85 protein-coding genes, 1 tRNA gene, 2 other RNA genes and 1 pseudogene (1 of these 89 cut by a window edge) are annotated in these 93,718 nt (G+C 45.3%); 60 read left to right on the top strand and 29 right to left on the bottom strand.

Translation table 11 applies throughout. The features are described from left to right. Positions 1-1,253 precede the first annotated feature (1,253 nt). The 5 genes from ACN5NT_RS02940 to ACN5NT_RS02920 all read left to right on the top strand — a co-directional run bounded on the left by ACN5NT_RS02940 (position 1,254) and on the right by ACN5NT_RS02920 (position 6,615). The gene (locus ACN5NT_RS02940; RefSeq protein ID WP_419174446.1) at positions 1,254-1,475 is read left to right on the top strand and encodes a hypothetical protein; all 222 of its coding nucleotides are present in this window, start codon (positions 1,254-1,256) and stop codon (positions 1,473-1,475) included. 365 nt (positions 1,476-1,840) lie between these two features. Next, entirely contained in the window at positions 1,841-3,916 is a 2,076-nt protein-coding gene (locus tag ACN5NT_RS02935; RefSeq protein WP_419174445.1) for a ribonuclease H-like domain-containing protein, read from the top strand. Continuing rightward, positions 3,907-4,923, top strand: coding sequence for an adenylosuccinate synthetase (locus ACN5NT_RS02930; protein WP_419174444.1), 1,017 nt, complete (start codon positions 3,907-3,909; stop codon positions 4,921-4,923). Before ACN5NT_RS02935 ends, ACN5NT_RS02930 begins: the two co-directional genes overlap by 10 nt. Continuing rightward, entirely contained in the window at positions 4,923-6,059 is a 1,137-nt protein-coding gene (locus ACN5NT_RS02925; RefSeq protein ID WP_419174443.1) for a dCTP deaminase domain-containing protein, read from the top strand. The genes ACN5NT_RS02930 and ACN5NT_RS02925 overlap by 1 nt, the downstream gene beginning before the upstream one ends. Beyond that, positions 6,046-6,615, top strand: a complete 570-nt coding sequence (locus ACN5NT_RS02920; RefSeq protein WP_419174442.1) for a deoxynucleoside kinase — start codon at positions 6,046-6,048, stop codon at positions 6,613-6,615. Before ACN5NT_RS02925 ends, ACN5NT_RS02920 begins: the two co-directional genes overlap by 14 nt. Positions 6,616-6,729: 114 nt before the next feature. Here ACN5NT_RS02920 and ACN5NT_RS02915 read toward each other — a convergent pair whose 3' ends face one another. The 10 genes from ACN5NT_RS02915 to brxE all read right to left on the bottom strand — a co-directional run bounded on the left by ACN5NT_RS02915 (position 6,730) and on the right by brxE (position 28,742). Further along, positions 6,730-7,308: a TIGR00725 family protein gene (locus ACN5NT_RS02915; protein WP_419174441.1), complete on the bottom strand. Its 579-nt coding sequence runs from the start codon at positions 7,306-7,308 to the stop codon at positions 6,730-6,732. Continuing rightward, on the bottom strand, positions 7,301-12,445 hold the full coding sequence (locus ACN5NT_RS02910) for a glycosyltransferase (protein ID WP_419174440.1): 5,145 nt from the start codon (positions 12,443-12,445) through the stop codon (positions 7,301-7,303). Before ACN5NT_RS02910 ends, ACN5NT_RS02915 begins: the two co-directional genes overlap by 8 nt. 333 nt (positions 12,446-12,778) lie before the next feature. Beyond that, positions 12,779-14,890 (bottom strand): DEAD/DEAH box helicase, encoded by a 2,112-nt coding sequence (locus ACN5NT_RS02905; protein ID WP_419174439.1) that lies wholly within the window; start codon positions 14,888-14,890, stop codon positions 12,779-12,781. Further along, positions 14,890-16,218: a BREX system ATP-binding protein BrxD gene (brxD, locus tag ACN5NT_RS02900; RefSeq protein WP_419174438.1), complete on the bottom strand. Its 1,329-nt coding sequence runs from the start codon at positions 16,216-16,218 to the stop codon at positions 14,890-14,892. The genes ACN5NT_RS02905 and brxD overlap by 1 nt, the downstream gene beginning before the upstream one ends. A 10-nt stretch (positions 16,219-16,228) precedes the next feature. After that, the gene (gene pglZ, locus ACN5NT_RS02895; protein WP_419174437.1) at positions 16,229-19,120 is read right to left on the bottom strand and encodes a BREX-6 system phosphatase PglZ; all 2,892 of its coding nucleotides are present in this window, start codon (positions 19,118-19,120) and stop codon (positions 16,229-16,231) included. Beyond that, complete coding sequence (pglX, locus tag ACN5NT_RS02890; RefSeq protein ID WP_419174436.1) at positions 19,121-23,188, bottom strand: BREX-1 system adenine-specific DNA-methyltransferase PglX; 4,068 nt, start codon at positions 23,186-23,188, stop codon at positions 19,121-19,123. Beyond that, positions 23,185-26,796, bottom strand: a complete 3,612-nt coding sequence (gene brxC / locus ACN5NT_RS02885) for a BREX system P-loop protein BrxC (RefSeq protein ID WP_419174435.1) — start codon at positions 26,794-26,796, stop codon at positions 23,185-23,187. Before brxC ends, pglX begins: the two co-directional genes overlap by 4 nt. Before the next feature lie 11 nt (positions 26,797-26,807). Beyond that, positions 26,808-27,422, bottom strand: a complete 615-nt coding sequence (locus ACN5NT_RS02880) for a BREX protein BrxB domain-containing protein (RefSeq protein ID WP_419174434.1) — start codon at positions 27,420-27,422, stop codon at positions 26,808-26,810. Then, positions 27,422-28,189, bottom strand: coding sequence for a hypothetical protein (locus tag ACN5NT_RS02875; protein ID WP_419174433.1), 768 nt, complete (start codon positions 28,187-28,189; stop codon positions 27,422-27,424). The genes ACN5NT_RS02880 and ACN5NT_RS02875 overlap by 1 nt, the downstream gene beginning before the upstream one ends. Before the next feature lies 1 nt (position 28,190). Continuing rightward, positions 28,191-28,742, bottom strand: coding sequence for a BREX-6 system BrxE protein (gene brxE, locus ACN5NT_RS02870; protein ID WP_419174432.1), 552 nt, complete (start codon positions 28,740-28,742; stop codon positions 28,191-28,193). A 337-nt stretch (positions 28,743-29,079) separates the two neighbouring features. Here brxE and ACN5NT_RS02865 point away from each other — a divergent pair, with 337 nt between their 5' ends. The 4 genes from ACN5NT_RS02865 to ACN5NT_RS02850 are packed head-to-tail and all read left to right on the top strand — an operon-like array spanning position 29,080 to position 35,903. Next, positions 29,080-30,588 (top strand): hypothetical protein, encoded by a 1,509-nt coding sequence (locus ACN5NT_RS02865; RefSeq protein ID WP_419174431.1) that lies wholly within the window; start codon positions 29,080-29,082, stop codon positions 30,586-30,588. After that, the gene (locus ACN5NT_RS02860) at positions 30,579-31,238 is read left to right on the top strand and encodes a DUF2398 family protein (protein ID WP_419174430.1); all 660 of its coding nucleotides are present in this window, start codon (positions 30,579-30,581) and stop codon (positions 31,236-31,238) included. The genes ACN5NT_RS02865 and ACN5NT_RS02860 overlap by 10 nt, the downstream gene beginning before the upstream one ends. Beyond that, entirely contained in the window at positions 31,231-34,686 is a 3,456-nt protein-coding gene (locus ACN5NT_RS02855; RefSeq protein WP_419174429.1) for an ATP-binding protein, read from the top strand. Before ACN5NT_RS02860 ends, ACN5NT_RS02855 begins: the two co-directional genes overlap by 8 nt. Continuing rightward, positions 34,683-35,903, top strand: a complete 1,221-nt coding sequence (locus ACN5NT_RS02850) for a Wadjet anti-phage system protein JetD domain-containing protein (RefSeq protein WP_419174428.1) — start codon at positions 34,683-34,685, stop codon at positions 35,901-35,903. The genes ACN5NT_RS02855 and ACN5NT_RS02850 overlap by 4 nt, the downstream gene beginning before the upstream one ends. Before the next feature lie 197 nt (positions 35,904-36,100). Here the strand turns inward: ACN5NT_RS02850 and ACN5NT_RS02845 are convergent, their stop codons facing one another. From ACN5NT_RS02845 to ACN5NT_RS02825, 5 genes are all read right to left on the bottom strand, one after another. Further along, the gene (locus tag ACN5NT_RS02845) at positions 36,101-36,514 is read right to left on the bottom strand and encodes a helix-turn-helix domain-containing protein (protein ID WP_419174427.1); all 414 of its coding nucleotides are present in this window, start codon (positions 36,512-36,514) and stop codon (positions 36,101-36,103) included. Positions 36,515-36,931: 417 nt separating this feature from the next. Continuing rightward, positions 36,932-37,057, bottom strand: coding sequence for a hypothetical protein (locus tag ACN5NT_RS02840; protein WP_419174426.1), 126 nt, complete (start codon positions 37,055-37,057; stop codon positions 36,932-36,934). Then, positions 37,058-40,141, bottom strand: coding sequence for a DNA primase family protein (locus ACN5NT_RS02835; protein ID WP_419174425.1), 3,084 nt, complete (start codon positions 40,139-40,141; stop codon positions 37,058-37,060). After that, positions 40,141-40,368, bottom strand: coding sequence for an AlpA family phage regulatory protein (locus ACN5NT_RS02830; RefSeq protein WP_419174424.1), 228 nt, complete (start codon positions 40,366-40,368; stop codon positions 40,141-40,143). Before ACN5NT_RS02830 ends, ACN5NT_RS02835 begins: the two co-directional genes overlap by 1 nt. A gap of 179 nt (positions 40,369-40,547) precedes the next feature. Then, positions 40,548-41,255, bottom strand: coding sequence for a hypothetical protein (locus ACN5NT_RS02825; protein ID WP_419174423.1), 708 nt, complete (start codon positions 41,253-41,255; stop codon positions 40,548-40,550). 308 nt (positions 41,256-41,563) lie between these two features. Here ACN5NT_RS02825 and ACN5NT_RS02820 point away from each other — a divergent pair. From ACN5NT_RS02820 to ACN5NT_RS02810, 3 genes and pseudogenes are all read left to right on the top strand, one after another. Beyond that, positions 41,564-41,822, top strand: a pseudogene (locus tag ACN5NT_RS02820) (transposase); the annotation flags it as partial. Positions 41,823-41,886: 64 nt separating this feature from the next. Then, on the top strand, positions 41,887-42,153 hold the full coding sequence (locus tag ACN5NT_RS02815; protein WP_419174422.1) for a transposase: 267 nt from the start codon (positions 41,887-41,889) through the stop codon (positions 42,151-42,153). 14 nt (positions 42,154-42,167) lie between these two features. Continuing rightward, on the top strand, positions 42,168-42,887 hold the full coding sequence (locus ACN5NT_RS02810; protein ID WP_419174421.1) for an IS3 family transposase: 720 nt from the start codon (positions 42,168-42,170) through the stop codon (positions 42,885-42,887). Between the two features lie 301 nt (positions 42,888-43,188). Here ACN5NT_RS02810 and ACN5NT_RS02805 read toward each other — a convergent pair whose 3' ends face one another. From ACN5NT_RS02805 to ACN5NT_RS02785, 5 genes are all read right to left on the bottom strand, one after another. Then, positions 43,189-44,370 (bottom strand): tyrosine-type recombinase/integrase, encoded by a 1,182-nt coding sequence (locus ACN5NT_RS02805; protein WP_419174420.1) that lies wholly within the window; start codon positions 44,368-44,370, stop codon positions 43,189-43,191. 648 nt (positions 44,371-45,018) lie between these two features. Next, the gene (locus tag ACN5NT_RS02800) at positions 45,019-45,186 is read right to left on the bottom strand and encodes a hypothetical protein (RefSeq protein WP_419174419.1); all 168 of its coding nucleotides are present in this window, start codon (positions 45,184-45,186) and stop codon (positions 45,019-45,021) included. Positions 45,187-45,189: 3 nt separating this feature from the next. Beyond that, positions 45,190-45,441 (bottom strand): ogr/Delta-like zinc finger family protein, encoded by a 252-nt coding sequence (locus ACN5NT_RS02795; protein ID WP_419174418.1) that lies wholly within the window; start codon positions 45,439-45,441, stop codon positions 45,190-45,192. Between the two features lie 47 nt (positions 45,442-45,488). After that, positions 45,489-46,478 carry a phage portal protein gene (locus tag ACN5NT_RS02790; protein ID WP_419174417.1) on the bottom strand — a complete coding sequence of 330 codons (990 nt, stop codon included), beginning with the start codon at positions 46,476-46,478 and terminating at the stop codon, positions 45,489-45,491. Between the two features lie 11 nt (positions 46,479-46,489). Next, positions 46,490-48,217: a terminase large subunit domain-containing protein gene (locus ACN5NT_RS02785; protein ID WP_419174416.1), complete on the bottom strand. Its 1,728-nt coding sequence runs from the start codon at positions 48,215-48,217 to the stop codon at positions 46,490-46,492. Between the two features lie 192 nt (positions 48,218-48,409). On the opposite strand from ACN5NT_RS02785, the gene ACN5NT_RS02780 reads away from it, so the two are divergent. From ACN5NT_RS02780 to ACN5NT_RS02625, 32 genes are all read left to right on the top strand, one after another. Then, positions 48,410-49,246 (top strand): GPO family capsid scaffolding protein, encoded by an 837-nt coding sequence (locus ACN5NT_RS02780; RefSeq protein ID WP_419174415.1) that lies wholly within the window; start codon positions 48,410-48,412, stop codon positions 49,244-49,246. Positions 49,247-49,301: 55 nt separating this feature from the next. Beyond that, positions 49,302-50,327 (top strand): phage major capsid protein, P2 family, encoded by a 1,026-nt coding sequence (locus ACN5NT_RS02775; protein ID WP_419174414.1) that lies wholly within the window; start codon positions 49,302-49,304, stop codon positions 50,325-50,327. 91 nt (positions 50,328-50,418) lie between these two features. Beyond that, entirely contained in the window at positions 50,419-51,162 is a 744-nt protein-coding gene (gene gpM, locus ACN5NT_RS02770; protein WP_419174413.1) for a phage terminase small subunit, read from the top strand. A gap of 107 nt (positions 51,163-51,269) precedes the next feature. Beyond that, the gene (locus ACN5NT_RS02765) at positions 51,270-51,740 is read left to right on the top strand and encodes a head completion/stabilization protein (protein WP_419174412.1); all 471 of its coding nucleotides are present in this window, start codon (positions 51,270-51,272) and stop codon (positions 51,738-51,740) included. Further along, a complete protein-coding gene (locus ACN5NT_RS02760; RefSeq protein WP_419174411.1) occupies positions 51,740-52,189 on the top strand; it encodes a phage tail protein in 450 nt (149 codons plus the stop codon). The genes ACN5NT_RS02765 and ACN5NT_RS02760 overlap by 1 nt, the downstream gene beginning before the upstream one ends. Then, entirely contained in the window at positions 52,189-52,887 is a 699-nt protein-coding gene (locus ACN5NT_RS02755) for a hypothetical protein (protein ID WP_419174410.1), read from the top strand. Before ACN5NT_RS02760 ends, ACN5NT_RS02755 begins: the two co-directional genes overlap by 1 nt. Before the next feature lie 12 nt (positions 52,888-52,899). Continuing rightward, positions 52,900-54,006: a DUF2586 domain-containing protein gene (locus ACN5NT_RS02750; RefSeq protein WP_419174409.1), complete on the top strand. Its 1,107-nt coding sequence runs from the start codon at positions 52,900-52,902 to the stop codon at positions 54,004-54,006. A gap of 40 nt (positions 54,007-54,046) precedes the next feature. Further along, on the top strand, positions 54,047-54,496 hold the full coding sequence (locus ACN5NT_RS02745) for a phage protein (protein ID WP_419174408.1): 450 nt from the start codon (positions 54,047-54,049) through the stop codon (positions 54,494-54,496). Further along, positions 54,496-54,711, top strand: coding sequence for a TraR/DksA C4-type zinc finger protein (locus tag ACN5NT_RS02740; RefSeq protein ID WP_419174407.1), 216 nt, complete (start codon positions 54,496-54,498; stop codon positions 54,709-54,711). The genes ACN5NT_RS02745 and ACN5NT_RS02740 overlap by 1 nt, the downstream gene beginning before the upstream one ends. After that, positions 54,698-55,249: a glycosyl hydrolase 108 family protein gene (locus tag ACN5NT_RS02735; RefSeq protein ID WP_419174406.1), complete on the top strand. Its 552-nt coding sequence runs from the start codon at positions 54,698-54,700 to the stop codon at positions 55,247-55,249. The genes ACN5NT_RS02740 and ACN5NT_RS02735 overlap by 14 nt, the downstream gene beginning before the upstream one ends. After that, the gene (locus tag ACN5NT_RS02730) at positions 55,246-55,725 is read left to right on the top strand and encodes a 3TM-type holin (protein WP_419174405.1); all 480 of its coding nucleotides are present in this window, start codon (positions 55,246-55,248) and stop codon (positions 55,723-55,725) included. Before ACN5NT_RS02735 ends, ACN5NT_RS02730 begins: the two co-directional genes overlap by 4 nt. Positions 55,726-55,735: 10 nt before the next feature. Then, the gene (locus ACN5NT_RS02725; RefSeq protein WP_419174404.1) at positions 55,736-55,963 is read left to right on the top strand and encodes a hypothetical protein; all 228 of its coding nucleotides are present in this window, start codon (positions 55,736-55,738) and stop codon (positions 55,961-55,963) included. 19 nt (positions 55,964-55,982) lie between these two features. Beyond that, positions 55,983-56,243, top strand: coding sequence for a putative phage tail assembly chaperone (locus ACN5NT_RS02720; RefSeq protein WP_419174403.1), 261 nt, complete (start codon positions 55,983-55,985; stop codon positions 56,241-56,243). 5 nt (positions 56,244-56,248) lie between these two features. Next, positions 56,249-56,428, top strand: coding sequence for a DUF6890 family protein (locus tag ACN5NT_RS02715; protein ID WP_419174402.1), 180 nt, complete (start codon positions 56,249-56,251; stop codon positions 56,426-56,428). 7 nt (positions 56,429-56,435) lie between these two features. Continuing rightward, complete coding sequence (locus ACN5NT_RS02710) at positions 56,436-58,202, top strand: phage tail tape measure protein (protein WP_419174401.1); 1,767 nt, start codon at positions 56,436-56,438, stop codon at positions 58,200-58,202. A gap of 2 nt (positions 58,203-58,204) precedes the next feature. After that, positions 58,205-58,528 carry a DUF2590 family protein gene (locus tag ACN5NT_RS02705; protein WP_419174400.1) on the top strand — a complete coding sequence of 108 codons (324 nt, stop codon included), beginning with the start codon at positions 58,205-58,207 and terminating at the stop codon, positions 58,526-58,528. A 1-nt stretch (position 58,529) separates the two neighbouring features. After that, entirely contained in the window at positions 58,530-59,702 is a 1,173-nt protein-coding gene (locus ACN5NT_RS02700; RefSeq protein WP_419174399.1) for a baseplate J/gp47 family protein, read from the top strand. Next, positions 59,702-60,253, top strand: a complete 552-nt coding sequence (locus tag ACN5NT_RS02695; RefSeq protein WP_419174398.1) for a phage tail protein — start codon at positions 59,702-59,704, stop codon at positions 60,251-60,253. The genes ACN5NT_RS02700 and ACN5NT_RS02695 overlap by 1 nt, the downstream gene beginning before the upstream one ends. Then, positions 60,253-61,674: a phage tail protein gene (locus ACN5NT_RS02690; protein ID WP_419174397.1), complete on the top strand. Its 1,422-nt coding sequence runs from the start codon at positions 60,253-60,255 to the stop codon at positions 61,672-61,674. The genes ACN5NT_RS02695 and ACN5NT_RS02690 overlap by 1 nt, the downstream gene beginning before the upstream one ends. A gap of 9 nt (positions 61,675-61,683) precedes the next feature. Next, a complete protein-coding gene (locus ACN5NT_RS02685) occupies positions 61,684-62,145 on the top strand; it encodes a DUF4376 domain-containing protein (protein WP_419174396.1) in 462 nt (153 codons plus the stop codon). A gap of 59 nt (positions 62,146-62,204) precedes the next feature. Then, positions 62,205-62,609, top strand: a complete 405-nt coding sequence (locus ACN5NT_RS02680) for a hypothetical protein (protein ID WP_419174395.1) — start codon at positions 62,205-62,207, stop codon at positions 62,607-62,609. Positions 62,610-62,857: 248 nt separating this feature from the next. Further along, positions 62,858-63,388 (top strand): DUF1353 domain-containing protein, encoded by a 531-nt coding sequence (locus ACN5NT_RS02675; protein WP_419174394.1) that lies wholly within the window; start codon positions 62,858-62,860, stop codon positions 63,386-63,388. A 35-nt stretch (positions 63,389-63,423) separates the two neighbouring features. After that, the gene (locus ACN5NT_RS02670) at positions 63,424-64,125 is read left to right on the top strand and encodes a hypothetical protein (protein ID WP_419174393.1); all 702 of its coding nucleotides are present in this window, start codon (positions 63,424-63,426) and stop codon (positions 64,123-64,125) included. Then, positions 64,101-64,889 (top strand): hypothetical protein, encoded by a 789-nt coding sequence (locus ACN5NT_RS02665; RefSeq protein ID WP_419174392.1) that lies wholly within the window; start codon positions 64,101-64,103, stop codon positions 64,887-64,889. The genes ACN5NT_RS02670 and ACN5NT_RS02665 overlap by 25 nt, the downstream gene beginning before the upstream one ends. 338 nt (positions 64,890-65,227) lie before the next feature. Next, positions 65,228-66,034: a hypothetical protein gene (locus tag ACN5NT_RS02660; RefSeq protein ID WP_419174391.1), complete on the top strand. Its 807-nt coding sequence runs from the start codon at positions 65,228-65,230 to the stop codon at positions 66,032-66,034. Beyond that, on the top strand, positions 66,028-66,618 hold the full coding sequence (locus ACN5NT_RS02655; protein WP_419174390.1) for a hypothetical protein: 591 nt from the start codon (positions 66,028-66,030) through the stop codon (positions 66,616-66,618). The genes ACN5NT_RS02660 and ACN5NT_RS02655 overlap by 7 nt, the downstream gene beginning before the upstream one ends. A 110-nt stretch (positions 66,619-66,728) precedes the next feature. Next, positions 66,729-67,064: a helix-turn-helix domain-containing protein gene (locus tag ACN5NT_RS02650; protein WP_419174389.1), complete on the top strand. Its 336-nt coding sequence runs from the start codon at positions 66,729-66,731 to the stop codon at positions 67,062-67,064. Between the two features lie 303 nt (positions 67,065-67,367). Continuing rightward, positions 67,368-68,159 carry a hypothetical protein gene (locus tag ACN5NT_RS02645; RefSeq protein WP_419174388.1) on the top strand — a complete coding sequence of 264 codons (792 nt, stop codon included), beginning with the start codon at positions 67,368-67,370 and terminating at the stop codon, positions 68,157-68,159. Between the two features lie 94 nt (positions 68,160-68,253). Next, positions 68,254-68,910: a DUF6338 family protein gene (locus tag ACN5NT_RS02640; RefSeq protein WP_419174387.1), complete on the top strand. Its 657-nt coding sequence runs from the start codon at positions 68,254-68,256 to the stop codon at positions 68,908-68,910. Continuing rightward, positions 68,907-69,032 carry a hypothetical protein gene (locus ACN5NT_RS02635; protein ID WP_419174386.1) on the top strand — a complete coding sequence of 42 codons (126 nt, stop codon included), beginning with the start codon at positions 68,907-68,909 and terminating at the stop codon, positions 69,030-69,032. Before ACN5NT_RS02640 ends, ACN5NT_RS02635 begins: the two co-directional genes overlap by 4 nt. A 132-nt stretch (positions 69,033-69,164) precedes the next feature. After that, a complete protein-coding gene (locus ACN5NT_RS02630) occupies positions 69,165-69,806 on the top strand; it encodes a hypothetical protein (protein ID WP_419174385.1) in 642 nt (213 codons plus the stop codon). Positions 69,807-70,036: 230 nt separating this feature from the next. Then, on the top strand, positions 70,037-70,453 hold the full coding sequence (locus ACN5NT_RS02625) for a hypothetical protein (RefSeq protein WP_419174384.1): 417 nt from the start codon (positions 70,037-70,039) through the stop codon (positions 70,451-70,453). Between the two features lie 478 nt (positions 70,454-70,931). Here the strand turns inward: ACN5NT_RS02625 and ACN5NT_RS02620 are convergent, their stop codons facing one another. Then, positions 70,932-71,393, bottom strand: a complete 462-nt coding sequence (locus tag ACN5NT_RS02620) for a hypothetical protein (protein ID WP_419174383.1) — start codon at positions 71,391-71,393, stop codon at positions 70,932-70,934. 50 nt (positions 71,394-71,443) lie between these two features. After that, positions 71,444-71,857, bottom strand: a complete 414-nt coding sequence (locus ACN5NT_RS02615) for a hypothetical protein (RefSeq protein WP_419174382.1) — start codon at positions 71,855-71,857, stop codon at positions 71,444-71,446. Between the two features lie 76 nt (positions 71,858-71,933). Between ACN5NT_RS02615 and ACN5NT_RS02610 the strand changes: the two genes are divergently transcribed. From ACN5NT_RS02610 to ACN5NT_RS02575, 8 genes are all read left to right on the top strand, one after another. Further along, complete coding sequence (locus ACN5NT_RS02610) at positions 71,934-72,188, top strand: helix-turn-helix domain-containing protein (RefSeq protein WP_419174381.1); 255 nt, start codon at positions 71,934-71,936, stop codon at positions 72,186-72,188. 115 nt (positions 72,189-72,303) lie between these two features. Then, positions 72,304-72,780 carry a phage regulatory CII family protein gene (locus tag ACN5NT_RS02605; protein WP_419174380.1) on the top strand — a complete coding sequence of 159 codons (477 nt, stop codon included), beginning with the start codon at positions 72,304-72,306 and terminating at the stop codon, positions 72,778-72,780. Between the two features lie 34 nt (positions 72,781-72,814). Beyond that, positions 72,815-73,012 carry a hypothetical protein gene (locus ACN5NT_RS02600; RefSeq protein WP_419174379.1) on the top strand — a complete coding sequence of 66 codons (198 nt, stop codon included), beginning with the start codon at positions 72,815-72,817 and terminating at the stop codon, positions 73,010-73,012. Next, the gene (locus ACN5NT_RS02595; protein WP_419174378.1) at positions 72,999-75,629 is read left to right on the top strand and encodes a toprim domain-containing protein; all 2,631 of its coding nucleotides are present in this window, start codon (positions 72,999-73,001) and stop codon (positions 75,627-75,629) included. Before ACN5NT_RS02600 ends, ACN5NT_RS02595 begins: the two co-directional genes overlap by 14 nt. Further along, on the top strand, positions 75,626-75,931 hold the full coding sequence (locus ACN5NT_RS02590; RefSeq protein WP_419174377.1) for an ASCH domain-containing protein: 306 nt from the start codon (positions 75,626-75,628) through the stop codon (positions 75,929-75,931). The genes ACN5NT_RS02595 and ACN5NT_RS02590 overlap by 4 nt, the downstream gene beginning before the upstream one ends. Positions 75,932-75,962: 31 nt before the next feature. Next, positions 75,963-76,292, top strand: coding sequence for a DUF7673 family protein (locus ACN5NT_RS02585; protein WP_419174376.1), 330 nt, complete (start codon positions 75,963-75,965; stop codon positions 76,290-76,292). 45 nt (positions 76,293-76,337) lie between these two features. Further along, positions 76,338-76,628 (top strand): hypothetical protein, encoded by a 291-nt coding sequence (locus ACN5NT_RS02580; protein WP_419174375.1) that lies wholly within the window; start codon positions 76,338-76,340, stop codon positions 76,626-76,628. Between the two features lie 127 nt (positions 76,629-76,755). Next, positions 76,756-77,970, top strand: a complete 1,215-nt coding sequence (locus ACN5NT_RS02575; RefSeq protein ID WP_419174374.1) for a tyrosine-type recombinase/integrase — start codon at positions 76,756-76,758, stop codon at positions 77,968-77,970. A gap of 1 nt (position 77,971) precedes the next feature. Here ACN5NT_RS02575 and ACN5NT_RS02570 read toward each other — a convergent pair whose 3' ends face one another. From ACN5NT_RS02570 to ACN5NT_RS02545, 6 genes are all read right to left on the bottom strand, one after another. Continuing rightward, the gene (locus ACN5NT_RS02570; protein ID WP_419174373.1) at positions 77,972-78,235 is read right to left on the bottom strand and encodes a hypothetical protein; all 264 of its coding nucleotides are present in this window, start codon (positions 78,233-78,235) and stop codon (positions 77,972-77,974) included. 263 nt (positions 78,236-78,498) lie between these two features. Next, positions 78,499-78,866: a transfer-messenger RNA gene (ssrA, locus tag ACN5NT_RS02565) on the bottom strand. A gap of 7 nt (positions 78,867-78,873) precedes the next feature. Further along, the gene (gene smpB, locus ACN5NT_RS02560) at positions 78,874-79,338 is read right to left on the bottom strand and encodes an SsrA-binding protein SmpB (RefSeq protein WP_136799402.1); all 465 of its coding nucleotides are present in this window, start codon (positions 79,336-79,338) and stop codon (positions 78,874-78,876) included. A gap of 138 nt (positions 79,339-79,476) precedes the next feature. After that, positions 79,477-81,279, bottom strand: a complete 1,803-nt coding sequence (locus ACN5NT_RS02555; RefSeq protein WP_419174372.1) for a GspE/PulE family protein — start codon at positions 81,277-81,279, stop codon at positions 79,477-79,479. A gap of 523 nt (positions 81,280-81,802) precedes the next feature. Beyond that, complete coding sequence (locus ACN5NT_RS02550) at positions 81,803-82,648, bottom strand: deoxyribonuclease IV (protein ID WP_419174371.1); 846 nt, start codon at positions 82,646-82,648, stop codon at positions 81,803-81,805. Between the two features lie 155 nt (positions 82,649-82,803). After that, on the bottom strand, positions 82,804-84,597 hold the full coding sequence (locus ACN5NT_RS02545; protein WP_419174370.1) for a M48 family metalloprotease: 1,794 nt from the start codon (positions 84,595-84,597) through the stop codon (positions 82,804-82,806). Positions 84,598-84,908: 311 nt separating this feature from the next. On the opposite strand from ACN5NT_RS02545, the gene ACN5NT_RS02540 reads away from it, so the two are divergent. The 7 genes from ACN5NT_RS02540 (at position 84,909) to purF (ending at position 91,496) form a co-directional block, all read left to right on the top strand. Then, positions 84,909-84,985, top strand: a tRNA-Ile gene (locus tag ACN5NT_RS02540). 203 nt (positions 84,986-85,188) lie between these two features. Continuing rightward, positions 85,189-86,022, top strand: a complete 834-nt coding sequence (locus ACN5NT_RS02535) for a Nif3-like dinuclear metal center hexameric protein (RefSeq protein ID WP_136799406.1) — start codon at positions 85,189-85,191, stop codon at positions 86,020-86,022. Positions 86,023-86,042: 20 nt separating this feature from the next. Next, positions 86,043-86,762, top strand: a complete 720-nt coding sequence (locus ACN5NT_RS02530) for a zinc ribbon domain-containing protein (RefSeq protein WP_136799407.1) — start codon at positions 86,043-86,045, stop codon at positions 86,760-86,762. Positions 86,763-86,955: 193 nt separating this feature from the next. Then, positions 86,956-87,311: RNase P RNA component class A (gene rnpB, locus ACN5NT_RS02525), an RNA gene on the top strand. A gap of 77 nt (positions 87,312-87,388) precedes the next feature. Then, a complete protein-coding gene (gene ispD, locus ACN5NT_RS02520) occupies positions 87,389-88,597 on the top strand; it encodes a 2-C-methyl-D-erythritol 4-phosphate cytidylyltransferase (RefSeq protein WP_136799408.1) in 1,209 nt (402 codons plus the stop codon). 15 nt (positions 88,598-88,612) lie between these two features. Beyond that, entirely contained in the window at positions 88,613-89,761 is a 1,149-nt protein-coding gene (locus ACN5NT_RS02515; RefSeq protein ID WP_136799409.1) for a M20/M25/M40 family metallo-hydrolase, read from the top strand. A gap of 319 nt (positions 89,762-90,080) precedes the next feature. Continuing rightward, positions 90,081-91,496 (top strand): amidophosphoribosyltransferase, encoded by a 1,416-nt coding sequence (purF, locus tag ACN5NT_RS02510; protein ID WP_136799428.1) that lies wholly within the window; start codon positions 90,081-90,083, stop codon positions 91,494-91,496. A gap of 226 nt (positions 91,497-91,722) precedes the next feature. Here the strand turns inward: purF and ACN5NT_RS02505 are convergent, their stop codons facing one another. Continuing rightward, a complete protein-coding gene (locus ACN5NT_RS02505) occupies positions 91,723-92,619 on the bottom strand; it encodes a diguanylate cyclase (RefSeq protein ID WP_136799410.1) in 897 nt (298 codons plus the stop codon). A 217-nt stretch (positions 92,620-92,836) separates the two neighbouring features. Between ACN5NT_RS02505 and ACN5NT_RS02500 the strand changes: the two genes are divergently transcribed. Next, positions 92,837-93,718: the 5' portion of a hypothetical protein gene (locus ACN5NT_RS02500; protein ID WP_419174369.1), read on the top strand. The gene runs 99 nt beyond the window's last position; the window shows 882 of its 981 coding nt (coding positions 1-882); it begins with the start codon at positions 92,837-92,839; its stop codon lies off the right edge, out of view.

The raw sequence follows: 93,718 nt of genomic DNA, 5'->3' as shown, positions 1-93,718 counted from the left end.
TAAATGTCTCAATTACCAGACTCCATATGAAGTGTTCTGGAAAGAGGTGCGTGGTGCACTTGCAATTTGAATTCACCAGATAATAACATGAGATTATACAGTAAAACTTATCACAACTTCCCATCATTCAGATCACTAGGTCCCAAACATTTCTTGTAAACAAAAAAAGCCGGTAGCTTTCACTTTCGTGAATGCTACCGGCTTTAACTGGTGGAGGCGGCGTCTACCACACAGCAATGTTAAAGTACTGAAATGAAGTAACTCTTTCGAAATAAAAATATGAAAATACCGTCGCAAATACCGTGATAATTCACCCATTACAACAAAAATCTTGAATGAGTTTAATGACATTTTCACGTGAAATTTCCGTTCAACCTAGCTGATATTTTTTGTCTGTCCATGGTAAATCAACTGTTACAAAAAAACTGCGATCGGATCTTACCGAGTCAAAGCCTCTTCATGGCAGCTTTGGCATTCCCTCCAGCGCCTCACCAAGGTGGCAACTCATGGATTTCCTCACAACTACTTCATCCTCACCCAATCTACACCAACCAAGCCCGTCAGAAGTGCATGCCATTGCCTAATGCTAGGCTTTCTTTGATTCTTTTCTTTTTGCGATGCAAGAGAACCGATGATGAAAGAATTTTGCTCAGTCTAATGCCAATGAGCTGGAATAATACAATAAGTGCAACAGACTGAAGCTTGAAAAGAAAAAGCACCGAAAAGGGTTATGACCCCCAGGTTGCCCAAGTACTCAGCGATAACCGTAGACGTTCTGCGGTCAATGCAGATAAAGGTGATCCTGAAACATATACAATCATACGAGTATCCCTGGCCCTTTGCTGGTCGCCAGCTGCTATCAGTGCCCGCATGGGTGTTGAATGCTCAGAGGCAAACAGGCTCAGTCGCACGTCAATCTAAAGGCGTATCAGTGAGGATCGTCAGCAAGGTGGCCTGCTCCATACCCGCTTACCGCAGTATGAATAAAATCGTTGAAAGGGCGTCAAACGCAACAGAAAGGCTGGTGGAGCCGCCATTCCCAATCGAGTAGACATCAGTTCAAGGCCAGAGGTTGCCGAACAAAGGTTGGGGGTTTGGGAGGGTAATCTTGTTCATGGCGTCAATGCAAAGAAACTGTAGCTGACCCACTGATTAGCATGCTCGGCAAAGTGCACTCTGCACTGACTGTAACACCTTAGAATGGCGTAGAATTTGCCGTCCATGATCGAGTATCAAAGGAGACTGGAGCAGCTATGTACTTTGCCAAACCATATGCAAGTTGGCAGCGTGGCACCAATGAAAACAAAAACGGTCGTCTCCGCAGTTTGTGGCCAAAGAGATTTGATATCGCAACACTGTCTGATGAGGATGTTCATTCTGAACCTGACACCAAGACAAGTATTGGATGGCAACACCCTTGGAAGCCTTTACTGGTCAACGTGTTGCACTTATTACGTGACTCCAGCGACGCCTGAAAACACTTCCACTCCACTTATTTTCGATATGATATCAATAGCCCCTCAACATTCTCAACCTATACGCACAAATAATTTCAATAATCAATGATTACAGGGATCAACCTATAGTGAAGTGTTTTTTCTTTACGATCGTAGAAGGGGTGAGGAAACAACGTAGATAAGTTATTAGAAGATGAAACTTATACTGGGTAAGGTGGATCGCGATCACAGACTAACCAAAATCTCCAGTAAAGCCAGACCCAGCCGTCAATTACGAGAAGACTCAAGTACCATTTTGCTGCAGAGTATGATAGATAAAATGACTAACCTTCATTTGCTTGGCAACTTGCCCTGAACCATAAGAATTTTTGACATAACAAGTAATGTTAAAATCGACCTTCCTACATCTTCAAGGAGTTGGGAAAAAAACAGAGAGAATCCTTTGGAATAAAGGGATCACGACTTGGGAAAAATATCTCTCGTCCCAAACGCGACAGCCTTCACTTTTTGAAGAAATACCCGAGAAAATCAGCGTACTTAGCGATTCCATTAAAGCCTATGCTGATGGTGACATGGCATATTTTGCCAAGTCACTTCCTACTTCTGACTATTACCGAGCTTTACTCGAATTCCCTGAAGAAGTTCTTTTCCTTGATATCGAAACAACAGGATTAAGTGTTTATTATGACATCATAACTGTTGTCGGCTGGTCGGTTGGGAAAGAATTTGGTGTTTATATTAACGGAGGAGACGATACAACCCTCAGGCAAGCACTAGCAAACGCTAAAGCAATTGTAACCTTCAATGGCATCATGTTTGACCTGAAATTCATCAACAAGCATTTTGATAACCCTAAAATACCAGATATTCATCTTGACCTACGCTTTTTCTCAAAGCGAGTTGGACTATCTGGGGGACAGAAAAGTATTGAGCAGGAGCTAGGTTTTTCAAGAAAATCTGATATTGAGGGCATGCTTGGTGAAGCTGCACCGATACTTTGGCATAAGTACAGAAGGGGTGATCAAGACGCAATGAAGCGGTTGATTGAGTACAATCACGCTGATATTGAAGGCATGAAGTTCATCCTTGATAAAGCAATTCTTCTTAACTTCAAGAAAGAAAAATACCCTAAAACTATTCGAATACAGCCTCCTTTTAGAAAGCTTAAGAGCCGTGCCAAGATAGCCAAACGTAAGCCGAAATCTGAAAACTCCACGGCCATTATCATTCCTCCATTCACAGGCTCCAACAAACCATTGGTCACCTACAAGGAGCTCAATGATATCAATCCACTTGATAATTTTTGCACAGTTGGAATAGATCTCGTTTCCTCGGAAGACAGAGAAACCGGCTTTTGTGTTCTAAGGGGAAATGTAGCAACAACTTGCAGGGTTAAGACTGACGATGAGATGATCCGCCTGGCAATTGAAGCTGGTGTTGATCTCATATCCATTGACTCCCCTCTCAGTATTCCAAAAGGTAGAACTTCATTTTTTGATGATGACCCCCATAGGGATGAATTTGGAATAACCCGTGAATGTGAAAGAATCTTAAAACGACGAGGGATCTCCAGTTATCCTTGCCTCATTCCCAGCATGCAAAAGCTGACACAAAGAGGCATGTTACTTGCTGAAAAATTTAGGAAAGTTGGAATACCAGTTATTGAAAGTTATCCAGGTGCCGCTCAGGACATAATGTCCATACCTCGCAAACAAGCTGGTTTAGACTACCTTGTTGAAGGTTTAAAGGAGTTTGGTCTTACAGGCGATTTCACACACACCGCCGTCAGCCACGATGAATTGGACGCTATTACTTCTGCAATCGTCGGTCATTTCTTCTGGGTTGGCATGTACGAAGGGCTAGGTAATCCAGATGAGGAATATCTCATAATTCCAGACCTTAACGCAGATTTCAAAACCTGGATATCACGTAAAATCGTAGGATTAAGTGGCCAAATAGCCTCAGGAAAAACTACTGTATCACAATATTTAAAAGAAAATGGCTATGCCTATGGTCGATACAGCCAAGTCTTAGAAGATCTCCTCAAGAAGGATGGCATAGAGCCAACTCGTTCGAATCTTCAAAAGATTGGACTCGAAATTAATGAAGATAAGGGTCAGAGATGGTTGGGAAAAAAAGTGTGCGAATTACTCAGCAACCATAAATGTGGCGTCATCGATGGCTTACGATTCTTAGAAGATCATGCCTTACTAGTCGAGACATATGGACCAGCCTTTCTACACCTTCACATAACTTCATCTTTATCAGAACGCCAAAAAAGGGTAATATCCAGACACAAAGAGGACATAACCCTTGATTCTGCAAAAACAAATCCAGTAGAACGTGAGATTAAAAAATTGGAAAATGTTGCAGATCACACTATATCAAATGATGGCACCCTTGAAGAGTTACACAACCATCAGCTGATACAAAATATTTTGAGGAAGAAATGCCTGTAAGCATTGTTGTAGGTGGACAGTTTGGTTCCGAAGGTAAGGGTAAAGTTGCACATTACCTCGCCAAAGAAATGGAGGCAAGCTTTGCTGTCCGTTGTGGAGGGCCAAACTCTGGACATACTGTCATAGACCCAACGGGAAAAGCTCGCATCTTTCAGCAACTACCTACTGCATCGATTCTTCCCAATGTTAAGCTCGCCATTTGTTCTGGCAGTTACATTGACCTGAAGATTTTATTACAGGAAATTCAGGAGACTGGTGTTGATGCAAGTCGTCTAATTATAGACCCCGATGCTGTAATAATCACAGATGAATTAAAACAACGTGAAGCACAGAGCGGCATCATCCAGTCTATTGGTTCAACCGGAAGTGGTACTGGTGCTGCTGTTGTTGCTCGAATCCTTCGAAAAGAACCTCTTCAATTTGCCAAAGATATTGAAGAGCTGACCCCTTTCATCCAAAATGTCCCAGATATTTTAAGAGACAGTCTAAACAAGGACGAACGAGTAATTATTGAAGGCACTCAAGGGTTTGGTTTATCACCTTTACATGCAAGACATTACCCTTTCACAACAAGCCGTGACACTACTGCTGCCGCCTTTTTAGCAGAAACAGGTCTAAGCCCTTTCGATGTTGACGATATTGTTCTCACTATACGAACCTTCCCAATTCGAGTATCTGGTAACTCTGGTCCACTAGCCCAAGAAATAGACTGGCAAACTATTACCAAAGAAAGCGGTAATACTGAACAACTCGAGGAAAAGACCAGTGTTTCAAAAAAAACAAGAAGGGTGGCTAGGTTCACGCCAGAAATAGTTAAAGCTGCAATCTTGATTAACCAGCCAACGAGGATCGTATTAAATCATATCGATTACATTACAGCAGATATTATCAACAATAGAAAACCTGTTGTTGAATTTATCCGATTGGTTGAAATGCAGCTTACTAGAAAAATAGCACTCCTCGGTGACAGTCAAAGCAATATCATGAACGCATCGGAGATACTATAATGTCAGGGAAATGCATAGATCTGCTCAGTTTTGCAAAAACTGATAAGCAGGCAGAAATGGCATATGACTTATATAGATATCTCGACCCATTCCCTAATATTGATTCGGCTCTTTTAAATGCAGCTGACATAGCCGACTATGTTGCTCAAACAGGGATGATTTACCCCTTCGATCATAAAAGGTTAGGCCCAGCATCATATGAAATGGTCTTAGGCGGAGAGACCTTGTATTGGGATGAAACCAAGAACCAATGTGGAGAAAGTAACCTTGGTAAAAATGCCCCTCTTGTTCTGAAAAAAAATTCTATAACCTACGTATCCGTTCGCGAGACATTTAGACTACCTCATTATATTGCGGTTCGTTTCAATTTAAGAGTAGGGCATGTCCATAGAGGTTTACTTTTAGGGACAGGCCCTCTCGTTGACCCTGGGTTTCAAGGGAACCTAATGATTCCCATTCACAACTTAACGGACAATGAGTACATAATTCATGAGGGCAAGGATTTGATCAGTGTTGAATTCACAAAGGTTAGTAGGAACGAAAAATTTCTTCCCCAAAATCAATTCGAAAAAAACCTAGTAAGTCCTCCTAGGCATGGGGTTTTTGTCAAAAACTCAAAGAAAAACAGTAAAAAAACATTTGAACAATTACTAAGAAAAGAATTACCAATAGGTATTGGCAAAGTAATGAGTTCTCTCTCTGGAACTTTAGCAGAAACAAAGATGCAACTTAATGAGTATGAATCTCTAATTAATAAAGTTAAGAAGTATTCACTCATTGCAATCTTACCAATAGCCATCGCGTTAATAACAGTATATATCGATATTAAAAGCTACGTTGCTGACGCCAATAAATATGTTGCTGATGCAACAATGGTGGTTAGATCGAACAACGAAAGTGACTTTAGAAGCATTGTAAAAAATGAAGACCTTGTTCCTTTAAAGAAGAACATTGAAAGAATTGAACAAGCAACAAAATCCATTTCTGCAAACGAAAACAACTTGGTATCTCTTTCAGATTTTCAAACGTTGAAAAATGATGTGGACACACTAAAAGAAACCCTATTCAACCTAGAGAAACTCATTTTAGAAAACCAGAAAGAAAAGTCAGAATTAAGCAAAGATGAAAAGAACTGAAATATGTGGAAATATTGCCTCTGGGAAAACCACATTATGTCAAAATTTGTTCAACATTGACCGTCTCCCTATTTACGAAAAATTTCAAGACAATCCTTTCTACAAAGCATTCTATTTAAATCCAAGTGCCTATTCCTTTGAAACAGAACTCACTTTTCTTCTTCAACACTACCATTCTATTAAAGAATCATCTTCAGTACCTCACCTAGTCTGCGATTATTCTCTTTTGCTAGATATGGCATATGCTGATGTAAATCTAACAGAAAATCGGCATCGCATCTTTTTTGAAGTAGTCCTTGAGCTACTGCACGAGATAGGGCATCCTCAAACTATCATCCACCTAACATGCCCTGAAGAGATACTTCTTGACCGAATTATAGCAAGAAGCAGAAGTGCGGAGACCTCAATTACCCTTGATTACCTGAAAGCTATTTCAGAAGCTCTCTCTAAAAGAGTAAATTCAATTTCTTCAAAAACCAAAGTAATTACTATAAAAAGTGACCTAGTTGACTTCAGGATGGGTATTGATTGTATTCCAGAACTCAAACGACTTTAGGTTGTCCTCCGAAAAATCCCAGAAAAACTCCCGCTTCTGATAATAGTTGGATATAAGGTGTATATCAATAAGCCCCTCCCTGTAGACGAAGTGACTTACTGATAATCGAAGGTATTATTTTATACTCTTATGATAACCATTATAAAATGGTAACCACCTCGATAGTAATGCAACAACAATGTCTGCAGAGTCGGCTTCATAAACCTTATCTTCAGGAACATCAGGATACCTAACCCTGTTATCAATCCGCTGTCCCGCTAGTCGTTTGCTCCAGCCATCACAATTAGCTCCAATGATTAAACGCCGATGAATCCAGGCAAACGCCATTTCCGTCAATGTGCCTGCACCACCACCAATTGCAACAACAGCATCAGATTGGGCAACAACCATATTACGGACATGATCCAGGCCAGTAGGTATCACAACATCAACATACGGGTTTGCAGAGGCCGGATTACTCCCAGGCAACAGACCAATACAAGTTCCATCTCTCCAATTTGTTGAAGATCTGGCACCTCTATGTGCTGCCTCCATAACGCCCCCCATTCCACCCGTTAAAACACGGTGCCCTTCATCAGCAAGCATTTTACCAACACTTTCGGCAAAGATATCTTTCTCACTACCAGGTACAACTCTGGCATCACCTATAACAGCAATGGTATATCTGCGTTTATCATTTTCATTTTTATACATTTTTCACATCCTCCAAAGACATGGCCTGACGATGAACAAGTTCTGCAATAATTGAATCTCTTTCAGCTTTCTGTGCATCACTTCGTTCGCCACCCGGCTCATGGAGATACAGAGGAGAGGTGATATGTTTTGGCATCTCCGCCAACTCAATAATTGGGAGCATATAAAACCAATCGTTTGCCAAGTCTGCATACTCACCATCAACGCGAAGCTCACTATCAGGTATCCTGTCAAAAAGATATTTACGAAACGTCCGAAGATGCTGCCAGACATTCCCTCCACGTTTTTTACGAGGATTACTTAAATCAGTAGGATATTCCTTGTATTTATCCGTTCGAAGCATGGACCCTACAGTAACATCGACTCCTTTGTGATACTCACATGCAATCGTGTCCAACACCTTACTGCCAATAAGACAATCATCAGCATCCAAGGTAATAATTACAGACTGCGGATTTCCACAGCGATTTCGAATTGCATCAACCATATTTGCCAGCAAACCTCGACGTACTTTCTGCTTAATAAAAGTTATCTGGTCTTCATGAGGCTTGCAGATCTCAGCCAACTCCGACGATATGGATGGTGAAGAAGCATCATCAATTACGACACATCCCCAATCGTCACGTTGTTGTTGCAAGACAGAATTCAAGCACCGCCGAAAGCGGCCAGGTGCTACATTTCGCCCGGCAATAACAAAAATATACGGTTCAGTCCGCTCCGGCTGCAGCCAATCATCATAACTACCTGCTAAATCAACCTTATCCATTTGTGCATGTGGCACATTGCCTCGCTCAACCTGGCTAAGAATGTTCATCCACTGAGCAACATCTCCCTTTCTTTCATTCTGCGGATGAATAAAGAATGTGTTGTGATCACCACCTCGCCAAGATGACCCTCTTCCTGTTTTTAAGGCCAGATCCAAAGACCTATGCCATGGCAGATTAGGCATTTCACCTGTCTGGCTATTTGGTAATGGCAAGATACGTGTCAAACGTTTGAGGTCCAACAGCCCGATCCTGCTTTCCGTTCTCCATGGCATCCCATTACTCTCTGATGTATAGGGAACGTCAGCATCATGAGCGATATTGAAAGCCACCGTTACACCATCTTTGTTTTCACTTAACACACCTTGCATGTCATCGAGGTAATTATGGTCCTTCCGCATTCGACAAACCATAATGTCAAGATCCGTATGCAAAACAAACCGGGTTTGGCACCTCTCGAAACCCTCAAAAACAGAAGTGAGTTGCGCCCCATTACCTGCATGAGTTGAAGAACTTGCGACACCTAGCCAACGAAGGTTAAGTGCCTTGATGGTCTCAATATTCTTTGAACCAAAAACGATATCATCAATCCAACCTTCTTTTTTCAACTCTTGTGCTTTATGGATCAATATCTCTAAGTTCCCCTTTGCGAACTGACGACTAAATTGATCCTCTTTGCTATCAATAGTCAGCACCACTCGTGCAAATCCGGCAGGTTCTTCTAGTTGAGCAACCAAATGACGAACCTGCAGTTCCAAGCATTCAGCATCCATCGCACAAACTTTTATAAGCAGCGTTGTATCGGGGGCCTTCACTGGCTCTAATTCGAAGACGAGCAAGTCAGAAATAGGTTCAAACCGTTCAGTATCAATCGAATGTCTTTCATATCTCGATACAACCCGTAGGCCAGCTCTTCTTAACATTCGTTTTATTCTGTGCTCAGGTCGATGAAATTCCGTCATGATTCTGCCAGTTGAGCGAAGTCGCTTGTGCCAAATGAAATGTTGCTCTCGACTGGCCTTTTCGCCTCCAAATAGCACCGCTTCTGGAGTCGTATGAAAGGGAGTGTACGCAGGATGACACAATGCAAATAGCACCCGCCCATCCTTGCTGACACTTTTTCGGAGGTTATCAAGCAGTTCAATTAATTGTGCATCATCAATTAAACACGCTACCCGCCTGCAGATGACAAGATCAAAAGGACCACGGCGCATTGCATCATCAAGCACATGAGTTGTATGCAACCCGCTACCTTCATACGCTGCCCAACGCTTGGTAAGAGTGGTATTCGGGTCATACGCAACTACTTCGGCCCCATGCCCAAGTAATTCTGCCGACAACCTACCTTTGCCGCAGCCATAATCAAGAACACGTTTAGGCGATAACTCCATCGCCCTCTCAATTACAGGGTCAGAAACAAGTCTCTGGCCGGTGCCCAAGCATATTGCGTCATAAAAATAATTAAAACCTTCAAGCTCCGGAAGATTTCCATCATGTATCGAAGCTCTAAGCAGGATGTCCAAATCCTTTCGGAACCACCAACGCCATGACAAATACGCACGTCGGCACATCCTAATGAACTCAACATCAAATGTTGATTCATCATTGGGAAAGCGTAAATCACTACCATAATCAATGAGGCGAACTTTCCGGTCAACAACTCGCAAATTCTTGGGGTGTATATTCCTACAGATTAACCTGTTCGCGTAACACTCAACCATCAGGTCAAGCATTCCCGGGCCATGACCTCCTCTATACGGTTCACTTTCCTCAAAAGGATACGTTATAACCATCGACAATCCATTCTGACTGAGACCCGTCAAAGGATACAGTGATTGAGTATCTGGCCATTGGCCAACACACCTTTTTAGCAGAGTGCGAAAACTCTCTGGATACAGTTGCTTCACATAGTCAATAACCTTAAAGACCTCAACTCCATCGGTAAGCACCGTGCCTTCACAACCATACCCCAAAAGACTCAGGTTTGATCGCTCACCTGCCACCGCGTTTACTGCAGCCAGTGCATTCAATTTCCTCTGACTCTGAAGCTGCTCATTTATACAGTTAGTATCACCACGTTCATTTGATGGCCCACTAAGCAGAGATTGCATTTCGCTATAAAAATCTAGTGCTTTAGGAACAGTCAGTTGAGCTACCTTTTTTTCAATCTCAGTTAGGCCATTCACCGGGTACATTGCATTCAACCGATTACTAAAATCCTGCCACGCGTCGCTATGCTCTAGCCCAGACTTTGCCAGAGAAAGAAGTTCACAAGCTAATCCGCGTATTCGCTGAAAAGATAAGCGAAAGGCGGCAACCCGCTCTTCAAGATACTTCTCCACTCGTTCAACATAATCAAGCCGCTCATCTTCCATAACATCCTGCAGTGCAGAAAATATTGCATACCCTTGAATATCATCCGCTATCGCTGCGACATCAAAACATAGAGGTGGTTCAAGCGAGCCACGATCATGAAAAACCCCTATAGGGACATTGACTATCCTCCGTCCACGCTTTTTCTGTAACAATGCCCAATTCATATCAGAACGCCGGGTTGGTCTGCCATGTACCATTGGGGCCGGGTTGAGCGAATCCCGCAATACGTCAATGTTAAGGATAAAGGTATTCCCACCTCTATGCAGATGGCAGTCCTCTATTGAAAACTCTTCTATTTCTGAAGCACTTAGCATTAACGGTCGAAAAATCTGTTCACCTACCAATATGCGCTCTGCGGAACTCAGTAACCGTATTCTTGCTTCCTCAACAGTCTCACCCTCAAATGCTGGCTCAAGCAAAAAGGGCTGTTCTAACCTATCCGTTTCAATGTGAGAGAGATCATAGTAGTAATCACGGCGATTACTCATAAGTTGGCTATTATGACTCTGGCATTTCGGCACCACAAAATCACCAGGCAATGAATTTAACCACCGTAAATTATAGACGAGATCAACAAGCTGGACACGAGTTGTTGCCGATGCAGGTAGAGGTGCTGCACCAGTATACCTACCGATTGCAATATCAACCTTTTGCCCTTTGAGTTTTTGCAGCTGATAAATAAAGGGAACAGATTTCCTCTTACTCCCATCTGGGCTGTCGATTAAAGGATTCAAACGCATGTCATCATCAATAATCCATGCAACAGCCCCTTTTCGCGGTTTAGCAAAATGATACACATACGCTTGTAACGCTGAACGGGCAGGCGCAATACCTAATTGTGAACCTTGAAACTTGCAGAACTCAGGTAATTCTCCAGCTTTCACGGATTCATTAACATCAACAGGAGAAATAAGATGGACACGAAGCCCCTCTTTACGAAAGTCTTCTATCACATCGCTCAATTGAGTAATTGGGTGCTGCTCAGCGCTGTTCTGTAAAAGGAGTATATCTAACCCGTCTATATCTCCACTGTTTTGAAGGTGCAGAAAATCATCAAACAAACCTTTCATGTTTCCGATCCGCTGACCATCAACAATCAAGCCGACAACCAGCTGAAATGATTCAACTGCTTCTGATGAGACGTTATAATCACATGATACTTTAGGAGCTGATGCCTCCACTTCAGCAGCTGGTTGCCAGCCAAAATATTTTTCTGCCCTGGCGCAAAAAGCTCGTTTTTGCTCAACCGTCATTATACGGTTATATTTTTGCCAAAACGTAGTGAGCCCATTCACTCTAGCCGGTGACTTTGGTGTGCACAGTCTCTCCCTATCCACACATGCATAATGCTGGACCGCCACCTCAATTGTCTGGCTATAAAATTCTGCATGCAGTTGAGCCAGGCGAATGCACAAATCCCGATCTGTACAACTTTGCAAAGCTTCATCATAACAACCCGCTTCTAGAAAGCTATCGAGCCTCACAATAAGATTACTTGCCTGAACCCCGGGATTGCCGACCAGAAAGTCACCTGCACATAAATGTTTCGGAGGAAAAACAGTCAAGCATGAATCCGGCCCCACAATCCTCTGAAAAGGCGTGGCAATAACCTTTGCCCCTTTGCGTATTTGGGTAAGACTATTATCGATATAGTTGCTTTTCCAGGCGTCATCGTCGTCTAGGATGGCAACAAAAACAGAAGACGGATCAGGATAGCTTCGGGCAATATGATCCAGACCTGAATTCCAGGCACCTGCAGCGCCCGATGTGCGTCGGTTTCGCAGGTAGTCTACTAATCCAACGTGATCGTGACAGAATTGCTGAACACCAGTAATTTTCTTGCCAGCCGAAATATCTTCGACAACAACTATTCTGTCACAAGGATAGGTTTGCTGGAGAATTGAGGGAAGGGATCGTGATTTAAAGAGATCTTCACGATTTTTTGTCGCAACAAGGGCAACAATACGGATTTTCTCCGCAGATTCCAAATAGTACATAACAGCCTCCGGATGAGAGAGTTGTGGTGATTTTTCGTATCGTCACCTCCGGAGTAACAGGGCTGTCAGTAAATCAAGGATTCATTTTTCATCCCGCGAAGACATGTAAGAATTCGCAATCCAAGATCACCATACCAAGTCATCCTTTGGCTCGATACAAGCGTTGGCAACAAAGTTAAAACAAAAACATTCTCTGTCAATTTAAAACATTACAAAGAAACACACTGACGATCCCTATTTGAATCTTCTTTTCAAGCAACCGCCACTTACCAACTATGTTAGTCAGCTAGCCCACTTTTTATTATTGAGAAAACTTCATATCGGTCCTGCCAATCACTCCCAGACCTCCTTCAAAAACTCCAATGTCCCATCAATGTCAAAAATACTATCTGCAAGTAATCTGAATTGAAGAGCCTCCGGTAGATATGGCTGAAATTTGCTCAAATGATAATTAGGAACCATTGCGTAAATCTTTCCCAATAACTCTGGGTCGCTCCAGTAACTCGGACTGGAGATTTTCTTCATAATTCCCGTGAAAATATTTAGTGTTACTGCATCACTCTTGACCCTGACGTATTCATTGCTGGCCTGGACATCAGTATTCAGTTCAATCTTAAGTATCGTTCTGAGAGTATTATTTATATTACCACCAGCCCAGGTCCACCAGATAACACCTTTTTCATCATACTCTATCGGAGCAAACTCACTGAAAAGCAATTCCCCTCTGTCATCCCGCATTGAATCTAATGATTCTTTTGATCCAATATCGAGATAGGGGTAGCTCTCATCACTAATCAAAATATCCCGCATTTTGCGGCAAAGTTCATAGCTCAAAAAGCTAGGTGTTGTTCCGCCCCATTTTGGAACCTTTCCTGCTGGTGCAGGGACAACCAAAACACATTTATTCTTCCATTCTATCCGCTCAACAAACCAGGCTCTGCCAGCTAAGTAGAAAGCTGCACTCTCTTCCAAAAGCTTTTCAAGGAAATCCCATTGCACGGTCCCTATCATTTCGCCTGAGAGGCCAGAGACCTCAAACTCCAACGGAGTACTAAAAACAGAATAGATCTCCATGAAATTTTTTCTGCCAAAAGCCTTTTCTGCCTTCAAACCCAAAGAGTACATCCTGCCATCATCATGAAGAAAATCTTTGCTTAAAAGAAAACCAATAAATTGATCGAACTTCTCCCTGCTTATCTCAGAAAAGCAATACGCCTCGTGGAGTTGATCCCATAGCATGTTTGGTGATACGGCCCCTCTTTCAAGGCACATCGCCATAATCTGGTGCAGTAAAATATGCCAAACCTTTCTCTGCGTCCTTACATTCTCTACCCAGTGACTTCTGGCCAACTCAACTATCGCAATGGCTTGCAGTAGTTTAGATTCCTTTTCAATAAAAAAGGTGGTGTTGGCCACGCCATCTCCCCGCCGCCCGGTACGCCCCATCCTTTGCAGAAATGACGATACAGTTGCAGGGCAATCAACCTGAAGGACTTTATCCAGATCACCTACATCAATTCCAAGCTCCATCGTTGATGTACAGACAATGCATGCCTCTGATCCTTCATGAAATTCCTTTTCAGAAATTTCTCTCTCTTCTCTACTCAAGGAAGAATGATGCACATAAATAGGGTCACCACCTTTCTTCAATCCACTGGAAATTTTCTCTACGAGCCTGCGACTTTCACAGAACAAAAGACTCTTTATTCCATGGGCAGCATGTATGACTTGAGTAACCAGTTCGCCAGGTTCATTTGTGAGTTTTATTTCAACTCTTTTTTTGCCGGGTTTCTTTGGAGGGTCAACAAGCTGTTGCGGATTTTTAGAGCTCCCCTGAAGCCATTCTAAAATCTGAACAGGATTCCCAATTGTAGCAGAGAGTCCTATACGCTGAAAATCGTTGTCACAGTAGGCTCTGATCCGTTCTAATACAGAGATTAGATGGTTGCCCCGGTCACAAGAAGCTAGGGCATGGACTTCGTCAATAATGACATATTTGAGCTGCTTAAACAGTTTCGCTGTTGGAACACTACCAGAGACCAACATCACTTCCAGTGACTCTGGTGTGGTTAGCAGGACTTCGCACGGCTCTCTTAAAAACTTTTTCTTCGTTGCAGCAGTCACATCACCATGCCACTTAAATGCCCCTAGCCCCAACATTGAGGCATATTCTCCCAGCCGCTGCTCCTGATTATTGATCAAAGCCCTGGTTGGGCAAATATAGAGCATCCGCATTCCAAGTTCCTGGTTGGTCAAACAACCTGAAAGGACTGGAAACATAGCAGCCTCTGTCTTTCCTCCTGCTGTGGGGGCAAGGATGACACAGTTGTTTCCATCTAAGATGGCATCTGAAGCTAATTCCTGGACAGGCCTCAGACTACTCCAACCAAGGCGGTGTACAATCTTCTCTTGCAATAATGGATCAAAGCGCGCAAAAGCTCCCATTACCACTTCAACTCTTCTACATCATATCCAGAATTGGAATTATCATCAGTACTGGAAAGAGTCTTCCCATCGACAAGGTTTTGGTCTTCATCAGAAAGCCCACCTGCCGGGAAGTCATATACTTTTTTGGGGATATACTCCTCACCACCATCAGAACCATCATGCTCTTCCACCAAATCTAAGACTGTAATAAGTTCCCTTAAAAACTGCCTTGGGATGACTCCGACATCACCTTTAAGTCCTTCTGTAACAAGGCTACATAAAGAGTTCAGAAAATCATCATCAACAAGACTATAGATCCGCCCCTTATTATCGCTCGGGAATATCTCACGAAGCTTCAAGGCTACAGCCTTTAGCCTTTGCTTGTCGAAAGGTTTTAGTTCTAGCTGGGGTTGCTTAGGACTGACAAACCCACCAGAACTTGTGAATTTTATACGATCGTGGAGTGGTTCCAATCCTGCCACGCCTTTCTTGCTGTCAAAAAATTCTCTCGTTCCAGTAAAGACCCATAACATGCCAGGAAAATCTTTAGCAGCATCAATTATTTGTCGTAAACCATTAAGAGATTTCCCTCTAACATCTGATCTTGTTCTCAAGATTGTTTCCAGCTCATCAACGATAATGACCAAGCCATTATGTCCAGCCTTTTTTAAGATATTCAAAATACCTTTCAGATACAACAAAGCTGAAGAACTTGAGATTTCTCCTTTTATACCTGCTTTTTTCTTTGCTGAAGCAGCTACATTCTTTGAGCCACTAATCCAAGAGATTAAACTGGAAGCAACCTGGTAGTCTCCCTCCTGCTTGGCATCAAAATATGCCTTCAGGACATTAATAAACTCATTGCCTGAGGCCTCTTTAGTTAGATCACACAGTTCAGTCTCAAAACGAACCTTTACCTGTTCATCAAAGTCTTCAGCATCATCACCTATCTCATCTGCCAGCCGATCTTCAATGCGAGCAATCCACCTATCAATTGCATCCTCTAACGCCCCACTTGCAGCCATGGGTGTCCTAATGCCAGATACAATACGATGATAAACATCATCAAATTTGTGAAACTGTGTGTCATTGGGTGAGACGACCACAAATGAGACAGCAAAGTTCTCCTTCAGCGCTTCTAACAGGGTATACTGGCTCATAAAGGTTTTGCCACAGCCATACCCTCCTCTCAAAAACTTAAAGGTCCCTTCACCCGTTGATATTAAATTCAACTGGCGTCTGATCTCATTAAGAGGTTTATCTATGCCGATAGCAAATTTATCTAAACCCTTTTCTGGTACAGTCCCACTGCGAAGTCGTTCAAATATATGTTCTATATCATTCATAATTTATCATTTATTTTTTGCGGTACTCTTTCCCTTCTGCGGTCTGCTCAATGTAGACATCAAAAGGAAGATCCTTGAGCCATTCAGCGATTTTATTGGCAAAACGCCGCCCCTTTCTTGCTGCACTACTGCCACTGCCCAAAGTATTAACAAGAAATTTCTCAGTCAAAGAACCATGCTTTTCAAGGTGGGCCAAGGCGGTATGATATTCTTCCGGGATTGCGTCTGAATAACTCGTTGAGACTGATTTTACCTTTTTAGTTTTCTTTTCAGGCTTTTTGTCATCAGTACTAAGGCTATAGTTTTCTACCTCAAAATATTCAGGATATTCAGAGTTTTCCAATACTGTTTTCCGACGGGTGGTCTTAAAATAAATTTTAGCTTTTGAACAAGGTCCATTACACAGTTTGAAATACACCTCTGACTCCTTCGATAATGGAAGAGTCAAAATATCCCCTTGTCGTTGTGCCCCAACAATATCACCAATTTCGACCAGAACCCCCTCATCAGAAACCAGTTGAACCTCGACTTGAGGTAGAGAAAATAGGCCTGAGTCTTTGGACGTGGGGTAGATTGCGATCCGATGGAAGCCCAAAACATCTGATTTCTTCTGAATAGATAATTCAAAAGTACCTGAGCTACCTGGCAAGTCCTTGCCTAGAGAAAAAGATATAACTGGTACCACACGTTCTTGTAAGGTATTGCCACCATGATAAAAACTGGTTCTACTTTGGTTGGTAATCAGATGAGTTGAACGCTCAAAAATAAACCAGTCATCAGCCCCAGAATGAGAATAATTTAACTGATTCAAACTGGCAGAGATGAGGTTTTCGCTATTTCTTTCCGATCCATATGCATATCGCCGTTCAGCACACTCCAACTTTGGCGCTTTACCTGTCTCAAGAGATTCATCACCAAGAATAAACCCATGGTCAGCAGTAATGACAAACTGCTCATAGCCCTTTTCTTTAAGCTTTATAACAGCCGTCTTTAAGCGTGCCAGACCTTTTTCAAAGTAATCAATACCAAAAGCCAAGGCACCAGATTCACCCATTTTGTCAATATCCAGGGCCGTTACAACCAGGAGTTCTTTATCGACAATATTTTTTAGTTTTCGATCTGAAAATAAAAGTAAATCATGGAGAACAATCCAGGATGTCTCAACGCCTGCATGCTCTTGCAAGGTCTTCTGCCGTTCGTCAGGAGTCTTGACCTGCCTTTGCCCACCTTGGAAACCTGTAATCACACCTTTCTTATCAAAGAGTGGCGCAACCTTTGCACCGTTTACCACCGGGACAAGCGCATTCATACCCACTGCTGTGATTGTTGGCAGCTCTGCCAACATAGGCGAGATATCTTGCTTGCCACAAATAGATTGCAGTTCCTCTACTAATTCATTTCCCAACTCATAGCGGAGTGCATCAACAAAGATGATTGCTGTCTTCTTTTTTTTCTGCAGTGTAGGCTTGACCCATTTGCTATAGAAATTTCTTTGCTGAAGACCTTCTTTGGGTAGAAATCCTTGTATTTGGCAAAGACGATTCCAAAGCAAGGACTGCTCATCAATGCAACTCCTGTACAACGAGTGAAGAGATTTACGAATTTCAATAAACGCCTTTATATGCAGGTCAGAATGTGTGGATTGATAACGTTCTGAAAGAGACGAAAATCTTCTATGTATTTGATCCAGCCCCCACCACCGATCAACATATAAACCAGTTAGATCTTCGTGGCTTAAAACATCCGCACTCTGCTTTTGAACTTCTACGTTTATTTGATCTGCTTTAATTCCCAATTGAGAAGAGACTTCTATCCACTCCCACAACCAAAGTCTTTTCCTATCCTGCTGAAGCCAAAACGTATTTGAGATACTTCCCTTCTTCGCCTTTGGTAATCTAACTTTTGCCAGATCAAAAGCATCTTCCCATCTCCCCTTCTCAAGCAGGGTCATTGCCTCACTTAAAAAGAGGTCTGCCTCAAAGCGAAATGTATCCAGGCTCCCAAGATCCTTAGGGCTTTGCGAACACTCCTCTGGTGTTAAGTTCGCTTCTACCTGTTCAGCCCATTTAACATAAGGTATTGGATCACTTTCTCTAAGCTCATGGAGGAGCGTACTCGATTTTTTAGAATACTCTTTCTGTTTATTCTTTAACCGCCCCAACCTTTCTGAACCTGGCTCTGCCTTTAAATCATGGACAAACTCCATAGCCATGAGATAGCCAACTAACAGGTCTGCCTGATCATCCGGATGAGAACAATCGATCTGATTCTGGTTCCAATCATGCTGCCACTGTCCATCCAGCCCGACCAACTTATCAAAATACTCCAAAAGGAGAGGGAAGCATTTCTCTGGTGCTAAACAGAGTTCTTTATTGATCTTGGCCGGGTTCTTAATAAACTCAAGAACAAAGCCATCCTCACCATATTTACGCAAGAGCCCCTTAATTTCCTGGGGGATGTCCTCTTCATTACTTATAAACTCTTCAGCCTGCGAAAGGGTAAGCCCCTCTTGAGATACAAGAAATTGGGTTTGATCTTCAGAGAGCCTCCCCTGTGCTACCTCCCGAATCATAGTCTCTAAGGAGACCCGCCAACGCTGCCCCGCTTTATACGCCTCAAGGACAGGGGTTTCTTTAATATCCTGTTCATTAAAACCAGGCATGTGGATTACACACTTGGGTACACCTCTACCTGAGAGGACATCTTTGCTCTCTACCATTAACTCAAGAAAAGAACCTCTGAAGGCAAAGATATCATAGTGAAACGTTCCTTCTTTTTTCTGTTCAAGCCAAGTATCAACCAGAGAAGAAAATTCATGATCCTTATCTAACCAGACCAATAAACCTTTGGTTCGGAGATCCTGCTCCAGTTTCTTTCTTATATGCTCAGCGATGACTCCCATTTAAAAATCAAGCTCCAATTGTTTATCGTTCTGCTTGTTCTGCTGTGCATTCCATTTCTTTGCAGCTTCAGGGTGCAGTTCTTCAAAGAGGTCACGCCCTTTGTATTCACCATAATCAGAATGAGCTACAGCCAGAGAGGGGTCTTTTTTCACCTTCGCCATTACCCGATTAGGCCAGTAACGCATTGCCAGATGGGACCAGTCAAAATCTTTTTTGCCCTTAGGCGTAGATAGGGAAGTCCACCATTTTTTAGGATCTTTCCATAGCGGTAAAACCAGCTCCCAGAGTGCGGCAGAATTAACCATTACTCCATCATTTAGATCCATAACATAGGGTGTTTCAACTTCCTGATTTTCGGGAGCAGGACCACGGGTGGCTAACAGAGAAACCTTAGCAGTAAAAACCTTCAGCTCATCCAAAAGTTTATCGAGACCAGCAATCTCCATTTCTACTGCGTTAAGCTGACGATTATCTTTAATAGAATGTCGTTCTTCTCGTAACCGCCTGATGCGATTTTCTAACAAGGATATATCCGGATTCAGGTAATTGGCCAAAATGCTGTTTAGCGTCCCATCGTCCCACTTGTGGATGTTCACCCATAGAAAAAAATTCTTTTTTGCTGAAGTTAGAGGGAAATAAATTGGACGTTTCTGGTAGATAGACGAATGCATCTCAAAGGCTGACGTACGAATCCAAGTATTCAGATTCTTTTTAGAGCGTTGAGCTGGTGTCCAATCAGTGCGGCAATCTAATACTAGAGCATTCTGAATTTCATCCCAGAGTTGATTACTCTTTTCAGATCCCCATTTATACTCAAGAATTGCTTTCAATGTTAGCAAACAGGCCTTGCCCGAATTGGACAGCTCTTCACGGTTTAAGCCTTCCTGGTCATCCAAACTTGATAGATAAAGAAGCCCATGGGGATGCCCCTGTGGGGCCTCAATATCTGGAGTGATGATCCGCTCCTTTCTACGCTCATCCGCCAGATCCACCAATCCTCCTGTTTGGGCATCAAATATCCCTAACAACACTCCTATGGCCCAAGATAGATCTTTAAAGGCTTTAGCTTTTCGATAACCTTCATGGGATAACCCCAATTCGTCCTTGATCAGTAGAAGGCTGTCTGGATGAAGGCGATACTTACGACTTAAACTTAGAAGAGAAAACTCGGCTTGATAGGATTTTGCAAAGTCTTGGGGAATTGTGTCCCGTTCACCATCCCAATGAGGATAATCGAAAACAGATTCTCCTATTTCCTTATGTATGCTCAGTATTGTGTTCTTGGAAAAATGTTGTAATAACTCCTTGTCAATTTCATCACGGATTCTGGCTTCTTCAACTTCAATTTGTCCTGAACTCAGTTGCTGATATCTATACTCCAAGTTCGACTCTGTTGAGGCGAAGATTTGTTTATAAAGAGATTTTGCTCGGTTTATGTAGCTTGTGTATCCAGTAATTTGCTCAAAATAGGGAAGCCTCTCAATATCCCCGACTTGATTGTGAATTGTGGGGTTTAGGGAATGTGATATATAACCAGAAAGGTTAGAGCTCAGAACAACTTGGAGTTTTTCTGGGTCACAACAAAAAATGGAAGAACCTGTATCTGCAAAAATTGATTTGAATTTCCGCAAACGGCAAAGAAAGCCATCTGTCCCAATACTGTTAAACGAAATCCCTTGCTTGAAATAGGACGTTGCATTTCTAATCACAGATTTTGGTTTGTTCAATACTACTTGCTGTCCATCTTTTTCCCATAAGACAATTTCACTTAATGATTGATACCATCTTTTCCCTTCAGCCCCCTTTACATATGGGGCCCAGGTATTGTTATCATTTCTTAGTGAATCTTGTTCTTGAATCATAATTTTTTGTTTATCGACTTCCCAATAATATCGAACATAACGGACATTATTGGCTGTAGACATGCCTTGTTTCACCTCAGCTATTTCAGCTAATTTTGGAGCCTTAATATATGCCTGACGGATCTCTTCAGGCCACCAATAAATCATTGGAGAACCAGGTATTTCAGCAAACCGAGATTGCGAAAAGCTGTAAACTTCGTTTGCTAGAAGAAGACCTCTTGTATTCTTATCAACCTGATACTGATCTCTTCGTATCTGAAGTTTAGGAACAGGTCTTACAATCTTAGTAAATATTCTTTTAAGGTTAGATTTTTGATAAACAAACATTGTTGCAGAAACATCTTTCATATCACTAAATGCCCCGAGGTGAAGGTCGCCGAAAGACAAGAAATTCGATTCTCTTATCAATTTCAAACGGACATCATCAAATTGAGTGAGAAACATCCAACCTCGAAGAGTAACCATTGCAACTTTTCCATATTCTGACACAAGTTGAAAGGCTTTTAACATAAAGACAGAATAGAGATCAGCCTTGCCATCCTGATAATACAGTTGAATCTGGTCACCAATCGACTTATTAACTTTTGCAACTCCCAAGTATGGAGGATTAGCGACAATCACATCATATTTTTGTCCCAACAGTTCAATCAGTCGAAGCCCTTTCCCCATTTGCTCAGCCAGAGATCTAACACCTAAATCCTCTCCCTGATCATGGTTTTGGATGAAGTTAGCCAATGCCTGGAATATTTTCTCCTGTACTTCCTTTACATCGAGTGCGGAAGTGTCGAGACGATAGATTCTCACAATTCTCTCAATCTCTTTTTCTACTTGAAGCAATGACCCAAGATACTCTGCCCCTTTGAGTGCGTTGATAATTTCGAGGCTTATATTTTTATTCAGACCAAGCTCATCCTCAAGAATTTCGATAAATTCTACAATTGCAGGGTCATCCTCTTTGAGATGACTTATTCCTAAATCAGAAGCCACTAAATTCAGATTTTCTACCTGATATCCGGTTTCTTTCTCCTGGGTTTTAATATACAGTGCTGCGGCCCCTATCTGAACAGCCCGGTTGTCAATATCAATACCGTGAAGGTTATTTTTTAATATCCAGTCTATTATTTGTTTTGGGGTGTAATTTTTCTTACTAAGACGGGCCTGGTCCTGATAAAGTTCCCAGAGAAAATCGAAGACATATACCAGAAAGTGGCCACTCCCCATCGCAGGATCAAGAATCTTAACCTTCTCTAAAGATAATGGCGCGGCTTCAATAGTTTCTTCCGCCAGATCCTGAGGCACATAATACTTCCAGAACTCTTCATCGCCATTAATTGGCATTGCCTCAGTTTCGAGAACCTCTTTCAGCGTAGTTCTTTTATTCCACTCGGCCCTTCTGAGTATAAGTTTCTCTATCTTGTCTTTAGCATTGCAAGCCCAGCCATTCTTGGCGCAAATAGCAAGCCATTGTGCCCCCAGGGAATTCTGTACAAGCCACTCCACCATATAGCGTTCTGTAAAGAGCTGTGTCTTATCAGAAAGCTCATGGGCCTCAACCTTGCCAGAAGTGTTTTTTAGCTTCGCATCAACGGCCTTGCGATCTGGGTCATTCCAATACTGATACAGCCAACCCAGAGTAGTATCATCCTTCCAGGCTTCTTGTAGCTCTTCTTGGTTCAGTTCTTGGATCATCCAAAGCAATGTTGTCCCTGGAATGGGTATACACTGGTGGACCTCGTTATACTGGAACAATGCTGGGAGCTCTAAGGCCAACTGATCCCATACCTGCTGGAGTATAAAAGAAAAACCTTGGTCGTCACCCTGAGTTAAGGCCACAAAAAATTCCTGCTCTGTACGAAAGACAGACTTCTCAATACCCTGGCTAATGAGTTTTACCTTTCTTAAATCCCGACATTCCAACTGCATCAGAATAACCAGGCGGTTCGTCAGGGTATAGGCACGTGCTTTAATCAGGTCTTTTAGATTGGATCGCCAATTCTTATGGGCTCTCGCAGGATCTTCTAGCCAGGCGAAGAGCCTTTTGTAGAGATAGTTTTCCTGGTAGGTTAGCTGAACTTTACTGCGATCTTTTGCATTAAGGGAATATCGCTGATAACAGGCTTGCTCCAAGTCTTCCAACAGCCGGTTTCTTATGGCGTTGACACACTGTTTAAAACTACTCTTGGTCGTTTCCCGTAATCCGCTCATTCTTCAAACCTTACCTTTATTCCTGCATTCAGCTCTTTTAAGCATTGCTCTTTTAAGCTGGCAAAAACTCGCTCCAGTTCATTTTCATCACTGATAATCTTATTACGTAAGCCAAGCCGTATGGTATGCACCCTTGGCTTAGGGTTGTCTGGTTCAGGCCCATCCCCATTTGCACCAGACTCATTGACCAACTGATCCATAAAACGATGCGCCTCTGATGTGGCCTCACGAATTCGGTCTGGAGTCTGTTTAATGAGTAAAAGTTGAGGCTGCACTGCTTCCTCATCTACATCTATAAATACTTTGCTGATGCGATGTAGTACCTCCTGCTGCTTGTCTAGCTCTAACTCCCCAAAATCTGGTCGTAACTTAATTTGAGACAATTGAGTATCCAGCTCATCTTGCTGCTGGATCTTATAGCCCTTTCGTATCTGTTTGTAATGGACTACAACGGCTACAGCCATAGGCTTTACATCTGCATACCCACGCCAGGGGGTACTACTCTGCATATGACTCGTAAGAGACGATATCGAATCCTGGATGGTTGATTCCTCCTCCACCTGCTCCAGCTGCTTCACTTGAACCTCAAGTATGTTTTTCAACTGACGCAATTCTTTTTCAGTATCTTCATTAAAACTTTCTTCAATCTCTTTTACTCGGGCAACACCTTTTTCTATAATCTTCAGATTCCCCTTAACCCGCTCCAGAGTCTTTTGGACCTGACGATTCTCCAAGCATGCTGTTAGGGCCTTGTTGAAATCTTTCATCTCTTCAGGCACAGTAATATTAAGGCTTCCAAGTTTGTTCGTTAGCTCAGACACCTTATCCTTCCATTCGGGGAAATGCTTAAAAACGAGATCTGCAAGTTTATCCGACTCACTTTCGACGTGGCTTAACCCAAGGGAATTTTCAAAGAATTTGCGTAAAGTAGTTCTATCTCTTCCGGTTAAAGTGATTTCTTTATTTATTTCAATCTCTGCACGAAGAAACTCCCGGTGCTGTTCAAACAGGGATTTAGCGCCCGGGTCTTGAATAGAGGTTATTTCATTTTTTTTATTATCAATAACGCGAAGTCGTTCTTCCCGTAATAAGCCAATAACAGAAGCCTTAATCACAGAGGTCGAATAACCAAATGGATCAGCACCAAAATACTTGATCAGTTGTTCCCCTGTTAAATATGTTCGCTCTTCCAGATATTGGAAGAGCGAACGAGGAACCTGGCCACCGCATTTGAAAATGATCCTGCCTGCATCATTCTGAGCAATCCCTAGTCCACCGTCTCCATCAAAAAACACTAGTCCTAAACCGGAAGTGTCCTTTTCGAGGAGCTGTCTATAATCGGACTCTGTAATTGAGATATGCCCTTGGGAAAATTTATGAAAAAGTTGACCTATATTTTTTTCAATCTCAGCCTTTAAAGCGTTTTCAAAAGATGCTCCTGCCTGGCTCATTTCGAAGGAGTGACCATCAAAAAAGAAAACTCCTTGAATCCAGACCTGCCTGAGCTCTTTTTTAATCTCCTCCCACAAACGTTCACTTTCTGCCTGTTCTTGGTACATGAGTTGCTGCTTTAGTGGCTGCAACTCCCCCTGCCCTTTATAGCGAGCTATCATTCTTTGCGAACGTTCAAACTCCCTTACCTTGCTCTCCAGGCTGCTGGGGTTACCTGAAACCCAATGGAACATGCTCTTATGCTGCCGACTTAAATTTATCCACGTATCCAGATCTTTGCGTTTACTTGCATTTTCAATCCAATGGAAACAAAGTGTTACCTTTGTGGGATCATTTTTTCCTGTAATTTTCTGTTCCAGCCCCCAGTAGGACTCGAGAGGAAATCGAGCACCATCGAGGATTGGCTGATTTATTGTAGATACAATTTCTTTTTGTAAATCGATGAGGAGGTCAATAATCCTGCTGGAGGGTACAGATATCTCACTCTTTTGCCGGTTCCAATCCTGCGCTGCATTATTTTGCACCCGCCAACCATACTTTTCATGATAGTGGATCCAATTATCTTTTTTGAGATTTTCGAGGGCAGCCTTCACCTCATTTTCAACAGAAGAGGCCCCAAGTTCAGGATAGAGAAGAGAGGAAAGAAGCGGTAACTGTACAGGCAACTGTTCCGCATTCATCTCCAGTAAAGAAATGGCTTTGATTACTTTGGTTTCCCAAGTATCTGTCCCTTTTTTCTCAAAGGCTTTATGGAGGGTTAGCTGAACATCACTATCAATACTCGACCCTATAATATCGTAGAGCATATCCAGGGTCATCAATGTACCGATAGCCCTATTCTTCAAAGCCACAGGCTCACGGTTAAAGAGATCCCATATGTTATTTAGAACAGACCTTACACCGCCAGCATCACTCTGGGTGCGTGCGGACCTACTCCTTATGCACTGAGTAATATCCATAAACAGGGGAATATGCCCTGGTAACAAAGGATAGTGCTCTATGATCTGCTCTCTGGTGACACCTTCGCATTCATATGCATGGAGTTTTAAGGTATCCAAATTGGATGCTGAGACAATGGTTTCCAGCTCTGATCCACTCTTCTTTTTTAGGAGCCTACGACTGACTACTTCTTTTACATTGGCCCTATCTAAATGAACACGAAGCGCAGGAGGGAATCGGTCTTGGAGTTTAAAGAGAACAGACTCCTTGCTTTCTTCCTCTAGCTTTTCTTGGCCGGTAACCAACAGCCATAATGGGCTTTTACCATTTCGTACTCGCCCACCAATCTCTGAAACAAAAGATTGAAGGTCAAGCATCTTATTCTGATCCTTATCGATGTACTGAGAGACCTCATCAACCACAATAAAGATGGTCTTGCCAGGTACACGTCGTTCTATTACCCGATATAAATTAGAGACCATGTTCTGAATACTTAACGAGTTCAGGCTAAAAGTACTGGTCTCTAGAAGGTCATCCTGTTCAGGAAAGATCTTTTTATAGATTGCCCGAAACTGTTGGGGAGCAAGAGCAGAGCTGCACTTTTCCGCCCAAGTTTTTGAGTACTGTTCTTGATACAGAGTTAAAAATTCATCGTAATGCCCCTCGTCTTCCAGAGCGACTTCATAGTAAGCGACGCCATCATGACGTGAATACCCAAGCTTTTGTAGAATATGACGGTAAATCGTATGCGGGGTACTCTCATTATTTTTTGCTGCTGTTCCGATATCAAAGATTACAGCCATACTATCTATCTGGCCGCTAAGTTTCTCAAATACATCATGAAGCTCTTTGAAGTTAGGAGTGTCATCCCGTTCCAGTAGAGCCTTATCCATGGTGGTCCCATTCGGGAGTTCCATACGATCAAGGGCTAGCCCCAAGAGTTTTGCAAACGATGACTTACCTGAGCCAAAAAATCCTGAGATCCAAGACGCAGGCAGCTTGTGTCCTTCGTCAATTGCAATCGAAATCTGGTTTAACAAGGAGACCATCTGCTCATGGATCCCCCCCAACTGATTGCCCTGGGATGTGGGGCGGGTGGTAAATATATATTCTCCAACTTCCTGAGCAGCAACCGATGGTTCGAGTTGATGAAAGTAAATTACTGGTGCGATATTTTCGTCAATATTTCTAAAAAAGACATCTTTGATCCGGCTCATTTTTTCTCCTTTTAATATATCCTGGGGCGATAGTCTCTGTCGGCATCCATCTCTCCCATAAAAGAGAGATAGTATTGCTCTGTTCGCTCACCTGGATAGAGCACAATAGTAGGAACTCGAATGCCCTTATCTAAATAACGTAAGAGGGATGAGGTTCTGTAAAATGGATACAGGCCACCAATTCTTGATAAAAAAATCACAGTTTTTGCAGGATCACCGTGCTCTGTTTTTTTAATTATCTTGTCGAAAACAACCTTTGGGTATTCCTGTGGATCCTTTAAGAATATGTCTAGGCTGTTTTGCAATACACTCAAAGGCATTGAGTGGTTCTTTTTGTTCACACTGTATTGGAGTTTTTCTTCCTCAATAAGCGCCTCAATGAGCTCGCCATCTTCTTGTGTATTTAGATAGTCAATAAGGGTAGAAAAGAGATCCACATTGAGTATTGTCCACCCCTTACTGCGTAACGTATCAAGAAGCTCAACCAAGCGGGCCCTCATCTTGAATTCTTCATGTGGCGGATACTGGAAAAGGGCAAATGGATAATTCCTGTTAGTACTAATACATGGCCCTGCAGGGTTAAGCAGATCCTGTTTTAGTATATCGATTCTATTCTCTAGGCTCATCAGATGCAGGCCTCCAACCAACTTTTCAGATTTGGATGGTTCAAGTTCAACTTTATTCGTTCTCTGTCCCCTGTAAAATCCCAGTAGCCTAACTGCTCGCCCTCGGAGAAAAGAGGGACCAGGAGATCACGGGGTTTTAATATAGATCGAAACAATGGAGACATATCAAAATCATTGGAACCAACTCCGAGATCAGAGAGAGTGTAAAGCATAAATGCCATTGTCTTCACATTAAGGGCAGGGCTGACGATGATTTTCTTCCCTTTCCCCTCAAGTAATCCATTATCGCGGATGGCGGTTAACAGATTCTGGCCATATCTCGCAAGGCTCCCTGCACCCACTGTTTCTGGAAGTTGTTTCTTTAACTCTTGATCGAAACGTGATCGTGGGATCTCTATCAAACCGCTTTGAAAACGGTCTGGCATGAAATCTGTTGTGGCCCAACGGTAATATGGATCATCCAGAAGCATGTAAAAATGATTAATCCATGGGAAATCATCTCTGGATGTCTTTTGATTATAAAGCTGAAGCGATTCAAAATTTTCGGATGTGATCACATATCTCTGCTTAAAATGGCGTGTCAGCTCATTGCATTTTCGTTCACTGGCGTTCCCATACCACCGGTCAATACAGGCGATTTTGGCATTCTGCGGAACAGATAAAAGAACATCAAATGATGCTATAAACTCTCGGCCTTCGGGTAGACGTCCACTGATCTTATTAAGGGCAGATGAGTGGCGTACCTGATAGCAACTTTGGATACTCATGCTATGCTTCCCTATAAAAGGTCAAAACATAACGGCCTTTCTCATTTGTCTTTAATATTGAAGCCATATTTGTCATCACATCAACCATTCCGAGCCCAACTGTCTTTTCAATTTCTCTGCCAAAACTTGACCCTGTGCTCGTAACTGGTTTCTCTGGTTTTATGAGATCTACAAGATCGTCTGGTGTCCAATCCTTCTTGGGATCAAGAATCTGTGAAATTTCTTTTGGCACATCTTCAGGATAACGCTTGAAGTGCCTGAGTCGTTCTTCGAGAGCAACACCCATCTCAGGTTCTGGTCTAAACAATGTGTAAACATTTTGACTGTTCGGCATCTCGCTTACTAATTGAGACTCTTTTAGATACGCTGCCCGTAAAATGGCCTCACCAGCTGAAAGAGGGGCTATCGTATCGCCCAAAAGCCTCTGCAAAAAATCAGCTCCTCCCATTTCATAGGCGATGTCTGTATTCCACCAATTCATCAACTCCTTTTCGCCCATGCGGGCAATAATGAGTTGGGCATGTAAAATTATATCGATATCTGAACTGCTCATTTCATACTCCCGTTATTCACTCGCTCTCGATGAGGTCTCTACCTGTAAAACAAACGTATCCTAGCTCAATCAATACATTGCAACCATCAATAAACACATAAATATCCTTACACCTATTGGTATTAAATGCTCAAATAAGCGAAGTGTTATCGAAACACACGATACTAGCAAAGAGTGCAAATTAAGCAAAGTTTGATATAGTCATCAGCACACATACTATCATGAAAATAATAGTTGTAACATCAAACTGTTACTCTGGAACAATGTAGTACTTCACACATTTATGGAAACAGTCAATAACCAACACAATATCCAGGACCTCTTTAGCAATGAAAGTTTGGACTATTTTCATCAACATGGTTCAACTGCGCTCCTTGCCAAGAGAAACGTTCATACTGGCTCCCTGCTGACTTCAGAGCGAGCTGCATTTTATCTGAACATTTTATACCGTATTCTGCTCTTTAAGCGAGATTATGAATTAGAACCGCTCTACGATGATATTTACAATGGTGTACACCCTGCCCAAATAACGCTCGACCAGAATTACAGCCAAGATCAATTCCGATCGGATATACGTCAGTTAGCCCTATGGGACTTGGTCGATTTCCGCATAGAAAAGCAGCGACTTCGTGGGTATCGCGATAATCGGAAACGTAAATTTCGCTACAGGCTGAAAAGTGAGGCAATCCATTTCCTGGAATGGCTTGAGCAGCGTTGTCTTGATGATATGCAGAGCCGTGGAAATGATACACGCGATCTGCTTGGCGAAACACGGGGCTGCCTTGGTGAACTGCTGAGACTTCTGCATTCGTTCAAAAGTGGAGGAGAAGAGCAGGAAGATACTGCCCGCCGCGTCTTATTTCAACTTTTCAAAGCTGGAGATCTGTGCCAGGAGATCAGTGCAAGCCTTGCTGACTTTAACGGTCGTTTACTCTTTTTTCTAATACAGCATTACCAAATTGAAGAGGTGCGTAAACTCATTCTAGAGATTGATTCGTATGTTGAGACCTTTCTGAAGCAAACTTACAGCCTGCGTGTAGAGATAGTACCATTTCTTGAGAGACTTCTAAAAGGGCAAAATGCCAACAAGATAATGGAGTGCCATCAGATAATGGAGGCTGAGAGACTTCGCACACCAAACCTCCTTCAATCCAGAAGAAATATCAATATTTCAAGCATCCCTGAGAATCTACTGTTGTTTTTTAAGGAGCAAGGAGGGTTAGAGCGGCTGCTTCAGCGGATTAACAACTCTTCAATGCACGTCTGGCAGAAACTACGAAGCCACCTTCGGGAACTAGAGCGAAAGAACAACCGGCTTCAGGATATTCGCTATAGGATAGAAGAGCTTGCCAGGCTTCCAGAAAACGACTGCACCCTAGAGTTTATAACCGAACTTCTTTCCCAGCCGCAAAACAGCTTTGACCCCAACTATTGGGATAATATTGAAAAAGCCGAGCCACCCGAACCAAGAAAACGCATGGCTGGAAAAACCAGCTTCCCAAAACAATATTTGAGCAGAAAAAAAACCACAGGTAAACCTGTAGCGTCCATGGATGAAACACGACTCAAAATGCTTCTTGAATGGATTCAGCAGAAGATTCCCGTTGACGATGACAATAGAAGAATTTTATCTGCGGCAGATTTCGACTGCTTTGAAGATTTCATTCGCGTGATCGAACTTGCACGAGCCGGTCTGCTCGCCGATGGCAAGAGGCTGGCTCGACTGGAATTTGCGCTTAACCCGGAAGATCAACGCATACTGCTCTCCATGGCCGAACAGAGTCTGTGTTGTCCAGAAATGGTAGTTTCCCCCCTCCCTACTTCATCGGAAAAACCATGGAAATAGCCCTTACCAATCTGTTAAAACGACATGGGGATAGAGTTCAAAAAGTCCTCAATATTCTGATTGAAAGCCCTTATTTTTACGCTGTAGACGATCACGACAGTTTTCTTTACCTCAGACGTCATCGTGCTGATTTTGTAGAATTTTTCAAACTGTTTTATGGCTGGGCGCTCCTCATCGACTCAAAGTGCGCGCGGGTCTATAAGGCAGAGTGGCATAATACTGCTATCACACCTGCTAACAGATCACTGTTTAGCTTTTCAAAACGAGATGATTGTCTGGCTTTCATGATACTACTGGAATTTTTTGAGCAACAGCTTGAAGAAAACGGCATGACAGTTGAGGACAAACAGAACCTACGCTTTCACTTTGGTGATCTGCTTGATTACAGCCAGAAACGTTTTGTTGAGATATTTCCCGACAAGCATGAGGATTATTCTCAAGATAAGGTGCGCGATAAAATCTGGAAGTCGGTTATGCCCGAGCTTGAAAAGCACCGCTTTTTAACAAAGATCAAACCACCAGAAGATCTCCAGGCCACTACAGCAGAACTGATATTCGAAGCAATGCCAGCCCTGTACCACTACAATGGTGCGGCATTATCACGCACTATCCCAGAAATGATGCATTCGATCGAGGTAAAAGATGTCTGATAAGGTATATCCCATTAAAAGAATCAGACTGATCAATTTTCATAACTTCGTTGATGAAACCGTCGAACTTGAAGACGGAGGTCACCTCTTTCTACTCGGCGATAACGGGTGCGGCAAGACCACAATCCTCGATGCTGTTCATTACGTGCTCACAGCCGGTAAAGGGATGGAGTGGAACTCTGCAGCCAGGCTAAGCGGTACAAAACGTGATGGGCGTCGCGTTCAAGGCATTGTGCTTAGATACAACCTTGATACCGGCATCATGAACGCGGGAGGCGCCATTACCTATGTGGCCCTGGAAATTGTCGGGCGTAATGGCAAGCTGCTTTCAATTGGCATGGGACTTTCTGCAACAGCACTCGATGAAAAGATAGGATTCTGGGGATTCATTAAAGAATGTATCCTTGAGGATCTGCCGTTTACCACAGAAGAAGACGGACAAATACGACCATCATCCCGCCAGGAATTTAAGCAACGGTTAGACAGCAGCCGCGGTCTCTATACGAATAAAGCAGCATACCAAAAAGACCTCGGTGACAGATTGTTTGGTGGTGAGGAAAGCTATCACGACATTTGCCGTTTTTTATCTATGGGAAAATCTTACAGAGAAATATCAGCGGGTGCGGCTGACTACCATCAACTATTCAAGTCGTTGCTGCCGGAACCTCGTACATCTTTGTTTGAACAGATCATTGAGTCGCTTCGCAGTCTTGATGAATCGCAAACATTGCTCGATGATCTGGAACGTAAGCTTGGTTGGCTCTCTGGACTCAATGGTAAACTCATTGACATTGCCGAGTCACGTCAGGGGATATTGCGATACAAATGGCTGCTCCACCACTTCACGCTTCAGAAAAAAGAGGCAGAAGAGCGAAAATGTCACACCAATCTGGAGGATAAATACGAGAAAATAAATAACGCTCAAGCTACTCTTACTGTCCTTGAGGAAAAAAGCAGAGAACTTGACGAACGGCTGCATAACCTGCAATCCAAAGACAGCTCAGGACTTGTCCGGCAGGAGAAAAGCTGTCAGGATGAATTTTCACGAAAAAAAACACAATTACAAATTGATCAAGCAGAGAGCAGCAAAATACACCGAGAGCTTAAAAAAAATGAAAAAGAACGAGACAAAATACAGGAAAATTTGAAAAAGAAGCTGAACACCTTTCTGCCAGAGCTTGCCCGTTGTGCAACCTCGATACCATTTCCCATAACAGAGTTTCAGGCTGAGATTGACACACTGAGCAGGCTGGACAGCTTTTCAGATATTACAGAGCCGGCACCGCAGCAAATTGTCGAACATTGTGATCACGAAATCCAAATTGGTGTTGAGGAAAGAACTCTCCTTGACCACCAGATAAAGCTCCTCGATAAAAAAATTGCTCTAAAACAAGAGACAGTAGAGCGGCTTGAGGAACGAAGTGAAATAGTACCGCAGTTGGCAGGCTATGAAAACTTCGAACGAGCTATGCGAAATGCAATGCTTACTCCCCGGCCACTTTTCCAAGGGCTGGAATGGGCACCCTCGGTGAAGTTACAGGTGCGCCAATATATTGAGGAATGTATCGGAGAAGAGATACTTGCCACCCAGCTTCTTCGCAAAGCTGAATACGAAAAAGCACGAGAGCTTTGCACCAACTACCCAGGGCTACGAATCTGTTCTGACAAACATGACAATACAGAGATTTCTGACTGGATGCGTCAGGTATTTGACCTCAAAGAGTCAGACCCATCTAGCCTGCTGGCTCTGGCCATGGAGATGGAAAGCAGCGGCTGGCAACCAGAAGTTAGCATGATTGAAGGCAAACCAATCCTTGCATTTCGTGGCCATGAACGCAGACTACACGGTGCGCCAGCCCGCCTTATCGGATGTGACAGCCGCAAAAAAGCCTTGGCCGCCGAGATACGTTCTCTCCACAAAGAGTTGCAACAACTTGGCCAAGAAAAGAAAGATATTCAGAAAGAGCATCAGATTGTGGAGCACAATCTCAACAATGTCAGCACCTTTAAAAAATATATCATCGTTAAATCAGCTGAAATCAGAACTAATATTCAAGGCTGTCAGGAAGCGGCACATGTATTTACAACCACCCAACAGCACTATGACACTCATCATAATCTCGAACTCAAATTAAAAAATGAGGTCACCGCTCTTGAGGTACAGCTTCACGAGTTGGGTGAGCTTATCGCCAAAAAAGGGCTCGCCAACCTCGAGAAACGAATCAAAAAAATTAAAAACCAGCGTGATACTGTTCTGGAGCAAAGTGATGAGCTTAAAGGTAGTATTGGTGGTGATCGACGTGAGATAAGTCAACTTGAGCAATCTATTGCTTCCATCCGTAAAGAGCGCATTTCTCTGACCGAGCTTAAAGAGGCTGTGGAACAAAGGTTGCGAGAAACTCTGGAACCTGGAACAGATGCAGCCCATTACATACTCAAGACTAAAAAGGGACAACAATTCAAAAGACGGGAGGCAATCCAAAAAGAGATTGAAAGCTGTCGGGTTGATTTAGGAACAGGTATCAATAATCTCAAGGTGCAAGTGAATGATCCTGAATTTGGTGGGGCTTTCCGCTTCACCTATGATGAAGAGAAGAGCCAGCTCTATAACTATCGCCAAGAAGCTATTGCAGCAATTATTATTCAACAAACCGATGCCCTGAATGAGCAGCAGGGAGTTATCAATGATCGAACACGCGAATTATTCAAAAAAATCATCATGACTGATCTCATGCAGTATCTGCGAGGTCATGTCGGTGAAATGGAAGATATGGTACGCAAGATCAACAATCTGCTTCGCAGCCGTTCGTTCGGTGGCCAGCAGTACAGCTTTAAAATTCGCCCACTTGATGAATTTAAGCAATTAATTAATATTATCAGAAATACCAACCCATTCGATCCGGCAGGCGAGCAAGAACTGGCAGCCTTCTTTGAAGATCATCGTGACGCAATCATTGCCACCGAATCCGGTGCTATCCCCGATGAATTGGATTACCGCAATTGGTATAGATATGAAATGGTGGTTTCAAATATTGGTGATGAAGGCAAGGTTATTGACCGCCGAAACAAGAGCCTTGGTTCAGGCGGTGAACAAGCTGTTCCAAACTATTTGCTTATTTTGACCATTGCCCATTTTATGTATAGAGGAAAAAAAATACGGTTGCATACTCTACTTTTTGATGAAGCATTTTATGGTATTGATGCAGGGAGACGTGATCAGATTTTAGGCTTTGCCACAGATCTTCAATTGCAACTCTTCATAGCCTCACCAGACCAAGATGGTGTACGTCGGGAGGTTCGCAATTCGACCACAATACTTGTTAAGAAGGACACTAATTATGACGTGCACCTCTTCCCATTTCACTGGAAAAACCCTTCAAATACGCAAATGAGTCTACTTGATCCGCAGCCCTCAAAAGTAGAGGTCGGTTTCGGTGAGGAGTTATGATACCAGCAACCTCTGATTTCCTTATAATGGTCCTCACCAAAGTTGCCCGCCGATATGAACAAAGGGGAATGCTGAGCGGGGTTATAAAAGTCGGCAGCTCACTCAGTCATCAGGAGTTGCAACAGCTCCATAATTACTTTGGAATAGACCCTATTCAGATAAATACAAAAAATGAAGTTCGGGTAAACTTTGACACGTTGCTCAAAAACATACAGGAAGCAGAGTGGGTTGAGAAGATAGGTGCATGTCTTGGCCGCAGACTGAAACCTGCCGATAAACTAGAAATTAAGGATGCCACAAAAAAACTTCTAGCACGTCTCCAACTGGCATTTCCTGGGCTTGAAAAACTGACAAAGCAGCTTGCCGAATCACCTGAGGATATTGAGCGCATTGCAGCAAACACCTCTGAGAAGGAAGCAACAGGACTCTGCTTTCAAGCCACAAATGCTCTGAATTATCTGTTAAAAAATAATGACCCAATAACTATTTCTGAGTTAGGTGCACGTTTTTTCTCCGACAGCAAAAAACTCAGGCAAGGTGAGTTCCGTAATGTCCTTCTTCGCTGGCTCAACGTGTATTGCCCTGACCTTGATATAAGTGACAATGAGGAGCAAATATGGGCAACCTACCATGTTTACCATGATAGAATCACAGTAAACGCTGTAATTTATGGACCTATTGTTTACACAAAAAATGGAGAGGAATTCGACTGGATACACAAGTTGTATGAGCTAGGTGAACCTGCAACAATAAGCTGGGCCAACCTCCAGAATATTGAAACAATACAGTGGAAAGGGCGAGAAGCTAATCCACCAGCACTTATCTGCTGCGAGAACGAAGCTCCTTTTAGTCAACTAATCCGACAAAAATCAGGTGACGCAGTACTTTTTAGCAGTGGATTTCCCGGAAGCGGTGTGCAAAAAATATACGAACTGCTCGCCCCACATGCTTCAGCCTGTTATCACTGGGGTGATACTGACCCCAATGGATTTCGCATCGCATCTATACTCCATTTAATACACCCCCTAACGCTATACCGCTGTGGCATTGAGACACTTCACCGCCACAAAACACACTTGCGCCCCTTGTCTCAAAAACAAAAGAGCAGTGCTGAGGCAATTCTTAGCAGTCAGACACAATTTCCTTTTAAAGATGAGCTTACCTTCACGTTAAAACACGGCTGGATGGAGCAGGAGAGTTGGGGGCCAGAGTCATGAACCAGGTGATATCGCTGAAATAACATACCCCTTTCATACCCGTTTAGATGTATCATACTGCAGCAAGAGGGACTCAACTTATGTCCCCAATAAGATGCCTACACTACAACCTCTTTTCCGAAATTTTATTTCTCCCCATATAAAAATAGTGACCCGTTGCTGTCGACAACGGGCCCCCAGGTGAATTATTCGTGAATTTACTTCAAGTAACAGTCAGATAAGCATTCGACATCAGGGAAATAGTACTGATGCACTCGACGCTTTTTTTTGCCATACTTTGGCACTTCTCCAACCCACTTTGCTCGGATATCCAAACCTAACTTTCTCAATTCGCTAACTCTACGTCCAGGGGCAAGAATATCAAGTTCATGCACCATTTCTGTAGTCGAAATGGGTTGTCTCCAATAAAGTGCTTGCAAGATACGATTCTGCTGCGAATATACAGAATTATCTAAATAAGCATTTTCAACCAGTCTCTTTAAGAGGGCATGATCTTCAGGTTTATCAAGCTCAACATTATTATGGTCGTTGATACTAGCCAGTTCAGAGCATTTTTCTATCTGCCCATCATTTCTATCACTTGCCAACATTTCTCTAAAAAACTTAAACATATATTTAACCTTTCGGTTTAATTGCTTTACACTGCCATGTTATGACAACATTTTGTATTCAATTTCCAAAAACCAAAAACTTCAATATTGGAAAATGGATACGATTAAGGGGCCAGGCCCCGCCTCACTCAATCCTTTCAGAGAGGCACAACCATTGATAATGGTTTTAGCTTTCTCGCTAGAATGCTAGATGGCCATCTAATATCCAGTCGGATAACATCAGTAATGAGAATGCGGCTCACAAGTTCATATCTCGCTGAGCAGAACTGAGTAAACTGAAACCGCTACTGCGGCTTAACGCTTTGATTACATCAACCTGACAGACATATGATGCTGCCTGCTGCACTCGACCATTATTAAACTCTGATCGAAACAATGCATACAATGACAAGGTTATCAGCCAGCATCTAAAGAGGTTTACTGAAAACAGATTGCAGAATCGAGCTTCTCCTTCTGGTCGACAGTTGTATTTCCTGATCTTGAAATAGCTTCACTGCCATTCACCTGATGCATGGCAAACATTTTCAGATAGTTACTCTTCATCTACCCTTTCAGGCTATGTCGACTTTCGAGATCTTCAAGCCAAGATTGCTCTCTATCTAAACGGATTCTCAGGCCATAAACCTTAACGCCATCCTGCTCCCTTTTCTTTGTAACAGAGATGTCAAAACTTGCAGCAGCATCCAATAGGAGTGAAGAAAACCTTTGAAGTGAAACTGCATTGCGGTCGGTCCGTTTACACCACGCCAGATAATTTGGGTAAAGTCGTTCACCCTGATATCTATAAAATACTTCGCCACTGCCATCCCTATACTCCCGCTTATCGCCGACTCGGGTTGCTACATTTTCTGCTGGAAGCAAACACTCGAGCATCCAGTCAACGATTGGATTATTGTACCTGGCAGCATCAAGATTCGACCTCATCACCCTGACAGGCACATTGCTGAATATGTCTGTCACTTCCTGATACGATAACCCCAAAGCCCAGTTCACTATCCCTGGTACCTCTGGGTGCAACAAGACATCCTCACCACCTCTCTGAGCCCATCGAGCTCTATCAGCAAGGCTAAGCCGCTTCTTGAACTCGACCGTAATGCGGCGACGATCAATACCACCTGTGTAATCCGAAGTGGCAAGGCGATCATTACTCATCATTAGAGTCTGACCAGTGTAAATAAAGCTTCCTTGCTGCTGAACATTCTTCCTCTCAAGACGCAGAGGATCCTGGCCGGTCATAGCCTTTAAAACATTTACCGATCCACCATATTTTCCAGCCTCTTCTATTGCGACCAGCCGTTTACCATAAATGCTTGAAGTTTCAAACCGATTCGTTTCTAACTGTTTCAATGAGGTAGTCGTCGCATTTTCATCCCCTACCAATTTAAAGGCCAGTCGGCCAAACGTACTCTTTCCAGTTCCTCCTGGCCCAATGAGATGCAAGAAGACCTGCAGGTCTGCGCGTCCAATAATCAACGCATTTAACCATCCCCGCAAAAGCTGAATTGTTTCTTCATCGCACTCCACAGCGACCGTCAACCATTCTTGGAAATTTGGGCATTCCGCCATTTCGTCAAAAGCCCATGGCATAACCCAAGTAGAGGCATTCTCATCATTTATGTTATCTAATGTGCCAGTAGCAATATCTAATACCCCATTCAAAAAAGGTATCTTACTCGCCTCAAAGGTCGGCAGGTGCAGTTGACCTCCCTTTTCAAGAAGAACAGTGACTCCTGACATGTATTTACTGCTAAAGCCCAAGATTCCAGCTCCTTTATACATCCAGCCGGCAACAACATTATCAAACTCTAATTGAGTGCATTCTCGCCACCGAGACCCTTCGTACTTCCTCCAACATCTACATTCCTTATCAAATGCATATAGCCCCTTTATTTCCTGAGCAATCAATACTGCAGCTGTCGATTGGGGAACCAATTTTTCTTTACCAGCTGCATCGGCCTCAACCAAAGAACAGGAAAACTCATAAATGCCCTCTGACGATGTACGCTCTTCAGACCGATAATTATTTGAAAATGATAACGATGAAGGTGATGAAGCACTTTGGGGGCGCTTTTTAGTCTCCAGATTAATGTCTCTATCAAGCTCTCCAAGAAGCACACTGCTGTTACGTGATTTTATCAAGTTACGGATCTGGATATAGCGGTTCTTTTCTCTTATTTTCAGATCTGCAAGTGCGCGTATTGATTCTGCCTCGAATGCGGCACCGCAGTCCTCCGTGACGCGCACCAGTAGATTCTGAATGATATAATCTGTATCCTCTGCTGAAGGTGCCTCGAATGAATAGGTAACTGACCCGTGTGCAAAAGAATGGATCCTAGGCACACCATTGTTCCAAAAGAATTTTGCCTTGGTCATACTTCCACCGCCATAATCCGGTTCAAGCGGGTCGGCTAGGCTTTGACGATCATAATCCCTCCAGTTCACCAAGACCTGTTTCACGGATACGGGCGCCCCCCCGTTGAAGGCAAAATGCAACACATCACTCCCTTTCAAAATGTGGTTTTGCCTTGATAGGACAATCGCCCTTGCTTTTCCTGGGTCAACTTTTGTTTTAGCAACAATCTTGTCTATTTCATTTTCTAGATAAATCGCATGGTTTTTTCGCTGACGAGGTTTGGCCCGTTCCCTTAAGTCTCTTATGATTTCTTCATACAACTCATTTTCATCCTCTTTAAGGTCAGGCAGTAATCTCGTATCAAGAAAGGTCCCCTGTTTTATGCCCGGTTCTGGAAGTTTTTGGACTAATCCGCCTTCGCAGACCGCTCCAGCACAAAAATCAAGTCTCTCTGGGTTTCCGACATTAAGATCCACAAGAGTTCGCATAAGTAGCGTTCCCGAACGAGATATTTCACATCTCCCATAACCAGCGAGAACGAGCCGTTGACCACATACCTTTAAATACCTTGGTATATCAGTTCCTTCTTTCACAAAGATATAGGTGTGAGAACCATTCCCCTCACCCCTCAACTCAGTACCATGCTTATCAAATATGCAAGAAGAGGTTGAGGGGGTAGCAACATAGGCTGCTTCTGCGATCTCTGGGTGTATGACACTTAGCTGGAAAATCAACTCTTCAGGCGTATAATTACTGAGGGCTTTCCTCTCCTGAGCAACTGCATTGTCTCTTGGCTTATCGTGGTCCAACATCAGCAACCCTGGCCCATTGGGATAAGAGAGAAAATCTCGCGTTCTTGTGATCAAAGGGAGGTTGCCAAAAGTAGAATTTGCCAAACGTCCAAACTCTGCTTTTGTACAAATCCGCGCCCTGTCATACTTAGAAACACCATGAAGAATGGCTTGACCACTGTGGAGCTGCCTAAGAAAAAGCGCAAACTCATCCTGAGTCATGGACAGTGTTTCTACCACCCCTCCCACCATGCAACATTGAGATGAGTCTCTAACTAAAACGCCACTTTCTTCACGGATGATTTTTGTGAGGATACCTTTATCAGATGTAACCGCTGAAAAGGTTACTTTTCCTGGGCTAGCCTGGTTCTTCTTCCCTGATTTTACCGGACTTTTCACCAATGCCGTCTGACAATGAAAGGATTTCGAAAATGCAGAGCCACCCCCATCTTGGTCACTCAGTTTGATAGAAGGATTCTGCATTACACCCTCCTTTCATTTACCCAGTTGGCTACACACTCATCAACTTCATGTTCCAACCAACCTACCGCTCGAGGGCCTCCTAATTTTATTTGAGCAGGAAACCTTCTCTGCCTTATATATTCGTAAATCGAAGAACGTGATAGACCAGTTTTTCTCATTACTTCTGGCAGCTTAATAACCCTACCCTTTGATGTTCGAGATTGGCTTTGTGTTCTGTATTCCCGCATTTCTTAATACCTCCTTGGATCTTATTAGAAAGAAATGAATTCGGCGGGAACAGTACACTTGAATGGCAGTCATTGATATGCTATCAGTTTGTGGGATTGCACTACAACTGGCGTGCATGTTGAACTTTCAATATTCTTTGTGGACACTTACTGCCATGTAGGTTTTTTCAAATTTATAACTATTCTGTTGGTGGCGTTCCCCCTTTGGGATCTGGATTAATTACCTGAGATATCCTGATACATGCATTGTTGCTTAAATCAGGAAAATTTTTTTTGATCCATTTTTTAATGTAATTACTGTGCCCTCCAATTGGTTTACCTTTTGGCGGATTTTTTATGTAAAGCTCGAAGCACGATTTAAGGGCAATTACAAGCTCTTCTGGTCGATACTTAGCCTCGGAGTCAAGCAACATTTTAATTACATTATTTTCAAGTGAGTTTTCAAACGATTGCATAGACGATAATGTGTTAGTGTCTACAAGCAATTGATTGATACTAATCCGAATTAGGTCATGCCGTTCCCCCTCGTTGTTAAATCTAACCCGCACATCTAATCCGGATTTATCACAAAATTGTCTGATCTCACGTCTCGGTATCGAACTAGCGTCCCCGCACATTTGTGCAAATAAGGACATTAAATCACGAGATTTGACTCTTACCAATTCACCCTCATATACTATTTCCTCTTTATAGACTATTTCTCCAGAAGCATTTTTTTCAGGAAATGCATTATCATTGTTAGAATCGGCCTCAATCTCTCCAGTACCATCAAAGATGATCTTAAGATCTATCAGACCAGAAGCCCCCAATTTCAAAATATAATCAACACCTTCACCTAACACTTCCGCTGCATCTTCAATTGTGTAAAATAATGGCTTAATAGTCATCTCAATCACCCCTTTTGGGCGCAATAGTTTAAATTTCCAACGAATAACTACTTTTAACTCTCTAGCAAAGAGGGCCCCACAATTGTGAGAGTAGTACTTACCAAAAAGTCTACTGTCAGGAACGAAGAGTTGCAACCATGTTTTTAATTTTTTTTACCGCAAAAACAAACACATACATCCGTACTTAGTATTAATACCCTTTTTATAGTTAATACGGCCTGATTAAAAATCAAATCAACTTCAAAGATGGAAAAGAAATATTATTTCAGGTTCTTATCGCGAAACCACAGGGTTCTTGACCTGCCTTTGAACTCGTTAAACTCACCGTAGAAACAGCGCTGGGAAGAGAGATGGAGAAATATTTCGTTATGCCAAACATTTCAGTGAAGGTCGAGGCACCGGCAACAGCCGCAAGCAGCACTTCTCAAAAGGCACTTAAGGGGCATAACTGCGAGGTCGAGATACCCCAACCCACGTGATCGCCAAGGTAGTTCCTCACCCCAGTTGATCAAAAAGGGGCAGACTCGTTTAACCGAATTTGACGATCAGATTTTAGCCCTTGTGGCCAGCCCCTTAGCTTTTGTACCAGTTGATATGTTAGACTTTCGATCAAATCAACTGGAGGAAGCAGATGAAGAGAAAAAGATTTTCCGAAGAACAGATTATTCGGATACTCAAAGAGGGAGACGCAGTTGGAAATATTCGGGAGGTATGCAGACTGCACAATATCACCGAGCAGACATATTACCGCTGGCGCAATAAATTTGGCGGAATGGAGGTGTCCGATGCCAAAAGACTCAAAGGCCTTGAGAAAGAGAACGCAGAGCTAAAAAAGCTGGTGGCTGAACTAACGCTCGACAATCGAATGCTGAAGGATGTCGTATCAAAAAAGTGGTAAGCCGAGTTCTTGGCTTGAATAGAAGCAGCAAAAGATTTACGCCAAATAAGAATCGTGAGCGGGACCTGAGAGCAGAGATCCACAAGCTCTCTACTAAATACCCTCGTTTCGGTTATCGCAAAATATACGAAATTCTCCAGGACAACGGCTGGCAGGTGGGCCGAGAGAAAGTTCGTTTGATTCGCAAACAGGAAGGCCTGCAGGTAATCACAAAGAAGAAGAAAAAGCAGTTACTTGGTAAAAGCACGACTCAGCTGAGCAAGGCAGAATATCCAAATCATGTTTGGAGTTATGACCTGGTGTCTGATCAGACGGCCTGTGGAAGGCGGTTAAAATGCCTCGCTGTAATAGATGAATACACAAGGCATGGGCTGGCAATTCATGTAGGCCGATCAATCACATCCAGGCAAGTGAAAAGGGTGTTGCAAGCGCTCTTTGCGCAGTGGGGTATCCCGACCTGTGTGAAAAGCGACAATGGTCCAGAATTCATCGCTAAAGAAATCCAGCAATGGCTGAAAGAGACAGGAGTCAGGACTAAGTATATCGACCCAGGAAGTCCTTGGCAAAATGGACACAATGAAAGCTTTAATGGTGTCTTTCGAGATGGTTGTCTGGACAGATGGTATTTTTATTCAGCGCAGGAGGCTACAAGCGTTATTAAAGCCTGGCTCGACGAGACAATACAGAACGACCCCATGGGGCTCTCGCTGGTGTGCCACCAGCGAGAGCTATAGAGCAATGCAGAGAAAAAGAGAGAATAGCCGCATAGAATTGAGCAATTCACTAACTTTCAAGCTGGTATAAAAACTGTGGTCTGGTCACTTGGTCGGCTTAAAAAATTGTGCTCCTAACAATCCAGAAAGATTCTGGGAGATGGGCCATGCCTATTCGGAATTGAACCGTTTTTCATTGAATATAGAGAAAGATTCTCTGAGATCTTTGAAAAGACAGCTACACAGGATTATTTACAGAGGCGTTTGTAATAGGAAGATATATTCTTGAGCACGACTAGGCCACCTTATAAAAATGGTTAGATTAGCAGATCATCAAACCATCTAAATAATCAGCCCACCATTGCATCATTTTCCTACGCTCAGGTAGATGCTCTGCATGATTATAGGCTCTCTTTACAGTGCTACTCTCTACATGAGCAAGTTGTCGTTCAATGACATCCGTATTCCATCCATTTTCATGCAGCAAAGTCGAAGCCATTGATCTAAACCCATGTCCTGTCAACTCCTCTTTACTATACCCCATACGGCGTAGCGCAGCATTGACGGTATTATTGCTCATCGGCCTACTACCACTTCTTAAGCTTGGAAAAGCAAACTTCTCTGAACCTGTGAGTGGTTGCAACTCGTGGAAGATATGAACTGCTTGAGATGACAGAGGTACGATGTGAACTTTTCTCATCTTCATTTTTTCTGCAGGGATTTTCCATTGTGCTCCTTTGAGGTCAATCTCATCCCACTCTGCATGTCGTAACTCACCCGGACGGACAAATAGAAGAGGTGCCAACTTCAGAGCACACCTGGTAATGAGGTGGCCTTCATATCCATGTATAGCTCTCATCAACTGACCAATCTTGTTCGGGTCAGTAATCGTCGCCATGCTTTTAGCTCGAGTTGGAGACAAAGCTCCCTTTAAGTCTGCACTGGGATCCCGCTCTGCACGTCCAGTAGCAATTGCATACTTAAATACCTGCCCACAGATTTGCTTTACCCGATGTGCAGTCTCATTGGCGCCTCGCTCTTCGATTCTCCGCAGTGTTTCAAGCAGTACTGGGGCAGATATAGCTCCAACATTCAAATTTCCTAGCCAGGGAAAGACATTATTCTCTAGACGACCAATAACTGTTTTTGCATGTTTCTCCGTCCAAACTGTCTTGTTCTTAAGAAACCATTCTCGAGAGACCGATTCAAAGGAGTGCGTAACCTCAGCATGAATCTCGGCTTTCACTTTTTTTTTATACTCCATCGGGTCAATATCTTTCGCCAACAATCGCCTAAAGTCTTCATGTTTCTCCCTAACTTCCTTCAACCTTATGTCGGGATAGACACCAAGTGCGAGAGTTTTTCGTTTACCTGCAAATCTATAATCCCAGCGAAAGTACTTTCCTGATTTGTTCACCAGCAGATACAATCCTCTGCCATCGGTCAATTTGTATGGCTTCTCTTTCGGCTTAGCGTTACGAATGGCGGTATCTGTCAGCGGCATGACGGTATCTCCCATGGTTAACTGTAATGATACCGTCACAAATACCGTCAAATGTCGTCAGATGTCAATGAATTTTCCTGGACACTACTGGAAAAGAAAAACCCCGAAAGCCTTGCTGGCCTTCGGGGTTTTGGACTTTGCCAGATCTCTCTGGACTTGAAACTGGTGGAGGCGGCGGGAGTCGAACCTGCGTGCTCCTTTGTAAGTATCCGTTATTGTATCTTTTTTCGGGTTGCCGAACAACCACTGAACAACATTTATTATTGCAAAATCAAGTAATTAGCCTAACTGTTTACCCTATCCTGCTGCTATCTGTATCTTTAATGGAGCAACCCGGCAGACAATAGAGGCAGCGGGATCCGCTACCGCCACCACTACAACGTTGTCACCAGGGCATCTATTCAATAGATTGTATTCTCACATTTTTTTTCAATCAACTGCGCCACGCACACCACAAGCAGTTTCCAGCACCCTCCCCTATCTCAAATCGAGGTAAAAAGGTATGATTCAACAGGAAAAGCAATAAAATGAACGTGATTTCAAAATGATGAGTGAGAGAAAGACCAGGTAATAATTGAGTAATATTACAGTAAGAATATTACTTTAATTTCTCACAAAATACAGAAACCATAAGCCACTGATTTTACGTCACATTACTTTTTTCATTACCCAATATTCCCCGATTATTACTTTTTGCTTTTTCTTGTTTTCCCCTTTCTTTGTAGTTGGTTCAGCCTGAATAGCCTGCTGGCATTCCGTTTTTACTTTTTGCAAAAAACGACCTGGGGAGCTCGAGAGCTCAAGTTCTAAGCTCATTTGTTAGGTTAAGCCGACTGAAGCAAAAAGGGCCTGCTGCTGGGGCCTGGTTGTTTTTTTGATCTTCTCCAGGAGCTCTGCAGGCATATCGAGAGCGGAAGGGCTGATGGTATGGGAAAAGGACAGATCCATTACAAAGGAGTGGCCGCAAACTGGATTGGTGCAAGTACAGTATAATTTTTTCACAAGGTCCGACTCTTGAGAGCTGGACTGTATAACCGCAACATTCTTACATCTATCACAATAAACGCGCATAATCTCACCCTTTTTTCTAACTACTCGATTATACACTATCTTTCACCTTAATTAAATGATATATGCCTGGATTTACTGAGAAATTCATTTATTTGTAGGATTTGTTTCTGCAGTGGGGCAATTTCATTTTCCCGGTACACTTCTGCAGCCTTGGAAATGTCTCCATAGGTCCCTGAACGCTCTGCCGGAACAATGCTGGCCAATGCCGGTGGGATCCGGTGGGCCGCAATAATATCATCCCTCGAGATATTCTTTATCTTCTGGAGCTCATCCTTGGTGGAGAAATCGCCCACCGGGATGATCTGGACATCCTTTTCTTTAGCGTTTGGGATATGGAGAAAGAGGTTTCTGAAATTGCCAAGTTTCTTGGCAGACTTAACCGCATCACGGATGGCGTTCTGATCATTGTCTGAAAGATTGGCAGCAGTAGAGTAAAAAATGTAGCCCACATGGGCACCGTTCAAATAGTACCGCCTGCGGAACATGGTGGCATCTTCATTCAGTAGCATGGATTGAATGGCGCCCAGGTACGATGGAATACCATAAACGGTTTGAGCAACATCATAATTCTTTATATGGGCTACTTCACCTTTTTTAAACTCAACAATTGTACCGTCAGTTTTTACCATGCAATATTTATCCGGTTCTTTCATCCTCCGCATATTAATTGCCGGCAAGTGTCTCAAATAAATCACCTCACCAAACCCATTTTTTATTTTCTGAAAATAAGCATTCAAAAAAGTATTATAATCCGTTACAAATGGCATTATTTCAGAATATAAAACCACATCTGACAGAATTATATTTTTCAATACCTGGTTGGTTTTAAATTCTATTATTGGGGCGTGATATGCATTGGCACCACGCAACCTGGCAAGGCCGGCAAGGGGGACCGGTGTGCTATAGTACTTGCCATTATCGAGTAAAAAGACGCCCAGGGCATCCGTGAAGTTTTCACCAAGCACCGGTTCAGGATCACCAAAGGTGAAAGCCATTGAGCCATCATTCTCTGTTATTTCTTCAAATACTTTTTCCATTGTTTTCCTTGTTACATAAATACTGCGCTTGAGCTTTGCAGCTGGTCGTGGCTTATTGGTTCATTTGCCAAAGCATGTAAGATCGACCAGGCAGCATCTGCATGGCCGGTGGTATCTGTTCGGTTGGCTGCATAGGTTATCTGGCCACCAGGTGTAGTGGTTTTTCGGATAGTTAAAAAGGCATGGTTAATATTGGTGTCCCGGGCATCCCACTGTATGCGACCATCTTCAACAACTTCTTGGCCCTTTAAAACCATTAAAGTTTTATTGCTGACAGAATAGTGAATAGGTGTGGCCAGGTGGTAAAAGGTTTTCACGGTATCGAAAACACCCAAGCCAGGCCCTGTTACATCGATGCCCATATAGGTGAAATTATATTTCTGGCAGAGCTTCTTAATCTCATCGGCCTGCCATACAAAACTTTTATTCACCCATTTGAATCGTTTTATTACCCTGAACTTTCCACCTGGGACCAGGGGCGGTAAAAGAATTACAAAACTGGCATCATCACCGGATCTGGATGGGTCATAGCCACCCCAGACAGGCAGATTACCCACCGGCCTGGTGGCATTGAAATCAATATCATGCCAGAGGGACGTATCAACACCGCACCCCTCGAGATCCGCAAACTTGAAAACACCAAAGGTGTCATCTACAAACAGGCAATAAAAAAGGTTGTCCAGCTCTGATGGGCTGTATTCCAGCTTTAAAATGTCCAGGTCGAACAGGTTACAACCACCGGCAATAGCATCCTCAATGGTGATGATTTTGCGCCAGGCATTATCAGGGCAGAGAATACCGCTCTGCAATTGCTTAAAGCCTGGAAACTCAACACGCTTCTTTTTAAAGCGCTGGTTGTACCGGTCCCCGGTCCACAGGTCGTATGCCTCATGGGTTACTGCAGAGGGGGTGGAGAAAAGGGTTTTACGCCACTTACTATGGGTGGCCATGGCAGAGGCCAGTTTGTAGAGCTCATTAAATTTCTGGATCCAGAAAAATTCATCTATGTAGACATCACCATGATAGCTCTGGGCACTTTTGGAATTGTTCGACAGAAAGTGGAGCTCTGCAGGGCCGTTATTGGTGTGCAAGATGAGAGGGTTGCCGGTGAGCTCTATATCAAATTCTTGCTTGGCAATTGCAATAATATATCGCCTGAATACTTCAGCCTGCGCCCTGGTCGCTGAAAGGAATATTTTGTTTCGACCATACAAAGAAGCATCTTCAAATGCCTCCTGGGCAAAATACCAGGTTGCACCTATTTGCCGGGATTTTAAAAGTATCCTGGTTCTATTGGTTATTGCCTTTCGTAATTCATGCTGATAATCAAAATATTTTTTGTGTAACTTTTCTTTGAAATCTTTTTCTTTCAACATCGAAACATCATTTTTCCTTTTCTTGTTTCGACGTTTCTTTTTTCTACTTTGTCCTGGTTCCCTTTCTTCAGCCTGACTGGCTTTATTTTGAATAGTTTTAATTCTTACCAATGAATCGGTGAGCGTTTTTATCTCATCCAGGTCCTGCTTGGTTTTATTCTCTTTTTCAGCAAGCAGAGCTAGGCGCCTGGTAAATGATTCCTCAATGGTTTCATGCACCATCAAATCATCCCATTGCCCCTGTTTTCTCCATTCATAAACAGTGCGTAACGGCACACCCAACAGCTCTGCAATTTCCCTGGGCTTATGGCGCCTGAGATAGAGCTTTTTTGCTGCCTCAATTATTTCCGGTGGATGAATCAAAGTGGTTCTCCTGGTTCATATTTGTCACCAGGATAACAACCTTTCACGCCAGCCTTTTCCTATTCAATTCCGATAACATGAATATCGGATTCAGATTCATGTACAGCGTTTTTTCCCATCAATAGAATGGGGTTTTAAAGAACTACCTCACCAACTTCATGAACAGGAAACAAGGAACCAGGAGCACAGAACATGCCTGCTGAACTCGTTACAGATTGGAAGTGTGTAGCAACATCCGGCCACACTATCGATGGCCGTTTTATCAAGCCTGAATGGCTCACTGAAATGGCTGAAATCTACGACCCGAAACTCTACACAGCAAAAATCTGGATCGACCACATGCGCTATGCATCCTATGGATCCGTTAAAGCGCTGAAAGCCGAGGGAAATGGAGAAGAGGTCAAACTTTTTGCCAAGATCTGCCCAAACCGGTCTCTGCTGACCTTGAACCAGATTTATGAGGAACATCTGCATTTCTCCATTGAGATTAGGGACGACTTCAGAAAGACCGGCAAGCATTACCTATCCGGCCTGGCCATGACCGATGAACCGGCCAGCGTGGGCACCGATGAAATGAGATTTTCCCAAAAGGTAGGCCGGGATTTTAGCTCGAGATTCCCAGGGGAGCAGGTACCGGATCTGCGAGAGCTGGAAAACGAGGACCAGGACGAGAAGCTCTATAACAGGCTGGTCAGTTTCTTTTCAAAAACTGAAAAACCAAAAGAGGACGAAAGCATGGGAAATGCAAAAAAATTTGAAGAGCTCGAGCAGACTGTTTCAGAGCTGAAAAGTGTTGTAGAGGGCCTGGCCCCACTGGCCGAAAAATTCAAAGAAGATCCAAACGGCCAGCAGACCAAAACAGAGCCGGAAACCCCTGCCGACAGTGAAGATTTCACCGAGCTGAAAGGCCAGATTGATGAGCTCACCGGCAAGTATACCGACCTGGTTGAACGACTCGAAAAGGCGGTACCGGGCACCCATTTTGGTGAATCAACCGGACCGGCTGGAGATCGTAAAGAACAGCTTTAATCCTCTGCCATAACCAACGCATAAACTCTCACCAGAACGCACAGGAGAACGATAGATGAAGCCGGTAACACGAAAGCAGTACAACACTATGAAAGCCAACATGGCTGAAACCTATGGTGTTGCAAACGTTGAAGAGAAATTCACCGCCACCCCGGCACTCGAGCAAAAGCTGCAGGATAAGATTGTGGAGCAGGATACTTTCCTGCAGAAAATCAATGTTATCACTGTTGGCGAAATGGCCGGGGAGAATATCCTTGGTTCTATGGCCGGGCCGGTTTCAAGCAGAACCGATACCAGTGCGGCCGGTGAGCGCATCCCCAGGGATCTGTTGAGCCTCACCCCTGCCGGTTATCAGCTCTCACAGACCAATTCAGATGTGTATATCCGGTATACCACCATGGACTCCTGGGCACGACTCGGGGACCTGGGGGAGCGTTACTCTAAATACCTGCAAGGCCGTATTGCCAATGACCGCACCATGATTGGCTGGTATGGCGAATCCGCTGCAGCCACCACCGATCCAGTAGCAAACCCGATGCTCCAGGATGTAAACGTGGGCTGGCTCGAGTACATGCGCACCAAGCTGCCTGCCAACGTCATGACCGAAGTGGTCGCGGCCTCTGGCGTTGTCAAGATTGGTCCCAATGGCGATTACAAGAACCTTGACCATGCCGTGGCTGATCTGCTGACCGGCATCCCTCAATACCTCAGAAGTGACCTGGTTGTCTTGGTTGGCAGTGAGCTCCTGGGCAATGAAAGCTCTGCCCTGTTTGCCGCTATCGGTGACAAGCCAACAGAAAAGACCGTTGCCGCTGCAGCCCTCAACAATTTTGGCGGCCTGCCTGCTGAGAGCCCCAACAACTTCCCGCCTCGAGGCATTGTCATCACCAGTTATGACAATCTTTCAATCTATGTCCAGGAAGGGACCTGGCGCCGAAACCTGAAAGACAAGCCGGAAAAAGACCGCACCGAGGATTTCAACAGCCGCAATGAGGGCTACACAGTTGAATCCCCAGAAAAATTTGTTGCTATCGATTTCAAAAACGTTCAGGTGCCGGACGGTGCAGGCGGTTGGGCCTAAGCCATAACCTCATAAGCAAAACGCCTGGCGGTTGATGAATGTCAACCGCCAGAATCATACCTACTCAACGACAACACACAGGACCAGAACCATGGGACACATGACAAATTTTCAGCAGAGAATGACCGGCAAGGATAAACCCGGCCAGCTCAACAAGGACGGTTATGCGGTAGTGGCAAGCATGCCGAGCTCCACCATTGCCAGGCAACAGACTTTTGCCAAAATGCAGGCCGAAATGGATGGCGATCTGAAATCCTTGAAGCTCATCCAGAGCGTGAAGGAAAAAGAGCGGGTGAAGAAAGAGAACCTGGTGCCGAAGTATATGCCTTTTGCCGATTCTCTTATTGCTGCAGCCCAGACCCACCCCATTCTTGGCATTCTCCTGGTGTGGCTGTTTGACATCAAAGACATTCCAAATGCCGTGCGTGTCGCTCTGTTCTGTATTGAGCATGCCATTCCAATGCCGGAGTGGTTCAAGCGGGATCTGCCTACTTTCCTCTGTGATGTGATTCTGGAATGGGCAGAGGCCGAAGTTGAGGCAGGCCGATCCGTTGAACCGTATTTCTCCCAGGTTTATGAGCTCACCAAAGAGCTCGATATGCCCGACCAGGTAAGGGCCAAAATTTTCAGGCTGCAGGGCCTAATTGCTTATGAAAAAGGCGATTATGCCACCGCTGTTGTCACGCTCCAGGAGGCTGCAGATTTTGGCGCCTCAGTGAAAACCATCCTGGGTAAAGCACGGAAAAAGCTTGAGGCCCAAGCAAACACCGATGGCGCCCAGGATCCGGCTGATGCAGTAGAGCCAAAGGCAGATTCAGCAGCAGAAAAAGAATAAGGCTTTTTTCATCTCCCACACCGCCCGACCACACCAGGGGAGCAGGAGACTCCAATATACATCTCTCCTGTTGCCCCTGGGGGCGGTCCTTTAAAGGATAGTAGAGCATGAGCGGTTTCACAGGCTTTTCAGACAAAATTCCTGAAGGAACGATGGTGCAAAATGCCCCATTCTTTCCGGATCTGGATCTGGCCATATTCCAACAAAATTACCGCCTGCCCGGTGAATACCGGGAGAAGATGCTTTCAGACCGGCTGCAGCTTGCCATGCTATGGGCTGATGCAGAGCTTGCCGAGTGGAAAACATCCCAGGAGGCTTTGGGATATGAAAGCCTGGCCACTGTACCTGGTGGGGATCCTATAGGCGGCAAGCCACCGCTTGTGCTCCATTACACCAGGGCAGTTTCCTGTAAAGCAAAAGCCTTTTTGCTCAACGATTACAAAACAATGCTGAGAAAATCAGATGCCCAAAGCGATGCCAAGGAATCGGATGAAACAGAAGCCAAATGGCATCAATACGCCAGTGAGGCAATAAACAACCTGCAGGGCAAACTCAGCATTCTGGTGGAGGCTCTGTAATGGAGAAGTTTGGGCAGCTCACAGCTTTTCTTGAAAGCCTGGATGGTGTCACCAGGGACCAGATGGAATCATTTGTTTCAATCGGCAGACCGAAACCCACCGGCAGGGATCTGGGGCAAGGTTTCGAGATAGGCCGGTTTCAATATGATGCCGTGATTGGCATTGACCGTTTCCCGGCTGAGATTGCCACCACTCTGATTGTCCTGCTTATCATCTGGCTCTGGGGGAATGATCCGGACCGGGAACAGCTCGAGCTCGAGGACCCGGAAATTGAAATCACCCCTCTGGACGACCAGACCGTTTTTGTAGAAATCACGGTTGTTTTTGATGAATCGCTTTTCATTGTTCCGGATCCACAGGGCACCATCCCATACGATGGCCAGATGTGGAGAATATCCAGTGTTCCGGTGGATGTGGCCGAATCCCTGGACAGCATGGAGAAAGCATAATGAGCCTGGCTGATATTGCTATAGATACAGACCACCGGTCACGACTCAGGCTGAATCAGCAACTTGATGTGCTCACCATGCGGCCTGGTAAAAGGCGCCAGCTCCTGAAAAAGATTGGTGCCGGTACCAGGCGGGATCTGCGTACCAACATCCGGAAGCAAAGAACAGTAGATGGCAAACGGATGCAGGCCAGGGCCGATGCCAGGACCAGGCGCAAGATGTTCCGGAACATGCCCAAAAACACCATAACCAGGTTGAAAAACGACCACAGCGCCACTGTCACCTGGAAGCATACCGGCCAGGCCAAAGTGGCCTATAGGCATCACCATGGCATCGATGAGGCTTACACAGCCAAAAGGGCTGAAAGCCGGTATGGCCAGCCCGATTACAAACAAAAATGCACTGCTGCCCAGGCCAGAGCCCTGGCCAAAGAAGGTTTCAGGCGGCGGGTGGCCAGAAAGCATGGCAAAGGGCCGGCAATTTTGAAGCGTGTACCACAAAAGTGGATCCGTGAAAATATCACCCTGGGGCAAGCCGGTCTGATTCTCCGAATGATGAGGATCAATTCAACCAGGGGTGTGCAGAGCTGGAAAATCAAGACGCCAGCCAGGCCGATATTAGGCGCCACTGAGGCAGATGCAGCTAAATATCTCACTGCAATGGCAACCAGTGCCCTGCAGGAAATGCAACGCAAATAAGGAGAGCACCAAATGCTTGGAAAAATTCAGTTAAATAAGCTCAACCTGATGCAAGGGCCGATTGCCGAAATAGAGCGTCATTTCCTTGTTATCGGTACCGGCAGCACCAATGTTGGCTCAATCCTTTCCGTAGGTCCGGAAACGGATCTGGATGCCGCCCTGGGCGTTGAGAAATCCGTATTGAAAACCCAGGTAGAGGCCATGGTGCTCAATGCAGGCCAGAACTTTTCCTGTTCTGTTCTTCCTCTGGCAGATGGCAGTGTTTGGGATGCGGGTGTGGATTTCGCAATGGAGACAATCAACTGTGAGGCCATTGTCCTGGTTGAGCCGATTGCAGACAGCACCGACCTGGAAGCGATGCAGGCCAAAACTGTAGCGATTATGGCCGAATATATGAGGCCGGTATTTTTCATAGCTGCAGCCAGGGCCATCGATGACACCACCGAAACCTGGGACGCCTACGTTACAGCAACAGCTCCATTGCTACAGAATGTAGCGACACCGGAGGTTTGTTGTGTTCCTTATCTCTGGCCGGATGATGTGGGCACCCTTGCAGGCAGGCTTTGTAACAGATCTGTAACCGTTGCCGATTCACCGATGAGAGTGGCCACCGGTGCCCTGGTTGGTGAGCGTTCAAACAAGCCGCTTGATCTAAACGGGGCAGCCATCACCACGGCGCAATTAAAAGCGCTCGATGCTAACCGCTTTTCTGTGCCGCAATGGTACCCGAGCTTTCCAGGAATGTATTGGGGCGATTGCAATATGTTGGATGTACCTGGTGGAGATTACCAGGTGGTGGAAAATCTGCGAGTGGTTCAGAAAGCAATGAGGCAGATCTATCCGCTTGCCGTTGCCAGAATTGCAGACAGGCGCCTCAACTCCACCCCTCAATCGATTGCAGCAAATAAGCTCTATTTCATGCGGCCACTGAGGAAGATGGCCAAATCTGCAATCCTTCTGGGGGAACCGTTCCCAGGGGAGATTTACCCACCGACAGACAGCTCTATTGATATTGTCTGGCTGGATAAAACCACCGTGCAAATCTACCTCACCGTGCGGCCTTACAACTGCCCAAAAGATATAACCGTGAACCTGGCCCTTGATCTTTCAACCGAATAACCAGGATCCGTAACCGAACACCATAGAACAGGGTAACAATATGAAACGAGTAAGTAGTTCAAGTTTTTCCGTCACGGTTGGTGACCTCAAGATGATGGTGGGGAAAGCCACCCTTTCTATCGAGGATGGACGCAAGGTTGTCAAAGATAATGGAGTGCCCAACGGCTTTGTGGATGGCGAGGTGGGAGCTTCTGGAGAGCTCGAGCTGGACGCAACCGCCATGGGCATTTTGGCCGAGGCCGCAAACTCTGCCGGGAGCTGGCAGGGCATAGAGCCGCTTGACATCATGTTTTATGCCAAAGGCACCAAGGAAGAGGAAAAGGTGGAGGCTTTTGGTTGCCTGCTGAATATCACGGATCTGCCCGAATTTGACCCGACCAGTGACAAAAAGGCCATTACTAAGGTTGCTTTCGAGGTTACGGACCCTGATTTCATCCGGATTAACGGTATTCCATACCTGGAAAAAGAACGTACTGAGGCCCTTGTCTAATGGACATTCTCGACAGGGCACAACTGGTTGAGCAGGCAAATCTTGCGGACGCAATTACCGCTGCCAGATCGTCCACCAGTTCGCTGCCCTCGAGGGAATATTGTCTCGAATGCGAGGAACCAATATCAGAAGCAAGGCGCCAGGCTCAACCTGGTTGCCAGTTCTGTCTGGAATGCAAGCAGGAACAGGAGCAAAGGCAAAATGGCAGAATTTGAACCTATCCACGAAAAGGTAATGCAGCTCGAGGGGGGGTATACCTTGCACCAGGTGCCTGGGGATCTGGGCGGCATGACCTATGCCGGTATTGCTAGGGAAAAATGGCCACAATGGCTGGGCTGGTGGAAAATCGACCAAGATGAATTTGACGGTGAGCTCACCGAAATGGTCCGGCAATTTTACCACCAGAATTATTGGCTGAAAATCCGTGGTGATGAAATCAAAAGCCAGGATGTAGCCTTTGCCATCTATGGCTGTTCAGTCAATACCGGCAGGACCACAACCACCAGGGTTGTGCAGCAGATCTGCGGGGTGGCTGTAGATGGATACCTGGGGCCGAAAACCTTGGATGCTTTGAACGACTTGCTCGAGGATGAGAAGGATGAACGAATTTTCATTCTGCTTTTCGCCCTGTTGCGAGTGTTTCGGTACAAGGATATTTGCCAAAAGGATAAGCGGAGGCACCAGGACCAGGTGGGTAGCAATCTCAAATTCTTATGTGGTTGGATCAACCGAGTTCAAAGGGGGCTGGCATGAGTGGCTTGATAAATCTCAACCTGGGCAACTTAGTCCGTGCCGGTATGGATGGCCTGGATAACCTGTTCACTTCAGACAAGGAACGGTTGGAAATTGCCCTGGATGATAAGCGGGTGGATGCAACCATGATGGCTGGCCAGCAAAACATCAACCTGCAGGAAGCAAAGCACCGCTCTCTCTTTGTTGCAGGCTGGCGCCCATTTATCGGTTGGGTTGGCGGTTGTTCACTGGCCTATAACTTCCTGCTGTATCCCATGCTTTGTTGGGCCTGGAAGCTCGGGCAGGCATACGGGAAAATACCGGCTGGAGTAGAACCACCACCCCTGGCCGATGCAAGCCAGCTCTACCCGATTGTGGTGGGCATGCTTGGTTTCGGCACCATGCGAACCGTTGAGGGCATAAAGGGCAAAAAGGCCGAGAATATGACCCAGGCAAAGCAACAGAGATCCGGCTTTAAGTGGCCCTGGAAAAAGTGAGGCATAGAAGATGGATGGTCAAGATCTGCTTGTGATATTTCTGCGTTACTTGTGGCCTTTTATCGTTGCCTGGAATGTCTATTTGCACCGACAGGACCGGAACCGGGAAAAAGCACTTTCAGATTACAAGCTCTATGTGGCGCAGAACTACATGAGCAAAACAGATCTGGAAAATATGTTTGAAAAATTTGAGCGCAGTATGGATGAAAAACTGCGGCTTTATATCAACATCAAATAGCAAAGTGGGAGAAACAACCATGGAAAAGAAAGTTGTCTTGAAGGTAAACGGCCAGGCTATCCATTTCAATGTAACCGCTGAAGCACAGGAAAGACTCATCAATGAAACCATGCCGAACAACCGAGTAAACCCTATGCACAATTTTCTCATGCGAACAGTTGAAGAGGATTCAAAAGCGATCCTGAAACCATTGCTCGCTGTTCCTTCTACTGTTGTGATTCTGGCAGAGAAAGTAACATCCGAATTTGTGCCACAGCTTGAAATTACCGTGGGGGAGTAGAGCGGGTGGTCGAGGGCATAGAAAATAATGCCCTCGCTCAGATGGCAGCGTTTACCCGCAAATGGTTTCCAGGTCGTGAAATAACCGTGCGGACCATGGGTGAAGCGCTCTATCTCGAGAAAGATTACTGGAACAAAATGCAGATAGCTATGCAAAGCGGCATCACCAAGGCATTCAAGGGGTAAACAGGGCATGAGCTCACAGCTTCAAAAATTAATGTTTTCTATCAGCCTGCTGGACAAAGTGACCGGTCCTGCAGGGAAGGTAAAAAATTCCCTGGGAAGTGTTGCCGATACCGCAAGCGAGAGCTTTGGCATTATTTCCGGAGGGGTGGCTGGTATGGCAGCATCCGGCTACACCCTGCAAACGCTTTCTGCCCCTGCCCACGATCTGAACATGGCCCTGGGTGATGTGAAGAGCCTTGACGTTGCAGAAAAAAGCCTCGAGGCCCTGACCGGATCTGCAATGGATTTCTCTGTTGAATATGGAGAATCTGCAGCCGAGTTTGTGCGCTCATCATATGATATTCAGTCATCCATTGCCGGGCTTGCTGGATCCGAGCTTGCAACCTTCACCACTTCATCTGCCGTATTGGCTAAAGCCACCAAGGCAGATGCGGCCACAATTACTGATTACATGGGCCGCATGTACGGTATTTTCAAAAACTCCGCAAATGAGATGGGGAAAGCCAAGTGGGTGGAACAGCTCACAGGGCAAACTGCCACCGCAGTTCAGATGTTTAAAACCACCGGTGCTGAAATGGCCGGGGCCTTTTCTTCTCTTGGCGCCAACGCAACCTCTTACGGAATTGCCCAGGCTGAACAGATCGGTATTCTTGGCAATCTGCAGGCAACCGTGAGCGGATCCGAGGCCGGCACCCAGTACAAAGCTTTTCTGGCCGGTATTGGCAACGCCCAGGATGAGCTAGGGATGAAGTTCACAGACAGTCAGGGCAAAATGCTTGGCGTCGTGGATATTCTCGGGAAACTGCAGGAACGATACGGCAGCACCCTTTCTGTTGCTGAAGGTGACGAGCTGAAAAAGGCTTTCGGATCTGATGAGGCCGTGAGCATGATAAAGCAGCTCATGCTCGATACCACCGGCCTTGCCAATTCAATCGATGCAATTGGCAAAGTAACCGGCATGGATAAGGCCCTGGCCATGGCTGACAACAGAGTGGACGTTTTTGCCAGATGGGAACAAGGCATAAATGCCGTGAAAACCGGCCTGGGTGGAGCGCTTTTACCTGTTATCTATCCAGCTTTGAATAGCATGGCCGATATGGCCGGAAATATCTACGAATGGACCCAGGAGCACCAGACCCTCACCAAGTATATTGGCTTTACCATAATTGGGGTAGTGGGCGTTTCTGCAGCTCTTGCGACTTTTGCAGCTGTGGGAAGCATGGCCAGCCTGGTGATGGGCTTTTACGGGAAGCAAACCCTGCTTTCAACCATAATCATGGGCACATTCAGAAACGGCCTGGCTCTGGCCAGAATGTCCATGCTCTTTTTCAATGCGGCCATCTGGGCAAACCCGGCCACCTGGTTGGTGGGCGGCATCCTGCTTCTCATTGGGGCCGTAGCCGGGGCAATTCTCTATTGGGATGAGCTGAAAGCCGCTTTCCTTGATACCTCATGGGGCCAGGCCATCATGAGGGTAATAGATAATCTCTTTGGCTATCTCGATTCTCTTGGTGGAGCTTTCGAGTGGGTTGGTGACAAGCTCTCATGGATACCGGGAATAGGTGGAGACAAGCCGGAAACGGTTAGCAGCTCACCGAGTTTGAGCGCTCCCAGGACCATAGAAACCATGCCCGGTGGCGTTTCCAGATCCGTTGCCAATGCGGTTACGACCAACAGCAGCTCCAGCTCAAAATCCATTCATATCGGCCAGGTAACGACCAGCCGGCCACTGAACAGCCAAGAGATCAATAACATGCTGGTTATGGCAAGCTGATTATGAGCAAATACCTTGATTTACTGATAACAGATAATGACCTGACACCGGATGTTGCCGGGAATCCATTACTCACCACGGACCGGGATGTTATCGCCCAGGACATTATCCATATGATTAAGGAGCTTGGCTATTTGCCTCCCTTGGTGGCAAACCGCAACCAGGGCCTTATCGAGCGCACCAAGGTAGAAATCACCATGGCGGTTGATAACGATTACAGGATTGTGCCGGGCTCAACCTTTATCGAAGAACCGGACCCGGGAACCTTTTACCTTGTTGCTCAAACACTCGAGTTTGGATCCATAGAAATCTATTTAGGTGTGTGATATGGCAGATGCTTATAAACAGATGGTGATTGATGCCGGGATACCTACCACTGAGAGTGAAATGCAGCAAAAGTGGGATGAGCTGAATGCGGCCGAAGGGGTGAACATTGCCAATTCTTCAGCCTGGTCTCCTTTTTGGCGCCTTGTCTCCGCAATTGTTACCACCCCTGCAAAATGGCTGGTGAACCTGCTTAGTACCCATGTTTTGCCAAATGCTTTCTTGCGGGACGCCACCGGCCAATGGCTTGATCTGCAGGCATGGGCGGTAGACGTTGAGCGCAAGGTGGCAACCAAGACCACTGGCCAGGTCCTGATAACCAAGGAAAGTGCAGACTATGATTGCACAATAGAACCGGGCATTTTTATCGCCACCGGATCCATAGGCGGCAAAATTTACCGGGTGGTTACGGTAGGGGAAAAGCTTATTCCTGCAGGGACCATTTCCGCTTATGTGCCGGTAGAGGCTGAGCTTGGCGGGAGTGAGTACAACCTGGGGCCGGGGTATTTCTCGATACTTCAGGAACCGGTGCCGGGAGTGGCAACCGTTGTCAATGAGGCAGATTGGATAACCACAGCCGGGGCCGATGCTGAAAGTGACGAGGCGTTACGCCTGCGCTGCCGCAACCAGTTTTCAGCGGTTGGGCAGTACCACCATGATGCAGCATATCGGGCAGATATTTCTCTCTTTGCCGGGATCCAGACAGACTATGTGTGGTTTGAGCACGATGCGCCCAGGGGGCCGGGATCCGCTAACGCCTATGTGATGATTGATAGCGGGGCACCATCCCAGGAGCTTGTGGACTCTATAAACGATTACATCACCAGCCAGGGCAATCATGGCCATGGGGATGATCTGCTGATTATGCCTATGCCTTTGACCCCTTATCCCCTTGTTGTGACCGTATACCATGACAGCTACCTGACGTTAGAGCAGCAAGCGACCTTGCAAGCAGAGGTTGAGAATATTGTCCGGTATGCTTTCAGGGAGAACCAGAATTATTCCGGTGTAACCAGGACCATGCCGTTTACCAGATTCAGCTTTTCAAAATTGTCAGATGACCTGCACCAGCGGTTGCCAGATCTGCGCTCTGTAGCTTTCAGCCGGGGTGATATTACAGCAGTAATGGAGCTGGCCACCCTGGAGAGCTTAACCGTAAACCTCGAGGTGGCCTAATGTCAGACCCGGTATTGCCAAAGATCGAGCTGCCATCATGGATGAATGAGGGGGAAGTAGACAGAATAGCTGCAGCCGCTTACACCTGGTTCTCTTCACTCGCTGAATGGGCCTTGTGGCCTTTACGGCAACTGGATCCCATGACTTGCAGTGTCCAGGTCCTCGACCTGATAGCCTGGCAGCGGGATATAACCCGTTTTGCAGAAGAACCTCTGGAGCTCTATAGGTTGCGGGTGAAATACGCCTATGCCAATGCCAGAGATGCAGGCAGCGTGGCAGGATTCAAGCGCATTTTTCAGCGGCTTGGTATCGGCTATGTGGAGATTGGAGAACGTATGGATGGCATGGATTGGGATGTGATTAACATCATGCTTTCTGACACTCAATTAGCTGACAATGCAACATTGCTACAGACCCTTATCCAGCATTATGGCCGAACCTGCAGGCGGTATGGTTACAGCATTATTACAACGCTAAACATGGAGCTGCAGGTAATTGAATTTTCAAATGATGCTACAACAGATCTGGCAGTTTTGGAGGTACGACAATAATGAGCGCAATATTTACCAATGCAGGGCAGACCAGAATCAATGAGCTCATGGGCCTCGAGCAGACCCTTGTAATAAACCAGATGGTCTTTGCTTACATCCCTGGGCTGGATCCGGCTGCAGCCATAGACCGGGCACAGGGCATGCCAGATGCGGGAAATATCGTTCACACTGAACCGATAGACCCGGCACACAAGGGCTATGTGAGTCCGGACCAGGTTGTTTATTCTGTTATCCTGGGCAGTGATGTTGGTGATTGGTCTTTTAACTGGATCGGTTTGGTTGAAGAGGGGACCGGCACCGTTATTGCCATCACCACGATGCCTGACACACCAAAGCGCAAATCTGATGCTGCCACCAATACCACCGGCAACAATATCACTCGTAACTTTATGATTCAGTTTGCCGATGCTCAGAGTGTAACAGGGATAACCGTTGCCGCTGAAACCTGGCAATTTAACTGGATGGCAGAATGGAACAGCCATGCGTCCCTTGTTGTGGATCCTACCCAGGATGGCGGTGCAGGCAAACACGTAACCGATACCCAGGCGAAAAAGTGGGAAGATCATGCCAATAGTCCACACGATTTCGTCCCTGCCAGCCATACCAACGATGTTGTAGACCCTTCAAAAACAGGAACAACCGGTAAGCACGTAACCGATACCCAGGCAAAAAAATGGGAAGATCATGCCAATAGTGACCATGCCTTTTTGCCGATAGATGGCAATGCCTCTGGCAGTGTTTTAGCTACAGGGGAACAAGCAAAAGATGCCACCATAAACAACAAATTGCTTACTCCGCAAACCGGCAGAGAGCTCGTTGAGCACGTTATAAGCAACAAGCCCTCATATACCGAATTTACCAGCAGTGGCAACTATACAGTGCCTGATGATGTGTTTGTGGTTTTTATCGAGGTCCAGGGGACCGGTGGCAGCGGTGGAATCAATGACAGAGCTGCAGGCACACAGGCCGGTGAAACAAAATGGAATAATGGCCAGCTTAAAGCAACCGGTGGTGTTGGAGGTAGTGAAACCTCTGGTGGTGCTGGTGGTGCCGGATCTGGTTACAACTCTGTCATGGGCCTTTTTACTCAAGATGGTGAAAAAGGTGCTAACAGAGTTTTGCCGAACTCTGGAGCCGGTGGTAAAGGTGGCCCCAGGAGCTCTGGCGGTGCATCCGTTTCTGCCAATAAAACCAATGGCAAAGATGGTGTTAAAGGTGGAGGTGGTAGTGGTGGTGCCTATAACACTGGTGACAGGGGCAGCGGTGGCGGAGGTGGCGGTTTTGCCTCTGGTTTTGTGAGGGTAACACCAGGGGCAAGCATAGGGATTGTTATAGGTGCCCGTGGAACGATCAATAATTATAGCGGCTATCGAGGCGGTTATGGTGGCATTGGCTATGTGCGGGTATACCCGTTTATCTAAGGGGAAGAAATGGAAACCTATTATTCACCTGAAGGGAATGCGGAAGTGTGGGCAGCACGCCCACCGGGCTATATGCCTGAAGCTGATTACTTGGCTTTAAACCCACCACCACAATTGAGCTTTGAGGATCTGTTGCAGAATAAATTGAAGAAGGTCCAGATGGCCAGGAGGCAAAAGCAGTATGGTGGCTTTGACGTTGAGGGCACAAAATATGATTCTGATACCGTTGCCCAGCTTGCCTATACAAAACTTGAGGCGCATTTAAAAGAAAACCCTGCCTATACCGTGAGGTGGAAAGCCTCAGATGGGGTGTGGGTTGACATGGATGCCACCCTGTTTGCCAAGGTAACTACCGCAGAAAAAGCACATATTGCTCTATGCTTTGCCTGGCAAGAAGCCAAAGAAATTGAGCTGAAAGGATGCGGAACACCTGCAGAACTCGATAATGTTTCCATTCTCTTTGGTGAATAGCCATGCTCCAACTCGATAGCTACAGAGTACCTGGCAAAAAACTCCTGGTGAAAGGGAGTATGGAATTGCGTGGTGAGGATATAGCCGGGGAAACATCCGGATCCGATAGGGTGGAAAAGGGCATCAAACCCAAAGTGCTCACCGTATCGGTCCAAATTCCATTCAAGGAAAAAGAAAGCCTGCGCTCCCTGGTCAAAAAGGCAGAGGAAGTAACAGGAGATGGTGAGCAAAAGATTTTCACCGTTACCAACAACACTGCCAATGCTGCCGGGATCCGGCAAGTGCGTTTCACTGAGCATATTGTCTGGGATGAAAGTGAGGATGGCACCCAGGCGTGGACTGTACAGTTTACGCTCCAGGAGTACATGAGCAATCCAGAACGAATGGAAATAAGACTTAATAACAACCAACACCTTGTTATTAAGTCATATTCTAGAATATTAGAAGAAGCATCAAAACTTTGAGTTCACTTATTGTGATACAATAAAATTATCAAATCGTTATTTTTAAATTAAAGGACTGATTATAAAGTTATAACTGGAAAGAAGTGATTCATCCAAAGCCTTAACCAAGGGAGGGAGGTATGAATTCTTTACGCATGATTTTGGTGACGATTTTGATATTCAATTCGAGCTCTATATGCCTAGGGGGTGAGTACTATGGCAAATACGTAGGAGAAGTGAAAACTGTATGGCTAAATGATGGAGTCAGCATGAAGTTGATTGAGGAATTCAAATTCATTGATCCTAATGGTATGGTATGGATTTCTCCAAAGGACTCAATTACAGACGGAGCATCGATTCCTAAATTTGCATGGCCTATAATCGGCTCGCCATTTAAAGGTAAATATAGGGCTGCATCAGTAATACACGACATCTCTTGCAAAGAGAGAGTTCGAACATGGGAAAGTGTTCATTTGGCATTTTATTATGCCATGATGGCATCGGGAGTATCTAGGGCAAAGGCGAAGGTCATGTATGCAGCAGTTTACTTTAGAGGGCCTAGGTGGAATTTAAATGGTGTTGACATAGAAATTTCTCCCAAAATCCCTGAAAATGTTAAAGTGGAAAAAATGTATGAGCTTGGATTTAGGGATGAAAATTATTTTAAAAACAAGATAAAAAAAGCCAGAGCAGAGGAAACTGAGGATCCAATAGTTGTATATTTGTTCTCAGAAATAGAATCTAGAGAAAAATCTGGAAGCCCTATGTCTTTAGGAGAAATACGCGAATATTTTGAATGAACAATTGTTATCTATATAAAAAATAGTTTCACATCATGATAATAGATAAATCTTTACGAATTAACAATCTGGAATACAAATTAATTAAAGAACAGGTTCTACTCGACCTAGCTACTCCAGGCCGGGCAGATTTTATTGTTAAAAGTGAAAAGCCTTTAGCGGGGATTGTAAACTTTTCAATAGGTATTTCAGGCAGAACCAATCTGGTTAATTTCTTCACAGGCTATATAGAGAAAAGTACCATGGTTGATTACGCTAGGCAGCGCCTTTTCTGTCGTGAACTTTCTGCCATTCTTTGGGCTGTTCTTCCTGTTTCTGCACGGCATGTATCCATGAATGATGTTCTCGGGATCTACTCGAGGAAAACCGGGCTTTCATTTGTCATTCAAAATACAGCCTATGCCACAACGCCCAGGCCGGTATTCCAGACAGTGGCAAACGGGATCCATAGCATGGACTCCCTGGGAGATGTTTTCAGAGTGAAAAACTATATCTGGCAGCAGCAGGCAGATGGCCGGATATTTGCTGGTAATTGGAATGATAGCCGGTGGGCAGACAAGCCTTTCAACATCGATGAAACATTTTTCCAGGATGTCCAGGTGGATGGTACCAAAACCATGCAAGCGGTACCGGGCTTGCGCCCTGGTGTATTACTCAATGGTGAATATATCACTAGCTTGCAGCTAAAAAACGGCCATGAAATGGTGGTGACATGCGGGAAGCTATTAAACGTATAGTGTTAAGGATGTTTCCGGAGCTGGCCGGTGGGTATCACCTGGACCGCTTTGCCCGAATAGTGAAAATTTCGGATCCACCTGCCGGTGGCGAGACAAGCGACAGATTCAAACCTAAATTTGCTGCAGATATTGAAATCCTTACACCAGATGGAAACCCGGCTGAAGGTTTCCCAATGTATGAGGCGGTACCGTTGCCGGTCCCTGCAGCCGGAGACAATGCCGGGATGTTTCACTGGCCGAGGCCGGGCACAATTGTAACCGTAAGGTGGATAGAGGGCAGGCCGGACCATCCTGTTATCCAGCACATTTATGCAATAGGCCGGTCCCTGCCAGCAGTACCGGATAAGATGGGCCGGTGGCAGCAGGCTGATGGTGTGCACCAGGTTGTGGACCCGGCAGGCAATTGGGAAAGAAAAACCGGTGGATCTATAACGGATAGTGCCAAGACAATCATCGAAAACGCCACCGGCAACCGGACCGAAACCGTGGGCGGGAGTTCAACAGAAAATGTTTCAGGATCCAAAACCACCACTGCCGGTGGTGGCTATCATGTTTCAGCACCAAAAATTTCAATCAGCGCACCAGGAGGACCAAGCGTATTACCAGAACTTACTCGCGCCCTGGATGCCATACGAAGCGCTCTGGATGCTTTGGCAACACACACCCACCCAGGAGATAGACAGATAAGCTCTGTTTCATCTTCTGTTCTCTCAGATTCTACCAGTGCCGGATCCGCTAGCACCAACTTGCAAAAACTCCAATAGTACTGGGGTATTCACATCATATTAGATGGTAAAGCAATCCTTAAATGTGTCGTGAAATATACCTTTTTGATAAGCAATAATCCTTACTAAAGTTTTTCCCATTTAGCCCAATGCCCTACAATCACGACCTTTCATAGCAAGTTCTCTTTCAATAGGCAGATATACACATTGACAACTTTCATGTTTTTGGGTCATGTTGCTTGACACGTATGTATCTAGTATTGCTAGTTTTTTACACATATGAAGTTTGGTAGGTGGCGGTCAAATCATTCTGTATAACACTCATTTTTTGATGTTATACAGATCTACATAACTACTTGTTCGACAGGGAAATAATAATGAAAGAAGACTATAGATTTCAATGGAGATATCATCATTTTTTTTCACCTCCTGATATTGTTTTTAATATAATTGAACATAATACTGATATTTTTGGTTTGGTTGCGAGTCCATATCAAACAATAACGGGTGTGGTTTTTGATAGAAAGATTCGTGAACGAAAATCTCTGAGCCAATTTACTGAGTTAAGTTCCCCTCTTAATACTCCGAAAAAATTTACCTTTAAAAATGGTTCAATTCAAGCTGATGTTTCCATACAAAGTAAAGGTGAGAAACATAATGAACACGAGACGTTAGTAGAACACCCTACTAAAAAAACAGCGAATTACTGGGTAGTCGATCATGCTTCTAGTAAGGCTTTTGTGTCATTAAATGTTGGTGATAAAATATGGAATGGGAATGTTGATTACTATTCTGACAGGCAGTGGGGTGACCTCATTTTACAAGATTTTTTAGACGAGTGGCACTGGTTACACTGGTCAAACGATAAACATTGTATTGTTATTTTTTTTATTAAAACCATTTGGGGAAATATAGTTTGCAAACAGATTTGTAAAGACTTGCTTACATCAATATCTATTGTAGATGAAACTCCCTTTACTTTGATAAAAGAAAAATCTGAATATGTTTTATCTACTAATATGGAAAAGAAAAATTTTAAAATAATGAAAACTATTCGAGAAAGAAATGAAGTTTTACCTTGCTCTAGTGTGTTTAACTATAAACGATATCAAATCATCAGTAACATGACTTCAACAGAAGGATATGGAGTCGCAGAATCCATGAGGATTAATAGAAAATGTTAGCTTGGATAACTGAAAATATACTTACTTTGATTTTTGGCACAACAACTCTCATCTTGGCAGTTGTCAACTTACGTTATCGCATTAGAGATCATAATCTTCGTGCAGAAACATCTTTGACTGCTGGAAGCAGAATCTCAGTCTTTTTCTCTAGAGAGTCAATGGTAAAGTATCTCCTTGAAATGTATAATAAAGCAGAGGCAGATGATTTAATTTGGGGACAATGTGTTGGTTGTAGTAATTACTCGCCTGATGTCCGTGCCCAAGTTAGCTCTGCTGCTTCTAGAGGAGTGAACTTCCAAGTTCTTTTGAACAGTAGAGCCTCATCTTCAAAAGAATTAGAATCACTTTACACTCCTTATAGAAATGCAAAGTTAGCCTACAGGGATGACAACCTTATCAGACTACAAGGGCTCGGCAGATCAGAGGTTGTCCTGGCCTTCCCTTCCTTAGAAGCATATTCAGGAATAGTTATAAAAGAACAACATTTAGTAGAGATATTTTTTAGCTGGTTTGATGAACGTTTTAAAAAGGGTGAGCAAGTCGAACCAGTCGTTTCACACGGACTCGCTGAGGCTCGCCGGTGAACTCAACGTTAGGTGAATATGGGTACTATGTCAGTACATCGTTTACAGTTGTAGCAATACATCGTTTACACTTTCTGGTAGGTTTTTCTCCATAATAAAAGGAGGAGAACATGCCCTGGAAGGAAACGACGATGATGGATGAGAAGCTAGAATTTATCAACGAGTGGAAGTCCGGCAACTTCAGTTTTTCCGAACTTTGTCGAGAGTTCGATATCACCAGGCCAACAGGCTACAAGTATATCAAGCGCTTTCAGGAGCGAGGGTTTGATGGTCTGTTGGAGCAATCCCGCAGGCCGCGCGGCCACCCACCCATAAATCTAAACAACTTTAATAGTGGTCTGTCCCCGATTGTTTTTATTCTGTCCTTTCAGATTCTACCAGTGCAGGAGCGGCAAGCACCAACTTGCAAAAGCTTCAATAGTACTTGGGTGTTAACGAATTATTAGATGGTAATTAAATACTTAAATGTGTCGTGAAATTTACTTTTTGATAAGCAATAATCCTTACTGAAGTTTTCCCATTTAGTCCAAAGCCCTACAATCACAACCTTTCATAGCAAGTTCTCTTTCAATAGGCAGATATACGCATTGACAAACATCATGTTTTGAGGTCATGTTCCTTGATGCATATGTACCTGCTATTGCTTGTTTTTTATACTTATTAATTTGGTAAGTAGCGGTCCATTCATTCAGTATAACACCCATTTTTTGATGTCATACAGATCTGTATAATTACTTGTTGTGTTTAAAATGACACCTGAACAGATTCAAAAAGTAATAGAGACAGCTATAAAAGAAAATACAACCTTTCCTTTTTGGTTATATTTGATTGCTATATTATGTGCTGCAATTGGTGGGTATCTTGGTAGTTATTTAAACAACAAAGCTAAAAACTTAGCAACCAAAGAAGACGTCAAGGATATAACGCGTTTAGTAGAAGGAGTTAAAAATAAATTCAATAACGACTTAGAACATGTGAAAGCAGAATTGGAAATCATCTCAACAACAAGACTTAACCTTCTTAAAGAGGAAAGAAATACTATAGTTGATTTTAATTTGAGCTATTATAAATGGTATCATTCAAACATACAGCTTTCAGAAGCTTGTAAATCATACAGTAATGATAGAGCCCAAAAATGTTTCGAGAAAATTGAGATTAGTTTTATTGATATGTTAATAAATGAGGCAAAGTTTGAGTTAATCGTAGAAGATGATAATTTAATTTCTCAAAAAAATAATTTAAAAACTGTAACGTTAGAAGCGTTATTTAATAAGCCTCAATCTTTTTTGCTAGAAATTCAAAAATACAACTTGAAATACGATTATTTATATGAAAAATTACGGACCACAAAAGACGACAAAGAAGAAGATATTTTTGTAGAGAAAATTACTGAAATCATAAACAAAAAAATAAAATTACATGACTCGTACTTGTCAGAAACATTAAATATACATGATTCCGTTCATCAAGCTCAAAAAACATTTCGTGATTCCTCAAAACTGTATCTATACAAGTCAGCGAACATTATCAAAAAATCTTGAGTGAAAATTATCAAATAATACAACAAACCGTTACGCCTAAAACAATAAGGAACAGACCACGGTTTAATACCGTTAGGTATGCCAATATAATAAAATGAAATTCACTATAGAAACATTAAATATACTACTCTTAATATTGCCAGGAACAATGGCTGGTCAAATATATTTTTCTATCTATAAAATTTCGGAAGTATCTGTTTCAGAACGATTGCTAAGTGCTATTAGTTACTCCTTCTTAATCTACCTGCTTTGTAACGTTTTTGTTAGCTGGGAACCTTTGGCATATGCTATCTCAACTGAAGAAAAAATTCAGTTCGTATTTTCTACCAAGCTTTCCGTTATTGTACTAACACTTATATTGACCGTATTCATGCCTTTATCTATCGGCTTTATATATTTTAGTGACAAATTTCATGGCTTATTAAGATTGTTTAATATTACTACAAAAACGTCTCGTGGTAATACATGGAATGATGCCTTTGCAACTCAAGACAGGAGGGTGATCGTTACCCTTAAAGATGAGACTAGGGTGAGAGGATATCCAACTATGTTTTCTACTGACCCGGAAGAAGGGTATCTTTATTTATTTGACCCCGTTTGGGTTAATGACAATAAAGAAGATAAAAATGATCCAGATTATTTAGAAACAAATTGCCATGGTTTTCTTGTTAATAGAGACAATATAGATTTGATTGAATTTACTCTTGATGAAGGAGAAGAACTAACAGAAAAAAACAAGGAGCATAAATGAAAAACCCTAAATTGGAAATTAAAGTTCCTAGTATTAGTAAAGTAAGAGATGAGCTAAAACCAGAGAAACTTGAAGCACCTCAACGTCCCAAACCGACTCCAAAACCACCTAAAAAGAAATAGAATACATAAGATGAATAAGGGACAGACCACTGTTTAATACGACTACCATGTCGATCAATCAACTTTAATAATGGTCTGTTCCCAATTGTTTTCTAATAATTCTGCATAATTACTCGTTAGGCATCAAAAAATATGACAATAGATCAGAGCTTAAAGATTGCACAAATGGGCTTTTATATAACTATGGCTGTAGTGGCTATACTGACATATTTGAAAGCAAAGAAAACACTGCTTAATTCAATAAACACTGAATATCATAAACATGTCATTAACGCCTTGATTGGGCTATCCAATGAACTTTACTCTGAGTTTGATAAAAATAGTAAAACGTATTGGCTCAATAATACTAGAATTGATGAAGTCGTTAACGAAATTAACAAGGAATTTACTAAAAACAAAATAGCTATTCTTGCTTCAAAGAAGTTCGGTGGCGGTATACGTGTCTTGGACTTAGAAGATAGGTTAATGACTCAGATAGGGCGATATAAATCAGATCCATTCTTGCCTCAAGTAATTAGGCAGGAAACACTCGACCTGTTGGAGAACAGACTTATAGTCTTTAATACATCATATTGTGACGTTATAAGTAATTATATGCAAGATTTAGCAAAAGGTAAGCATATTGAAACTCTCGAGTCAAATAGTGGCTGGCTACATAATAAACTCAACAGAGAGCTTTACGAACAAGGATGCGGAATTAGCCAAATAGAAGATGCCGTGCATGATATTCGTTTAAATATCAAAACATATCTTGACAAATTCAATCCATTTTAATGATTTAAAATTCGCTTAACCATCGGGTCAACCTGACTAGAAATGATAAGGGACAGACCACTGTTTAATAGACTACCATGCCGATCAATCAACTTTAATGGCGGTCTGTCCCCGATTTTTTTTTGATAGCAATGAAGAAAAAGCCTTAATTGAAAGGACAATCAAAAAGGTATCGGCTGAATAAGGAGTATAGCATAATCTGTATCTTAAAAAAAACTGGTCAGAGTAAAATGCTACAAGTGCTTAAATTAAATATAAAGGTTTATTGTATCCTGGCATGGTTCTTTGTATTGTTTGGTAGTAACCCAGGACATGCTTTCATTTTCGGACCATCTAACTACGATGAGTGTATCTCTGAATACACAAAAGAAGCAGAATCAAACCGAGCAGTAACAATAATTGCGCATGCCTGTAGATATAAGTTCAAAGAAAAAGGCAACCAAAAATACTCAGATTGTATTTTTGACTACGCTCCTGGTGTTTTATCGGATAGGGCAGCCACTATCATTGCTCACGCATGTAGATATAAGTATATTGAGAGATCGCGTATCAAATATGCAAATTGCATTTTAGATGAAGTTCCAGAAGTTAAAACGGATCGTGCAGCAACTATAGTTGCTCACACATGTAAAAATAAATATCCGTAGCGTACTTAATTAAAGTATTTTAGGGACCGACCACGATTGATTCTATCTACGAGATAATCCTTGATTAAGCCTGAGCTGGATGGTTCAGTATTTTCGGATGGGCTCAATATCCCAAGGTTCATTTTCTCAATTCTAGCCTGCACTTTAACAAATAAAAACCTTTAAAGCCCTTATCCATAACCATTTCAGCGGATTCATTCAAAATAAGCGTAGATCCGCTTTTTTGCAAAACTCTGCAAACCATTGCCAACTATGCAATGGGCCTTTTCTCGAGCAATCCAGCCAGTGCCCAGGCCCCACAGCCCCACTGCCAATACCGCCTTATTTGCCAAAAAACGCGCCAAATCTTGTTCAGGAGAGGTGTGGAGGAGTGATTTTTTTTCGGCTTTCTTTTTTTTTTGGTGAGAGCGGAAAAAAGAAAAGGCCCACCGTGATCCTGGTGAGCCTCTGTGTGATCTTTTGGCTAGTGAGAGGGGGATTATAAGGTGGCTAACCTGGTTAGCTCGTCAAAGTGCTTTCCAGTGATTTCTATTGATTGTTCTTTTGCTTCCCAAAATTTTTCAGACCTGGGCTCAACCAGCTTGGCAGCAATTTTGAGCAACGCCTTTTTGTTCCCGGCATCGATCGACTCAATAGTGCAGCTTGTAAATGTTGGATGCTTTGATGAGCTGAAATAGGTCGATCCGGACCAGGTGGCCGTTGCTGTTAATCCATCTGAAAGACTAGCATTTTCAGTTTTAATTTTATTACCACTTTTTATCTGGTCTGCTTTCAAAGATAACTCAAGATAGTCCTGGTCAGTTCCAAGGTAAATAGAAACTGTTTGAGTATTATCAAGTGACTTGACCAAAACAACATTATCCAGCTTTACAGACTCATCACCGCATGCAACAAGGAACAACGTACAAACCACGCAAAACAACACAGTCAGGAAACGCATAAAAACCTCTGTTGAATGAGAGTACTCAAGCCCAAAAGCACCGTTTTGGGCTACTTCACTTTTTCCTTTATCTCAGCCGCTTCTATGGCGCCATGAATATACGCCTCAACCCGTTCAAAAACTCTGGGGTGTTTTTTCTCGAGCTCGAGCAGCAATGTATCAAGTGCGGCCACCCGGTACCTATAGGCTGTTTCCTTTCTCTGGGTACTTTCGGCACGATTCCCTTCTATAGGCAAATCTAAAAGTTTCAATACCGCTTCATTCCCCAGCAACTCACCAACTGCTTTCAGGTGATAAGCGTTTACAGGTTTCCCCTGCCTAACGTTGGTAACAAAGCTGGATGTTTTGCCAACAACCTTGGCAAGTTCCGTAGCTTTTCCACGTTCTTTCACCAATTCCAAAAAATCTCTATGGAGTTGGTCGCGAAAAGATTTTAATTCTATGGGTTTGTTTTCGGTTGACATAAAAACTCCATTGGGTGTATTAGTTGACCTGTACTGTTGACCTAACTTTTAAAATTTAAACTCATGGAGGTGACAAATGCCAAACTTGATCGAGCCGCTAGACATACAATTTGCCCTAAAAAAAGCTGGTTACACCCAAAGCGCCATTGCCGAAATCTGCGAAGTTAAAAAATCCGTTGTTTCTCGAGTAATTCAAGGCACCACTACGAGCCATAATGTTCGCTGCACGATTGCCAAAGCTATAGGGAAAAAACCAGAAGATCTTTGGCATATACCCGAGAACCCAAACAAACCAGGCCCACGCAAACGGGGAATAGCACAAAAAAGATAGGGTAACTTTTTTTCTTAACCAAGACAATCCCAAAGAACCCCATAGGTGCACACTTTCCCATTCAACCATACTAATAACACGTTGCTGTTTCTACGTTAAAACAAGGGGATGTTTCATGTACACGGACAGACAAATTGAAGCATTGAAAGTGGTACAGGCAGCAGTGAAAAAGTATAACGCTAAAAAAATTGCAGAAGTTCTGAATATTTCCACCGGAACTATCTATGCAGATATAGACCCGAAATCTATAGGCCGTAGGACAAACAAGCTCGGTTTTCTCGATTGGTTGGTAATCCTCGAGGAAACCAAAGATCTCACAAGCCTTGACCTAGTTAACCATCAATTCAACAGGCTTTCGCTCGCTATCCCTAACACAGAAGGGCACACAACCATTGAATCATGGATGGCTCACTGTGCAAGCATAGCCAAAGAATCAGGTGAGGCCGTGGCAGAGTTGGCAGAGGCCATAGTGGATGGCCAAATGGAAAACCATGAGTTGGAACGTTGTGAAAAGCAAACAATCGATGCCCTCGAGGCTTTCGGTTGTTTGTACCTGAAGATTAAAGAGTGCAGAGCCTGCCGGGCAAACTAGCCGGATATTTTCACCAGGGCAAAGGAGCAATACCATGCAAGACGTTATCAGCTATACGCCAGAGCATATCAGCTATATCAAGACGGTTCTTGTTCGTAATGAACAGACCATACAGCTTTTCATGAAGTTCGTTGCACAGATTGGTGAGGAAAACCCGTTGTGCTCAAGCCACGATGAGATTGCAACCTGCATCCGGATTCTGGAACAGGAGGGCATCAATGGGACGTTATAATGACTCCACCAGAGCCCCTGAGATAGTCAGAGGATTACTGCAAGATAGCCGCTTTGGTTTTAAGGACAAAGGCGGTTATCTGAGAAATGGCAAGTGCCCAAATTGTGGCAAGAAAGAATTGTATGTAAGTAAATCCGAGCCCTGGCGCATAGCTTGTAGCCGGGAAAACAATTGCGGTTGCTCCTGGACCGCAAAAGAGCTCTTGCCACATCTGTTTGAAAACTACCTCAAGCGCTTTCCACCCACCGAAACAAACCCCAGAGCCACTGCAGATGCCTATTTGCGTGAGGATAGAGGCTTTCTGATAAAGAAAATCCGTGGATGGTATGACCAGGAAAGCCACCGGCTGAAAGATACTGGTGAATATGTTCCTACCATTCGCTTTCACTTGGATCCAGAGCGTACCAGGTATTGGGAACGCCTTATAGGGAAAACCAAGGCAGATGGCCAAAAGGCCCACATAGGCGGCAAGCGAAAAGCAGATAATTCTCTTTTTAAAGGTGACGCCTGGACACCGCCCGGGCAGCAGCTCGAGGATGGCGATACCTGTTTTATTACTGAGGGCATTTTTCATGCTATCGCCCTGGTTCATGCCGGGAAAAAAGTGGCTGCAGCACTCTCCAGCTCCAACTTTCCATCAAACTTCATAGAGGCAAACAAGGAAAAAAATATCACCTGGATCCTGGCCCTCGATGGAGACAAGGCGGGCTGCAAGTATATGGCAAGGCACCGGCAGAAACTCCATAATCTGGACCAGAAAGTTGAAATCTGCCTGCTGCCCAACACCAAAGAAGATTGGGACGACCTATGGCAAAAAGGCGCCCTGCAGGATCCATTTTTCGAAGATTGCCTACACCGCGGCAAGCTCTTTACCGCAGCAAGCGTAATCGAAAAATGTTTCCTGCAGTACAAGAAAGCACCAGCTCAAACCCACCATGTTGTGGAGTTTAAAGAGGCCATCTACTCTGTTCTCATTTCTTCCAAGCTTCTCGAGGATTTCGATTTTCGGGACCATAATGAAGTACCATCGTCATTCCAAGCTGCATGCTCTGTAACGCCCATCTGTAATGTGGCTCCAACTTTTCTCTACATGGAAAAGGATGAGCTCCTAAGTGAGCAGAAATATGTTTTCCAAATCAACTACAAAAACGGCACCCCTGCCAAAATAATTGGTCTCGAGGGCACAAACCTCAGCAGCGGGGAGGCTTTCCACAAAGCATTACTGAACAACACCAATGGAGGCAGGTTTACTGGTAAAGCAATGGATTTCTCAAAACTCATTCAAAAATGGCTGGATGGAAAAATGCTCGAGGTTCAATCAATCCCTTTCATTGGCTATGACAAAGACGCCCAAGCATATGTGTTCCATGACAATGCTTTTCAGAATGGTCGCAAAATCAGCCTTAATGAGCATGGATATTTCGAGCTTGACCAGAAAGGAATAAAGACTTCCCTGGGCTCAGCGCTCATTTCTTCAGATGGCGAATTTTCAAATGATTGGCTGCCAAAGTACATAAAGGCGTTTCACTTTCAGGGCCTGGCTGTTCTCGCTTTCTGGCTTGGCACCTTGTTTGTTCAACAGATCAGAGCCAAACACAAAACTTTTCCATTCCTCGAGTACACCGGGGATCCTGGTGCCGGTAAATCCACCGTTCTTGAGTTCAATTGGAAGCTGGCTGGCCGTGATGAGTATGAAGGCTTTGACATTGCCAAATCATCACCGGCAGGCAGGCGCAGAGCTTTCAACCAGGTGTCAAACCTGCCTATTGTCATTATCGAATCTGACCGTGAGCGGGGAGAGGGGGAAAAACGGCCACAACAATTTGATTTCGATGAATGCAAGCCTTTCTATAACGGCAGATCCACCGGCACCCTGGGTATTGCCAACAAGGGCAATGATATTGATGAACAGCTTTTCAAAGGCACCCTACTTATCAGCCAAAATGCAGAGGTAGACGGATCCGAGGCCCTGCTACAGCGCATTGTCCATTGTCACGTTGACAAAAAGCACCATGGCGAGGGCACCAAAGAACTTGCCAGGTGGTTTGAAAAGCAAACCGCTGCCGATGTTGGTGGCTTTCTCGCTGAAGCCCTGAAGAATGAGCAGAAGATTCTCAGCGCCTACTTTTCAGCTTTTGAACTACTGGAAAACGATTTTGCCCAGGCCGGGATCCGCAACGAGCGAATCATAAAAAATCATGCCCAGATAGCTGCCTGCGCTCATGCTCTGAAAGTGCTTTTCCCAAACCTCACCCAAAACACCCTGAATGATTTTTTTGAATATCTCATCACCAGGGCCTTTGCTCGAGAGGAACGCATTGCGGCAGACCACCCACTGGTTGAAAAGTTCTGGGAGACTTTCCATTACATCAACGACAAAAGCCGTGATGGCAATGTCCTGAATTATTCCAAGAAAGATGAAGAGATAGCCGTAAACCTTAACCAATTCAGAGCCAAATGCATTGAATACGGCCAGGAGCTCATAGATTTGACAATCCTGAAGCGTTACCTGGTTTCGAGCAAGCGCCACAAGTTCGTTGAGAAAAACAGAGCTGTTCACTCATCTGTAATGGATAAAACTTTCAAATGCTGGATTTTCAAGAAACAGGGGAAATGATGAAAGCGTTAAGAACACTCATGCTGCCCGTGAAAAGAGAGTATTTCGAGCAGATCGAGGCCAAAACCAAAACTGAAGAGTACCGGGAGATGTCCCCATACTGGATTAAACGCCTCGAGGGCAAACACTATGACCAGGTGGTTATCACTCTTGGCTATCCGGCAAAAGATGATTCAGAAAGGCGCCTGGTGTTTCCGTATCACGGATTTAACCGCAAGGTTATCACCCATAAGGAGTTTGGGCCGGCACCTAAAGAAGTTTTTGCCATTCCATTGAAGCAGCAGCAACTCTGTTTGTTTTAAAGCCACATCAAACAAAACGATAGGTGAGACAATGCCAAAGATACCGATAAACCGCATTAACCAGTACACATATGCCGCATGTGTCACAGCCTTACTCAAAGCAGAAGCCAGGGAAACCGGTGCAAGCCGTGTTGCAGCCCAGGTGCTTTTGAGCGCTTATAACGGCTATGAATTTCAGCTAGATATTGTGGACCTGAACAACCTTGACCAAGCACATTTTGAAATCGCAATGTGTTTGATCCGTTGCCGGTATGAGCTATGGGCAGAACCACACACCGTAATAGAAAACGGGAGTGAGATTTTTCAAAATCTGGCCACCAGATGGTCACATTACAGGGTGGGCAACCGGGCACAAGCGTAACTAAACTGAATCACTTGAATGTAGAATCACCCAAGGAGAATCCAGATGGAGCATGAAGGCACACTAAAAATGATTCATGACACGGATGATATACGTGTTGCTATAAATGGATTTTCTGCCACAGAAGATGGCCCATGCACTCGACAAGAACTCCATGTGTATTTTGGAGATAATTGCGATCCTTCAATGATATTTGAGGATTGGACAGATGAAATTGAAAGCCTAAGCGTAGAGAGTTGGGAGCAGATATCAGGAATGGTGGACAAGTGTATCGGTGAAACTATCGATGATCTTGCGAAAGCCGAAATAGATATGCTGTTAGACCGTCGTGGTTGATTACACGCCAGTACCATTCACCTGATCCGATAACCTCAACACTAACTTGCTTCCTGTAATGTCGTTGACTTCCACATCTCCTGCGCATTATAACAACCTCATACCGTCACCGGGGGGAGGTATTTGTATGCGTGGGAGAATTTACACTGCACAGCGCTGTTTTCATTGTGGGGGAAAACTCGACTATATAGAGAGCCGGGGGCACCTCTGCTGTTCAATTCATCCTGAACCTAAGTGGCAAGGCGCCTGCGTTGTGCGCTTTGGCCGTAAACACACCAAAAGATTCAAGACTGTCCTCGAGGCCGAAAGGCACCTAACCTATTTGCGTGTTCAATGGGACAATGACAGGTTCGACCCTAGAGAATGGGCAAAGAATCAACCGCTTTCCTTTCTCTCTCTCCGTTTAAAATACCTGGAATACAAAAAAGAAAGTGATATCACCACCAAACACCTAAGACATATTGAAATGGTGTTGGAGAAAGCAGGCCAATCCTTGATAGAGGATACTGGACGGACCTGGGACCGCACCCAAATCAAAGAGATAACAGAGCCAGAAATTGAAGATTTTCTAATTGGTACCAAAGGGATTGCCAATAAAACCCGCTCTAACTGGAAAACGGTCTTACATGATTTCTGGTCCTGGCTAGTAAGGCGGGAAAAAAGAAAATCAAAAGTTCCGATGCCACAGTTTCCGGTTGTGAATTTCAATATGAAGATGAAAAAGCTCGTTTCTATTGAACAACAACAGGAAATAATAGATGAGGTAAAGAGAATTTCTTGCCACATAAACCCACGGATATGGCTAGGAATTTCACTGCTGGCCCTTTATCCGAGAATCAGACCAGGGGAAATGGCCAATGTTCAAGAAGGACATATAAACCTAAACGAAAACTGGATAGTTTTTCCTCAACCCAAGGAACGTGAACCCAAATTTATCCACCTGCTGCCGGAGGTAGCTGCCCAGATCCGGGAGCTGCGCAACCAAACACCGGCAATGCCACATATGTATTTTTTTCGACACCTGAAACCAAGAAAAGGAGTGAAAGCTGGCACCAAGTTTGGACCAAAGTACTTCAATGTATGGTGGAAACGAGCTTGTGAAAACCTTGGAATTGAAGAGGTTGCAGTATATGCCGGGACAAAACACTCGACTTGTACCGCTCTTGGCAAGTTCATGAGCCCAGAGGAAATCAAGCATAATGTCTCGGGGCACACATCAAAAGCGTTTGAACGGTATTACCTACCAGATCATAATGAAAAAATAGAAGCTACAAGGAAAGTTGCAGAGATGCAGGGGAGAGTCTTTAAAGGTGAAGTAATCCCTATCAAAAGTAACGGATAAGCTAATCTTCTATTTCTTGAGCGAAATCAACGCTTTCCACAACCTGGCTCAACAAATCCAGGTTGCCATCGATCTGTTCTAAAACACCCAATAAGTGCTCAGAATCCAGCTCAGTTTCAGACATAGCACACGCTTTCAAGGTGCAAACAATTCCACGTGTCCTTGCCAAAAGTTTTTCAGTCATCTGCCTGGCATCAACCTCTTCACCAGCTTTAAGAAGTTCTTCAGGCGATGAAACCCAACTCTTTCTCAAACCACCTACCATTAATTGAAGCTGTGAGCCAGCAACTCAACGAATCATATTCCACACAGCAGAGCAAAAGAGCTGTATTTATAATCTGTTGAGGGTAGGCTCGTCAACTTTTCTTGGCAGAAACCATTCGATATAGGCCCAACATCACACGAAAAACAACAAACAAAAAAAGCCGGTCACCAAAAATGGCAACCGGCTTTTTAAGCTGAACAACATCTGAACAACATTCTCAAGCCTTGGATTAAGCCTAAGTGCTTGATATTGCTCTGTTTTACTGGTGGAGGCGGCGGGAGTCGAACCCGCGTCCGCAAATGCTCCCCTCTCGTATCTACATGCTTAGTCTCCGGCTTAAGTTTCGCATCAGGCTTGCCGCGGAAACGTAGCGGCCTGATACTAGTCTATGAAGTTCTCGCCAGCTGAAGTACAGACACCATCAGCGAAGGCCAGCCCGTTAGGTCGGCGCCCAATTCCAGCCTTACGGGCGAAGACTGGATGGACGGCAGTACTACAGGTTATTAAGCTGCTACTGCGTAGTTATAATCGTCGGCGATTATAAATTTTTTACTGTCGGTTTAACGAGCAAACAGAAAGCTCGGCATGCCACGACGAGCTTACACATCCCCGTCGAATCCGTTTCGCCCCCATATATTCTATGAGTAACTGTTCCTGCGCATGGCGCGCTGGAGTTCGCGGTCACTATCACGTTGTTTGATGGTGTCCCGCTTGTCGTATTGCTTCTTACCCCGGGCAAGCCCGAGTTCTACCTTGGCCTTACCTTTCTCATTAAAGTAAATCTTTAATGGGATCAGGGCAAGGCCTTTTTCCTGCAGCTTTCCGATCAATTTTTTGATCTCGCGCTTGTGCATCAACAACTTTCTGGCCCGCATAGGCTCATTCGGGTTATGCGTGGCATAGCTGTATTGCGAGATGTGCACGTTGAACATCTGCAGTTCACCGCGACTGTCGATCTGCACATAGCCGTCACGCAAATTGGCCTTGCCGGCACGCAGGGATTTCACCTCGGGCCCGCTCAGCACCATGCCGGCTTCGAATTTCGCGTCGATATGGTAATCGTGAAACGCTTTTTTGTTCTGACAGACTATCTTGATGCCCATATCGGCTCACATCTCCTGCTACTATTGGTCATTAACTCGGCTTTAAGCCAATCGGCCTGAAGCGCAGCAGCACAACTTACACTATAATCCCGGCGATTGCACGAAATCAATGCAACCCTGCGCCACTATCAGCCGGTTTTATTCGCCGGTGACCCGGATTGCCTCTTCAATGGTGGTGATACCCGCCTTCACCTTGGCCCAGGCGTCCTCGCGTAGTGTAGTCATTCCTTCACGGATTGCAACCTGTCGCATAACCTCGCCGGACTCGCCCTCCACAGTCATGCGCTTGATCGCAGAAGACGTGGGGAAAATCTCAAAGATACCGCAGCGCCCCCGATAGCCGGTGCCGCGGCAATGCCTGCAGCCTTCGCCTTTACTCAAGGTCACAGTACCACTGCCCGCGCTGGGGAAGCCTATTCTCGCCAGCTCCTGGCTGTCTGCCTCGACGGTGGTTTTGCACTCCGGGCAGATGGTCTTCACCAGCCGCTGGGCCATGCAGCCAAGCAGGGTCGAGGCGATCATGAAGGGTTGCAGCCCGAGATCCTGCAGGCGGATGATCGAGGAGACCGCGTCATTGGTGTGCAGGGTCGAAAAGACCAGGTGGCCGGTCATGGCCGCCTGTACCGCCTGAGCCGCCGTGTCTTTATCGCGGATCTCACCAATCATGATGATATCCGGGTCTTGCCGTAGGATATTTCTGAGAATGGTTGAAAAGGTTACGTCGATCAGCGGCTGCACCGAGATCTGGTTAAACTCTTCGTAGACCATCTCCACCGGATCTTCGACGGTGACGATATTCTTCTCGGGCGTGGCGATCTTCTTCAGGGTCGAGTAGAGGGTGGTCGATTTACCGCTACCCGTGGGACCGGTAACCAGCACGATGCCGTGGGGTGAATTGATAAAGGAGTTATATACCGACAGATCGCGCCTGGAAAAACCGAGCTGGTTCACATCCTGAAAGATCACATCCGGATCCAGGATACGCATAACGGTCTTCTCGCCAAAGGAGACCGGCACGGTTGACACTCGAATTTCCACATCTTTTTCGCCTTTTACACCGATCTTGATGCGACCGTCCTGCGGCCTTCTCTTCTCGGCGATATCGAGCCGGGCCAGGAACTTGACGCGGGAGGTAATGGCGGAGTGTACCGCTTTGGGCAGCTTATAAATTGTGTGCAGCGCGCCATCTATGCGAAAGCGAATCATGGTCACTTCGCGCTTGGGCTCTATGTGGATATCACTGGCCCGCTGCTCCAGGGCATAGTTGAAGATATGGTTGACCGCGGTCTTTATATGCTGGTCTGATGAAGTAATCTCTTTGGCCGAAGAGATCTTCACATAGCGCTCAAGATTGCCGATATCGACGGAGGCACTGCCCTGACTGATAACACCGATATGATCTTCAGCCGCGCTGATCGACTTCTGAAACCCGAAAAACTCACTGACAATTCGCCTGATATCACTTTTGGTGGAGATACAGGGCCGGACTTTCACCTGGTTGGCCTGCTCGATATCCGTCAATACTGCTTGATGGTCCGGGTGGTAGATTGCCACCTCGAGCACTCCATCCTGCATGCCCACCGGCAGGATAAGCTGTTTAATGGCAAAATTCCTGGGGATTGTCTTGGTGACAATATCCATATCGAGATCAAGCGGATCGAGCTTTTTAAACGGCAGGTCATGCTCTTTGCTCACCACCCGCATAATGGTCTCTTCGTCCAGAATCTCCCCTTTGGTTCCGGGAACCTGCATCTGGAATGAGACAATTATGTCAACCAGGTCGGGGTTGGCTTTCTCGGCAACCCTGGCCTTCTGGGCCTGCTTTATCAGCTTCTGACGCTGCTTGCCCTTCTCAAGGGTAATAAACTGACGCTGCTTGACGTTCATCACACCATGCCGAACCAGCATGTCGAGAAGCGCATCACTGTTCAAAAATTTCATCTTCCACCTAATATCTCTTGTTGCTCTCTTCTCCCCACCACCTCTAAAACGGCTCTTTTCTTTTAACTTTTCGGTGCGCTTCGGCTTTCATCTTCGACACATATCTCCATATGTCTGCGGTGAAAATTCCCGCACGCCTCGATTTTTTAAAAAGAATTCCCGTTTTATCTTCGTTCACACACCTGCCATGTAAAGAAAATGTATAGTTCACTACTCCCGGCACGAATGCAAGTGTCTTCAGGGAATTACCACGGGACAACCGCCTTAAGACAGGGCTCTAGCCCGAATATTTCATGAAATGTTTGAGTGAATGATATTTTACCAAATTGTATCGGTCACTTGGGTCTAACAATACCTCTATTTTCAGGGTACAGCTTGTACCCGTGATCAGAGTCTGACGTTTCACCCTTTGGGCGTTTCTGACAGACTCATGTGCAGTGTTATCAAGGGCTTGCGGTAAACTGCTACAGCTTCACCCTTGATGCCTTGCACATGAATCCGCCAGAATCGTGAAATATCCGGGCTAGTTGAGAAGATTCTTCAGCTTGGCGATATTCTCCCGGTCTTCCGCAAGGTCTTCGCCTTTTGGTGTCTCAAGCGTCATGGGCATTTCTGCAAAGCGAGGGTCGTTCACCAGCAGGCGGAAACCCTCCAGGCCAATCATGCCATCACCGATATGCTCATGCCTGTCGACACGGCAACCGAGATCTTTTTTCGAGTCATTCAGGTGAATGAACTTCACATACTCCACGCCGACATGCTCATCAAGCGCCTGCATGGTCGTCTCATACGCCTCCGCGGTGCGCAGATCGTAGCCTGCCGCGAAAATATGGCAGGTATCGACACACACCCCGATACGCTCAGGAAATTTCGAATTGGCCCGAATATAGCCAATCTCCTCAAAACGGCTTCCCAGCCCTGTACCTTGCCCGGCCGTGGTTTCGATCAGGAGCATCACATCATCATATCCCGACTCCAAGGCGTTATCCATGCCGGCAACAAAACGCTCAAGCCCTGCTTCCACACCGTCTCCACCGTGGGAACCCGGATGAATAACCACGTAAGGAACAGCCAGTTGATGGCAGCGCGTAAATTCCATCGCCAGCGCATCCACCGATTTTTCCAGCAGCTCCTCTTTGGCCGTCGCCAGGTTGATCAGATACGAAGCATGTGATGCCACCGGCATTCCTGAATATTTCTCACGAGTCGTCAAAAAGTCTTTCACTTCTTTCTCGCTCAGCGGTTTCGGCTTCCACTGGCGCTGGTTGCGGGTAAAAATCTGCAGTGAATCACCGCCGACACTCTCTATACGTTTAAAGGCCAGATGCAAACCACCTGCTACTGACTCATGTGCTCCGAATAACGGCATTTATACCTCGTTCTATCTATCTTAATTTATGGTTATTGCTGGTTCAGTGTTTCACAACTTCACTGTGAGGAGAAAGGGTGAGGAGTGAGGTGGCCAATAAAGTTTTCCTCCTATCCCCATACACCTCACTCCTCACTTCAATTTCCTCACTTCGATCATTCATAAACTTCCTGCTCAAACTGCAGAGCGCGGCCCTGATAGAAGCGTCTGCGTTCCGGGTCGGCAAGCGCGGCCTGGTTGGCGGCCTGAACTGCTTCTTCCTTCATGCCGTTTGCCCAGTACGCATGGGCGAGGGTATCGAGAATATGACCTCTCGGGGCGAGAGTCGCAGCAGCTTTAGCCAGGGTGAGTGCCTCAAAGGGCTCGCGCAGGCTCTTGTCCTCTGCGGTCAGCAACAGCCAGGCCAGGTTGTTCATCACCTCCGGATTGATCGGCTCGAGGCTGAAGGCCTTTTCATACGCCGCCAGAGCCTGGGCCTCCATCTTTCTGCTCATCATCAGGTTACCAACCAGCAACTGCCACAGGGCCTTGTCCGGCTCCTTCTGCGCCATGTGCAGTATCACCCTCTCCTGGCCGGTGACGGATGATTGTCTGTCGGGAATTTGCCATGCAGCAACTGCGGCTATGACCAGTACCAGGCCATAAACCAGCAGGCTGTTGCGTACTTTTCTGTCGTGACGGGAAATTGTGGACGGGTCACGTTCCGCATCCTGCAGACAATCGATCCGTTCACCGATACCGAAGTGATGCCAGTTCTTTTCTTCCCGAATACCGCCGCTGAGCCAGGAGATTCTCTCAAAAGCAGAAACAAGAGCCCGGCCATGCCCTACTGCACCAATGACATGCAAGTCTGCCTGTCGTTCAAAATTGCGGATGAAGTACCCGAAGATGAACCGAAAGTAGATGACAAGAAAAATAAGCAGCGGCACCGCGCTGATTACAGAGACCAGCGTTTCCACATCCATGCCGGTGGTGATCACTGCATCTACAAACAGGGGATGCGATATCAGAAATGAAGCGAACGGCTCTATCAAGAGAGTGGCCAACAGGCTGAAACCTGCGATCAGAAAAATGTACAGCAGCAGATGATGGCGTTTAACATGGCCGATCTCGTGGGCCATCACCGACTCGAGTTCCTCCCTGCTCATTGATTGCATTATCGCGGGCGTAAGCAGCACATAGCGAAGGCCCGGCACGATACCCATTACCCCGGCTGTAAGCACCTTGCCTTCATAGAGCGGCCACTCGTAGAGCCTGGCCCGAAAATTCTGGCTCTGGCAAAAACGGGTCAGCTCACTTTTCAGCTCTGAATCGGGCAACGGCTTACAGCCCCATAATCTTCGCACCAGCGGCGGGAAAAACAACACCACAAAGAGCAGGAACAGGACGAAGAAGGCCAGGTCCCCCCAGCTTGACGCGAGCAACTTCTGCATGCCATGATAGGGCAGCAGTACCAGCAGGTCATAACAGACTGAAAGAATGATCCAGGGCAGTACGATTGGCAGGTTGGCTCTTATATTCAAGGCGACAAATTCGGCCGGGGTGTACTCACGACCAAATATTTTTTCATAGCGCGGCCTGGCAACCCGCCACATAACGGCAAGATACAGCATAAACAGGAAAAGCCCGGCAATATTCACCAGCGCCGGGACCCTGTCACCCAGCGAAAATGCCGACAGGTAATATTTGGCATCGCTGAGATAGAGCGCCCCTGCCCCGAAGATGATCAATGCCATCAGGGACAAACGCTTTTCTGCGGCGAAGTAGCCCGCAGAGCGCCGGGCCCATGGGCGGGAATAGATATAAATGCAGATTCTCTCATAGCCATAGAGTGAAAGAACAAAGATACCGATCCCATACCAGGGCGAGAGCATCGGGGCCTCAGGCACGGTATCCATGGCGAAGAGGAATATGGCAACCAGAAAGAGCAGCAGGTTATTATAGATCAAAATCAAGCCTCATTGAGCACAACGGGAGCACTGTAAACATTTGAGTCATACTTTAAACCGGGTTGCAATATGTTCTAACCAGGCCCACCAATGTCATATTTTTACAAAAATACAGGAGTGTTAAAGTTAATTCACATCGCATACTGTTTCCATGACATTGTAGCTCTCCTGCGTTTTTTTGCCAGGGAGACTGGTCAAAGCAAATTTCGGTACTATTTTGTTCGGGTGTAAAGCTGTTTTTTAAATGCGCCCTCATTTTTGCATTGACTTTTTTAGCCGTTACACTTTATATACTGTGTTGCATTATCGAAGGGCGCATAGCTCAGTTGGCTAGAGCCACCGGCTCATAACCGGTCGGTCGTAGGTTCGAGTCCTACTGCGCCCACCATAACAAAGTGATTTACCATAGGCCTGGGGTTCCTTGAGTACAACAAAAACGACATATATATACAGGGGAGGTATTAAACCAACCCTTTTCTACCAGCGTCGTTTCGGGTCTACAGTCCCGTCCAAGACGGTACGAAGTTGAAGGTACAATCCAGAGGATTGTACCTTTTTTTATTGTGGCATTGAAATTACAGAATATTTCTTATGAAAGTAACAATTTCTGACATTCTCGCCGCGCTAGATCGGGAGGCTCCCTTCGATCTTGCGGAAGATTGGGATAACGTCGGCCTGCTTGTCGGCAATCCAGACCAGGAGATACGCTCAGTATTAATTGGCCTGGATGCAACAAACGCCTTGATGGACGAGGCAACATCCCTGGGCGCCGACACAGTCCTCACCCATCATCCAGTTATCTTCCGCCCCCTGCCCAACATCAACACCGCCTCCCCCGAGGGAAAGATTCTCGAAAAAGCCCTCTCTCAAAAAATCTCGATCATCGCCTGCCACACCAATCTCGATAGCGCCAAAGAAGGCGTCAGCGACATTCTCGCTTCCTCTCTTGGCCTTACAGAACTTACACCACTGCTTCCCGCAGCCGGCTCTGCCGAACCAGGTGTTGGAACAGGACGCATAGGCAGTTTTCAGCAACCACTGCCCATCACCGACTTTATCGCCAAAGCCATCGACGTTCTTGACTTACCTACGCTGCAGGTTGCAGGCCCCATGCCTGAATTTGTCAGCAGGGTAGCGGTTTGCGGTGGCAGTGGCTCAGATTTTGCCCCAGCGGCATATGCAGCAGGTGCGGATATCTACCTCACCGGTGAGATCAAACACAATATCGCCCGCTGGGCGGAAGAACGTGACTTCTGCCTTATTGAAGGCACCCATTACGGAACAGAACAGCCTGCGGTACAACTGCTGGCAACCAAGCTCGAACGGCTTGCCTCAGCCAATGGCTGGAAAATAAAAATAATGCAGTCAAGACAAGAGAAGCACCCTTTTGTCTGCCTGCAACAAGACAGCTTTACCAAAGCATAACCCCAGACAGGAGAAGTACCTTGAACGATCACATAGCTCAGCTCATCCTCCTCCAGGGCATTGACCTGGAAATTGACCAAATCGACAACCAGATCAAGTCTGAACAGAATGCCCTTGATGAGCGTATTACCGCCCTTGCCCAGCGCGAGCAGAATATCGCCGACCTCACCGAGCAAATTGCTGAAATTGAAAAAGAAAAGCGTGTCCTTGAGACTGAAGCAAGTGACAAGCTCGATCACGTCAAGGATCGTCAGTCCAAGATGATGCAGGTCCAGACCGGACGTGAGCAGACCGCTCTCTTAAAAGAGATCGAAGACGGCAAGAAAAGCGTCAAGGAGAACGAAGACAAAATCGTCGCTCTCATGGAACAGTCTGAAGCGTTGTCCACTCAGATCGATGAGGAGAAAAACCTGCTCAAAGGCGAGAAGAAGCTGGTCGAAGAAGAAAAAGCCAAAGTTCGTGACGCCATCGAGGCCATCAACAAGGGCAAGAAATCCAAAGATAACCAGCGCGCCAATCAGGCCCAGGTTATCGAGGCCCGCCTTCTGAAAAAGTACGACACCCTCCGTTCACACCGTAACGGTCTGGCGGTTGCCAATGTACTCCAGGGCGTCTGCCAGGGTTGCTTTATGTCAATCCCGCCCCAGAAATACAACATGCTGCTGAAAGGCGACACCATGCTCGACTGCCCGTCGTGCCAGCGTATCGTCTATCACCAGGAGCCTGTCACCGCCGAATAAGCACCGGCTGCGCCTGTTCTGCGGACTGAAGCTGCATATCCCGTATCGTAAGGTGCGCATGATCGCGATACGGGTTTTGCTTTAGAGCAGAACAACATAGAAGTTGACCTGCTGCCTGCCCAGGCATGCAGGGTATGTGCGAAGGCTGATCTTTACACTTTCATCTTTTCAGCTTTCTCATTATTGTAAGTTTTGGAGTGGGCGCATGATCGCTCCGGCCCTGGTGCCGGAGAGGAAAGTCCGAACTCTACAGGGCAGGATGGTTCGTAACACGAACTCCGGGTGACCGGGGGAAAGTGCCACAGAAATTAAACCGCCTGATTTTTCAGGTAAGGGTGAAACGGCGAGGTAAGAGCTCACCGCTCTCTTGGCGACAAGAGAGGCACGGTAAACCCCATCCAGAGCAAGACCAAATAGAGAGATGCTTGAGAGTTGCCCGCTCGAAATCTCCGGGTAGGTTGCAAGAGGTGCTGAGCGATCAGCATCCCAGTTAAATGATCATGGCCCCGCAAGGGGAGACAGAATTCGGCTTATAGCCCACTCCAATTTTTTTTGAGGCTGTTCTGCTGCTGACACTTTTGTTGACAGATCGGGGCAGCCTTCTTCTATTTTCAACTATTGACGTAATGACATCGAAAGTTGCCGCCATCATCCCTGCGGCCGGTTCCGGCACCCGGATGAAATCCAATCATCCCAAACAGTATCACTCCCTCGGAGATGCTCCGATTCTGGTCCATACCGTCCGGGCTTTTGTCCGCCATCCGGCCATTGATCAGACCGTCGTTGCGGTCCCTGCCGAGTGGCTGGAAAAGACCGAGCACCTTTTGGCCGAACACGGCCTTAACTGCCCGTCGCTTATTGTCACCGCCGGTGGCCGTAGAAGACAGGACTCGGTTTTCAACGGACTTGAGGCGCTGGACGATGACATTGAAATCGTGCTGGTCCACGATGGGGCAAGACCCCTGCTCTCCTCTGAGCTGATCGACCGTTGTTGTCAGGCGGTGGAGCAGCATGGCGCAGCAATTGCCGCAGTTCCCGTTAAGGATACCCTGAAGCGGGGTGGAGACGGCAACCTGGTTACAGATACCGTAGACCGTGAAGGTCTCTGGCAGGCCCAGACCCCCCAGGCCGCCACCCTCGCCCTGTTGAGAAAAGGGTATCAGGCCGCTGCCGGTCAAGATGTCACCGACGAGTCGATGCTGCTTGAGCACGCCGGGATCCCTGTGACTCTGGTCATGGGCGAGGAGACTAATCTCAAAATCACCAGACCCGAAGATCTGGCACTGGCTGAGATCATTATGCAGAGATCACTACAAAACGACAACCCGTCGCCCGACGCACCCGAGGGGGCGGCCGCCTGCAGGATAGGCCACGGCTTTGATGCCCACCGGCTTGTCGAGGGGAGAAAACTTGTGCTGGGCGGCATTGAGATCGACTACGAGCTGGGCCTTGCCGGCCACTCCGATGCCGACGTGCTTACCCACGCCCTGTGTGATGCGATTCTCGGCGCGTTGGGTGCCGGCGATATCGGCAGCCATTTCCCCGACAGTGACGGTGCTTTCAAGGATATATATTCAATCAAGCTACTTGATCGAACCATTGAGCTTGCCAGGAAAAAAGGCTACAGGATCGGTAACGCCGATATCACTGTGGTGTGCCAGAAACCAAAACTTGCCCCCCATATCCCCAGGATGAAAGAGGTGCTGGCGAAAAGCTGCCAGGCACCCGAAGATGCCATCAACCTCAAAGCCACCACCACAGAGAAGATGGGATATACCGGCCGGGGCGAAGGCATTAGCTGCCACGCCGTTGTTTTACTCACTTCAGCCAACTAGTCAGCAGGAGACAGCATGACTCAATATATCGATAGAGAACGTATAGCCAAAACCTTCACCACACTGTGCGAGATTGACAGCCCGTCGCGAAGTGAAAAGTCGGTTGCGGATCATCTGAAAGAGGTGTTCGCTTCCCTCGGTGCAGATCAAATCATCGAAGATAATTCAGCCACAGGAACCGGCAGTGAGTGCGGCAACCTGATCATCCGCTTCAATGCGACCAAAGACGATACTGAAGGCGTTTTCTTCTCTGCTCACATGGATACCGTACAACCCGGCACAGGTGTCGAAGTTGTACGCACCGGCGACATCTTCACCAGCAAGGGCGAGACCATACTTGGCGGGGATGACAAATCCGGCATTGCCGCTATTATCGAGACACTCACTATTCTCAAAGAACAGAAAATTGAGCATGGACTCATCGAAGTGGTGCTGACAACCTGCGAGGAGGTCGGCCTGCTCGGGGCCAAGCACCTCGAGCATTCCAACATCACTGCAAAATATGGCTACGCCCTGGACTCCAGCGGCATCGACAGTGTGGTGATAGGCGCTCCGGCCGCCAACAAGTTTCGCATTGAAGTGACCGGTGCTGCCGCCCATGCCGGGCTCAACCCGGAAGCAGGCATCAGCGCCATCCAGGTTGCGGCTAAAGCAATCAACAGTATCCAGTTAGGACGAATTGATAACGAAACTACTGCCAATTTCGGCGTTATCAGCGGTGGCTCGGCAACCAATATCGTTCCGGAAACAGTGATCATCGAAGGAGAGGTCCGTAGCCATAAAATCGAGAAGCTTGAGCAACAAACCAGGCTGATCGCGGACACCTTTCAGCAGGTGATAGAGGATTGGCAGAATCCATCCCCTGAAAACACTCTCAAGCCTGCACTTTCCATCCAGACCACCACAGATTATCCGGCGATGCTGCTCGAAATCGAATCACCCGTTATTCAACGCATCCAAAAGGTCGGTGAACAAATGGGAAGAGAGTTGCAGTTCGTGATTGCCGGTGGAGGAAGCGATGCCAATATACTCAATGGCTTCGGCATCCCCACTGCCATTGTCGCCACCGGTATGGAAAAAGTACACACCACCGACGAGCAACTGGATCTGAACCATCTGGTGCGGGTTACAGAACTTGTTTATGGAATTGCCTCCGGCAATTAAGCTGTTCATTGTGTGAATCAGCAGCCTGATGAGGAAATCGGCATTATCAGTATAGATAAGAACATCTAACGACGGTTATGCACTCTATAACGAACGCTAAAGCATGGTATTCTCGTTTATAAAGTATCTCCAAGACGTTCTTTCTTGTTGAATTATAGTATCACATGGTACAAGATGGGCTTTGCACCAAGCTAAGCCCAATAGCCTAGTTTATTTAGTTTTCCTTTAATTTCAAGCCTCTGCGTAGAGCCGATCGGAATTCCAGCTTATGGAAACGACACGTATTCCTCTTGCAGAATGTACTTCAACGGACGGGTTTATGTCAGACAACACCATTCACCACAACTCACTGAAACCAACCCATGAATGCGGAGTTTGCGGTATTTACGGGCACGATGATTCCTCAAAACTCGCCTACTTCGGCCTTTACGCCCTGCAGCACCGGGGTCAGGAGAGTGCCGGTATCGTCACCTCCGACGGCAAGAAGGTCTGCATGCACAAGGATATGGGGCTGGTTCCCGAGGTATTCTCTGAAGATGTCCTTCAGCGGCTCAAGGGCAACATCTCCATCGGCCATGTGCGCTACTCCACCACCGGTGCCTCCAACATTGTAAATACTCAACCACTGATGGTCAGCCACCAGGGGACGACACTTGCTGTCGCCCACAATGGCAACCTGACCAACTCCATGCAATTACGTCGTGTTTTGGAAGATCGCGGTTCAATTTTCCAGACCACAATGGACAGCGAGGTTGTTCTTCACCTGATGGTACGCGCCGCCAAGAAGGGGCTCGAAGATGCGTTAAAAGAAACCTTCAGGGCCATGAAGGGTGCCTACTCCATGCTGGTTATGACCCCCGATACCCTGGTGGCAGTGCGCGACCCGGACGGTTTCCGCCCCTTGTGTCTCGGTAAATTGACCAATGGTGGTTATATTGTCGCCTCTGAAACCTGCGCTCTCGACCTCGTTGACGCCGAGTACGTTCGCGATATCGCTCCGGGTGAGATGCTGATTCTCGACAAGGAGGGCATGCGCTCACTCTACCCCTGGCCAAGACAGGAGACGAACTTCTGTATCTTCGAACAGGTCTACTTTGCCCGCCCCGACTCTGATATTTTCGGCACCAGTGTGTACATGGCCCGCAAAAGGATGGGAGAAATCCTGGCCAAAGAAGCCAAGATCGATGCCGACTTTGTAATGCCGTTTCCCGACTCTGGCAACTACGCCGCTCTCGGTTACTCCCAGGCATCCGGCATTCCGCTGGAGATGGGCGTTATCCGAAACCATTATGTCGGACGCACCTTTATTGAACCAACACAGTCCATGCGCGACTTTAATGTCCGCGTGAAGCTCAATCCGGTTCGGGGTTTCCTGAAAGATAAAAGAGTAATTATCGTTGAGGATTCCATCATTCGCGGAACGACCGGCAAGAGCCGTGTCCGTGCCCTGCGTGAGGCAGGCGCCAAAGAGGTGCATATGGTGGTCAGCTGTCCTCCGACTCGCAACGCCTGCTATTATGGTATCGATTTCCCTTCCGAATCGCAGTTGATTGCCAATCAGAAGACCATTGACGAAATCGCCAAATACCTCGGCCTCGATTCCCTGCACTACCTGAGCCTCGAAGGCCTCGTGGAAGCGACCGGCATGGATAAAAATGCCTTCTGCCTTGCCTGTTTCAACGGAGTTTATCCGGTCGAGCCTGATAAAATGTTCAAGAAAGAAGCCCTGGACTAGGATTCTGCTCAGCTCGAAGGCAACTACAGGATAATCTGAAAAGAAAAAGCCGTAACTCTCTATAGGAGTTACGGCTTTTTTTATCTGATTACTGCTGAAGCTTCGCTGCAAGGAGTTCGGCGTGAGGAGAACGGTGACAGGAGTAACAAGGTAAAGCTACAACACTCTTCCCTACCAGTAGATTGCACAATGATTCCAGGGAGTAGCGGCTTATAGAAAGTCCGACTCAGCCGCGACAGACGATACGATTTCTGCCGCTGTTTTTCGCGTCATACATTGCCTGATCTGCTCTGGCCTTCATCATCTCTTCATCTTCAGCTACCGGCACATCAATATTTCTCCTGCATGTTGCCAGGCCTATGGAAAGAGTAGTTGTACCAAATTGATACGCATTAAAGCCATTCAGCACCCTTTTCATTATCCCCTGAGCCTGCCTTGAATTCGTCTGCGGCAGCAGGATTGCAAATTCATCTCCACCGAGACGGAAGCACATATCCACATTAGTCCGGGTACAATCGACGACTACCCTGGCCAGAGCCACCAACACCTGATCACCCTCCTGGTGACCGTAGGTATCGTTGAATTCCTTGAATCTGTCCACGTCAATGATTGCCAGGAAAAGCTGATAGCCCTGACGATTCGCACGCTCAACCTCTCTGGTGAATCGTTGGTCGAAGGCACGCCTGTTCAAAAGCCCGGTCAAACCATCGCTGAGCGACAATTGCTCCAGACGCCGTACCAGAGCCCTCTCCCTGAAGCCTCTGGCAAGCTTTGCTTCCAACTCTGCAAGCTCTATCGGCTTCTTGATAAAATCCATGGCGCCCGCGCTGATTACATCGGCATAATTGACCCTGCCGCTAAAGCCCGTAGCAATTATAACATCGGTATCTTTATGTGTTTTCTTGATTTTTCCAAGGAGCTCCATACCATCCATGCCGGGCATGACAATATCTGACAACACCATGTCGATATCGTTTTCCGCCATAATCGCCAGCGCCTGCTCGCCCCCCTCGGCAACCAGGCAATCGTAACCAAGCGAAGTGACCATAGCCTTCAGCGCCAAACGCACAGGGCTATCGTCATCCACGACGAGTATTTTGGCACTATCCTTAGGTTTTTCCATGCTGTATATTTCGCAACCTTTTGGATTTGGTTCCAAATATTGACAATTACGGATTTACAATCACCAATAGTAGCATATTGAAATGATTAAAATCCAGTATGGAAAAAGTCTTTTGCAATTTCTCTCCGAATAGGGCAATATCAGCCGTTAACACCGAAATCATTAATAAATTTATCTTTCAATTGCTTTGGATCAATTGAATAGATAGGATTACCGTATGACGAATTGGCAGGCTGATAAAACCGAGGAAGCCCTGAAACAGCACGACGAGCTTCCTGAGTCCACTCCACGCAATTTCTCTGATATCGAATTGAGAAATGTCTTCGAGAGTGGTACCGATACAGATCCGCTCCCGGAACTGATCCGAATTTCCAATGATCTGCTTCCAGCCACGGAAGATGGTTTTATCATCCGGTTGCATAATGATATTGACGCAATATTTGATGGCAAAAAGCAAGGTTTTCGAAAAAGTAACATCAAATATCATGACCTCCGCCATACCAGAAGTGTTGTTCTGGCCACGATGCGGCTCTTTCATGGCCTGAAATGCGACGGCCATCATTTGCCGGACGATGTGATAAAACTTGGCATATTATGCGCGTATTTCCACGATACCGGCATGCTTCTCACAATTCATGATTCAGAATCAAACGGCTCCGCTTATCTCAAATGCCACGAGAAACGCTCAATAAACTTCGCCAGGGAATATATTTATGAGCTTGGCTTGCCCGGCGCCTACGTTGACAACTGTGAACCAATTATCAACTGTACAAATCTGGATATAAAGCCGGAAACCCTGCCTTTTGAATCGGAAGAGATCGAACTGACCGGCCACGTGCTCGGCACTGCTGATATTCTCGCCCAAATGGGGGACAGGTATTACCTGGAGAGCCTTCCACTGTTGTATATGGAACAAAAAGATGCCGGCATTGAAGAGTTCGACTCCTCGATGGACCTGATGCGGGGAACGGCAACCTTCTACTATGAAGTTATTGAAAACAGACTAGCCGTTCAGTTCAAAAACAGATGCCTTGCAATGCAGACCCATTTCAGGGAGTGGTGGGGCATAGATAAAAATCTCTATCTCGATTATATCGAA

This window comes from Desulfosediminicola sp. (assembly GCF_048381775.1).
Lineage (GTDB): Bacteria > Desulfobacterota > Desulfobulbia > Desulfobulbales > Desulfocapsaceae > Desulfopila > Desulfopila ganghwensis.
The sequence above is the reverse complement of the archived record's forward strand: the minus strand, read 5'-3'. Positions and strand labels throughout refer to the sequence as shown.

Coding starts and splice junctions, on each gene's coding strand:
- ACN5NT_RS02940 (WP_419174446.1), top strand. CDS start 1,254: ATGTACTTTGCCAAACCATATGCAAGTTGGCAGCGTGGCACCAATGAA.
- brxC (WP_419174435.1), bottom strand. CDS start 26,796: ATGAGCCGGATCAAAGATGTCTTTTTTAGAAATATTGACGAAAATATC.
- ACN5NT_RS02575 (WP_419174374.1), top strand. CDS start 76,756: ATGCGTGGGAGAATTTACACTGCACAGCGCTGTTTTCATTGTGGGGGA.
- ACN5NT_RS02815 (WP_419174422.1), top strand. CDS start 41,887: ATGAAGAGAAAAAGATTTTCCGAAGAACAGATTATTCGGATACTCAAA.
- ACN5NT_RS02755 (WP_419174410.1), top strand. CDS start 52,189: ATGAGCCTGGCTGATATTGCTATAGATACAGACCACCGGTCACGACTC.
- ACN5NT_RS02935 (WP_419174445.1), top strand. CDS start 1,841: ATGTTAAAATCGACCTTCCTACATCTTCAAGGAGTTGGGAAAAAAACA.
- ACN5NT_RS02660 (WP_419174391.1), top strand. CDS start 65,228: ATGAAAGAAGACTATAGATTTCAATGGAGATATCATCATTTTTTTTCA.
- ACN5NT_RS02550 (WP_419174371.1), bottom strand. CDS start 82,648: ATGCCGTTATTCGGAGCACATGAGTCAGTAGCAGGTGGTTTGCATCTG.
- ACN5NT_RS02840 (WP_419174426.1), bottom strand. CDS start 37,057: ATGAAGAGTAACTATCTGAAAATGTTTGCCATGCATCAGGTGAATGGC.
- ACN5NT_RS02645 (WP_419174388.1), top strand. CDS start 67,368: ATGACACCTGAACAGATTCAAAAAGTAATAGAGACAGCTATAAAAGAA.
- ACN5NT_RS02570 (WP_419174373.1), bottom strand. CDS start 78,235: ATGGTAGGTGGTTTGAGAAAGAGTTGGGTTTCATCGCCTGAAGAACTT.
- ACN5NT_RS02655 (WP_419174390.1), top strand. CDS start 66,028: ATGTTAGCTTGGATAACTGAAAATATACTTACTTTGATTTTTGGCACA.
- gpM (WP_419174413.1), top strand. CDS start 50,419: ATGGGACACATGACAAATTTTCAGCAGAGAATGACCGGCAAGGATAAA.
- ACN5NT_RS02905 (WP_419174439.1), bottom strand. CDS start 14,890: ATGGGAGCTTTTGCGCGCTTTGATCCATTATTGCAAGAGAAGATTGTA.
- ACN5NT_RS02580 (WP_419174375.1), top strand. CDS start 76,338: ATGGAGCATGAAGGCACACTAAAAATGATTCATGACACGGATGATATA.
- ACN5NT_RS02625 (WP_419174384.1), top strand. CDS start 70,037: ATGCTACAAGTGCTTAAATTAAATATAAAGGTTTATTGTATCCTGGCA.
- ACN5NT_RS02720 (WP_419174403.1), top strand. CDS start 55,983: ATGGAAAAGAAAGTTGTCTTGAAGGTAAACGGCCAGGCTATCCATTTC.
- ACN5NT_RS02795 (WP_419174418.1), bottom strand. CDS start 45,441: ATGCGCGTTTATTGTGATAGATGTAAGAATGTTGCGGTTATACAGTCC.
- ACN5NT_RS02595 (WP_419174378.1), top strand. CDS start 72,999: ATGGGACGTTATAATGACTCCACCAGAGCCCCTGAGATAGTCAGAGGA.
- purF (WP_136799428.1), top strand. CDS start 90,081: ATGTCAGACAACACCATTCACCACAACTCACTGAAACCAACCCATGAA.
- pglZ (WP_419174437.1), bottom strand. CDS start 19,120: ATGGGAGTCATCGCTGAGCATATAAGAAAGAAACTGGAGCAGGATCTC.
- ACN5NT_RS02775 (WP_419174414.1), top strand. CDS start 49,302: ATGAAGCCGGTAACACGAAAGCAGTACAACACTATGAAAGCCAACATG.
- ACN5NT_RS02585 (WP_419174376.1), top strand. CDS start 75,963: ATGCCAAAGATACCGATAAACCGCATTAACCAGTACACATATGCCGCA.
- ACN5NT_RS02505 (WP_136799410.1), bottom strand. CDS start 92,619: ATGGAAAAACCTAAGGATAGTGCCAAAATACTCGTCGTGGATGACGAT.
- ACN5NT_RS02915 (WP_419174441.1), bottom strand. CDS start 7,308: ATGTATAAAAATGAAAATGATAAACGCAGATATACCATTGCTGTTATA.
- ACN5NT_RS02555 (WP_419174372.1), bottom strand. CDS start 81,279: ATGAAATTTTTGAACAGTGATGCGCTTCTCGACATGCTGGTTCGGCAT.
- brxD (WP_419174438.1), bottom strand. CDS start 16,218: ATGAATGATATAGAACATATATTTGAACGACTTCGCAGTGGGACTGTA.
- ACN5NT_RS02845 (WP_419174427.1), bottom strand. CDS start 36,514: ATGTTTAAGTTTTTTAGAGAAATGTTGGCAAGTGATAGAAATGATGGG.
- ACN5NT_RS02920 (WP_419174442.1), top strand. CDS start 6,046: ATGAAAAGAACTGAAATATGTGGAAATATTGCCTCTGGGAAAACCACA.
- ACN5NT_RS02735 (WP_419174406.1), top strand. CDS start 54,698: ATGGCAGAATTTGAACCTATCCACGAAAAGGTAATGCAGCTCGAGGGG.
- ACN5NT_RS02880 (WP_419174434.1), bottom strand. CDS start 27,422: ATGAGCCTAGAGAATAGAATCGATATACTAAAACAGGATCTGCTTAAC.
- ACN5NT_RS02740 (WP_419174407.1), top strand. CDS start 54,496: ATGGACATTCTCGACAGGGCACAACTGGTTGAGCAGGCAAATCTTGCG.
- ACN5NT_RS02640 (WP_419174387.1), top strand. CDS start 68,254: ATGAAATTCACTATAGAAACATTAAATATACTACTCTTAATATTGCCA.
- ACN5NT_RS02910 (WP_419174440.1), bottom strand. CDS start 12,445: ATGTACTATTTGGAATCTGCGGAGAAAATCCGTATTGTTGCCCTTGTT.
- ACN5NT_RS02855 (WP_419174429.1), top strand. CDS start 31,231: ATGTCTGATAAGGTATATCCCATTAAAAGAATCAGACTGATCAATTTT.
- ispD (WP_136799408.1), top strand. CDS start 87,389: ATGACATCGAAAGTTGCCGCCATCATCCCTGCGGCCGGTTCCGGCACC.
- ACN5NT_RS02790 (WP_419174417.1), bottom strand. CDS start 46,478: ATGGAAAAAGTATTTGAAGAAATAACAGAGAATGATGGCTCAATGGCT.
- ACN5NT_RS02780 (WP_419174415.1), top strand. CDS start 48,410: ATGCCTGCTGAACTCGTTACAGATTGGAAGTGTGTAGCAACATCCGGC.
- ACN5NT_RS02600 (WP_419174379.1), top strand. CDS start 72,815: ATGCAAGACGTTATCAGCTATACGCCAGAGCATATCAGCTATATCAAG.
- ACN5NT_RS02695 (WP_419174398.1), top strand. CDS start 59,702: ATGTCAGACCCGGTATTGCCAAAGATCGAGCTGCCATCATGGATGAAT.
- ACN5NT_RS02620 (WP_419174383.1), bottom strand. CDS start 71,393: ATGCGTTTCCTGACTGTGTTGTTTTGCGTGGTTTGTACGTTGTTCCTT.
- ACN5NT_RS02680 (WP_419174395.1), top strand. CDS start 62,205: ATGGAATTGCGTGGTGAGGATATAGCCGGGGAAACATCCGGATCCGAT.
- ACN5NT_RS02700 (WP_419174399.1), top strand. CDS start 58,530: ATGGCAGATGCTTATAAACAGATGGTGATTGATGCCGGGATACCTACC.
- ACN5NT_RS02705 (WP_419174400.1), top strand. CDS start 58,205: ATGAGCAAATACCTTGATTTACTGATAACAGATAATGACCTGACACCG.
- ACN5NT_RS02730 (WP_419174405.1), top strand. CDS start 55,246: ATGAGTGGCTTGATAAATCTCAACCTGGGCAACTTAGTCCGTGCCGGT.
- ACN5NT_RS02825 (WP_419174423.1), bottom strand. CDS start 41,255: ATGACTATTAAGCCATTATTTTACACAATTGAAGATGCAGCGGAAGTG.
- ACN5NT_RS02760 (WP_419174411.1), top strand. CDS start 51,740: ATGGAGAAGTTTGGGCAGCTCACAGCTTTTCTTGAAAGCCTGGATGGT.
- ACN5NT_RS02590 (WP_419174377.1), top strand. CDS start 75,626: ATGATGAAAGCGTTAAGAACACTCATGCTGCCCGTGAAAAGAGAGTAT.
- ACN5NT_RS02650 (WP_419174389.1), top strand. CDS start 66,729: ATGCCCTGGAAGGAAACGACGATGATGGATGAGAAGCTAGAATTTATC.
- ACN5NT_RS02765 (WP_419174412.1), top strand. CDS start 51,270: ATGAGCGGTTTCACAGGCTTTTCAGACAAAATTCCTGAAGGAACGATG.
- ACN5NT_RS02535 (WP_136799406.1), top strand. CDS start 85,189: ATGAAAGTAACAATTTCTGACATTCTCGCCGCGCTAGATCGGGAGGCT.
- ACN5NT_RS02925 (WP_419174443.1), top strand. CDS start 4,923: ATGTCAGGGAAATGCATAGATCTGCTCAGTTTTGCAAAAACTGATAAG.
- pglX (WP_419174436.1), bottom strand. CDS start 23,188: ATGAGCGGATTACGGGAAACGACCAAGAGTAGTTTTAAACAGTGTGTC.
- ACN5NT_RS02805 (WP_419174420.1), bottom strand. CDS start 44,370: ATGCCGCTGACAGATACCGCCATTCGTAACGCTAAGCCGAAAGAGAAG.
- ACN5NT_RS02515 (WP_136799409.1), top strand. CDS start 88,613: ATGACTCAATATATCGATAGAGAACGTATAGCCAAAACCTTCACCACA.
- ACN5NT_RS02665 (WP_419174392.1), top strand. CDS start 64,101: ATGCGGGAAGCTATTAAACGTATAGTGTTAAGGATGTTTCCGGAGCTG.
- ACN5NT_RS02745 (WP_419174408.1), top strand. CDS start 54,047: ATGAAACGAGTAAGTAGTTCAAGTTTTTCCGTCACGGTTGGTGACCTC.
- ACN5NT_RS02615 (WP_419174382.1), bottom strand. CDS start 71,857: ATGTCAACCGAAAACAAACCCATAGAATTAAAATCTTTTCGCGACCAA.
- ACN5NT_RS02635 (WP_419174386.1), top strand. CDS start 68,907: ATGAAAAACCCTAAATTGGAAATTAAAGTTCCTAGTATTAGTAAAGTA.
- ACN5NT_RS02630 (WP_419174385.1), top strand. CDS start 69,165: ATGACAATAGATCAGAGCTTAAAGATTGCACAAATGGGCTTTTATATA.
- ACN5NT_RS02690 (WP_419174397.1), top strand. CDS start 60,253: ATGAGCGCAATATTTACCAATGCAGGGCAGACCAGAATCAATGAGCTC.
- ACN5NT_RS02685 (WP_419174396.1), top strand. CDS start 61,684: ATGGAAACCTATTATTCACCTGAAGGGAATGCGGAAGTGTGGGCAGCA.
- ACN5NT_RS02605 (WP_419174380.1), top strand. CDS start 72,304: ATGTACACGGACAGACAAATTGAAGCATTGAAAGTGGTACAGGCAGCA.
- ACN5NT_RS02875 (WP_419174433.1), bottom strand. CDS start 28,189: ATGAGTATCCAAAGTTGCTATCAGGTACGCCACTCATCTGCCCTTAAT.
- ACN5NT_RS02930 (WP_419174444.1), top strand. CDS start 3,907: ATGCCTGTAAGCATTGTTGTAGGTGGACAGTTTGGTTCCGAAGGTAAG.
- ACN5NT_RS02610 (WP_419174381.1), top strand. CDS start 71,934: ATGCCAAACTTGATCGAGCCGCTAGACATACAATTTGCCCTAAAAAAA.
- smpB (WP_136799402.1), bottom strand. CDS start 79,338: ATGGGCATCAAGATAGTCTGTCAGAACAAAAAAGCGTTTCACGATTAC.
- ACN5NT_RS02850 (WP_419174428.1), top strand. CDS start 34,683: ATGATACCAGCAACCTCTGATTTCCTTATAATGGTCCTCACCAAAGTT.
- brxE (WP_419174432.1), bottom strand. CDS start 28,742: ATGAGCAGTTCAGATATCGATATAATTTTACATGCCCAACTCATTATT.
- ACN5NT_RS02710 (WP_419174401.1), top strand. CDS start 56,436: ATGAGCTCACAGCTTCAAAAATTAATGTTTTCTATCAGCCTGCTGGAC.
- ACN5NT_RS02725 (WP_419174404.1), top strand. CDS start 55,736: ATGGATGGTCAAGATCTGCTTGTGATATTTCTGCGTTACTTGTGGCCT.
- ACN5NT_RS02860 (WP_419174430.1), top strand. CDS start 30,579: ATGGAAATAGCCCTTACCAATCTGTTAAAACGACATGGGGATAGAGTT.
- ACN5NT_RS02830 (WP_419174424.1), bottom strand. CDS start 40,368: ATGCGGGAATACAGAACACAAAGCCAATCTCGAACATCAAAGGGTAGG.
- ACN5NT_RS02800 (WP_419174419.1), bottom strand. CDS start 45,186: ATGAGCTTAGAACTTGAGCTCTCGAGCTCCCCAGGTCGTTTTTTGCAA.
- ACN5NT_RS02750 (WP_419174409.1), top strand. CDS start 52,900: ATGCTTGGAAAAATTCAGTTAAATAAGCTCAACCTGATGCAAGGGCCG.
- ACN5NT_RS02675 (WP_419174394.1), top strand. CDS start 62,858: ATGAAGTTGATTGAGGAATTCAAATTCATTGATCCTAATGGTATGGTA.
- ACN5NT_RS02670 (WP_419174393.1), top strand. CDS start 63,424: ATGATAATAGATAAATCTTTACGAATTAACAATCTGGAATACAAATTA.
- ACN5NT_RS02835 (WP_419174425.1), bottom strand. CDS start 40,141: ATGCAGAATCCTTCTATCAAACTGAGTGACCAAGATGGGGGTGGCTCT.